Origin of the sequence: Streptomyces sp. NPDC088350, assembly GCF_044753545.1 — a bacterium.
Lineage (GTDB): Bacteria > Actinomycetota > Actinomycetes > Streptomycetales > Streptomycetaceae > Streptomyces.
On record NZ_JBIVNL010000013.1, the window covers coordinates 54501 to 163813 of the forward strand.

The 109313-nt window shown below is 70.2% G+C and carries 112 protein-coding genes, 1 tRNA gene and 5 pseudogenes (2 of these 118 cut by a window edge); 70 read left to right on the forward strand and 48 right to left on the reverse strand.

Annotation, left to right across the window (positions count from 1 at the left end; translation table 11 throughout):
• From ACIQBL_RS37790 to ACIQBL_RS37800, 3 genes are all read right to left on the reverse strand, one after another.
• Positions 1-399 carry the beginning of a S1C family serine protease gene (locus ACIQBL_RS37790; protein ID WP_401950557.1) on the reverse strand. It extends 933 nt beyond the left edge of the window, so only the first 399 of its 1332 coding nucleotides appear in the window; its start codon is at positions 397-399; its stop codon lies off the left edge, out of view.
• 169 nt (positions 400-568) lie between these two features.
• Positions 569-1594: a LacI family DNA-binding transcriptional regulator gene (locus ACIQBL_RS37795; protein ID WP_401950560.1), complete on the reverse strand. Its 1026-nt coding sequence runs from the start codon at positions 1592-1594 to the stop codon at positions 569-571.
• A 107-nt stretch (positions 1595-1701) separates the two neighbouring features.
• The gene (locus tag ACIQBL_RS37800; protein ID WP_401950562.1) at positions 1702-2502 is read right to left on the reverse strand and encodes a winged-helix domain-containing protein; all 801 of its coding nucleotides are present in this window, start codon (positions 2500-2502) and stop codon (positions 1702-1704) included.
• A gap of 193 nt (positions 2503-2695) precedes the next feature.
• Here ACIQBL_RS37800 and ACIQBL_RS37805 point away from each other — a divergent pair, with 193 nt between their 5' ends.
• The 9 genes from ACIQBL_RS37805 to ACIQBL_RS37845 all read left to right on the forward strand — a co-directional run bounded on the left by ACIQBL_RS37805 (position 2696) and on the right by ACIQBL_RS37845 (position 8234).
• Positions 2696-3610, forward strand: coding sequence for an alpha/beta hydrolase (locus tag ACIQBL_RS37805; RefSeq protein WP_401950565.1), 915 nt, complete (start codon positions 2696-2698; stop codon positions 3608-3610).
• A gap of 48 nt (positions 3611-3658) precedes the next feature.
• Positions 3659-3913, forward strand: a complete 255-nt coding sequence (locus tag ACIQBL_RS37810) for a MoaD/ThiS family protein (protein ID WP_401950567.1) — start codon at positions 3659-3661, stop codon at positions 3911-3913.
• Between the two features lie 8 nt (positions 3914-3921).
• Positions 3922-5031: a hypothetical protein gene (locus ACIQBL_RS37815; protein WP_401950570.1), complete on the forward strand. Its 1110-nt coding sequence runs from the start codon at positions 3922-3924 to the stop codon at positions 5029-5031.
• A 141-nt stretch (positions 5032-5172) separates the two neighbouring features.
• Positions 5173-5916: a DUF2993 domain-containing protein gene (locus tag ACIQBL_RS37820; RefSeq protein WP_401950573.1), complete on the forward strand. Its 744-nt coding sequence runs from the start codon at positions 5173-5175 to the stop codon at positions 5914-5916.
• Between the two features lie 202 nt (positions 5917-6118).
• Complete coding sequence (locus tag ACIQBL_RS37825) at positions 6119-6199, forward strand: putative leader peptide (protein WP_353963781.1); 81 nt, start codon at positions 6119-6121, stop codon at positions 6197-6199.
• 133 nt (positions 6200-6332) lie between these two features.
• Positions 6333-7172 carry a sulfurtransferase gene (locus ACIQBL_RS37830; protein ID WP_401950576.1) on the forward strand — a complete coding sequence of 280 codons (840 nt, stop codon included), beginning with the start codon at positions 6333-6335 and terminating at the stop codon, positions 7170-7172.
• Positions 7173-7212: 40 nt separating this feature from the next.
• A complete protein-coding gene (locus tag ACIQBL_RS37835) occupies positions 7213-7500 on the forward strand; it encodes a DUF1416 domain-containing protein (RefSeq protein ID WP_401950579.1) in 288 nt (95 codons plus the stop codon).
• 76 nt (positions 7501-7576) lie between these two features.
• A complete protein-coding gene (locus tag ACIQBL_RS37840) occupies positions 7577-7837 on the forward strand; it encodes a DUF3099 domain-containing protein (protein WP_401950582.1) in 261 nt (86 codons plus the stop codon).
• A 22-nt stretch (positions 7838-7859) separates the two neighbouring features.
• Positions 7860-8234, forward strand: coding sequence for a VOC family protein (locus ACIQBL_RS37845; RefSeq protein WP_401950584.1), 375 nt, complete (start codon positions 7860-7862; stop codon positions 8232-8234).
• Here the strand turns inward: ACIQBL_RS37845 and ACIQBL_RS37850 are convergent.
• Positions 8224-8364, reverse strand: coding sequence for a hypothetical protein (locus ACIQBL_RS37850; protein WP_401950587.1), 141 nt, complete (start codon positions 8362-8364; stop codon positions 8224-8226). The genes ACIQBL_RS37845 and ACIQBL_RS37850 overlap by 11 nt on opposite strands.
• Before the next feature lie 107 nt (positions 8365-8471).
• A complete protein-coding gene (locus ACIQBL_RS37855; RefSeq protein ID WP_401950590.1) occupies positions 8472-8837 on the reverse strand; it encodes a hypothetical protein in 366 nt (121 codons plus the stop codon).
• Positions 8838-9006: 169 nt separating this feature from the next.
• On the opposite strand from ACIQBL_RS37855, the gene ACIQBL_RS37860 reads away from it, so the two are divergent.
• Positions 9007-9849, forward strand: coding sequence for a helix-turn-helix transcriptional regulator (locus tag ACIQBL_RS37860; RefSeq protein ID WP_401950593.1), 843 nt, complete (start codon positions 9007-9009; stop codon positions 9847-9849).
• A complete protein-coding gene (locus tag ACIQBL_RS37865; protein WP_401950595.1) occupies positions 9831-10022 on the forward strand; it encodes a DUF397 domain-containing protein in 192 nt (63 codons plus the stop codon). The genes ACIQBL_RS37860 and ACIQBL_RS37865 overlap by 19 nt, the downstream gene beginning before the upstream one ends.
• A 24-nt stretch (positions 10023-10046) precedes the next feature.
• Here the strand turns inward: ACIQBL_RS37865 and ACIQBL_RS37870 are convergent, their stop codons facing one another.
• From ACIQBL_RS37870 to ACIQBL_RS37880, 3 genes are all read right to left on the reverse strand, one after another.
• Entirely contained in the window at positions 10047-10298 is a 252-nt protein-coding gene (locus tag ACIQBL_RS37870; protein ID WP_401950598.1) for a hypothetical protein, read from the reverse strand.
• Complete coding sequence (locus ACIQBL_RS37875; RefSeq protein WP_401950601.1) at positions 10295-10651, reverse strand: hypothetical protein; 357 nt, start codon at positions 10649-10651, stop codon at positions 10295-10297. Before ACIQBL_RS37875 ends, ACIQBL_RS37870 begins: the two co-directional genes overlap by 4 nt.
• 79 nt (positions 10652-10730) lie before the next feature.
• A complete protein-coding gene (locus ACIQBL_RS37880; RefSeq protein ID WP_401950603.1) occupies positions 10731-11093 on the reverse strand; it encodes a DsrE family protein in 363 nt (120 codons plus the stop codon).
• 129 nt (positions 11094-11222) lie between these two features.
• On the opposite strand from ACIQBL_RS37880, the gene ACIQBL_RS37885 reads away from it, so the two are divergent.
• From ACIQBL_RS37885 to ACIQBL_RS37920, 8 genes are all read left to right on the forward strand, one after another.
• Positions 11223-11978: a hypothetical protein gene (locus ACIQBL_RS37885; protein WP_401950606.1), complete on the forward strand. Its 756-nt coding sequence runs from the start codon at positions 11223-11225 to the stop codon at positions 11976-11978.
• Positions 11975-12886 carry a hypothetical protein gene (locus tag ACIQBL_RS37890; RefSeq protein ID WP_401950609.1) on the forward strand — a complete coding sequence of 304 codons (912 nt, stop codon included), beginning with the start codon at positions 11975-11977 and terminating at the stop codon, positions 12884-12886. Before ACIQBL_RS37885 ends, ACIQBL_RS37890 begins: the two co-directional genes overlap by 4 nt.
• The gene (locus ACIQBL_RS37895) at positions 12883-13788 is read left to right on the forward strand and encodes a hypothetical protein (RefSeq protein ID WP_401950612.1); all 906 of its coding nucleotides are present in this window, start codon (positions 12883-12885) and stop codon (positions 13786-13788) included. Before ACIQBL_RS37890 ends, ACIQBL_RS37895 begins: the two co-directional genes overlap by 4 nt.
• A gap of 224 nt (positions 13789-14012) precedes the next feature.
• Positions 14013-14612: an FABP family protein gene (locus ACIQBL_RS37900; RefSeq protein WP_401950614.1), complete on the forward strand. Its 600-nt coding sequence runs from the start codon at positions 14013-14015 to the stop codon at positions 14610-14612.
• Between the two features lie 369 nt (positions 14613-14981).
• On the forward strand, positions 14982-15353 hold the full coding sequence (locus tag ACIQBL_RS37905) for a hypothetical protein (protein ID WP_401950617.1): 372 nt from the start codon (positions 14982-14984) through the stop codon (positions 15351-15353).
• Positions 15263-15964, forward strand: a complete 702-nt coding sequence (locus tag ACIQBL_RS37910) for a restriction endonuclease subunit S (RefSeq protein WP_401950620.1) — start codon at positions 15263-15265, stop codon at positions 15962-15964. The genes ACIQBL_RS37905 and ACIQBL_RS37910 overlap by 91 nt, the downstream gene beginning before the upstream one ends.
• 29 nt (positions 15965-15993) lie before the next feature.
• A complete protein-coding gene (locus ACIQBL_RS37915) occupies positions 15994-16494 on the forward strand; it encodes a Fur family transcriptional regulator (RefSeq protein WP_401950622.1) in 501 nt (166 codons plus the stop codon).
• Between the two features lie 10 nt (positions 16495-16504).
• Positions 16505-17470 (forward strand): YgfZ/GcvT domain-containing protein, encoded by a 966-nt coding sequence (locus ACIQBL_RS37920; protein ID WP_401950624.1) that lies wholly within the window; start codon positions 16505-16507, stop codon positions 17468-17470.
• A gap of 43 nt (positions 17471-17513) precedes the next feature.
• On the opposite strand, the gene ACIQBL_RS37925 is transcribed toward ACIQBL_RS37920, so the two are convergent.
• Positions 17514-18614: a LuxR C-terminal-related transcriptional regulator gene (locus ACIQBL_RS37925; protein WP_401950627.1), complete on the reverse strand. Its 1101-nt coding sequence runs from the start codon at positions 18612-18614 to the stop codon at positions 17514-17516.
• Between the two features lie 156 nt (positions 18615-18770).
• Between ACIQBL_RS37925 and ACIQBL_RS37930 the strand changes: the two genes are divergently transcribed.
• Entirely contained in the window at positions 18771-19862 is a 1092-nt protein-coding gene (locus ACIQBL_RS37930; RefSeq protein ID WP_401950630.1) for a hypothetical protein, read from the forward strand.
• A 22-nt stretch (positions 19863-19884) separates the two neighbouring features.
• Here the strand turns inward: ACIQBL_RS37930 and dtd are convergent, their stop codons facing one another.
• The gene (gene dtd, locus ACIQBL_RS37935; RefSeq protein WP_401950633.1) at positions 19885-20310 is read right to left on the reverse strand and encodes a D-aminoacyl-tRNA deacylase; all 426 of its coding nucleotides are present in this window, start codon (positions 20308-20310) and stop codon (positions 19885-19887) included.
• A 160-nt stretch (positions 20311-20470) separates the two neighbouring features.
• Here dtd and ACIQBL_RS37940 point away from each other — a divergent pair, with 160 nt between their 5' ends.
• The 4 genes from ACIQBL_RS37940 (at position 20471) to ACIQBL_RS37955 (ending at position 24636) form a co-directional block, all read left to right on the forward strand.
• A complete protein-coding gene (locus tag ACIQBL_RS37940) occupies positions 20471-21073 on the forward strand; it encodes an aerial mycelium formation protein (RefSeq protein ID WP_401950636.1) in 603 nt (200 codons plus the stop codon).
• Between the two features lie 10 nt (positions 21074-21083).
• A complete protein-coding gene (locus ACIQBL_RS37945; protein ID WP_401950639.1) occupies positions 21084-22055 on the forward strand; it encodes an asparaginase in 972 nt (323 codons plus the stop codon).
• Positions 22056-22251: 196 nt separating this feature from the next.
• Positions 22252-23511, forward strand: coding sequence for a GNAT family N-acetyltransferase (locus tag ACIQBL_RS37950; protein ID WP_401950640.1), 1260 nt, complete (start codon positions 22252-22254; stop codon positions 23509-23511).
• A gap of 216 nt (positions 23512-23727) precedes the next feature.
• A complete protein-coding gene (locus ACIQBL_RS37955) occupies positions 23728-24636 on the forward strand; it encodes a winged helix-turn-helix domain-containing protein (protein WP_401950643.1) in 909 nt (302 codons plus the stop codon).
• 40 nt (positions 24637-24676) lie between these two features.
• Here the strand turns inward: ACIQBL_RS37955 and ACIQBL_RS37960 are convergent, their stop codons facing one another.
• Complete coding sequence (locus ACIQBL_RS37960; protein WP_401950646.1) at positions 24677-24865, reverse strand: hypothetical protein; 189 nt, start codon at positions 24863-24865, stop codon at positions 24677-24679.
• A gap of 175 nt (positions 24866-25040) precedes the next feature.
• On the opposite strand from ACIQBL_RS37960, the gene ACIQBL_RS37965 reads away from it, so the two are divergent.
• Positions 25041-25922: a GntR family transcriptional regulator gene (locus ACIQBL_RS37965; protein ID WP_401950649.1), complete on the forward strand. Its 882-nt coding sequence runs from the start codon at positions 25041-25043 to the stop codon at positions 25920-25922.
• Positions 25922-26659: an HAD family hydrolase gene (locus tag ACIQBL_RS37970; RefSeq protein ID WP_401950652.1), complete on the forward strand. Its 738-nt coding sequence runs from the start codon at positions 25922-25924 to the stop codon at positions 26657-26659. Before ACIQBL_RS37965 ends, ACIQBL_RS37970 begins: the two co-directional genes overlap by 1 nt.
• Positions 26660-26671: 12 nt before the next feature.
• Here the strand turns inward: ACIQBL_RS37970 and ACIQBL_RS37975 are convergent, their stop codons facing one another.
• A complete protein-coding gene (locus ACIQBL_RS37975; protein ID WP_401950654.1) occupies positions 26672-26854 on the reverse strand; it encodes a hypothetical protein in 183 nt (60 codons plus the stop codon).
• 209 nt (positions 26855-27063) lie between these two features.
• Between ACIQBL_RS37975 and ACIQBL_RS37980 the strand changes: the two genes are divergently transcribed.
• The 3 genes from ACIQBL_RS37980 to ACIQBL_RS37990 all read left to right on the forward strand — a co-directional run bounded on the left by ACIQBL_RS37980 (position 27064) and on the right by ACIQBL_RS37990 (position 31247).
• Positions 27064-27984, forward strand: a complete 921-nt coding sequence (locus ACIQBL_RS37980) for a GntR family transcriptional regulator (RefSeq protein ID WP_401950657.1) — start codon at positions 27064-27066, stop codon at positions 27982-27984.
• Between the two features lie 162 nt (positions 27985-28146).
• Positions 28147-30336 carry a phosphotransferase gene (locus ACIQBL_RS37985; RefSeq protein WP_401950660.1) on the forward strand — a complete coding sequence of 730 codons (2190 nt, stop codon included), beginning with the start codon at positions 28147-28149 and terminating at the stop codon, positions 30334-30336.
• A gap of 20 nt (positions 30337-30356) precedes the next feature.
• Positions 30357-31247 carry a hypothetical protein gene (locus tag ACIQBL_RS37990; RefSeq protein ID WP_401950663.1) on the forward strand — a complete coding sequence of 297 codons (891 nt, stop codon included), beginning with the start codon at positions 30357-30359 and terminating at the stop codon, positions 31245-31247.
• A 6-nt stretch (positions 31248-31253) separates the two neighbouring features.
• On the opposite strand, the gene ACIQBL_RS37995 is transcribed toward ACIQBL_RS37990, so the two are convergent.
• Together ACIQBL_RS37995 and ACIQBL_RS38000 are read right to left on the reverse strand one after the other, a co-directional pair.
• Complete coding sequence (locus tag ACIQBL_RS37995; RefSeq protein ID WP_401950666.1) at positions 31254-32216, reverse strand: zinc-binding dehydrogenase; 963 nt, start codon at positions 32214-32216, stop codon at positions 31254-31256.
• A 73-nt stretch (positions 32217-32289) separates the two neighbouring features.
• Entirely contained in the window at positions 32290-33144 is an 855-nt protein-coding gene (locus ACIQBL_RS38000; RefSeq protein WP_401950669.1) for a nitroreductase/quinone reductase family protein, read from the reverse strand.
• A 216-nt stretch (positions 33145-33360) separates the two neighbouring features.
• Between ACIQBL_RS38000 and ACIQBL_RS38005 the strand changes: the two genes are divergently transcribed.
• From ACIQBL_RS38005 to ACIQBL_RS38030, 6 genes and pseudogenes are all read left to right on the forward strand, one after another.
• Positions 33361-33984, forward strand: coding sequence for an RraA family protein (locus ACIQBL_RS38005; RefSeq protein ID WP_401950671.1), 624 nt, complete (start codon positions 33361-33363; stop codon positions 33982-33984).
• 7 nt (positions 33985-33991) lie between these two features.
• A pseudogene (locus tag ACIQBL_RS38010) lies at positions 33992-34222 on the forward strand (hypothetical protein); the annotation flags it as partial.
• A 10-nt stretch (positions 34223-34232) separates the two neighbouring features.
• A complete protein-coding gene (locus tag ACIQBL_RS38015) occupies positions 34233-34697 on the forward strand; it encodes a GNAT family N-acetyltransferase (protein WP_401950674.1) in 465 nt (154 codons plus the stop codon).
• 116 nt (positions 34698-34813) lie between these two features.
• Entirely contained in the window at positions 34814-35653 is an 840-nt protein-coding gene (locus ACIQBL_RS38020) for an SDR family oxidoreductase (protein ID WP_401950677.1), read from the forward strand.
• 125 nt (positions 35654-35778) lie between these two features.
• Positions 35779-36672 carry an RNA polymerase sigma factor SigJ gene (gene sigJ, locus ACIQBL_RS38025; RefSeq protein WP_401950679.1) on the forward strand — a complete coding sequence of 298 codons (894 nt, stop codon included), beginning with the start codon at positions 35779-35781 and terminating at the stop codon, positions 36670-36672.
• 77 nt (positions 36673-36749) lie between these two features.
• Positions 36750-37958 (forward strand): NAD(P)/FAD-dependent oxidoreductase, encoded by a 1209-nt coding sequence (locus tag ACIQBL_RS38030; protein WP_401950681.1) that lies wholly within the window; start codon positions 36750-36752, stop codon positions 37956-37958.
• On the opposite strand, the gene ACIQBL_RS38035 is transcribed toward ACIQBL_RS38030, so the two are convergent.
• Positions 37945-38370 carry a hypothetical protein gene (locus ACIQBL_RS38035; RefSeq protein ID WP_401950684.1) on the reverse strand — a complete coding sequence of 142 codons (426 nt, stop codon included), beginning with the start codon at positions 38368-38370 and terminating at the stop codon, positions 37945-37947. The genes ACIQBL_RS38030 and ACIQBL_RS38035 overlap by 14 nt on opposite strands.
• 92 nt (positions 38371-38462) lie before the next feature.
• On the opposite strand from ACIQBL_RS38035, the gene ACIQBL_RS38040 reads away from it, so the two are divergent.
• Positions 38463-39077: a TetR/AcrR family transcriptional regulator gene (locus ACIQBL_RS38040; protein WP_401951124.1), complete on the forward strand. Its 615-nt coding sequence runs from the start codon at positions 38463-38465 to the stop codon at positions 39075-39077.
• 52 nt (positions 39078-39129) lie between these two features.
• Here ACIQBL_RS38040 and ACIQBL_RS38045 read toward each other — a convergent pair whose 3' ends face one another.
• Positions 39130-39651 (reverse strand): ATP-binding protein, encoded by a 522-nt coding sequence (locus tag ACIQBL_RS38045; protein ID WP_401950687.1) that lies wholly within the window; start codon positions 39649-39651, stop codon positions 39130-39132.
• Between the two features lie 302 nt (positions 39652-39953).
• A pseudogene (locus tag ACIQBL_RS38050) lies at positions 39954-40832 on the reverse strand (LysR family transcriptional regulator); the annotation flags it as partial.
• Between the two features lie 754 nt (positions 40833-41586).
• On the opposite strand from ACIQBL_RS38050, the gene ACIQBL_RS38055 reads away from it, so the two are divergent.
• The 3 genes from ACIQBL_RS38055 to ACIQBL_RS38065 all read left to right on the forward strand — a co-directional run bounded on the left by ACIQBL_RS38055 (position 41587) and on the right by ACIQBL_RS38065 (position 43287).
• Positions 41587-42072: a helix-turn-helix domain-containing protein gene (locus tag ACIQBL_RS38055; protein WP_401950690.1), complete on the forward strand. Its 486-nt coding sequence runs from the start codon at positions 41587-41589 to the stop codon at positions 42070-42072.
• Positions 42073-42166: 94 nt separating this feature from the next.
• Positions 42167-42823: a hypothetical protein gene (locus ACIQBL_RS38060; protein WP_401950693.1), complete on the forward strand. Its 657-nt coding sequence runs from the start codon at positions 42167-42169 to the stop codon at positions 42821-42823.
• Positions 42824-42945: 122 nt separating this feature from the next.
• Entirely contained in the window at positions 42946-43287 is a 342-nt protein-coding gene (locus ACIQBL_RS38065; RefSeq protein WP_401950696.1) for a DUF2516 family protein, read from the forward strand.
• A gap of 115 nt (positions 43288-43402) precedes the next feature.
• On the opposite strand, the gene ACIQBL_RS38070 is transcribed toward ACIQBL_RS38065, so the two are convergent.
• The 4 genes from ACIQBL_RS38070 to ACIQBL_RS38085 all read right to left on the reverse strand — a co-directional run bounded on the left by ACIQBL_RS38070 (position 43403) and on the right by ACIQBL_RS38085 (position 47420).
• Positions 43403-44770, reverse strand: coding sequence for a PP2C family protein-serine/threonine phosphatase (locus ACIQBL_RS38070; RefSeq protein WP_401950698.1), 1368 nt, complete (start codon positions 44768-44770; stop codon positions 43403-43405).
• Positions 44771-45077: 307 nt separating this feature from the next.
• Positions 45078-46169 (reverse strand): NlpC/P60 family protein, encoded by a 1092-nt coding sequence (locus ACIQBL_RS38075; RefSeq protein WP_401950700.1) that lies wholly within the window; start codon positions 46167-46169, stop codon positions 45078-45080.
• Positions 46170-46401: 232 nt separating this feature from the next.
• Entirely contained in the window at positions 46402-47217 is an 816-nt protein-coding gene (locus ACIQBL_RS38080; protein ID WP_401950702.1) for a class I SAM-dependent methyltransferase, read from the reverse strand.
• Between the two features lie 77 nt (positions 47218-47294).
• The gene (locus ACIQBL_RS38085) at positions 47295-47420 is read right to left on the reverse strand and encodes a hypothetical protein (protein ID WP_401950705.1); all 126 of its coding nucleotides are present in this window, start codon (positions 47418-47420) and stop codon (positions 47295-47297) included.
• On the opposite strand from ACIQBL_RS38085, the gene ACIQBL_RS38090 reads away from it, so the two are divergent.
• The 4 genes from ACIQBL_RS38090 to ACIQBL_RS38105 all read left to right on the forward strand — a co-directional run bounded on the left by ACIQBL_RS38090 (position 47404) and on the right by ACIQBL_RS38105 (position 51716).
• Complete coding sequence (locus ACIQBL_RS38090; protein WP_401950708.1) at positions 47404-47928, forward strand: hypothetical protein; 525 nt, start codon at positions 47404-47406, stop codon at positions 47926-47928. The genes ACIQBL_RS38085 and ACIQBL_RS38090 overlap by 17 nt on opposite strands.
• Positions 47929-48112: 184 nt before the next feature.
• Positions 48113-49450, forward strand: coding sequence for a D-inositol-3-phosphate glycosyltransferase (gene mshA, locus ACIQBL_RS38095; protein ID WP_401950711.1), 1338 nt, complete (start codon positions 48113-48115; stop codon positions 49448-49450).
• Positions 49443-49946, forward strand: coding sequence for a YbjN domain-containing protein (locus ACIQBL_RS38100; RefSeq protein WP_401950714.1), 504 nt, complete (start codon positions 49443-49445; stop codon positions 49944-49946). Before mshA ends, ACIQBL_RS38100 begins: the two co-directional genes overlap by 8 nt.
• 114 nt (positions 49947-50060) lie before the next feature.
• Complete coding sequence (locus ACIQBL_RS38105; protein WP_401950717.1) at positions 50061-51716, forward strand: glycosyl hydrolase family 28-related protein; 1656 nt, start codon at positions 50061-50063, stop codon at positions 51714-51716.
• A gap of 1 nt (position 51717) precedes the next feature.
• Here the strand turns inward: ACIQBL_RS38105 and ACIQBL_RS38110 are convergent, their stop codons facing one another.
• Positions 51718-52362 (reverse strand): methyltransferase domain-containing protein, encoded by a 645-nt coding sequence (locus tag ACIQBL_RS38110; RefSeq protein WP_401950720.1) that lies wholly within the window; start codon positions 52360-52362, stop codon positions 51718-51720.
• 9 nt (positions 52363-52371) lie between these two features.
• Positions 52372-53175 (reverse strand): AraC family transcriptional regulator, encoded by an 804-nt coding sequence (locus ACIQBL_RS38115; protein ID WP_401950723.1) that lies wholly within the window; start codon positions 53173-53175, stop codon positions 52372-52374.
• A 49-nt stretch (positions 53176-53224) separates the two neighbouring features.
• Between ACIQBL_RS38115 and ACIQBL_RS38120 the strand changes: the two genes are divergently transcribed.
• Positions 53225-53662 (forward strand): DUF2000 family protein, encoded by a 438-nt coding sequence (locus ACIQBL_RS38120; protein ID WP_401950725.1) that lies wholly within the window; start codon positions 53225-53227, stop codon positions 53660-53662.
• 144 nt (positions 53663-53806) lie between these two features.
• Here the strand turns inward: ACIQBL_RS38120 and ACIQBL_RS38125 are convergent, their stop codons facing one another.
• Positions 53807-55072 carry an MDR family MFS transporter gene (locus ACIQBL_RS38125; protein ID WP_401950728.1) on the reverse strand — a complete coding sequence of 422 codons (1266 nt, stop codon included), beginning with the start codon at positions 55070-55072 and terminating at the stop codon, positions 53807-53809.
• Positions 55073-55238: 166 nt separating this feature from the next.
• Here ACIQBL_RS38125 and ACIQBL_RS38130 point away from each other — a divergent pair, with 166 nt between their 5' ends.
• Entirely contained in the window at positions 55239-56000 is a 762-nt protein-coding gene (locus ACIQBL_RS38130) for a phosphoglyceromutase (protein ID WP_401950731.1), read from the forward strand.
• A 102-nt stretch (positions 56001-56102) separates the two neighbouring features.
• Here the strand turns inward: ACIQBL_RS38130 and ACIQBL_RS38135 are convergent, their stop codons facing one another.
• Positions 56103-56951: an alpha/beta fold hydrolase gene (locus ACIQBL_RS38135; protein WP_401950734.1), complete on the reverse strand. Its 849-nt coding sequence runs from the start codon at positions 56949-56951 to the stop codon at positions 56103-56105.
• 233 nt (positions 56952-57184) lie between these two features.
• Here ACIQBL_RS38135 and ACIQBL_RS38140 point away from each other — a divergent pair, with 233 nt between their 5' ends.
• Genes ACIQBL_RS38140 through ACIQBL_RS38150 form a run of 3 tightly spaced genes read left to right on the forward strand, consistent with a single transcriptional unit; the run spans position 57185 to position 60170 of the window.
• Positions 57185-57838, forward strand: coding sequence for a hypothetical protein (locus tag ACIQBL_RS38140; RefSeq protein ID WP_401950736.1), 654 nt, complete (start codon positions 57185-57187; stop codon positions 57836-57838).
• A 32-nt stretch (positions 57839-57870) separates the two neighbouring features.
• A complete protein-coding gene (locus tag ACIQBL_RS38145; RefSeq protein ID WP_401950739.1) occupies positions 57871-59472 on the forward strand; it encodes a hypothetical protein in 1602 nt (533 codons plus the stop codon).
• Between the two features lie 2 nt (positions 59473-59474).
• Positions 59475-60170: a TIR domain-containing protein gene (locus ACIQBL_RS38150; RefSeq protein ID WP_401950742.1), complete on the forward strand. Its 696-nt coding sequence runs from the start codon at positions 59475-59477 to the stop codon at positions 60168-60170.
• A gap of 102 nt (positions 60171-60272) precedes the next feature.
• Here ACIQBL_RS38150 and ACIQBL_RS38155 read toward each other — a convergent pair whose 3' ends face one another.
• A complete protein-coding gene (locus ACIQBL_RS38155; protein WP_401950745.1) occupies positions 60273-61157 on the reverse strand; it encodes a macro domain-containing protein in 885 nt (294 codons plus the stop codon).
• 126 nt (positions 61158-61283) lie between these two features.
• Between ACIQBL_RS38155 and ACIQBL_RS38160 the strand changes: the two genes are divergently transcribed.
• A complete protein-coding gene (locus tag ACIQBL_RS38160) occupies positions 61284-62642 on the forward strand; it encodes a macro domain-containing protein (protein ID WP_401950748.1) in 1359 nt (452 codons plus the stop codon).
• A gap of 331 nt (positions 62643-62973) precedes the next feature.
• Here ACIQBL_RS38160 and ACIQBL_RS38165 read toward each other — a convergent pair whose 3' ends face one another.
• Positions 62974-64356 (reverse strand): S8 family serine peptidase, encoded by a 1383-nt coding sequence (locus ACIQBL_RS38165; protein WP_401950751.1) that lies wholly within the window; start codon positions 64354-64356, stop codon positions 62974-62976.
• Positions 64357-64583: 227 nt separating this feature from the next.
• Here ACIQBL_RS38165 and ACIQBL_RS38170 point away from each other — a divergent pair, with 227 nt between their 5' ends.
• Positions 64584-65003, forward strand: coding sequence for a hypothetical protein (locus ACIQBL_RS38170; protein WP_401950754.1), 420 nt, complete (start codon positions 64584-64586; stop codon positions 65001-65003).
• A 25-nt stretch (positions 65004-65028) separates the two neighbouring features.
• On the opposite strand, the gene ACIQBL_RS38175 is transcribed toward ACIQBL_RS38170, so the two are convergent.
• Both ACIQBL_RS38175 and phoU read right to left on the reverse strand, forming a co-directional pair.
• On the reverse strand, positions 65029-65277 hold the full coding sequence (locus tag ACIQBL_RS38175) for an SCO4226 family nickel-binding protein (protein ID WP_401950757.1): 249 nt from the start codon (positions 65275-65277) through the stop codon (positions 65029-65031).
• Positions 65278-66951: 1674 nt separating this feature from the next.
• Entirely contained in the window at positions 66952-67641 is a 690-nt protein-coding gene (phoU, locus tag ACIQBL_RS38180; RefSeq protein WP_401950759.1) for a phosphate signaling complex protein PhoU, read from the reverse strand.
• 254 nt (positions 67642-67895) lie between these two features.
• Here phoU and ACIQBL_RS38185 point away from each other — a divergent pair, with 254 nt between their 5' ends.
• Together ACIQBL_RS38185 and ACIQBL_RS38190 are read left to right on the forward strand one after the other, a co-directional pair.
• Positions 67896-69149 carry a sensor histidine kinase gene (locus ACIQBL_RS38185; RefSeq protein WP_401950762.1) on the forward strand — a complete coding sequence of 418 codons (1254 nt, stop codon included), beginning with the start codon at positions 67896-67898 and terminating at the stop codon, positions 69147-69149.
• Positions 69146-69826 carry a response regulator transcription factor gene (locus ACIQBL_RS38190; RefSeq protein WP_009340348.1) on the forward strand — a complete coding sequence of 227 codons (681 nt, stop codon included), beginning with the start codon at positions 69146-69148 and terminating at the stop codon, positions 69824-69826. Before ACIQBL_RS38185 ends, ACIQBL_RS38190 begins: the two co-directional genes overlap by 4 nt.
• A gap of 94 nt (positions 69827-69920) precedes the next feature.
• Here the strand turns inward: ACIQBL_RS38190 and ACIQBL_RS38195 are convergent, their stop codons facing one another.
• Positions 69921-70559, reverse strand: coding sequence for a DUF461 domain-containing protein (locus ACIQBL_RS38195; RefSeq protein ID WP_401950765.1), 639 nt, complete (start codon positions 70557-70559; stop codon positions 69921-69923).
• A gap of 589 nt (positions 70560-71148) precedes the next feature.
• Between ACIQBL_RS38195 and ACIQBL_RS38200 the strand changes: the two genes are divergently transcribed.
• The 6 genes from ACIQBL_RS38200 (at position 71149) to ACIQBL_RS38225 (ending at position 77551) form a co-directional block, all read left to right on the forward strand.
• Positions 71149-71631 (forward strand): CarD family transcriptional regulator, encoded by a 483-nt coding sequence (locus tag ACIQBL_RS38200; protein ID WP_003953493.1) that lies wholly within the window; start codon positions 71149-71151, stop codon positions 71629-71631.
• 306 nt (positions 71632-71937) lie between these two features.
• Positions 71938-72690 (forward strand): 2-C-methyl-D-erythritol 4-phosphate cytidylyltransferase, encoded by a 753-nt coding sequence (gene ispD, locus ACIQBL_RS38205; protein ID WP_401950768.1) that lies wholly within the window; start codon positions 71938-71940, stop codon positions 72688-72690.
• Positions 72680-73180 carry a 2-C-methyl-D-erythritol 2,4-cyclodiphosphate synthase gene (gene ispF, locus ACIQBL_RS38210; protein WP_401950771.1) on the forward strand — a complete coding sequence of 167 codons (501 nt, stop codon included), beginning with the start codon at positions 72680-72682 and terminating at the stop codon, positions 73178-73180. Before ispD ends, ispF begins: the two co-directional genes overlap by 11 nt.
• 143 nt (positions 73181-73323) lie before the next feature.
• Positions 73324-74721 carry a cysteine--tRNA ligase gene (gene cysS / locus ACIQBL_RS38215; RefSeq protein WP_401950774.1) on the forward strand — a complete coding sequence of 466 codons (1398 nt, stop codon included), beginning with the start codon at positions 73324-73326 and terminating at the stop codon, positions 74719-74721.
• Between the two features lie 120 nt (positions 74722-74841).
• Entirely contained in the window at positions 74842-75783 is a 942-nt protein-coding gene (gene rlmB, locus ACIQBL_RS38220) for a 23S rRNA (guanosine(2251)-2'-O)-methyltransferase RlmB (protein WP_043673273.1), read from the forward strand.
• 118 nt (positions 75784-75901) lie between these two features.
• A complete protein-coding gene (locus ACIQBL_RS38225) occupies positions 75902-77551 on the forward strand; it encodes a DoxX family membrane protein (RefSeq protein ID WP_401950777.1) in 1650 nt (549 codons plus the stop codon).
• A 167-nt stretch (positions 77552-77718) separates the two neighbouring features.
• Here ACIQBL_RS38225 and ACIQBL_RS38230 read toward each other — a convergent pair whose 3' ends face one another.
• From ACIQBL_RS38230 to ACIQBL_RS38240, 3 genes are all read right to left on the reverse strand, one after another.
• On the reverse strand, positions 77719-78450 hold the full coding sequence (locus tag ACIQBL_RS38230) for an NDP-sugar synthase (RefSeq protein ID WP_401950780.1): 732 nt from the start codon (positions 78448-78450) through the stop codon (positions 77719-77721).
• 96 nt (positions 78451-78546) lie between these two features.
• Positions 78547-79002 carry a hypothetical protein gene (locus ACIQBL_RS38235; protein ID WP_401950783.1) on the reverse strand — a complete coding sequence of 152 codons (456 nt, stop codon included), beginning with the start codon at positions 79000-79002 and terminating at the stop codon, positions 78547-78549.
• Between the two features lie 226 nt (positions 79003-79228).
• Positions 79229-80365 (reverse strand): ABC transporter ATP-binding protein, encoded by a 1137-nt coding sequence (locus tag ACIQBL_RS38240; protein ID WP_401950785.1) that lies wholly within the window; start codon positions 80363-80365, stop codon positions 79229-79231.
• A 225-nt stretch (positions 80366-80590) separates the two neighbouring features.
• On the opposite strand from ACIQBL_RS38240, the gene ACIQBL_RS38245 reads away from it, so the two are divergent.
• Positions 80591-80667: transfer RNA gene (locus tag ACIQBL_RS38245), tRNA-Thr, on the forward strand.
• Between the two features lie 875 nt (positions 80668-81542).
• Here ACIQBL_RS38245 and ACIQBL_RS38250 read toward each other — a convergent pair.
• The 4 genes from ACIQBL_RS38250 to ACIQBL_RS38265 form a co-directional block, all read right to left on the reverse strand.
• Positions 81543-82163: an NAD(P)-dependent oxidoreductase gene (locus tag ACIQBL_RS38250; protein WP_401950787.1), complete on the reverse strand. Its 621-nt coding sequence runs from the start codon at positions 82161-82163 to the stop codon at positions 81543-81545.
• A 73-nt stretch (positions 82164-82236) separates the two neighbouring features.
• The gene (locus ACIQBL_RS38255) at positions 82237-83076 is read right to left on the reverse strand and encodes an inositol monophosphatase family protein (protein ID WP_401950789.1); all 840 of its coding nucleotides are present in this window, start codon (positions 83074-83076) and stop codon (positions 82237-82239) included.
• A 251-nt stretch (positions 83077-83327) separates the two neighbouring features.
• Positions 83328-83855, reverse strand: a complete 528-nt coding sequence (locus ACIQBL_RS38260; RefSeq protein WP_401950791.1) for a hypothetical protein — start codon at positions 83853-83855, stop codon at positions 83328-83330.
• 193 nt (positions 83856-84048) lie between these two features.
• Positions 84049-84858 carry an inositol monophosphatase family protein gene (locus ACIQBL_RS38265; RefSeq protein ID WP_401950793.1) on the reverse strand — a complete coding sequence of 270 codons (810 nt, stop codon included), beginning with the start codon at positions 84856-84858 and terminating at the stop codon, positions 84049-84051.
• Positions 84859-84982: 124 nt separating this feature from the next.
• Between ACIQBL_RS38265 and ACIQBL_RS38270 the strand changes: the two genes are divergently transcribed.
• Positions 84983-85894 (forward strand): LysR family transcriptional regulator, encoded by a 912-nt coding sequence (locus ACIQBL_RS38270; protein ID WP_401950796.1) that lies wholly within the window; start codon positions 84983-84985, stop codon positions 85892-85894.
• A 133-nt stretch (positions 85895-86027) separates the two neighbouring features.
• Complete coding sequence (locus tag ACIQBL_RS38275) at positions 86028-86249, forward strand: hypothetical protein (RefSeq protein ID WP_401951150.1); 222 nt, start codon at positions 86028-86030, stop codon at positions 86247-86249.
• 255 nt (positions 86250-86504) lie between these two features.
• Here the strand turns inward: ACIQBL_RS38275 and ACIQBL_RS38280 are convergent.
• From ACIQBL_RS38280 to ACIQBL_RS38290, 3 genes and pseudogenes are all read right to left on the reverse strand, one after another.
• Positions 86505-86639: pseudogene (locus ACIQBL_RS38280) on the reverse strand (SAM-dependent methyltransferase); the annotation flags it as partial.
• Positions 86640-86783: 144 nt separating this feature from the next.
• Positions 86784-89069, reverse strand: a complete 2286-nt coding sequence (locus ACIQBL_RS38285) for a peptidoglycan recognition protein (RefSeq protein WP_401950798.1) — start codon at positions 89067-89069, stop codon at positions 86784-86786.
• 192 nt (positions 89070-89261) lie between these two features.
• Positions 89262-90005, reverse strand: a complete 744-nt coding sequence (locus ACIQBL_RS38290) for a hypothetical protein (RefSeq protein WP_401950801.1) — start codon at positions 90003-90005, stop codon at positions 89262-89264.
• A 614-nt stretch (positions 90006-90619) separates the two neighbouring features.
• Here ACIQBL_RS38290 and ACIQBL_RS38295 point away from each other — a divergent pair.
• From ACIQBL_RS38295 to ACIQBL_RS38305, 3 genes are all read left to right on the forward strand, one after another.
• The gene (locus ACIQBL_RS38295; protein WP_401950803.1) at positions 90620-93052 is read left to right on the forward strand and encodes a proprotein convertase P-domain-containing protein; all 2433 of its coding nucleotides are present in this window, start codon (positions 90620-90622) and stop codon (positions 93050-93052) included.
• Positions 93053-93158: 106 nt separating this feature from the next.
• The gene (locus ACIQBL_RS38300) at positions 93159-93773 is read left to right on the forward strand and encodes a hypothetical protein (protein WP_401950806.1); all 615 of its coding nucleotides are present in this window, start codon (positions 93159-93161) and stop codon (positions 93771-93773) included.
• The gene (locus tag ACIQBL_RS38305) at positions 93773-94033 is read left to right on the forward strand and encodes a helix-turn-helix domain-containing protein (RefSeq protein WP_401950808.1); all 261 of its coding nucleotides are present in this window, start codon (positions 93773-93775) and stop codon (positions 94031-94033) included. The genes ACIQBL_RS38300 and ACIQBL_RS38305 overlap by 1 nt, the downstream gene beginning before the upstream one ends.
• A 121-nt stretch (positions 94034-94154) precedes the next feature.
• Here the strand turns inward: ACIQBL_RS38305 and ACIQBL_RS38310 are convergent, their stop codons facing one another.
• Positions 94155-94694, reverse strand: a complete 540-nt coding sequence (locus ACIQBL_RS38310) for a GNAT family N-acetyltransferase (protein WP_401950810.1) — start codon at positions 94692-94694, stop codon at positions 94155-94157.
• Entirely contained in the window at positions 94691-95947 is a 1257-nt protein-coding gene (locus ACIQBL_RS38315) for an MFS transporter (protein WP_401950813.1), read from the reverse strand. The genes ACIQBL_RS38310 and ACIQBL_RS38315 overlap by 4 nt, the downstream gene beginning before the upstream one ends.
• Positions 95948-96104: 157 nt before the next feature.
• On the opposite strand from ACIQBL_RS38315, the gene ACIQBL_RS38320 reads away from it, so the two are divergent.
• A complete protein-coding gene (locus ACIQBL_RS38320) occupies positions 96105-97262 on the forward strand; it encodes a LysR family transcriptional regulator (protein WP_401950816.1) in 1158 nt (385 codons plus the stop codon).
• A gap of 120 nt (positions 97263-97382) precedes the next feature.
• Here ACIQBL_RS38320 and ACIQBL_RS38325 read toward each other — a convergent pair whose 3' ends face one another.
• Positions 97383-98288: an aminoglycoside phosphotransferase family protein gene (locus ACIQBL_RS38325; RefSeq protein WP_401951126.1), complete on the reverse strand. Its 906-nt coding sequence runs from the start codon at positions 98286-98288 to the stop codon at positions 97383-97385.
• Positions 98289-98310: 22 nt separating this feature from the next.
• Between ACIQBL_RS38325 and ACIQBL_RS38330 the strand changes: the two genes are divergently transcribed.
• The 3 genes from ACIQBL_RS38330 to ACIQBL_RS38340 all read left to right on the forward strand — a co-directional run bounded on the left by ACIQBL_RS38330 (position 98311) and on the right by ACIQBL_RS38340 (position 103706).
• Positions 98311-98964 carry a rhomboid-like protein gene (locus tag ACIQBL_RS38330; RefSeq protein WP_401950818.1) on the forward strand — a complete coding sequence of 218 codons (654 nt, stop codon included), beginning with the start codon at positions 98311-98313 and terminating at the stop codon, positions 98962-98964.
• 9 nt (positions 98965-98973) lie between these two features.
• A complete protein-coding gene (locus tag ACIQBL_RS38335; protein WP_401950821.1) occupies positions 98974-100380 on the forward strand; it encodes an NAD(P)/FAD-dependent oxidoreductase in 1407 nt (468 codons plus the stop codon).
• A 98-nt stretch (positions 100381-100478) separates the two neighbouring features.
• On the forward strand, positions 100479-103706 hold the full coding sequence (locus ACIQBL_RS38340; RefSeq protein ID WP_401950823.1) for a Tat pathway signal protein: 3228 nt from the start codon (positions 100479-100481) through the stop codon (positions 103704-103706).
• 64 nt (positions 103707-103770) lie between these two features.
• Here ACIQBL_RS38340 and ACIQBL_RS38345 read toward each other — a convergent pair.
• Together ACIQBL_RS38345 and ACIQBL_RS38350 are read right to left on the reverse strand one after the other, a co-directional pair.
• Positions 103771-104154, reverse strand: a pseudogene (locus ACIQBL_RS38345) (MFS transporter); the annotation flags it as partial.
• A gap of 64 nt (positions 104155-104218) precedes the next feature.
• The gene (locus ACIQBL_RS38350; protein ID WP_401950826.1) at positions 104219-105184 is read right to left on the reverse strand and encodes a zinc-binding dehydrogenase; all 966 of its coding nucleotides are present in this window, start codon (positions 105182-105184) and stop codon (positions 104219-104221) included.
• A 108-nt stretch (positions 105185-105292) separates the two neighbouring features.
• On the opposite strand from ACIQBL_RS38350, the gene ACIQBL_RS38355 reads away from it, so the two are divergent.
• Entirely contained in the window at positions 105293-106018 is a 726-nt protein-coding gene (locus tag ACIQBL_RS38355; RefSeq protein WP_401950828.1) for a pentapeptide repeat-containing protein, read from the forward strand.
• Between the two features lie 108 nt (positions 106019-106126).
• Here ACIQBL_RS38355 and ACIQBL_RS38360 read toward each other — a convergent pair whose 3' ends face one another.
• Entirely contained in the window at positions 106127-106627 is a 501-nt protein-coding gene (locus ACIQBL_RS38360) for a hypothetical protein (RefSeq protein WP_401950830.1), read from the reverse strand.
• Positions 106628-106664: 37 nt separating this feature from the next.
• On the opposite strand from ACIQBL_RS38360, the gene ACIQBL_RS38365 reads away from it, so the two are divergent.
• Positions 106665-108083 carry a M1 family metallopeptidase gene (locus ACIQBL_RS38365; RefSeq protein ID WP_401950833.1) on the forward strand — a complete coding sequence of 473 codons (1419 nt, stop codon included), beginning with the start codon at positions 106665-106667 and terminating at the stop codon, positions 108081-108083.
• A gap of 86 nt (positions 108084-108169) precedes the next feature.
• Here the strand turns inward: ACIQBL_RS38365 and ACIQBL_RS38370 are convergent.
• Positions 108170-108499: pseudogene (locus ACIQBL_RS38370) on the reverse strand (hypothetical protein); the annotation flags it as partial.
• On the reverse strand, positions 108496-109313 hold the 3' portion of the coding sequence (locus tag ACIQBL_RS38375) for a GNAT family N-acetyltransferase (RefSeq protein ID WP_401950836.1). The gene runs 142 nt beyond the window's last position; the window shows 818 of its 960 coding nt (coding positions 143-960); the start codon falls outside the window, past its right edge; its stop codon occupies positions 108496-108498. The pseudogene ACIQBL_RS38370 and the gene ACIQBL_RS38375, both read right to left, overlap by 4 nt.

Genomic DNA, 109313 nt, shown 5'->3' on the forward strand with positions numbered 1-109313 from the left:
ACCGCCACCACCGCCGTGGCCGCTGCCGCTGCCGAAGGCTCCGCCGTCACCGCCGTGGCCGCCGCCGTATGCTCCGCCGTCACCGCCGCCGTACGCTCCGCCGTCGGCGCCGAAGGCGGCCTGCGGGGACGGCGAGGGGGCGGGCGCCTGGCCCGGCCACACCGTCGTACCCGGCTCGACGGTGACCGGCTGCTGCACCGGCTGCGCCTGCTGTACCGGCTGGGCGGGCTGCACCGGCTGCACCGGCTGCGCCTGCTGCGGCTGCTGCGGCTGGTAGGCCGGCGGCGGCGGCCACTCCGGGTTCACGGGGGAAGAGGCGTGCTGCTGCTGGGGGTACGCCTGCGGCTGCTCGCCCTGGGGGGTCTCGTACTCGCCGCTGCGGCGGAAGCTCTCGGTCATGGAAAAGAGACTGTCGCGGGATCATGAGAGGTACCTGAGTGCCCGCTGAGAAGCCCGACAGAACCTCGTATGCCCGATATAAAGACGCCCGGCCCCCGGAAATCCGGGGATTCCGGCCCGTCCCCGTGACCTCGGGGACGGGAGTGGGCGGTGGTGGGCGGCGGTGGGGTCAGCCCTCGCAGCCGCAGGACTGCCGTATCACCAGCCGCGACGGGAACACCTTCAGGCGCTCGCGGCGCGAGCCCGCCACCCGCAGACCGTCGTCGAGGACGAGGTCGACGGCCGCGCGGGCCATCGCCGGGCGGTCCGATGCGATCGTTGTCAGCTTCGGGTCCGCGAGGGCCGCTTCCTTGATGTCGTCGAAGCCGATGACCCCCAGCTCGCGCGGCACGTCGATGCGCAGCTCGCGCGCGGCCCGCAGCAGGCCGATCGCCTGGTCGTCGGTGGAGCAGAAGATCGCGGGCGGACGCCGGGGCCCGGAGAGGATCCCGAGGGCGACCTGGTAGGCGTCGTAGCGGTTGTACGGCGCTTCGAAGAGCCGGCCCTCGGTCGGCAGGCCGGCCTCGGTCATCGCGCGCCGCCAGCCCTCGACGTGGTCGGAGACCGGGTCGCCGACGGCCGGTGTGTCCGCCGTACCGCCCATACAGGCGACGTACTCGTAGCCGTGCTCCAGGAGATGGCGGACGGCGAGCTGGGCGCCGCCGAGGTCGTCGGTGACGACGGCTACGTCGTCGATCGCCTCGGGGCGTTCGTGGAGGAGGACGACCCGGGCGTCCCAGGCCTCGATCTCGGCCGCCGCGTTGTCGTTCAGGGCGTGGCTGACGAGGATCAGGCCGGAGACGCGCATCCCGAGGAACGCGCGCAGGTAGTGGACCTCGCGCTCGCCCACGTAGTCGGAGTTCCCGACCAGCACCATTTTCCCGCGCTCGGACGCGGCCTGTTCCACCGCGTGCGCCATCTCCCCGAAGAAGGGCTGGCGCGCGTCCGGCACGATCAGGCCTATGAGGTCCGTACGCCGCGACGCCATGGCCTGGGCCACCCGGTCGGGTCGGTACCCCAGTTCCTTGATCGCGGCGAGGACACGCTCGCGCGTGGCCGGGGCAACCGGCCGGGGTCCGTTGTTGATGACATAGCTGACGACGGCAGTCGACGTCCCTGCCAGCCGCGCCACATCATCCCGAGTCACCTTGGCCACGCGCGGAGTCTACGCGGATGGACCCGCTCTGGGCAGGGCGTTTCGAAGCTTCTCTGAGCTTCCGCGCCGCTTCCCCGTGCGGAAGCGATGCCCTGCCCGGACGCGGGTTACGCCTCGGCCGGGATCTCGGCGGCGTCCAGGGCGGCCGAGTCGGCCGTCTCGTCCGCATCCTCCGGCTTTGCGCCGGCGATGGCAGCGCTTGCCTTCAGCTTGGCGTCCTCGCCGCCCCGGTCGCCCTTCTCCGGGGTAACGAATCGATAACCGACGTTCCGGACGGTCCCGATCAGCGACTCGTGCTCGACTCCGAGCTTCGCGCGCAGCCGTCGTACGTGGACGTCGACCGTCCGCGTACCGCCGAAGTAGTCGTAGCCCCAGACCTCCTGCAGCAGCTGCGCGCGCGTGAAGACGCGGCCCGGGTGCTGCGCGAGGTACTTGAGGAGCTCGAACTCCTTGAAGGTCAGGTCGAGGACCCGGCCCTTGAGCTTCGCGGAGTACGTCGCCTCGTCCACGGAGAGATCGCCGTTGCGGATCTCCATGGGGGAGTCGTCGTTGACGATCTGCTGGCGGCCCATGGACAGCCGCAGTCGCGCCTCGACCTCGGCCGGACCGGCGGAGTCGAGCAGCACGTCGTCGATGCCCCAGTCGGCGGTGACGGCGGCGAGGCCGCCCTCGGTGACGACGAGGATGAGCGGGCATCCGGGTCCGGTGGACCGGAGGAGCTGACACAGGCTGCGCACCTGGGGCAGGTCACGGCGGCCGTCGATCAGGATGACGTCGGCACCGGGGGTGTCGACGAGAGCGGGGCCTTCCGCCGGTGCCACGCGCACGTTGTGCAGCAGCAGCCCGAGGGCCGGAAGCACCTCCGTCGACGGCTGGAGGGCATTGGTCAGGAGCAGCAGAGAACTCATAAGTCTGGTTCCTCCTCGGTCCCTGCGAGGACGTGTGTCGTGCGGCACAGCGTTTGCGACTCCGGGGGCCTTGTATCACCGGCGGCCACCTGTGGTTTCCCGTGGTGTACCGCTTCGTATACAACGCTCCCGGAAGCACAAAAGGACCCGGGGGCTTCGCTGCCCGAGTCCTCTGTCGAGCAGAATAGCCCACATGAGCGCTGGTACGGCAGGTCATGTGGCACGATCCACCGTTCGTCCGAACTCTGAGACGATCAGACGTACACCTTTGCGGACGTTTCTGCACACCGACGACGGGGTGACGATCGATTCCGTATACGAACCGGGGGCGGCCGTATACGACGCCTCCCGGTCACCTTCCGGTGATCCGGTGTTCGTCGTGGCGCACGGTTTCACGGGCGACGTGGACAAGCCGCACGTACGCCGGGTGGCCGAGGCGTTCGCCCAGTACGGGGCCGTGGTCACCTTCTCCTTCCGGGGTCACGGCGCCTCCGGCGGACGGTCCACCGTCGGCGACCGCGAGGTGCTCGATCTGGCGGCGGGGGTGGCCTGGGCACGCGCACAGGGGCACGCGCGCGTGGTCACCGTCGGCTTCTCGATGGGCGGTTCGGTGGTGCTGCGGCACGCGGCGCTGTACGGACCGCGTCCTTCCGAAGGTTCACCGGGTGATTCCGATGGTCCGGGGCGCGAGGGGCGCACGGAAGCGCACATGCAAGCGCACACGGACGCGGTGGTTTCGGTGAGCGCGCCGGCCCGCTGGTACTACCGGGGCACTGCCCCGATGCGGAAGGTCCACTGGCTGGTGACCCGCCCCGAGGGCCGGCTCGTCGGCCGCTACGGCCTCAACACCCGTATCGAGCGCGGCGGTTGGGACCCGGTCCCGCTCTCCCCGGTCGAGGTGGTCCCGTGCATCGCGCCCACGCCCCTCCTCATAGTCCACGGCGACCGCGACGGCTACTTCCCCGTCGACCACCCCCGCATGCTGGCCGAAGCCGCCGGTGACCACGCCGAACTCTGGCTGGAGCCGGGCATGGGCCACGCCGAGCACGCCTCCGCCGACGACCTGCTGGCCCGCATCGGGCGCTGGGGCAGTGCACAGGAGAGCTAGCCTGACGTTTGCAAAAACCGACCAGAAACCGATCGATCGAGGAAGCGGATGCCAAAGGTGACGGTGCGCTACTGGGCCGCCGCGAAGGCCGCGGCCGGGATCGCCGAGGAGCCGTACGACGCGGCCACCCTCGCCGAGGCCCTCACCGCGGTGCGCGCGCGACACCCCGGGGAACTCGCCCGCGTACTGCTGCGATGCTCCTTCCTCGTCGACGGTGACCCCGTGGGCACGCGTGGACATGAGACGGTACGGCTGGCCGAGGGCGGCACGGTCGAGGTGCTCCCGCCGTTCGCAGGAGGATGAGCGAAGCGATGAGCGACCAACCGTACGAGGGCTACGGCGAGGGTTACACCCCCTACGCCCAGCAGCAGCCGCAGCAGGCACAGGAACCGCAACCGCAGGCGTGGCCCGGTCATCAGCAGCAGGCGTACGACGACCCGCAGGCCGCGCAGCAGTACACCCAGCAGTGGCAGGGCCAGACCTGGGACACCCAGGTCCAGCGGTCGAGACCCGCCGCGTCCGACCTGGCGTACTTCCCGCCGCAGAACTACCAGGCGCCGACGCCGGGTTACGACCCCTACGCGCAGGTTCCGTTGACCGCGCCCCCCGCCGCTCCCTCTGCGGAAGAGGGCTACGGCCCCCCCTCCCTCGCCGGCAACGCCCGTATCACCGACGCCCAGCGGGCCCGGCTGGAGGGCCGTTCGCCGATCATCGAACCCGGGATGCAGCCGGCCGGCCTCACCGCCGTACTGGCGCTGCTGCTCGCCGTCACCGCGCAGGTCGGGTCGTACGCCCTCGTCGTGCCGCTGGTCGTGCTGCAGGCGGTGACGGCCGCGGGCTGGTTCCGGCTGAACGGGATGTGGCCCGCCCGGCAGGGCATCGCGCTGGCCTTCGCGGGCGCGCTCGTCGCGGACGTGGCGCTGCTCGCGGCCGGCCGGGAGAACGGCCCCGCCGCGATCCTCGGCACCCTGGGCGTCTGGGTCCTGCTCTCCCTCGTCACGCAGCTGCGCTCGCACGCCGACCCGGACACCCGGATCACGAGCCTGATGGCGACGGTCGCCTCGGCGGCGCTGGCCATCGTGGCGACCGGCCATCTCGCGGCCGACCCGGACGCGGTCACCGTCGGCGCCGCCGCAGTCGCGGTCGCGATCCTGGCCCGCGCGCTCCCGCTGCCGACCGTGGCGTCGGTCGTCGTCTCGCTGCTCGCCGCCGCCGGCGCGGGCATCGCGGCCGGCGGGATGACCGGCATGGGCGCGAAGGGCGCGCTGCTCGGCGCGGGCGCGGCGGTCTGCGCCCTCATCGGCCACCGCGTGGCGAGCTACGACTACCCGTCCCGCTTCGTCCACTTCACGGCCGGTGTGGCCCTCCCGCTCGCGGCGGCGGCCCCGGTGGTGTACGTGCTGGGACGGGCGCTGGCGTAGGAGCGGGAGTCGCTCGTGGCCCTGTCACAGGTGATCGACAATTTCCCCCTGCACGCATCTCGCGGGACTACGCTCGCGTTCGGCGGCTACCCGTTAGTCGTATGACTGTTGTCGACGATCACCAGGTGGGGGAACGCCGTAATGCGTGGGCTACGAATACTTCTGGTCGTCGTGGTGGTGCTGGGCATCCTGTTCGTGGCCGTGGACCGGGTCGCGGTCTACTTCGCGGAGGACGAGGCGGCGTCCAAGGTGAAGACCACCGAGAACCTGGCCACCACCCCCGACGTCTCCATCAAGGGCTTCCCCTTCCTCACCCAGGTCGCCTCCGGTGAGCTGGACGACGTCGAGCTGAACGTCAAGACCTACGAGGTGCCCACGGGGAACACGGGCGGCGCCGGCGCCTCCACGGTCCGTATCGACGACCTCAAGGCCGACATGAAGGACGTGAAGTTCTCCGGCGACTACAGCTCCGCGACGGCGGCCACCGCGACCGGTTCCGCGAGCATCTCCTACGACCAGCTGCTCAAGGCCGCCAAGTCCCAGCCGACGAGTGTCTTCACCGGGGTCAAGGCGCAGATCGTCGGCCTCTCGGACGGCGGCAACGGCAAGATCAAGGCCGATATGAAGGTCACGGTCGCGGGTGTCGGGACGACGACGTATCCGGTGCTCAGCACGGTCACCGTCGACGGCGACACCGTCAAGGTGCACGCCGACAACCTGCCCAAGCTGGTCGTCGACCTCGCCGACTCCCGGATCCGCTCGATCACCGACTTCCAGCAGACGATCGACCAACTGCCGGGCGGCGTGAAGCTGGACAGCGTGCAGGCCGCGCGGAGCGGTGTGGAGATCAAGGTGAAGGGTTCGAACGTCCGGCTGGCCGGGTAGGACGACGGGCGGCGGATGGACCGTGCCTGTCCGAGGGGCGAGACGAGGGTGTCCGTGCGGCAGGGAAGTCAACGGCCGCGAGGGCTCGGATTCCCTGTCGTAGTGCCTTCGTCGGCGTTTCTGTCTCACATCACGGACGATCGCGTCTCAAAATACGACACACCGGTGACATGTCCCGCTGTCCGTCCCTACGATCGACCCTATGAGGCAACAGGCGGATCTCACGAAGCGGCGGGCAGTGGACCTGTGCCGCGTCGCCGCCATGCTCTGTCGCACTTTCTGAGCGGAAGCGCAGGCTTCCGTCTTTCCCCGTGCCCCTGATCGGGGCACCCGCGCGCTGCCCTCGGACTCGGAAGCGAGCGCGCACCCCCTCTCTCACGCACCGCACCGCCGTAACTGCCCCGGAGGAGAAAAGCATGAGCCGCAGCGACGTCCTGGTCGACGCCGACTGGGTCGAGGCAAACCTCGACAACCCGAGCGTGGCCGTCGTCGAGGTCGACGAGGACACGTCCGCGTACGAGAAGAACCACATCAAGAACGCGATCCGGATCGACTGGACCAAGGACCTCCAGGACCCGGTACGCCGTGACTTCGTCGACCAGGAGGGCTTCGAGAAGCTCCTGTCCGGCAAGGGCATCGCCAACGACACGCTGGTGATCCTCTACGGCGGCAACAACAACTGGTTCGCCTCGTACGCCTACTGGTACTTCAAGCTGTACGGCCACGACAACGTCAAGCTCCTCGACGGTGGCCGCAAGAAGTGGGAGCTGGACGCCCGCGAGCTGGTCGAGGAAGTCCCCTCGCGCCCGGCCACCGAGTACAAGGCCAAGCCGCAGAACAAGGCGATCCGCGCGTTCCGCGACGACGTCGTGGCGGCGATCGGCTCGCAGAACCTGGTCGACGTCCGGTCGCCCGACGAGTTCAGCGGCAAGCTGCTCGCGCCGGCGCACCTGCCGCAGGAGCAGTCGCAGCGCCCCGGCCACGTGCCCTCGGCCCGCAACATCCCGTGGTCGAAGAACGCCAACGACGACGGCACCTTCAAGTCGGACGACGAGCTCAAGGAGCTCTACGCCGACGAGCAGGTCGACCTGGCGAAGGACACCATCGCGTACTGCCGTATCGGCGAGCGCTCGGCCCTGACCTGGTTCGTGCTGCACGAGCTGCTCGGTGTCGAGAACGTCAAGAACTACGACGGTTCCTGGACCGAGTACGGCTCCCTGGTCGGCGTTCCGATCGAGCTCGGCGCCAACAAGTAAGCCCCGACCAAGCCCAAGCCCTAACCCGTAAGGACAGACCATGTGTGGAGCGAAGGCCGGCGGCCCCGACGCCTCGACGATCAAGCCCGGTGAGACCACCATCCAGGGCCAGGTGACCCGCAACGGCGAGCCGGTGACGGGCTACGTCCGTCTCCTGGACTCGACCGGCGAGTTCACCGCGGAGGTCCCGACCTCCGCGACGGGCCAGTTCCGCTTCTACGCGGCCGAAGGCACCTGGACCGTCCGCGCCCTCGTTCCGGGCGCCACCGCCGACCGCACGGTCGTCGCCGAGACGGGCGGGCTGGCGGAGGTCGCGATCGCGGTCTGATCGCCGTTTTACCGTCGAAGGGCCGCACCTCACCGGAGGTGCGGCCCTTTCGCATGCCCGGGCCTACCCTGGAAGCATGCTGGCCCGCCGCCGTCGTCTCTACTTCGTCATGATGGGCATCTGCATCGGACTCTTCGTCCTGGCCTGGGGAGTCGTGCGGATCTGGTCCGTGCCCGCGGCCGTCGGCATGTGCGTGGTGGCGATGGTGATCCCCCCGGTCGCCGCGATGGTCGCCAACCGCCGGGGCCCCGACGACCGCTGGTGGGACGACCCCTCCGGCGACCCCAAGTCCGACGAGTGGTGGGACGAGCTGGACGGCAAGAAGCGCAGGCCGTAGGGCAGGTGGGTAGAGGGCGGGCATGTCGCCTACGAGACTGTCCACCGTGGTGCTCGACGCGCGGGACGCGCACGAGCTGGCCGGCTTCTACCTCCGCCTCCTCGGGTACGTGATCCGGGCCGAGGAATCCGACTGGGTCCTCATCGGCCCGCCCGACGGCGGCACGGGCCTCTCCTTCCAGACCGAGCCGGAGTACGTCCCGCCCGTGTGGCCCACCCGGAACCCCGGTGAGCAGCAGATGATGCTCCACCTCGACATCGAGGTCGACGACCTGGAGACCGAGACGGCGAGGGCGGTGGCGGAGGGGGCCACACTCGCCGAGTACCAGCCCCAGGACCATGTACGGGTCTTCTTCGACCCGGCGGGACACCCGTTCTGCCTGTGGATCAGGTCGTAGCGATGATCGCCATCAGCAGTCCGCCGATGCAGAGTGCCGTGAGCGCCCCGGTCCAGAAGGAGTCCTCGCGCAGGGCCCGGGGTGCCCGGAACCACCGGCGACGGGAGCGCGTGGGGGTCGCTCGCGGCACGGGTGCGGGTGTGGGTACGAGGGCCGGTGTGGATGCGGGTGGCATGAGCGGTGGGGGTACGGCCTGGTTCATGGGCACCTGGATCAGCTGATGGGGGCGCGGGCGATTCATACGGGGTGGGCCTCGCTCCGGTGCTTGCGCAGCAGTACGTTCGCGTCGGTCTCGGCGCTGTAGTCGAGTGCCGTCCGCGCGGTGGCCCGGAGTTCGGAGAGTTCCGCGCAGGTCGCGCAGTCGGGGGCCGGCTGGGGCGTGACGGCGACGAGGAACGGGGCGTCGGTTCGCGCCCGGGCGTTGGCCGCGCGGACCCCGGCGCTGAGACGTTCCTGGTCCGTCGCCGGCCGCAACGACTCGGGGTCGGCCTGCCATTCGCGCCCACCGCCGACCGGCCGCAACAGGGCGTAGGGGCCCGCCGAGTCCTGGTACTCGCCGACCTTGCTGGTGGCGGGGTCGTAGAGCAGCGTTCCGGGTTCCATCGGCTCGTCCTCCTTTTTGTGCAACTTCCATACATAATGCGACAGTTGCACTACTCTGTGCATTCCTGGGTGCTACGAGGATGGCCCACGTCGGAGGCGAAAACAGCGCCAACGGGCTCAACTTCAACGCCGGGCGCTCCAAATTCCACAAATTCCACAGGAGGTCGCGATGCCGCAACGGCTGGTGGTCACGGAACGAAGCCATGAGCCCAGGAAGCGGTTTGCCGAGGAGTTGCGGCGGTTGAGGGTCGAACGGGGCCTGAGCCTGCGGGACTTGTCGAAGGCGGTGGGGTGGGACGCGTCGCAGTTCGGCAAGATGGAGCGGGGCAGCACGCTGGGTGGGCCCGAGGTCGTACAGGCGCTGGATCAGTACTACGGGACGGCGCCGCTGTTGCTGACGTTGTGGGAGCTGGCGTTGGGGGACCCGACGCAGTTCAAGGAGCAGTACCGGCGGTACATGACGTTGGAGGCCGAGGCGGTCAGCCTGTGGCAGTACTCCGTAAGCGCGCCGCCTGGTCTGCTCCAGACGGACGGGTATGTGCGTGAGGCGCTCGCGGCGGGTGGCGCCAAGGGTGAGGAACTGGAGCAGCAGGTCGAAGCGCGAGTGCGGCGGCGGAAGTTGCTGGAGGGCGAGGACGCACCGCCGTTCCGCGCCATCATCTCCGAAGCGGTACTGCGCATGGGACTGCGCGACAAGCAGGCGTGGCATCAGCAGTTGGAGTTCCTGGCTGAGGTGGCGGAGCGCCCGAACATCACACCTCAGATCCTGCCGTTCGGCTCCGGAGTGCACGGCCTGACGAACACCGACACCATGTTCCTGAGGCTGCTCGACGGTCGTACCGTGGCTTACACGGAGAACGATGTGCGTGGCGAACTGATCGAAGAAACCGACCGGGTTGAGCGGCTGCAACGTGCATATGATTCGGTACGTGACCTGGCGCTGTCCCCGGCCGAGTCGCGATCGTTCGTCCTGCGGATGTTGGAGGAAGTGCCGTGCGAGTCATCGACCTGAGCAGCGTGACGTGGCGTAAGAGCAGCTACAGCAACACGGACGGCGGCAACTGCATCGAGGTCGCCCCCAACCTCCCCACCCTCGTCCCCGTCCGCGACAGCAAGAACCCCACCCTGGGTGCCCTGCTCTTCTCGGCGTCGACGTGGTCCGTGTTCGTGGAGTCCGTGAAGTAGGCCGTTGGACGAGGGCCTGCACTGTCAGAGGTGGGTCAGCTGCATGATGTAGAGCCGCTCGTGCCGGGGGACGGCCAGGTAGTTGAAGAAGCCACCGGGCACGTGGGCGAAGCCCCCTTTGGGCCCCTCACCCTGGTAGACCGTCCCGTCGAGGTAGTACGCCGAGGCAACGCGCACCAACTCGTCGGCTTTCTTCTCCACCTCGGCGAGTAATGCGGGTGGGGCTCCGCCTGCGACGTGGGTCTCGTCCGGGTCGTAGTCCCATTGCCACGTCACGCGGAAACCGCCCGTTCGGCCTCTGCCTCGACCGTGGTCAGCTCGGTCATGCCGAACCGGAAGGCGGGGTCGTCCTTGCCGGCCGTACCGTGCACGGCCGCCAGTGCCCTGTGATAGCGGGCGGACAGGTCAGGGCGGCGCTCGATCTCAACCTGCGCGTGCCAGTACGTGAGCCAGTGCTGGAGGTGCCCGATCTTGCCGTCCGCGATGGCGGCAGTGAGTGCTTGTTCCTTGTGCCGCTCCATCTCACCGAGCCGATGGGGGGCGATGTGCGCGAGGGCGACGCGGACGGCATCGGGCGTGCGCTCGGGCTGGGGGATCAGCTCCTGCCCATGCTCAGGCTGGGTTGTCACAGGGCTCCTTAGGTTCGACATCCTGTCCACCACGGTAGCGGCGGGGTCCGACATCGGAGCGGTGTCGTGGGGCGCAGCGTCAGTAGACGAGGGCCTGCGTCTCGTCGGCCATCGCCTCCTGCACGAACACCTGCGCCCCGGCGATCCGTACCCCCTCGATGACATCCTTCTCGGTGATGTCCCGCCGGGCCGCGCACTGCGTGCACAACGTGACCCGGCCGGCGGCGAGGACCGAGTCGATGAGATCCGGCAGCGGCGCGGCATGGGGGAGTTCGAACTCGGCCGCGCGCCCCGGCAGCGCGAACCACGCGGACTCGCCGGTCAGCCACAGGGAGACGTCGACCCCGCTGGCAACGGCGACCGCGGCCACCGTAAACGCCTGTGAGCAGCGTTCGGGGGCGTCGGCCCCCGCGGTCACCTTGATCACGAGCTTCTTCGACATGACCGAATCGTAATCAACTCCCTTACAACTCCCTGCATTAGCCATGGGTCTCCTGTGCGCGCATATGGAATGCGCATGCCATGTTCCGTGGGGGACGTTTTGGAAGTACCGGAAGAAACCATCGAAGAAGTGCCGGAGCCGGCGCCGGAGTTGAGGCCGGAGCCGGAGCCGGAGCCGGAGCCGGAGCCCGCGCCCCGCCCGCGCCGCCGAGGCCGTACCACCCTCCTGATCGCCGTCGCCGCCGTGCTCGGCGTCGTAGCCGGTGCCTGTGCGGGTTTCCTCGTCCAGGCGAATCACGCACCCGACAAACTGCCCTCGCTCTCGCAGGCCACCCTTACCCAGGCCAAGGGCGCCGCCGTGCCGCTGTCCGCCGACCAGGACCGCCGGGTCAGGACCGACGGCGACCTGCGCAAGCTGCTGCTCAAACGGCCGGGCGGGGCGCGGGACGTCCTCTTCCCCGAGGGTGCTGACGGGTGGCTGGACCTGGCCGGCTACGCCGAGAGGTTCACGAAGCCGGACATCGAGTTCGGTTACCTGGTCGGCGAGGAGTTCCGCCGCGCGGCCGTGAGCGAGTGGCGGGAGGGCACCGCGCGCGACGTCGAGATCATCCTCACGCAGTACAGCCAGGAGGAGAACCTCGGGGCCTCCGTCGTCTCCTCCGACGCCGACTACTGGGCCAAGCGCGATGCCGGCACCGACAGCTGGGACATCCCCGGCACGGGCGACGGCGAGGTGTACGTCCACGGCTCGAAGGACGGTGGGTACAGCGCCGAGGCCCATGCCTGGCGCGGCGACATCGCCGTGGAGATCTGGATCTACGACAGCAAGCCGATCCCCAAGAAGAAGATCATGGATCTGGCCGAGCGGCAGATGGAGCGGCTATGACCGAGAACGAGATCGGGCAGCCAGGGCAGTCAGGGCAGTCAGGGCAGTCAGGACAGGTCGGGCAGGTCGGCCAGGTCGGCCAGGTCGGGCCGGTCGAGCCCGTGGAGTCGGCCGGGACCGTCCCCGCCTCGCCGGCCACGGCCCCGGATCCCAAGAAGCGCGTACGCCGTCGCCGTATCGCGGCGATCGCCGGTTCCGCGCTCCTCGCCGTCGCCGTGATCGGCGGGGTCGGATACACCGTGGTGACCGTGAACGGCGCCGACCGGGACGCGGGCGCCCCCGTGTGGAAGTTCCCCAGCACCGAGGTGAACGACAAGAAGGCCGCGGTGGCCAAGGGGTTGCGCGGTGTGCTGCTGCCGTATGCCACGAGCGGCTATGTCCGCGGCCCGGACATCGCGCAGTACGGCTCCGACGCGGAGCTGTCCGGCCGTGAGGCGACCGCTCTGCGCAAGGAGTCGATCAGCGGTCTGCCCCGGTCCCAGCGGCTCCGGCTGGAGAAGCAGATCGACCAGCAGCACATCAAGGGCATGGCCATGCGCAGCTACCTCAGCACCTCCGACGCGGCGGGCTCCACGCTCGCGGCGGACCATGCCTTCACGATCGACGTCGTCCTGTCCCAGATGGACGAGGGCGCCGTGCGGAACATCGCCAGGTACCAGAACGCGTTCCTGACCGCCCTCACCGAGTTCCGCAAGGGACCGAGCATCGAGGGCCACAAGAACGCGCGGTGTCTCCTGCCGCCCAAGAACTCCGGCGAGAAGCTCACCGCGATGTACTGCTTCGCCTACGAGAGCGATGTCCTGGTCTCGCTCACCGCGTCCGGGGCCAAGTCGATGGACCCGGGCGGGGTCGCGTTGTTCCTGCGCGACCAACTGGACCGCATCAAGACGACGGGGGAGGCGGTATGACCGAGCAGCAGGAGACCGCGATTCCTCCCCGGCCCGAGAAACCACCGCTCGTACCGCCCCAGGCGCAGCCGGAGCCGCAGCAGCCGGAGCCGCAGCAGCCGGAGCAGCAGCAGCCGGAGCCGCAGCAGCCGGTGCGCAAGGACCGCCGTGTCCTGCGCGCCGCCCTGCGCTGGACCGCGGCCGTCGTGGTGTTCGCGGCGGCCGGGGCGGGCACGGCGTACGGCGTCACGCAGATGAAGCGGTCCGACGTACCCGGTCTGGCGACCGCGTCGGACGGGCGCTGGGACTACCCGGAGATCGTCCGGCCTCCCCTGCCCTCCGGCAGCCCGGGCCCGTTCGCCCTGGACAACAAGGCGAACGCCCACTACGCGGACCTGCGCGCGCTGGTCCTGCCGGAGCCGAAGGGCATGAAGGCCGACGCGTCCCTGCGCGGTGCGGACGGCTGGCTGGCGACGAAGGACTTCCTGGCGCAGTACGCCTCGGCGGACGACCGCAAGGAGTTCGGGCAGAAGTTGACCGACGACGGCCTGCGGCACATCGCGGCCCGCGGCTGGACCGCTCCGGACGGCACGAGCACCCGGATCTACCTGCTTCAGTTCGACACCGCCGCGGTCGCGGACGAGCTGTTCTCGCCGGGCCTCATCTCCTACGACTCGGTGGTCTACCCACTGAGCGGCGCCCCGGCCGCCGCCTACGACGAAGGCTTCCCGCAGGAGGCCCGCTCCGAGAAGGTCACCTTGTCGGCGTACACCGAGTCGAAGCCCTACGGCGCCGAGCAGGTCCGGCAGGCCTACCTCTCCGCCGGCGACACCATCGCGCTGGTCGTGCAGTCCCGGAAGGGCACCGCGAAGGCCGTTCCCTTCCAGCAGACGGTGGCCCTCCAGAGCCAGCTGCTGGACTGACCTCGAGAGGGTGTACCTGACAGCGAGGGCCGGGCCCCAGCCGCGTAAGCTGGGGCCCGGCCTGTGTACACGCACCGCTCGTACCGCTCGAGGAGCACCCGTGGAGATCTTCTTCGAAACCCTGCTGGTCCTGGTCTGCGTCGGCGTCCTCGCCTTCGCCGGACTGGCCGTGAAGAAGCTGTACCAGGGCCAGCGCTGACCACCACCGAGGAACTGCTGACGCCATGATCGAGATCCCGTCCGACCTCCACAAGGACCTGGTCCCCCTCGTCTTCCTGCTCGGCGACTGGGCCGGCGCGGGTGTGTATGCCCCTGTCGAAGACAGTAATGAACACAGCCCGGGCTCCGAGAAGTGCAACTTCGGCCAGGAGGTCTCCTTCAGCCACGACGGCCGTGACTTCCTGGAGTACCGCTCCCACACCTGGGTCCTGGACAACGACGGGAACAAGGTCCGCCCCCTGGAGACCGAGTCCGGCTTCTGGCGCGTCGACGCCGACCGCAAGGTAGAGGTCACGATGACCCGCGACGACGGAGTCGTCGAGATCTGGTACGGCGAGCTGGCCAAGCAGAAGCCCCAGATCGACCTCGTCACGGACGCCGTGGCCCGCACGGCCGCCTCCGGCCCCTACACCGGCGGCAAGCGCCTCTACGGCTACGTCAAGAGCGACCTCATGTGGGTCGGCGAGAAGCAGACCCCCGAGGTCGAACTCCGCCCCTACATGTCCGCCCACCTGAAGAAGATCGTCACCCCGGACGACGTCGAACGCTGGGCGAAGGCCCTCCCGGACGACATGCCGGACGACGGGATCGCTTTCTTCAAGTAGGGCTTCGCGCGGTGTAGTTCCGCGTTCTCCGTTCCCGCCGGAGCGGGCCTTCTCCGCAGGAATGTGACACTTCCCGGGTCGAGTGTCACATTTCTGAGCCTCGTCCCCCTGGGGGCGAGCGCCGCCGTGCACCGCCCAACTTCGACGACCCCTGTTAACTCACTTCCAAACGCCGGCAAGGGTTAGCAGATCTTCACGCATGGCAATGCGCTTGCGTTCTCCGGGCGTCACGAAACGCACGGAACCCCGGCCGCAATAACGCTGCGGCCGGGGTTCCGGAGGCCGTGCTCTGGGCGGCATGCGAAGCAGAGGCGGACCCAGGGCGTACACAGGTGACCGTAACACGGCACATCTGTTGATGGGGGAACCGTGACCGACGACCCGCCCGAGTGGCTGCTGAAAGCCCTCTCGAAGCCGCGTATGGACGCGTACCTTGCGGCGGCGGGCGGCGACGTCATGGTGGCCATGCGTCTGTACTGGTGGAACGTGGCAGTGTCGGCGGCGTTCTACGGGCCGTTGCACTGCCTGGAGGTCGCCCTGCGCAAAGCCCTGCACGACGGCCTTGTCCGAGAGCACGGCAGACCGGACTGGTGGGTGAGTGCGCCCCTGAACCTCAACGGCCTCAGGCTCGTCGACCAGGCACGGGCGAAGTGCGAACGCGACGGCGCCGCTCCCGTCCCGGCCGACGACACACCAGCCCGCGAGGCGGCTCCGCGCCGCTGCCCGGCGACTGGCCGCTGATCCCGCTGAAGGACCTCTGCCAGTCCCTCCAGACAGGTCCTGCGGGACACGCGCAGGACAAGGGGCACACCCAGGCGGACGGCGGCGTGCCGATCGTTCTCCCCCGTGACCTGAACGGACATCGGATCGTCTCCGCCGCCGACCCCGCTGTCGTACCCGCCATGTCCTGGGAGCGGGCGAGGACGCGGCAGCTGTATCTGCTGACGGCGGGGGACATCCTCCTCACCCGTACCGGCACGGTCGGCCGCCTGGCCCTGGTGACCGGGGAACACGACGGCTGGCTGTTCCACCCCAACCTGGTCAGGATCCGGCTGCCGGACGACGGTGCCGCACGGTCGTCGTACCTGGCGGCCTACCTGAGTTCCCACAGTGCTCAGGACTGGGTCCGTACGCGGGCGGCCGGCGCGGTGATTCCCTCCGTGAGCCTCCGGACGCTGGGTGAGCTGCCCGTGCCGCTCCCGTCGGCCGCCGAGCAGCGGTCCATCGGTGAGACTCTCGCCGCGCTCGACGACAAGATCCGGGCGCACTCCGAGATCGCCCGGGCGACGGGTGAATACCGGGACGTGCTGGCCGAAGCCCTGCTGACCGGTGCGCTGACGACAGGACCGTAACCCTGGCCGGCCGTCCTACACTGGGCCCCGTGGTGAGCACCCAAGGCACTGACTGGAAGACCGATCTGCGGCAGCGCGGCTACCGGCTGACCCCGCAGCGGCAACTCGTGCTCGAAGCCGTGGACACCCTGGAGCACGCGACTCCCGACGACATCCTCATCGAGGTGAGGAAGACGGCCTCGGGGGTCAACATCTCCACGGTGTACCGGACCCTGGAGCTCCTGGAGGAGCTTCAGCTGGTCAGCCATGCCCACCTCGGGCACGGGGCGCCGACGTACCACCTCGCGGACCGGCACCACCACATCCACCTCGTCTGCCGTGACTGCACGAACGTCATCGAGGCCGATGTCGAGGTCGCCGCCGAGTTCCGGGCCAAGCTGCGCGACACCTTCGGCTTCGAGACCGACATGAAGCACTTCGCGATCTTCGGCCGCTGCAAGGACTGCGCGGGCAGGAAAGCGACCGGGGCGACCGGAGCGACCGGAGCGACCGGTAGGACTTCAGCTGAGTCTTCAACTACCGAGTCGTAGGCTTACCCGTATGAAGAGCCCCCTGTTGTCCCTGCCCGGCGCCGTCCCCGCCGAAGGAGTGGACGAAGGCGTCGCCGCCCACTACGGCGACCTGTTCCGCGAGCAGCGGACCCTCGCCGACGGCACCGGTTTCGTGGACCTCTCGCACCGCGGTGTGGTCGCCGTCACCGGTGACGACCGGCTGAGCTGGCTGCACCTCCTGCTCACCCAGCACGTCAGCGACCTGCCCACGGGCGTGGCCACCGAGGCGCTGATCCTCTCCGCGCACGGCCACATCGAGCACGCCCTGTACCTGGTCGACGACGGCACCACGGTGTGGATGCACACCGAACCCGACACCCAGGACGCGCTGATCGCCTACCTGGAGTCGATGAAGTTCTTCTACCGCGTCGAAGTCACCGACCGCACAAGCGAGTTCGCGGTCGTCTACGTCCCCGCCGGTTCCATCGCCGAGGTCCCGGACGGCGCCGTCGTACGCGAGACGCCCTACGGCCGTGACCTCTTCCTCCCGCGCGCGGACCTGGAGTCGTACGCCGAGAAGTCCGGCCCGCCCGCCGGGATCCTCGCCTACGAGGCGCTGCGCGTCGAACACCACCGCCCCCGCCTCGGCTTCGAGACCGACCACCGCACCATCCCGCACGAGCTGGGCTGGATCGGTACGGCCGTGCATCTGCAGAAGGGCTGCTACCGGGGCCAGGAGACCGTCGCCCGCGTCCAGAACCTGGGCAAGCCGCCGCGTCGCCTCGTCTTCCTCCACCTCGACGGCAGCGAGGTCCATCTCCCGGGCCACGGCACGGAGTTGAGGCTCGCGGAGGAGGGCGCGGAGGGCCGGAAAATCGGCTTCATCACGACGTCCGTACGGCATCACGAACTCGGCCCGATCGCCCTGGCGCTGGTGAAGCGGAACGTGCCCCTGGACGCGCCGCTGCTGGCGGACACGACGGCAGCGGCCCAGGAAGTCGTCGTGGAGCCGTAGGACTTTCCGCAGGACTCCTGGTGCTTCGGTCGGTCGAACTCCCCTACTTTTCCTGGTCGGTTGCCTTGCCGTCGAGGAGGCGGCCGTCCGTGGTCAGGGGCGGGTGGGGCAGGACGGGCAGGTAGTGGCGCAGGAACAGGGTGCCGGTGAGCTCGCGTCGGCTGCGTACGCCGATCTTGTCGAACACTTTCCGCAGGTGATCCTGGACGGTGTACTCGCTGATGTGCAGGGCGCCGGATATCTCGGCCCCGGAACTGCCCCGCAGGACCTGCTGGGTCACGTCGCGCTCGCGCTGGGTGAGGCCGTACGTGTCGAGGACGAGGGCGGCCAGTTCGCCGGGTTGGCTCGGGGTCAGGGCCGCGTAGGCGAGTTCTTCCCCCGGCGGGCCCTGGCGCCATGCGCTGACGGTGATCCATCGGCCCGCACGAGTCCGGACGCGGGCCGAGATCATGGAGCCGGCGGGAGCGTGGCGCACCTGCTGGAGTACCGCCGAGAGCGCGTACGGCGGGGACTTCTCCCCGGTGCGGTGCTTCTCGGCGAGCTGACCGAGCCAATGGGCCGCGGTGGGGCTGACGGAACTGATCCGTCCGCCCCGGTCGGTGACGACGAGCCCGGGGGCTGCCGGGGCGCCGGGACTGTCGATGCCGGTGAGGAGGAGGGCCCGGCGCAGTCCGGCGGCGGCGGGAGCACTGACGGCCGCCGCGCGTCGCACGTCGTCCGGTGTGAAGGGGCGGGACCGCGGACCGCGGCACAGGACGAGCAGTCCCCACGTATGACCGGCTGCCTTGAGGGTGACGCGTAACTCGTCGGTGAGACCGGCGGGAGCCAGGATGTCCCGGTAGTAGACGCTGTCGGTGTGGGGGCCGTGCGTCGACCGGCTCAGGAGGCTGGTCGTTCCCGGCCTGGCCGCCAGGGCGCGGATGTGATCGGTGCCCTCCTGGATACCGTGCTCGATCTCGAACAGCCGCGGCATGAGTTCGGCGGGGAAGCCGTGCTCGTGGAGCCCTCCGGTGTCGAGCAGTGTGGCCGGGTCGAGCATGACCGCGCACCACACGTCGGCGGGGACGCGCCGCAGGAGTTCGGTGCTGGCGGCGGTGAGGGCGTCCAGGGGTTCCGGAGGGCGGTTGTTTTCGTGGTCGGACATGCTGAAAGCGTAGGAAATATCCCAGACATCTGGGATGGGTTTAGGTGGAGTCGTCCCTTTACTGTGAGGCGGTGCCGCCCCCGGACGCGAGGTCGGAGGGCGGTTCTTCGCAGAGCAGGGGGAGACATGGGACAGGCAGGGGGCGCGGGCCGCGCGGTGACGCCCGAGGTCGCACGGACGATGGGGCACGGGCTGACCCGGCTGGAGAGTTATCTGCCGAGCACGCGCGGGGCGGCGGCCTTCGGCGAGATGCGGCGGATGCTCGACCAGGCACCGCAGGCGCAGCGGGAGGCTCAGACGAACGTGGACGAAGCAGGGGCCTTGGGCGCGACGGTCGGGGCCAGGTACGCCCAGCAGGTCAACGAGCGCGAACGGTCGTTCTGGGGACGCACCTTCGGGGTGTCGGCACAGAAGCGCGCCGAAGAGGCCCAGAAGGTGGAGAACTATGCCGCTGTCGCCGGACTGGCGGCAGCGGCTCTCGCCGAGGCCAAAGTGCGCTACGACGAAAGGAAACGGCGGGAGGCGGTCGGTCGGCTTGTGTGGCAAGTGGTCAACATGGGCGCCCTCACGGAAGGCGTGGTGAACGAGTACAACGACGCGTTGCGCTGGCGGGTGCTGGACGCACTGGAGCTGAACGCTCGGGCGCGGGACCGACTCGCCACGACCCCAGTGCCGCAGTCGCACCAGACACTGCAGGTACCCCGACTCGAAACCGCCGCACGGGATGCCGTTGCGACGTACGCGTTTCACGCCTACGCGAACGCGGTCGGCGAGGACGAGGCCACGCGCCGCATCGTCCCGCTGCTGGTGCGGCTGGGCCTGTCGAGGAGCGCAGGCGACCACTTCGCGCGTGTCGCACAGGACGAGTACCTGTCGGAGCGCGATCCGTTGTCGCGGCACTACCGGGTACTCCAGCTGGCCGTCGTCGGGATCGGCCGCCATCTGTTCCTTCCGCTCGACGTCATGGCGGAGGCCGCGGGACGCGTCGTGGCCTTCGATCCGTACGAGGCCGCCCGCGCCGAAAACCGGCAATTCGTAGGGCAGTTGATCCGTGCTTCCGGTGCCCTCGCGTCGATCGTGTCGGGCGGTACCGCCGGACCGGCGATGAGCATCGCGGTGTCGGCGGCACAGCAGCTGTTCGGTGCGGCGGCGGACCGGCCGGCCATTGAAGGCGCGTTCGTCTCGCTCGGTCAGGAAACGGGCTTGCCCCAGCCCTCGATCCAGTCCTGGCTCACCTGGAACAGTTAGGGCACGATCCGGCGGACAGGTCCTAGAGGTCCACTACGACGGTGAACGGGCCGTCGTTCGTCAGGGAGACGCGCATCCGGGCGCCGAAGCGGCCCGTCGCCACCGTCGCGCCCAGCGAGCGGAGTTGGGCCACCACCTCGTCGACCAACGGCTCCGCGACGTCGCCGGGGGCAGCCGCGTTCCAGGTGGGCCGGCGGCCCTTGCGGGCGTCGCCGTAGAGGGTGAACTGGCTGATGACGAGGAGCGGGGCGTCGATGTCGCTGCACGACTTCTCGTCGTGCAGCATGCGGATCGACCAGAGTTTGCGGGCCAGTTGGGCCGCCTTCTCCTTGGTGTCCTCGTGGGTGACGCCGACGAGGACGCACAGCCCCTCGCCGTCGATCGCCCCGACCGTCTCGTCGCCCACGACGACGCTCGCGCCGTCCACTCTCTGCACCACTGCTCGCATGGGTCCCATGATGCCGTGCGGACGAGAACGACTCCCGGCGGGCCTATTTTTGTTCCTTAACCCCCCATCTGGGGCCGTTCGGGGGCACTCGGTCACATAGCGGCCACTTGGGGTGGCACGATGCTGTCGACACGCCGGTCGAGGGGACGGGTAGAGGCACATGAGCACACCGAGTACCGGGCAGTCCCCCGGGCCTGTCTCGCTGATCCGCGCGGGAGGACCGGCCACGCGCCGCCCGCCCGCGCAGCGCGTCGACAGCCCGCTGCTGCCCGCCGAACCGACCGCACCCGACCTGACCGCGCTACGGCTCCCGGAGCTGCGCGCCCTGCGCCGCGACGCGCAGCGCGACGAGGCCGACCTGAGTTACGTACGACGGCTCCTCCAGGGCCGGATCGACATCCTGCGCGCGGAACTGGCCCGCCGTTCCCCGGCGGGCGCGGCCTCGGTGGTGGACCGTCTCCCGGAGATCCTGACCGACGCCCCCGCCCGGCACCGCTCCTCGGCCCGGCACGTCACGCTGGGCACCCCGCACAGCGAGGAGTACCGGCTGCTGGCCGCCGAGATGCTCGCCGAGGTCGAACTCTCGGACCTGGAGGCCCGCACCGACCTGGAGCTGAACACCGCGATGGGCCGGCTCGTGCGGTACGAACAGCAGGTGTCCCGGCGCCGTCAGCTCCTCCAACACACGGCCGACGGGTGCAGCGCCGAGATCGCCCGCAGGTACCGTGAGGGGGAGGCACAGGTGGACGACCTGCTGATGTGAGGGGCCCGATGTGACGACTGAGGACGCAGGGGTTCTCGATCTCGATACGCCCCCTCCGGTGCTCGCGGAGGTCGTCCGCTCCGGCTTCGTCGAGAGCCGGCACCGGGGGAGTCTGGTGGTGCTGGCGGCGGACGGTTCCGTGGAACTGGCGCTGGGTGACGTGACGGCCCCCGTCTTTCCACGCTCCTCCAACAAGCCGATGCAGGCGGCCGGCGTCCTGCGCGCAGGCCTCGACCTCACCGGCGAACGCCTCGCGATCGCCGCCGCGAGCCACTCCGGCGAACTCTTCCACCGAGATCTCGTACGGCAGCTTCTTGCCGAACACGGCCTGAACGCGGGGCAGTTGCAGTGCCCGCCGGACCTCCCGCTGGACCCGGTCGAGCAGGAGACGTACCTCGCGTCGGGCGCCGTACGCGACCGCGTCGCCATGAACTGCTCCGGCAAGCACACGGCCATGCTGGCGGCGTGCGCGCTGCGAGGCTGGCCGCTGGAGTCGTATCTCGACCCGGCGAACGAACTCCAGCAACTCATCCACAGGGTTGTGGAGGAAGCGGCGGGCGAACCGGTCACCGCCGTCGGCACGGACGGCTGCGGCGCCCCTCTGATGGCGATCACCCTGACCGGCCTCGCCCGAGCCTTCCGCTCCTTCGTCCTGGCCACCCCCGGCTCCCCGGAACGCCGGGTCGCCGACGCCATGCGCGCCCACCCCGAGTACGTCGCCGGCACCCGCCGCCCCGACACCTGGCTGATGCGCGCGGTACCGGGCCTGCTGTCGAAGATGGGCGCGGAGGCGGTACAGGCGGTGGCTCTGCCGGACGGGCGGGCCCTGGCGTTCAAGGTGGAGGACGGGGCGGGGCGGGTGCTGGGGCCGGTGGTGGGGCGGGCGCTGGATGTGATGGGAGTGGAGACGCCGGAGGGCATGGGGCGGGTCGCGGTGCTGGGCGGGGGACGGGATGTGGGGGAGATCAGGGCGGCGTTTTGAAGGGGGACGACTACCAGCCCGTCCGGCGACCTCTCAACACGGGCCGACTGTACTCAGCCCGTCCGGCGTTTGAGGACGAGGCCCTTTCGGGGCCGATGGGGGTCTGGGGGCGCAGCCCCCAGGGATGGGACGGGTAGGGGCGGCGGGGGCGAAAAAATCCCGGTGACATCCACCCCCACAGACCTACCGTGACCCCATGACCCGCCCCGAACCCGACCTCCCCGTCCGCCCCCTCACCACCCCCGAGATCCCCGACTGGATCCGCGCCCTCAACACCGGTTTCCTGCGCACGCCCACCGTCTCCGACGCGGAGATCACCGACCGCAGCACCTACATCGACCCGTCCAGAACCCTCGGCGCCTTCGACAAGGGCCGCTGCGTCGCAACCTTCAGATCCTTCCCACAGGAGCTGACGGCGGTCGGCGGCACCCCGGTCCCCGCGGACGCCATCACGAGCGTCACCGTCACGTCCACCCACCGCCGCCGAGGCCTCCTGACCCGCATGATGACCCAGGACCTGGCCGCGGCGAAGGACCGGGGCGACGTCGTGGCCACGCTCATCGCCGCGGAGTACCGGATCTACGGCCGCTACGGCTTCGGCCCCGCCACCTCCGCGACCCAGTGGGAGATCGACGTCCAGCGCACCGGCCTGGACCCCCGCTGGTCGGCCCCGGAGTCCGGCGGCCGTATCGACCTGGTGGACGGCGAGGACGTACGCAGACTCGGCCCCGACCTGCACGAGCGGCTCCGCCGCACGCAGCCCGGCGCGATCACCCGCGACGACCGCTGGTGGCAGGTCACCACCGGCGCCCTGAGCCTGGACCGCGCCCCCTGGACCGAGCCGTTCCACGCCGTCTACCGCGCGCCCGGCGGCGAGGTGGAGGGCCTGGCCGCGTACGTCTGCGACGACACGTGGACCGACGCCAAGCAGCCGCTCGACACGGCCACGGTGAAGAGCCTGATCGCGACCACCCCGGCCGCCGAACGCGCGCTGTGGCACCACCTCTGCTCGATCGACTGGGTGGCGAAGGTGAAGTCGGGCTGGCGTGCCCCGGACGACCTGCTGCCGCTGCTCCTGCCGGACCCGCGGGCGGCCACGATCACGACACAGGCGGACTGGCTGTGGGTGCGGATCCTGGACGTCGTACGGGCAATGGAGGCGCGGTCGTACGAGGGGGAGGGCACGGTGGTGTTCGAGGTGGCCGACGGGGCCGGACTGGCGGGCGGGCGCTACCGGTTGGTGGCTTCGGCGCAGGGGGCGTCGTGCACGCCGACCGCGGAGAGCGCGGAACTCACGCTGGATGTCGGAGAGTTGGGGGCGCTGTGGCTGGGCGACGAGTCGGCCGTGCGGCTCGCGGCGCTGGGCCGGGTGCGGGAAGAACGAGCGGGCGCCGCCCGAGTGGCCGACGCCCTGCTGCGTACGTCCAGGCGGCCTTGGTGCCCGGACATCTTCTGAACGACCCTTCCGCCGACGCCTGTTGATGGACTCATCCGTAGCTGTTCAGTTGTGGTTGTCGGATCCGACCGGGCTCTCCGCTCCCCTCCAGGAGAGAGACCCGGTCGGCCAAGTTGGCCAAGTTGGCGACCAACTCTCCTCTGGTTATCTCCTCTTGGGTACGTCTCATAACCACCTTTCCTTGAACTGCCGAAAGATGGCGGGAAGTTGTAGGGTTTGGTCGTGGACCAGGAACACGCCACCGTCAATGGGCGGACGAGGTCACCACGGCCACAGTGGTCACACCATGAGCTGGCCGACGAGTTGCGCACCCGGATCAGGTCCGGTGTGCTGCGGCCCGGCCAGCGCATGCCCACCCAGGCCAGGCTGGCGGACGAGTTCGGCGTCGAGCGCGGGGCCGTACGACAGGCGCTGCGCGTCCTGCAGTCCGAGCATCTGCTCACCAATGTGTCGAAGGGGAGCCCCGCGACGGTCGCCCCCGACCCCACCCCGGCCCTGACCGGCCCCGGAGCCCCGCCGCAGCCCACGATGGTGGGCCTCGCGCCGCGCATAGCGAAGGCGTTCGCGCAGCCGCACGTGGAGATCGAGGCGCTGTGTCTGACGGCCGTCTCGCTCACGCTGGCCATGGGCGAGCCGCTGCGCCAGATCCACGCCGGACGTCTGAAACCGGCCAAGGTCGACGTCCGGGTGCTGCTGCCGAGCAGTGACATCGAACTCGCCTTCCCCTCCCGCGTGGACGCCCCGGCCGACGGCCGGCTGCAACGCCGCTGGCTCGCCCATCGCAACGCCCAGGGCCAGGTCCTGAAGCACAGCCTGCTCGCCCTGCGCGCGACACACGGCATGGACGTGCACATCACGTTCCGCGCGCTCCCTTTCACGCCACCGGTGAAGCTGTACCTGCTCAACGGCTCGGAGGCGCTCTTCGCCTACTACACGCTGACCCAGCGCGAGGCGGAGATCGGCCACGAGCAGGTGGAGATGTACGACGCGGAGGGCACCCGGTCGATGCTGTTCGACTTCGATCAGGGCGCGGGGCTGCGGGACACGACGTTCGTGGAGCAGTCGCAGCTGTGGTTCAACGCACTGTGGGAGACGATCAGTTCGGAGCTGACGCTGACGAGCTGATCGCCTCCCGCGGCGGTTGACCCGGAGAGCCTCCTTCGGGTCACAGAGCCGGTCCGGTGACCAGGAGGGCCAGCACCACGGCCCCGATGGAGCTGATGGCCGGGCTCTTGGCCTTGATACCGATGCTGAGCAGGAGCAGGCCGACGATGCCGGTGGTGCCGTACTTCCACTGGACGATCTGCTCGAAGCCGACGACGAAGACGGCGGAGAGGAGGGCGATGGCAGGCACGGTGGTTCCCCCTTCGGGCTTCCGGGTGGACGTGGGGGTGAGGAAGCAAAACTTCCGCCAACTTGGAGAAGTTGGTTGCCAACTCTGCTTAAGTTGTTCCCTCTTGGCACCTACTCACACCTACTCACAATCAAGTTCCAAACAACTCCCCTAAGATGGGGCAGAGTTATACCGTTTGGTCGTGACCCAGGAGAACGTGGCAGTGAACGGCAGCAGAAGCTTCTCGCCCCAGGAGATCGCCGACGCCCTGCGCGACCGCATCCGCACCGGCGACCTCAAGGCGGGCGACCGCCTGCCCACCCAGGCCGACCTGGCGGAGGAGTTCGGGGTGGAACGGGGAGCGGTGCGGCAGGCGTTGCGGCTGCTTCAGGAGGCGGGGCTGCTGACGAACGTGAGCAAGGGGAGCCCGCCCCGGATCGCGGAGCCGGCCGCACCGACCCGGGACGAACCCCAGCCGACGATGGTGGGGTTGGCACCGCGCCTGACGGACGCCTTCTCGGCACCGAACGTCCGCATCGACGTCGTGTGCCACACCGCCGAGACACTGATGGTGGCCATCGGCGAACCCCTGCGCCTGATCCACGAGGGCCGCCTCCGCCCTCAGTCGATCGAGGTCCGCATCCTGGTCCCCTCCCGGGAGATCACCCTCGCGTTCCCGGTCCCGGTCGACGACAGCGGCGAGGACGACTCGGTCCACAAGCGCTGGCTGGGGCTGCGCAACGCCCAGGGCCAGGTGCTCCAGCACAACCTCCAGGCTCTGCGGGCCACCCACGGCATGGACGTCAGGGTCACCTTCCGCGCCCTCCCCTTCACTCCTCCCGTGAAGCTGTACCTGCTCAACGGCCAGGAGGCGCTGCTCGGTTACTACATGCTCGTGAGACGGGAGGAGGAGTACGGCAGCCAGACACTGGAGATGTACGACGCCCTCGGCTCCCAGTCCGTCCTGTTCTCCTTCCTGCGGCAGACCGGCGAGCGGGACGCCGCGTTCGTCGAGCAATCGCAGCTGTGGTTCGACGCCCTCTGGGAAACCATCACGACGGACCTGACACTCTCCTAGTGACTTCTGATACAGCGCAGACTGAACAGGTGACAGTAGAGACAGAGAACCTGCGAGAACTGATCACCAAGGCCCGCCACGTACTGTTCGACTTCGACGGTCCGATCTGTCGGCTCTTCGCGGGGCACACGGCGGCACGCGTGGCGCGCGAACTGGTCGAGTGGCTCGAAGGGCGGGGACTGCGCGGGCTGTTGACGGAGAGCGAACGGGATTCCCTGGACCCGCACATGGTCCTGCGCGCCGTGGACCGCCGGCACCCCGGCAGCGACCTGGTCGCGGAACTGGAGGAACGCCTCACCCAGGAGGAACTCCGCGCCACGTCCTCGGCGATGCCCACGGCCTACGCCGACCCGCTGATCCGCACCTGGTCCGCGGTGGGTTCACGACTGGCCATCGCCACGAACAACTCACCCCGGGTGGTGCGGACCTACCTGGCCGGCCGTGGGCTCGTATCCCTCTTCGCCCCGCACATCTACGGCCGCACCCAGGACCTCCACCTGCTCAAGCCCGACCCGCACTGCCTCAACCGCGCGCTGAACGGGCTGGGCGCGGCGCCGTCGGCCACCTTGATGATCGGCGACACCGCCACGGACTTCGAAGCCGCGGAGGCGGCTGGTGTGCTGTTCCTCGGCTACGCGCGCAATGAGCGCAAGGAGAAGGTGCTGCGGGACGCGGGGGCCGAGTACGTGGTCGGGTCCCTGGAGACGGTGTTGCGGGTGGTGCGGGATCAGGCCTGAGCCGGAGGGGAGTCAGGCCTGGGTCATCAGGAGCACGAGGATCACGGCTCCGGCGGACGCGCAGGTGGCGCTGCGGGCCTTGATGCCTGCACCGAGCAGGAAGAGGCAGAGGAAGCCCAGCGCCCCGTACCGCGATTGCATCAGTTGCTCGATTTCGAGTGCCGCGACGGCTTTCAGTAACTCGGCGACGACCACGGGACCCCACCCCTTGCTTCTCTCGGACGGTGTTCTTGCCTGACAACTGATCAACAACCGTTCCAATTGGACTGCTTGCCTTGGATTGGTCTTCCCTGGCTGCTTGATCCCCTAACGTCGGCGCGGGATATGTATGGCGGGCGGTCACATTGGACCGCGATATGACTGGAAGTGGTTTCCTCGCTCCGGTGAAGAGGTACGGTCGCGGTGTGACCTCAGGACGTGGCGAAGGCGGCGGCAGGGAGTTCAACGCCCTGTTGGAGGAGCTTCGTGTCCGCATCGCCGACGGCACATACACGTTGGGCCAGCTCCTGCCCCCGCAGCGCGAACTCGCCGACGACTTCGGGGTCTCCCGTGACACGGTCCAGCGTGTGCTGCGCGAGCTGAAGGACGAGGGGTGGATCGAGTCCCGTCAGGGAAGCGGTTCGCGGGTGGTGAAGAGCCCCATGCACTCGGGCAAGGTTCCGCAGGTGGCGCCGAGGCTGCGCGCGGCCCTGGGGCCGTTCATCACCCGGGCGTTCGCCCAGCCTGTCGTGCGACTGGACGTCTTCACTCTCACGTCGGAGAGCCTGGACGCTCACGTCCGTCTCCAGGCGGAGCACATCCGTACGGGCGAGATCGCCACCCCTGAGCGCATCGAGTTGCGGATGCTGCTGCCCGCCGAGTCGCTGGAACTTCCGTATCCGCGGGCCCTGAAACCGGGGGGAGAGTCCGAAGAGGCTTATGGGGCCGAGCAATTGGACCGGTTGCAGGAACAGGTGCAGGAGCGTCTGAGAGGCATCACCCGGAGGCATACGACATCGCTGCGCGCGGCCCTGCGGAACCTGGAAACAGAGGGACTGGTGTCCTCCGTGACGGTGGAGGTCAGGAGCATCCCCCTGGTGCCGGCCTTCAAGCTGTACCTCCGCCCGGGCGCCGAGGCACTGTTCGGTCCCTACGAAGTCGTGGAGCGCTCCATCCTCCTCGACGACGGGACGGAGATGAACGCCCTCGACGTCCTGGGCCTGGGGGCGACCCTGATCAGGCACGTCAACGACGAGGGTGATCCCAACTCCACCGGATCGGTGTTCATCGAGAGCATGCAGGCCTGGTTCGACGCCTGCTGGGAGCGCCTCGCCGTAGCGTTCTGAAATCCGCAGGTCATGTGAGCGAGCCATCAAGTGGGTTGCGGTTTGGCGAGGTTCGGCCACCCGCTTCAGGACTGGGCATTACAGTGTGCCCACTCTGCTCGCGCCGCATGGACATCGGTGGCGACGTACAGCTATTCAGGAGTGACCTTGGGTGGTCCACCAATGCCCGGATCTCCCGCTCAGGCGAGAGACACGGGCGACGCGTTCGATCGTCTCGTGGCCTACGCCAGGACCGAGGGCGAGTTCAGCCGTGGCCACCACAACGTCAACTATGTGGTGGAGCCGCCGGAGCCCCTGAACACGCGGCTCTCCGCCGTGGCGGGGCACCACTGGGTGACCGTACGTCAGCGAATCCGCACCGTGCTGCCCGTTGTCATCAGGACCTGGCAGGACGAGTCGGAGATCCTGGGCGCGGTCCACGGCGTGCTGCCGCACGTTCCCAAGTGCCTGGTCAAACGCTGGGACACGACCGTTCTCAGCTATGTACAGGGCGTGCCGCTGTCGACCATCTGTCGCAACGGCAAGCCGGTCGACTCGCATCTGATCTCCGCTCTCGCCGGCCTGCTGGCCGACATGACACAGGTGCCCAGAAAGGACCTGCCGCCGCTTCCGCAGTCCTGGCCCCGGACCAGCCGGGACAGCCGGGCCTTCCTCCGGGCCCTGGCACTCGCGACGGAGGAGCAGATCAGGAAGCCCAACTGGCGGAAGTTCGGAGGGTTGTTCGCCACCCTGGGCATTCCCGAGGACGCCATGGTGCGGTTCGCCGAGCGCGTGCCCGCGATGATCAGCCGTCCCTTCAGCCTGCTCCACACCGATCTGCACCGCGACAACGTGATCGTCTCCTTTCACGGCGACCCGCCGCTGATCTGCGTCGACTGGGAACTGGCCACATACGGCGACCCGGTGCACGACCTCGCCACCCATCTGGTGCGGATGGACTACCCGGACCACCAGTGGGCGGAGGTGACGGACTCGTGGCGCTCGGCCATGGCCGAGCGGCGCAGCAAGGCGGTGAACGGCTTTGAGCGGGATCTCAGGCACTACGTCGACTTCGAGCGGGGCCAGTCCGTCTATCCGGACGTGATGCGGGCGGTGACCTCGCTCGGCGTAACGTTCGACCAGCGAGACCTTGACGCCGCGACGATCGCGGTGCACCGGGCTCTGAAAGCCGCCGAAGGCCCGCTGCGCCTCAAGAGCGTGCCGGGTGAAGAGGCGATCGAACGCATTCTCATCCGGTGGAACGAGTCCAACGGCAAGCGCCGCAACCGGGAGTTGGGCACGCTGGCCATCCCCTGGAAGTCGGACCTCAGGGTCCCCGAACACGCGAGGTTCCCGGCATGGGCGGTCCGGGAGGCTCTCTTCAAGGAGGGAGCGGCGCCTGCGGACCATGTGTTCAAGGGAACGGCCCACCTTTGTACGGCGGTGCAGGTGCGGGGCATCCCGTTTCCGGTCATGGTGCGGCGGAAGATGAGTTCGGCGGCTCCCAGGGAACGGCGATTCCTGAACGAGCACGTCGTGCTGCGAGCGATCGAGGAATCCGACGCGCAGGTGCATGCTCCGCGTGTCCTGGCACTGGGCGTCAGCCATCGTCATCTGAGGGACCAGTTCACCATCCATTCGTACGAGGGGCCGAAGGACGAGATCCGGCACCCCGACCATCCCGCCGAGGGGCTGCTGCCGCACGAGGCGGACGATCTCGTCGACCAGCTCTGCGAATTGACGAAAGTCGACTGCGAGAAGCTGGGCGCGGACACCCTCGGCCAGGATTTCTACCAGGGGCTGCGCCTCGAACTGCTTCGCATGGTGTCCGAGATCCCTGCCGAGACAATGGCTCTGGCCAGGGAGTTCGGCCTGCCCGGAATCGTCCGGCTGGGAGAGATCCTCGACCGGCACATCCTGATCCCGCGCCGTTCCGTCCTTCTGCACGGTGACCTCAACCCCTGGAACCTGGTGCGCCGCGAGGACGGCAAGGGACTGACCCTCATCGACTGGGAGATGGCCATGGTGGGCGATCCCCTCTATGACCTGGTCCGCCACATGCATCTGACCCCGACTCTCCCGGACATCCGCGAGCGCCTGTTCGCCCGGTGGGCCAAGAGGATGCCCGAGGAGTGCACCAAGGGCTGGCGCGAGGACTGGATCGTGTACCGCTGGATCGAGTCCGTGCGCTCCGCCTACGTCGACCTCGACCGCCTGGTCACCGGAGACAGCCTCGAAGCTCCCAACGTCCGGCGTGCGGTGGACACTTACGCCATGACCCTGAAGACGGCGACCGCGTCACTCGGGCTCAACGTGAGATCGACGGCCAACCCGTATCTTGCTTTGGCACTGCCCCGGACCGACCATGGATAGACACGGGGGAGGGGGCTGCGATGTCCGGCAGCCGAAGTGGTGTGCCCGAAAGCACCCTGGCTGAACGGGTCAGGCGTTTCCAGACCCGGTACCAGCCGGTGGTTACCCGGCTTCTGCTCCTCTCCGTCTTCGTCATCGGGCTGATCGCGCAGTTCGTGAAGCCGGTGGGCGACGCCCTCCAGGGCAAGGTGTTCCTCGGCAGCGCGCTTCTCAGCGTGGTGGCCTACGTGTTGTACGACAAGGTCAACGACCTCGACGCATCGCTGCGAGTGCCGACCCGCGCCCAGGTGAAGTCACGGGAGCTGGGCACCTTCGTGACCGAGGCTTTCCGTGCCCGGGCGGTGGAGATCAGCTTCCTCGGCTACACCGGCGAGACGCTCTACAACGAGCTCTATCACCGTCTGGAGAGCCTCCAGGACGATCCCGGTCCGACGCGGCACGTGGTGGTGCGATTCCTCGTCCCGGACTTCCGCGCCCCCATGACCGTGCCCTCCCGTGTGGGTCCGGAGGGCACGCCGGTCGATGACGAGGAGTTCCGCAGCCGGCTGGAGACCAAGTGCAGGGAGTTCGACCAAAGGCTGTCGGGCATCGCACGGGGGCTGACATCGATGGGCCGGGTGTCGGTGGCGTGCGAGTACCGCTTCTACCCCGGCATACCGCGCGACAAGATCTGCATCTTCAACCGGGAGCTGGTCCTGCACGGTCTCTACGACGTGTCCGCCCGCACCATGGGAATCAGTCCGGATCCGGACTACTACGACCCCCAGGGGTACCGCACCGACCTCAACATCTGGTCGCGGGAGGACACCGACGACGTCAGGGCCGCTGTCGCGACCTGGAACAAACACTTCGACGCCCTGTGGCAGCTGGCGGCAAAGCCACCCTGGCACCGCAGCGCGCCGACGGCCTGAACGCCCTCAGCTCTTGAGCACCACCTTCCCGACCACCCCCCGCCCCTCAATCGCCGCATGCGCGTCGGCGGCCCGCTCCAGCCCGAACACCTCCCCGATCACCACCCGCAGCCGCCCCGCCCCCGCCTCCCGAAGGGCGTACGCGGGCAACCGGAGCAACTCCGCCGCAGGAAACTGCACATCGCCGATCCCGAACAGCTTGATGCCCCGGCGCGAAGCCTCCTCCGGGTCGAGAGTGGCGAACGTGCCGGACGGAGCACCGTGTGCCGAGAACCGCCCACCGTCCGCCGCCAAGGGCAGCGCGGCAGCGCCGAGTTGCCCGCCCACCCCGTCCAGGACGACATCGGCCGCGCCGCCCAGCGCCGCACGCGCCCGCTCCGGCCAGCCGGCGGCCGACACGTCCACCGCCGCGTCGGCCCCCAACTCCTCCACCAGCGCCAGCTTTTCCGCACCCCGGGCCAGCCCGACGACCAACGCGCCCCGTGAGTGCGCCAGTTGGACCAGGATCGTGCCCATGCCGCCCGACGCGCCCAGGATGAGGACGCGGTCGCCGGGGGAGACGGCGGTCAGTTCGACCAGGCCGGACGCGGTGAGGCCGTCGTGGACCAGGGCGGCTGCCGGGAGGAGATCCAGGCCGTCCGGTACGACCGTCAGGGCCGAGACCGCCGCCACCGCGCGCGACGCGTAGCCGCCCCGGACATACGACGTCACCCTGCGCCCCAGCCACTCCTCCGGGACGCCCGGCCCGAGCGAGGCGACCACCCCGGAGACACCGCCGCCCGGGACGTACGGCGGTGTCGTCGGGAAGAACTCCTGGCCCCAGCCGGTCCTGACCTGGGTCTCCACGAAGATCGTGTCGATGTACGCGACGTCGATCAGTACCTCGCCCGGGCCCGGCGCCGGATCCGGCAGGGTCACCGGGACCAGGACCTCCGGGCCGCCGAACTCCTGCACCTGCGCTGCACGCATGGCCGACCTCCACCGCATCGGGACAACAACATCGGGATGTGCGTGCAGTCTTCGACCTCAAGCAGAGTTGAGGTCAAGGAGCGGCGTCGGAGGGAGCGTCGAAGAGAGGGATCAACTCCTCTTCCTCGTACGTCAGATGGGCCTCCAGGGCCGTCGTCAGGCGGTCGACCTCGGTGCGGACGGCCGCCGGATTCGTGTCCTTCGCGGTGAGTGCCCCGCGCAGTTCCTCCATCAGCGCCGCGATCCGTTCGTGCTCCTCGCGCAGGCGGGCCAGGGCCGGGGCGGACCCGGGGTGCCGCTCGGCGATGAGCGGGAACAGCGCCGTGTCCTCGCCGGTGTGGTGGTTGTGCAGGCCCTGGCAGAACGTCAGGCAGTTGGCGCGGAGTTGGGCGCCGAGGGTCGTAGTGCCGGTGCGCAACTCGCCCCGGATCAGGGACAGTTCGCGGCGGAACGCGTCGTGCACCACCTTGACGGCCTCGCCGAAGGAGGCCGCGTCGATGTTCCCGGGGCCGCCCTGGGCCAGGCTGTGGAGGGCCACGACCGGGATGACCCTGTCGGTCTTCTCCTGGTACGCCGCCCAGCCGGCGTCCGCCTCCACCGCTCGGGCGAAGACCTCGTCGCGTTCCTCGCCGGTGAGGACCACGGCGCGCGCCTCGTACGTGAACACGCCGCTCTCGACGGTGACTTGGGGGTGGGCGACGAGGTTGCGGAACCAGTCCGGGTGCCGGGCCGAGCCGCCCGCCGAGGCGATGACGAGGACTCTGTCGCCGCCGTCGGGGAGGTAGCCGACGGGGGTGGTGTGCGGAGTGCCGGTGCGGGCGCCGGTGGTGGTGAGGAGGAGGAGGCGCGCGCCCTCGAAGTAGCCGCTCACGCGGCCCCGGTTGGCGCGGAACTCGTCGATGATCCGCTGGTTGAAGTCGTTGGGCATGGGGTGGTGGTGGCTCCCTGTTCTCTGTCGCTACTGATCCGTGGACGGCGCCGGCGATCGTGTTGACGATCGCGCTGGTGTGGCGACTTGACTTGGACGCAGTGACAGACGGCGGACCCCTGGCCCGCCGCGGCCTCACTCGGAGGCCGGGTACCCGACTCGCTCACGGCTCAAGGCCGACCCGGCAGTCATGGGAGGGACGGTAGCGTCCGTCGTATGACTGACGCCACCGATTTCCAGGCAGTCCCTACCACCACCCTCGCCGATCTGCTCGGCCGCGAGCAGGTCATGGACCTCGGCATCCGGGCGCTGTGGGGTCCGATGCCGCGTCTCGCCGGCCCGGCCTTCACCGTCCGGTGCCCGCCCGGCGACAACCTCATGCTGCACGCGGCGATCTACCGCGCCGGGCCCGGTTCCGTTGTCGTCGTGGAGTCCGGGGACGTGGAGTACGCGCTGGCCGGCGGGAACGTCTGCGCCGTCGCGCGGCGGCGCGGGATCGCCGGGTTCGTGCTCGACGGGGTGATCCGGGACGTGGGGGAGGTGCGGGAGGCGGGGTTCCCCGTGTTCGCGCGGGGTGTCGTGCCGATCCCGGGCGTCAAGAAGGCCGTAGCGCCGTTGAACGAGCGGGTGCGGTGCGGGGGCGTGGCCGTCGACGCCGGGGATGTCGTGGTGGCCGACGAGGACGGGGTCGTGGTGGTGCCGGGCGGGCGGCGGGCGGAGGTGCTGGCGGCGGCGCGGGCGCGGTTGGCCCAGGAGGCCGCCGAGAGTCTCGATGAGTGGGAGGCGGCGCATCGGGCCCGGGTGGACGGGATTCTGGGTGCGGGCGGGTTCGAGGGGTGACGCGTGGCCGCTCGTCGCCTGGGCCGCCGGGCGGCCCTTCGTGCGGGTGGACGACGAGATCGGGGACGCCGATCGCCACTGGGTGGCCGCCCATCGTCCCGAGCGGGCGCTGTTGCTGCGCGTCGACCATCGGCACGGCATCACGAGCGCGGATCTCGACGCGGTGGGGGCGTGGTGGGACGTCAACCGGCAGGGGCACCAGGGAGCCGCGGAACGGGCGGCGATTCCCGGGCGGTAGCGTGTTGATCATGGCGGACTGGGAGATGCGGCCCGCGTCGGCGGCGGACGTCGAGGCTGTGGCCGAGTTGCGTGCGGTGGTGCTGCGGGCTGATCTGGAGCGGCTCGGGCGGTACGACGCGGGTCGGGTGCGGCAGCGGTTGCGGGACGGGTTCGAGCCGGCGTGCACGTGGGTGATCGAGGTGGGCGGTGAGTTCGCCGGGTGCGTGGCGCTACGGCCCGACGAGGACGGCCGCTGCCACTGGCTGGAGCATTTCTATCTGGCCGCGCGTCTTCAGGGCGGCGGGATCGGTTCGGGTGTGCTGCGGGAGCTGCTGGAGCGGTGTGACCGGGACGGCGTCGCGGTCGTACGGCTGAATGTGTTGCGGGGCAGTCCGGCACGGCGGTTGTACGAGCGGTACGGGTTCGTCGTCGAGACCGAGGATCCGGTGGACGTGTTCATGGTGCGTGCGGCGCCCGTCCGAGCCTCGCCCTGACATCTGTTGGGGCTGTGTCGTCGTACAGCCATGGCAGCCATGGCAGGTGTGAGCACACGGTTCGGTACGGCGGTCTCGGCCTCGTCCGGCTCGTCCGTGCGGCCGGGTGACAACCGGTGAAGGAGAGGGTCGGTATGCGGGTGGCGGTGGCGGGCGGTACCGGGATGGTCGGCCGGTATGTGGTCGAGGAACTGGTCGCGGCCGGGCGGGAACCGGTCGTGCTGAGCCGGTCGAGGGGGGTGGACCTCCTCGCGGGCGGTGCCGGGCTCGACGCCGCGCTGGACGGTGTGGACGTGGTCGTCGACGTGAGCAACGTGACGACCACGAGCGAGCGGAAGGCGGTCGCGTTCTTCGACGTCGCCGGCCGCAACCTGCTGGACGCGGGCGCGCGGGCCGGCGTACGGCATCACGTGGCGCTGTCGATCGTCGGCATCGACCGGGTAGGCCTCGGCTACTACCGGGGCAAACTCCGGCAGGAGGACGTGGTGAAGAACGGCCCGCTGCCGTGGACGGTGCTGCGCGCGACGCAGTTCCACGAGTTCGCGCAGCAGGTCGTCGCCCGGGTGCCGAGACCCCTCGCGGTGGTGCCGCGGATGCGGACCCAGCCGATCGCGGCGCGTGAGGTCGCCCAGCGGCTCGTGCGACTCACGACGGGTCCGGCCCAGGGGACGGCCCCCGATCTCGCCGGACCGCGCGTCGAGCAACTCGTCGACATGGTACGGCGGTTGCTGCGGGCCCGGCACGAGCGGCGGCTGGTGCTGCCGGTGCGGATGCCGGGGGCGGTCGGGGCGGCGATGGCGGGGGACGGGCATCTGCCGGTCGCCGGCGCGGCCGGGCCGCGGGGCAGCCAGACGTTCGACGAATGGCTCGCGCGGAATGTGCAGAACGGGGTGAGGGGCGGGAGTGGAGGCGGGAGCGGGGACGGGAGCGGGGACGGGGGAGGGCAGGGAGGATGATCGCCGGCGTGCCCACACCACCGTTCCCACCGCCACCGCCACCGCCACCGCCACCGCCACCGCCACCGCCACCGCCGCCCACACCACCGCCCGGACCGGGTCAGGATCCCACCCTCGGTTCCCTCATGGCCGAGCGCCGCCGACTGCTCAACCTCGGTTACCGGATGCTCGGTTCGGTGCAGGACGCCGAGGATGTCGTACAGGAGACGTACGCCCGTTGGTATGCGCTGTCCGAGGAGGCGCAGCGGGCGATCGAGACGCCGATGGCGTGGCTGACCCGGGTCGCCTCGCGGATCTGCCTCGACCAGCTGGGCTCGGCGCGGGCCCGGCGGGAGCGGTACACCGGGGAATGGCTGCCGGAGCCGGTGCGGCACGGTGCCGGGTGGGCCAGTACGGGGAGCGCGGGCGCGGACGATCCCGCCGATCGGATCACCCTCGACGAGTCGGTCAGCATGGGGATGCTGGTGCTGCTCGACGCGATGACTCCCGCGGAGCGTGTCGCGTTCGTCCTGCACGACGTGTTCGGCATGCCGTTCTCGGAGATCGCCGAGACCGTGGGCCGTACGCCGGCCGCCTGCCGCCAACTCGCCTCCTCCGCACGCCGGCGACTGGCCGACCGGGCACCCGGCAGCGCTACGGCGGAGGAGCACGGGCGCGTCGTCTCCGCGTTCCGCGAGGCCTGCGAGACCGGTGACCTCGACGCGCTCGTCGCCCTGCTCGACCCCGATGTCGAATCGCGCAGCGACGGCGGCGGCAAGGTACGGGCGGCCCTGCGACCGGTCGTCGGCCGCGACAAGGTGGCCCGCCTCTTCCTCGGCCTCATGCGGCGGGAACCCGGGGTGGAACTCGTCGAGGACGACGTCAACGGCCGTCCCGGGGTGGCGGCGCGGATGGGCGGGACGACGTTCGCCGTGCTGGCGACGGAGGTGCGGGGTGGGTTGATCACGGAGCTGTGGCTGGTGGTCAATCCGGACAAGTTGGGGGCGTGGAACGGGGAGGGCGGGGGTGGGGTTTCCTGACCGTCCCCCGTACTCGCATGCTGGAAGCGGGAGTTGGCCGGTGACTTGGGACAGGTGAGCTGGGACAGGGGGCGTTCGTGAGGATCGGGTCCGGGAAGCGGCCTGGGTGTGTTGCTGTCGTCGGTGTGGGTGTCCTCGGGGCGAGCGTGGGCTGGAATCTGGCCCGGCGCGGTGCCGAGGTGGTCCTCATCGACGCCGGTCGGCCGGGTGAAGGCGTCACCAACTGGTCCTTCTCGTGGGCCAATGCCAGCAACAAGACCGTGCGCAGGTCCTACTTCGACCTGAACGTCGCGGGCATGGCGGCGCACCGCGAACTCGCCGGGATCATCGGGCCGGACCCCTGGTGGCATCCCAGCGGCCACCTGCGCTGGACGGACGATCCCGCGGCGGAGGCGAAGCTCCTGGAGACAGCCGAACAACTGGCCTCCTGGGACTACCGGGTCGAGGTGTACACGGGGGCCGAGGTGCGCCGCCGCCTCGAACCCGCTCTTACGATGCCCGACGAGGCGCCCGTCGTGTTCTACCCCCACGAAGCCTGGGTGCACGGACGTCATCTCGTCGGCCGCCTGGTCGGCCTGGCCGTCGCGTCCGGCGCCCAACTCCGGTCCGGCACCGCGGTGTTCGGCATCGACACCGGTGCCGACGGCAGCGTTCGTTCGGTCGCCCTGTCCGACGGGAGCCGCCTCGACGTCGACATCGTCGTGAACGCGGCCGGCCCCAGCGCCTCCCACATCGCCGGGCTCGTCGCACGTGACCTGCCGATGCGCCGCGAACCCGGCGTCGTCACCCGCATCGACTGTGCTCAACTCCCCGTTCACCGGGCCATGCACGCGCCGCACATCGAGATGCGGCCTGACGGAGACGCGGCGATGGTTCTTCACAGCCGGGAGATCGACGCGCTCATCGACGCGGACGCCCCCATCGACGCGGGCGCGTTCATCGGCGCGGGCCCGTCCATCGGCGCAGACGCCCTCATCGGTACAGGCGAGGAGTTGGCGCGACTCGCGCGGCTGCTCCACGAGTCGGCGGGGCGCGTCGTCCCCGAGTTGGGCGACTCCCGCATCGCAGAGACCCGGGTGGCCAATCGGCCGATCCCGGCCGACGGTTTCCCCTCGGTGGGGGCGGTGCCGTCCGTGCCGGGCTACTACGAGGCGGTCTCCCACAGCGGCATCACGCTCGGGCCGGTGATCGGCCGGCTGCTCGCTTCGGAGATCCTCGGCGGGGAGAGGGATGAGATGCTTGCGGACTTTCGGCCGGAGCGGTTCCAGTCAACTAGCGGTTTCTGACCGGGATTTCATGTTCCGAGGCCGTCTGTGTGGAGGTGGCGGCGGCCAGCAGCGCGGCGAACACGACCGGGGCCGCCGTCTGGTACCCGATCCACACCTCACCCCCGGCGGTGCCGCCCCGCCACGCCATCAGGACGCCGGCGAGAGCCGTCAGTACCCAGCCGCTGTCGTAGGCGACCATGAGCCGCGTGTAGGTGCGCAGCGGTCGGCTGCGCACATATCCGATCTCGATCCCTCCCCCGATCAGCAGGGTCACGCCGGAGACGACCATCAACCAGGCGGGTACGCCGAGCAGTTGGCCGAGCGGGGCGGAGCCGACGGCGTAGACAGCGGCGAGCAGCACCTTGAAGGCGCCGTCGGCGATGATCCCCACCGTCCGGGGTGTCACTGGCGGTGCCGCGATCCGGGCCATGCGCGGTCCTCCCTGAAGCTCGTCCGACGCCGCTCGACTGGTTCCGTCGACTGGTTCCGTAATCAGATTACGGTAATAATCGAACTATGAGAATGACGAGGGCGGAGACCAGGGAACGCAACCGCCGTGCCCTGCTGGATGCCGCGTTCCGGGTCGTCTCCCGGGACGGGTACCGGGCCAGGCTCGACGAGATCGCCGAACGCGCGGGCCTGACCACCGGTGCCGTCTACTCGCTGTTCGGGAGCAAGAACGGCCTGGTGGTCGCCCTGGTCGCCGACTATCTGCGGCCGTACTACGAGGAGATCGAGCGGGAGGTTCCGGCCGGACTGGATCTGCTGGGGGCGGTCGACGCCTTCGCCCGGCACTACCGGCGCAGTTGTGACGCCCCCGACGCGCTGCCGCGCCTGTCGCTCCAGATCACCTTGCTGGACATGGCCCTGCACGACCCGGACCTGGGGTCCCAACTCGCCCTGTCCGTACGGGCGCAGGAGGACCACCTGATCGCGCTGTTCACCGGCAGGTCGCACAACGGGAGCACCGTGACCGCGCAGCAGGCGCGGCGTCTGACCACCGCGCTCAGGGCACTGTTCGTCGGCCTCAGCCAGGGTGTCGTCCTCGGCCTAGCCCCCGATGCCGACGAGCAGTACTTCGCCGACACCGCCCGCGCTCTGGTGTCCGACGCCTCCCTTGTCGAACGGGCCGGGTGACGCGGTGGTTCGTGGTCGACCGTCGGTGGCGTTGCCAACGTGCGGGCGGGCCTCAGCTCTTGACCGCTTCCGCGATCCGCAGGGCGGTCTGGCCAGGGGTGAGGTGCGTGGTGTCGATGACTTCCGCCTCGCTGTGCAGCCATGTGCGGGCCGCTTCGGCGTAGGGCTCGAGGTAGTGGAGACGGAAGGGGGAAGGGCCGAGAACGGTGTCCCCCTCGATGCGTCCGCGGAGGGTGTCCTGGTCGGCGTGCAGGACGAAGTGCCGTACGGGAATGGCGTGTTGGGACAGGCCCGTGCTGATCTCGCGCCAGTACCGCTCGACCAGGACGGTCATGGGCATCACCAGGGTGCCGCCGGTGTACTCGAGCACGCGGCGGGCGGTCTCGACGACGAGCGGGCGCCACGGCGGCCAGTCCTGGAAGTTGCCGGTCGACGGCAGCGGTGGCGTGATGTCCATGAGCGTCACGCCGACCTTCTCGGCGTCGAACACCCGTGAATCCGGGATGAGTTGCTGCACGAGTGCGCTGGTCGTCGTCTTGCCCGCGCCGTGCGTGCCGTTGAGCCATACGATCATGGCACCCGACGCTAGCGGTGCGTGGGCCGCGGGGCAGGGCGAACGGAGGACGGGGTGGAGGGAGTACGGGGTGGACGGAGGGCGGGGTGGGCGTCGTGGACCTCAGCTGATCATGTGTCGTAGCGCGTGTCAGCGGTCATGACGGGGAGCGTGGAGGGGCGGTCCGACGCAAGGGGCGTGTCGCTCAACTCCGTTGAAGGTGCGCCGTGTTCCATCGAACGTGTGCCGTGTGCCATCCCACGTGTTCCGTGTTCCGGCGAACGTGTTCCGTGTCGGCGGCCGTCCCCGTACAACTGCTCCGTGCAACTGCGGGCGACCGTATCGGCGAAGGCCCGGGCGAGCGGGGTGAGGGCGTCCCAGCGGCGGACGGCCCAGCCGACCGGGAGCGGGGGCAGGCCGGGGAGGGGGACGAAACGGAGGGGGCCGTCAGGGGGTGCCTGCCGGCCGGGCAGGACGGGTACGACGGCGTGGCCGAGACCGAGTTCCGCCAGCAGGAGGGCGGTGTCCCAGTCGGCGACGCTCGTGTCGGAACTGCTCCGGACGCCGAGTTCGGCGAACGCGGCGTCGAGGCGGGCGCCCGAGGTGGAGTTCGGGGGGAGTCGGATGAGGCTGATCCCGGTGAGTTCGGCGGTGCCGACACGGGGCCGGGCCGCGAGCGGATCGTCGGCGCGTACGGCCAGTACCCAGGGCAGCGCGACGACGGGCCGTTGCTCGATACCGCGCACCGGGCCGGCGATCGTGACCCAGGCGAGGTCGAGGTTGCCGGCGGTGAGGGCGTCGAAGCAGCCGCGGCTGGAGGTCTCCGTCCGAAACTCCAGGCTGACCTTCGGGTGGCGCCGGCGGAAGTCGACGATGGCCTCGGACATGAAGTGCCGCACGGTCGTGCCGCCCGTGGTGACGCGCACGGAGCCGCTGTCGCCGTTGACCAGGTCCCCGAGCCGCCGTAGAGCCAGATCCAGGCCGGCGATGCTGTCCGCGGCGGCGTCGCGCAGGGCGCGCCCCGCGTCGGTGGGCACGACCCCTCGCGGCTGACGTTCCAGAAGGCTCACACCGGCCTCCCGCTCCAACCGCTTCACATGCTGGCTCACCGCCGACTGCGTGCGGCCCAGCTCACGGGCGACGGCACTGAGGCTCCCCGCCCTGCACACGGCCACGAAGACGCGCAGGTCCTCCAAAGTCATGACTCCCAAGCTACAGCTTGGAGCTAGCGAGAAATCCATAGGATTGACTGGGGTCACGGGGCTCGGGAAGACTCGGTGCAGGGCCCAGGCGGCAACCCGTCCGCGCCTTCGCGGGGTCCGGACCACAGGCGAAGGCGCGGACGGGTGCCGACCTCAAACGACGGAAGGACCCAGCCTCGCGCCAGCTCCCCGTCCCGCTCGTGCTTCAGCCCCAGCCTCCGCTCCCGCCGTCGGCCGCGCGGTCGCTCTCCTGCGCGAACTCGGTGCCGCGGAGACCGCCCACCCGGGGGCACACTCCTCGGCACTGACGGCTTCGCCGTCGCCTTGATGCGACGGGACCCGGACAGCCGCACCGAACTCACCGAGGTGATCGGCGCCGAGGCCGAGGCATCGTGTACCTCTACGCCGTGTGCGACCGGGAGGCCACTTATCCGAGGCTCGCGGATGCCGACGCGCCCTTCCACGACCACTGGAGCGTGGTGACCCCCACAGCACAGGGACTCTCCGCCGGTCCTCCTGGAAACGGGGGAGTTGGAGCGGATGCGGAAGGACGTCCATGACTCCTACTGCCATGCGGTCTACGACTTGGTGGACTGGCTTACGGGTCGTTGACCGACGGTTTCGGGCCGTGGACCACGGAGACCGGAGACCGGAGACAGCCTCCGCCGTCCGCACACCGTCACAGCGAGTGGCGTGCCGCACTTTTGCAAGCAGGTGCTTGCAAAAGTTAGCGCCGGTGGTGCAAGGTGGAGGCATGGCAACGCTCAACGTCGGCAATCTCGGTGAATATCTGCGTGACCAGCGGCGCAACGCGCAGCTGTCGCTGCGGCAGCTCGCCGACGCCGCCGGGGTGTCGAATCCGTATCTCAGCCAGATCGAGCGCGGGCTGCGCAAGCCGAGCGCGGAGGTGTTGCAGCAGGTAGCCAAGGCGCTGCGGATCTCCGCCGAGACGCTGTACGTGCGGGCCGGCATCCTCGACGCCGAGCGGGACCGGGACGAGGTCGAGACGCGTGCCGTCATCCTCGCCGATCCCACGCTCACCGAGCGGCAGAAGCAGGTGCTGCTTCAGATCTACGAGTCCTTCCGCAAGGAGAACGGGTTCGAGACCGCCGACGGGCGCGAGGAGAGCGACAGCCACAGCGACACCCTCACGACGACCGACGACGGCGGCGACGCCGAACCGCGGGAGCACCCGGCCGGTCAGGGCGACCGTACCGAGCAGCACAAGACGGCCGGATGACCGCGGATGACCACGACCTGCATGACCACGTCCGGATGACCGCGGGCGTGCACACCAAAACCCTCAGCTGATAGCAACCGGGAGGACCATCACCATGGCCATCACCGATGACCTGCGCAAGACCCTGAGCGACCCCACCCCCCTCTACTTCGCCGCCGGCACCGCCGACCTCGCGCTCCAACAGGCCAAGAAGGTTCCCGGCCTGGTCGAGCAGCTGCGTGCCGAGGCTCCGGCCCGGATCGACGCGGTGCGCGGTACCGACCCGAAGGCCGTGCAGGAGAAGGCCGCCGCCCGTGCCAAGGAGGCCGGTGCCAAGGCCAAGGAGGCGCAGGAGACCTTCCAGACCAAGGTCAACGAGTTCATCACCAGCCTCGACGGCGACCTCAAGAAGCTCAGCAGCACCCTCGACGCCGACCTGAAGAAGTTCGGCGAGTCCGCCCAGGACTTCGCGCTGCGCGGTGTCGGTGTCGCCGCCGAGTACGCCGTCAAGGCCCGTGAGACGTACGAGAAGGTCGCCGAGCACGGCGAGCAGGCCGTGCGGACCTGGCGCGGCGAGGCCGCCGACGAGATCGAGGAGCTGGCCGTCGCCGTCGAGCCCGACCCGGCGCCCGCGTCCGAGCCCGTCGTCGTGAAGGCCGACGAGCCCGCCCCCGCCCCCGCCGCCGCGTCGGCCCCGGCGAAGAAGCCCGTCGCCAAGAAGGCTCCGGCCCGCAAGGCCACCGCCAAGAAGACCACGCCGCCCGCCAAGTAGGACGCGGGTAGGGACAAGTAGGACGCGGGTACGGATACGGGCCGGGCACCTTCGGGATGCCCGGCCCGTTCTGCGGGTACGGTGGCGGCGTAGGCGTCGGAGAGAGCGGGCGGTGGGCAGACATGCTGATGTTGGGCTTCGCGGGGTTCCTGGGTCTCTTGAAGATCCTCCTCATGGCCCTGGCCGCGTTCGGGCTGTTCGACGCCGCGTTCCGGCGTGAGGACGCCTTCCGCGCCGCGAACAAGCAGAACAAGGTCTTCTGGCTGATCATCCTGGGCATCACCCTCGTGGTCAGCTACCTGTTCTCGGTGCTGGCGATGCTGCCCGTCGCGGGCGCGGTCGCGAGCATCGTCTACATCGTGGACGTCCGGCCCGCGCTGAAGCAGGTCTCGGGCGGCGGGGGCCGCCGAAGCGGCGGCTCCAGCAGCGACGGCCCCTACGGCCCGTACAACGGCGGGCGCTGAAGCCGTACGGCCCAGAAGCCGGCGCCACGGCGCTACGGCGCCCGGTCCAGCAGCCCGCGCTACGGCACCCCGGTCCAGCAGCCCGCGCTACGGCACCCCGGTCCAGCAGCCCGCGCTACGGCGCCCGGTCCAGCAGCAGTACCGCCACGTCGTCCGTCAGCTCGCCGCCGTTGAGGTCGCGGACCTCGTTGACCGCCGCGCGGAGCAGTTCCTCGCCCCGCAGGCCCTCCGCGAGCTGGCGGCGGATCATGGCCACCATGCCGTCCTGGCCGAGCCGTTCGCGGCGTCCCGCGCCGGTCCGGCCCTCGATCAGGCCGTCGGTGTAGAGCATCAGGCTCCACTCGGCGCCCAGTTCCACCTGCATCCGTGGCCAGCGGGCGCCGGGGAGCAGGCCGAGGGCGGGGCCGTTGTTGTCGTAGGGGAGGAGTTCGGCCGGGCGGCCGGGGCAGGCGAGCAGCGGGGACGGGTGGCCGGCCAGGCACAGGCCCGCGCGGCGGCCGTCGGGGGCGATGTCGACCGTGCAGAGCGTCGCGAAGATCTCGTCGTCGGCGCGCTCGTGCTCCAGGACCTGTTGCAGCGTGCCGAGCAGCTCGTCGCCGCACAGGCCCGCCAGGGTCAGCGCGCGCCAGGCGATGCGCAGCTCCACGCCGAGCGCGGCCTCGTCGGGGCCGTGGCCGCAGACGTCGCCGATCATGGCGTGCACGGTGCCGTCGGGGGTGCGCACGGTGTCGTAGAAGTCGCCGCCGAGCAGCGCGCGGGAGCGGCCGGGGCGGTAGCGGGCGGCGAAGCGCAGCGGGGAGCCTTCGAGGAGGGGCGTGGGCAGCAGGCCGCGTTCCAGGCGGGCGTTCTCCTGGGCGCGCAGCTTGGACTCGGTGAGCTTGCGCTCCGCCCTGTCGGAACGTTTCCTCTCCACGGCGTAGCGGATCGCGCGGCTGAGCAGCCGGCCGTCCAGCTCGTCGCGGAAGAGATAGTCCTGGGCGCCGACCCGGACCGCCTCGGCGCCGCGCTCGGTGTCGCCGGACGCGGTGAGGGCGAGGACGGCGTGCTGGGGCGCGATCCTCAGGACGTGCTTCAGTACGGCCAGCTCGTCGTCGGCGCCGTCCGCGGAACGGCCGGGGGCGGGCAGCGCGAGGTCGAGCAGGATGCAGTGGACGTCGTCCGTGAGCAGCCGCTCGGCCTCGGTGAGGTTGCGGGCGGTGCGGACCCGGATCGGCTTGCCGGTCGGGTCGAGCAGCTCGGGCACGATCGGCGAGCCGCCGGGGTCGTCCTCGATCATCAGCAGGGTGAGGTGACCGGCCGCCGGTGTGCCGTGGGCAGCGCGGGGCGCGGCCTCGGCTGTGAGCGGCGTGGCCTCGGCCGGCTCGGCGTCGGCCTTGTTGCCCTTCTCGGTGACCGTGTCGCCGGTGACCGTGTCCTGCGTGCGCGGGGCCTGTGTGACTCCGGAGGGGCTGTCGACTGCGGCCTGCGCCTGATCACTCTCCACGGCTGGGATCGCTCTCTGCCGCGGTATGGATGCGGGCATCGTCCTGATTCCTTCCCTCCCCCCGAGGGCGGCGGGGCGAGGGACCTCAACCCACCGACGGGGACCATAGCGGTAGTGGGCGCAGTAAAGGAATGGTGTGAGGCAGGTCGCTTGGCAGGCGGCCACTGTCATATGCCGTGATCCGTACCGCAGTTGGGCAGGGTGCCCGCCACCCGGGGATGACGAAGGTCACGCCCGGAGGGCGTTTCGCGCGGACGGGGCGTGTGCCAGGTCACGCGGCCGGGGTCGCCGACTCGATGCGGGCATATCACGCATCCGGGCGTACAACGCCCAGTATCGGCATCGAACCCGCCCCCGCGATCGTCACCGTCCGCCCCGGTCGCGGGGCGTGGATGATCGCGCCGTCGCCGATGTACATCGCGACATGGCTGGCGTCGTCGAAGTAGATGATCAGGTCGCCGGGGCGCATGTCCTTCACGTCGACGTGCTTCAGCTGCTTCCACTGCTCCTGCGAGGTACGCGGGATCGGGTCCCCGGCGCTCGCCCAGGCCTGTGAGGTCAGCCCCGAGCAGTCGTACGACGACGGGCCCTCGGCGCCCCACTCGTACGGTTTGCCGAGCTGGGCCGTCGCGTAGGCCACCGCCGCCTTGCCCTCGGCCGAGGCCTTGGTGCCGATGTCTTTGAGGACACCAGAGTCGAGCCAGGCGGTCTGCGCCTTCAGTGCGGCCTGCTGCTCCAGCTTGGCCAGGCGCTCCTTCTCCTGCTTCTCCAGCTGGGACTCCAGCTTCTCGGCCGCCGCGATCTGGGTCGTGACCTTCGTCTTGGCGGCGGCCTTGGCCTGGCGGTTCTTCTCCAACTGCTGCCACTGCGCGGAGGCGTCGGCGGTGTACTGCCGCAAGTCCTGCTGGGTGCGGGTCAGTTCCGCGATCAGGCCCTTGGTGGCGCGCTCGCCCTGGAGCACCCGCCCGGCACCGTCGAGGAACTCCTGCGGGTTGTCGCTCAGCATCAACTGCGCCTCGTCCGGGAGCCCGCCCGTGCGGTACTGGGCGCGGGCCGCGGCGCCCGCGCGGTCCTTCAACTCGTCCAGCTTCTCCTGGCCGTCGACGATCTTCTTGGCCAACTCGACGATCTCGGCGGACTGCTTCTTGGCCTGTTCCTCGGCCGCGTTGTAGGCGTCCGTGGCGACGGCGGCGTCGTGGTAGAGCGCGTCGAGTTTCTCGCGTACGGCCTCAAGGTCCTTGTTGGTCACGGGAGTCGGGGACGCGGTCGCGGTCGCGGAGGGGCTCGCGGTCGGCGTGGGCGTCGGGCTCGCGAACGCGGTGCCGGGCGCCGCGAGGACGGTGACCGCGCAGACGACCGTGATGGCCGTCGTGATCAGGGCTCGCCTGCCCGCTCCCATACCCCTGCCCCCACATCCACATCTGATTGACCGTCAGTAACTTACGGACGCCTGGGGGATCGTGCCATGCCCGGACACAAAACGACAGAGGTAGTACTTCCCGTACTTCTTCCCTTTCCTTCCAGGTCATGACCGGTCGTGACCTGGCACGACCTGCCGTGGCGAACTCCCCGCCCGTTGTGACGAACGACCGGCGGAGATCGTTCCCGGCAGGTCGCGGGCGCGCCGGGGTTCACCCGAGCGGGGCCAACGCCCCCCACGCCACGGTCACTTCGCCCTGCCGCCAGCGCACCGGGCCGTCCGTCACCGGCCAGTCGGCCGCGAGGTCCCGCACCGCCCGCATCCAGCGCTGACGGGCGCCGTAGGAGGCGTAGGGCGCGGCGGCGGCCCACGCGCGGTCGAAGTCGCGGAGGAAGGAGTGCACGGGTTCGCCGGGCACATTGCGGTGGATGAGGGCCTTCGGGAGGCGCTCGGCGAGGTCGGACGGCCGCTCCAGGGAACCGAGCCGGGTCGCGAAGGTGACCGTGCGCGGCCCCTCCGGCCCGAGCGCGACCCACACGTGCCGCCGCCCGATCTCGTCGCAGGTCCCCTCGACGAGCAGCCCGCCGCGCGAATGCTCCGACGCCGGCGCGAGCCGCCCGCACAACCGCGCCCAGACCTCGGCGACCTGCGCCTCGTCGTACTGCCGTAGCACGTTCGCCGCGCGGATCAGCGACGGCCGCCGCGCGACGGGTACCTCGAACCCGCCGTGCCGGAAGACCAGCCCCTCGCGCTCGTACGGTTTCGCCGCCGCGACCCGGGCCGGTTCGATCTCGACACCGACCACGCGCGCGTGCGGGGCGACGGTACGCAGGCGCTGGAGCAGTTCCACGGCCGTCCAGGGCGCGGCGCCGTACCCGAGGTCGACGGCGACGGGATCGACGGCCCGGCGCAGCTCCGCGCCGTGCGTCGCCGCGATCCAGCGGTCCATGCGGCGCAGGCGGTTGGGGTTGGTCGTCCCGCGCGTCACCGTTCCCACGGGGCGGGGGGTCGTCGCGCGGGCTGTCATACGTACGAGGGTAGGCGGCACGGGACGGGCGCCGCCGCACCGGGCAGCGGCCGAAACCGTCGCTTCCCGTCCCGTTGTCAGTGCCGACTGGCAGGATCGGAGAGCGAGTCGGGGATCGGGTCGGGGATCAGGTCCGGGATCTGGTCGGAGATCGGGTCCGAGAGGGCGAAGGCGGAGGCGGGATCGATGAAGGTGCTGGTCAACGAAGAGGTCCATGTCGACTACGGCCAGATGTTCGTGGAGAGCGGCGGGGACGAATGCGACGTCTACGACGCCTTCGCCGGGCAGGACGGCGTCGGACTCTGCGGGGGCGGGAACGGCGGGATGCTGCTTCTGCTGACCGGTCTGCACATCGGGGGCGTCGACTTCACCGCCGAGCTGCACGACGGCCGGCCCGAGGTGGACGAGGCGTGGGAGGAGATCGTCGAGGCACCGTTCCGGCCGCTGTCGGAGGAGACGAAGCTGCGGCAGTGGAACGGGAAGAGTTCGTGGGAGCTGGGACTGGAGGAGCGCGACTACCGCGTGCGGTACTCCGGCAGCGGTATGGACGCCGGCCGGAGCAAGAACGTGCGGGAGGACGACGAGCCCAAGACCGGCGAGCGGTATCTGCTCCAGATATGGCCTGCCGAGCCCGCGCCGGCCCGGCTGCTCAAGCAGACCAGTGGCGCCGCCGCGTACTGGCACGCCTTCGCCGCGGCGCCCGTGGGCTGACCGCCGGACAGGTGGCCCGGGGGCGTCAACGCGCCCATCCCTCGAACGGTTGATCGACACCCAGTAATGGATGGGTAAAAATCGCCGCCCCCGGAATGGGAGCCCCGCCCGCTGACGTTGCACCCCCTTGGAGGGATCCGCACGCCCTCCCTGAGGCATGCCCGCAGCGAGGAGGAGCCGCCACGTGAGCCAGTACGTCAGCAGGCTCGGACGGCGTTCCCCGGCCGCGTCCGCCCGGCTGCGGCTGCACCGCAAACCCCGCCGTGTCGCCATGCTCTCCGTGCACACCTCACCGCTGCACCAGCCCGGCACGGGCGACGCCGGCGGCATGAACGTGTACATCGTGGAGCTCGCGCAGCGCCTCGCCGCGATCAACATCGAGGTGGAGATCTTCACGCGCGCGACCACGGCCGCCCTGCCCCCGACGGTGGAACTGGCGCCCGGTGTCCTCGTCCGGCACGTCGACGCGGGACCGTACGAAGGCCTCGCCAAGGAGGAACTCCCCGCCCAGCTCTGCGCGTTCACGCACGGCGTGATGCAGGCGTGGGCCGGCCACCGCCCCGGCTACTACGACCTCGTCCACTCGCACTACTGGCTCTCCGGCCACGTCGGCTGGCTCGCCGCCCAGCGCTGGGGCGTCCCCCTCGTGCACGCCATGCACACCATGGCCAAGGTCAAGAACGCCAGCCTGGCCGACGGCGACACCCCCGAACCCGCCGCCCGCGTCATCGGCGAGACCCAGATCGTCGTCGCCGCCGACCGCCTCATCGCCAACACGGCGGAGGAGGCCGACGAACTCGTACGGCACTACGCGGCCGACCCCGCCAAGGTCGCCGTGGTCCACCCCGGTGTGAACCTCGAACGCTTCCGCCCGGCGGACGGCCGAGCGGCGGCCCGCGCCCGCCTCGGCCTGCCGCAGGACGCCCTGATCCCGCTCTTCGCGGGCCGCATCCAGCCCCTCAAGGCGCCGGACGTGCTGCTGCGCGCGGTCGCCGTGCTCCTCGACGAGCGGCCCGAGCTGCGCTCGAACATCGTCGTGCCCGTCGTCGGCGGCCCCAGCGGCAGCGGCCTCGCCAAGCCGGAGGGCCTGCAGAAACTGGCCGCGCGGCTGGGCATCGCGGATGTCGTACGGTTTAGGCCACCGGTCGGGCAGGAGCAGCTCGCGGACTGGTTCCGGGCCGCGTCCGTGCTGGTCATGCCCTCGTACAGCGAGTCCTTCGGGCTGGTCGCCATAGAGGCGCAGGCGGCCGGTACGCCGGTGCTCGCGGCCTCGGTCGGCGGCCTCCCGGTCGCCGTGCGCGACGGGGAGACCGGCTTCCTGGTGCAGGGGCACGATCCCGCCGACTACGCGCGCGTGCTGCGCGATCTCGCCGACCACCCGCACCTCGCGCCCCGCATGGGCGAGGCCGCCGCCCGGCACGCCCAGTCGTTCGGCTGGGACACGGCCGCCGCCGCCACGGCGGACGTCTACACGGCCGCCGCGCAGGCCCACCGCCGTCACGTACGCTCGCACCATGGGTGAGGTGGAGCAGGGAGCGGCGCAGGTCATCGAGGGTTTCCTCAAGGGCGCCGAACTCGACTGGGAGAGCCCGGAGTCGGGCACGTTCGTGGTGAAACTCCCCGGCACCCGGAAGCTGTCGACGACCCTCTCCCTCATCGTCGGCCGCCACTCCCTCTCGCTCAACGCCTTCGTCATCCGCCACCCCGACGAGAACGAGACGGCCGTCCACCGCTGGCTCCTGGAGCGCAACCTCAAGCTGTACGGCGTGAGTTACGCCGTCGATCAGCTCGGTGACGTGTACGTCACCGGCCGGCTGCCGCTGTCCGCCGTCACCGAGGCCGAGATCGACCGCCTCCTCGGCCAGGTCCTGGAGGCCGCCGACGGCAGCTTCAACACGCTCCTGGAGTTGGGCTTCGCCTCCGCGATCCGCAAGGAGTACGCGTGGCGGGTGTCGCGCGGGGAGTCGACGCGGAATCTGGACGCGTTCACGAACCTGACCCAGCGGCCGACCGACTGACCTCTGTCCTGCCTCTTTCCTGTCTCCGTCCTACCTCTTCCGCACCTTCGCGGCCTCGTGGCATGCTCACGGCTGACGCAGATCTGAACGTCGTTCACATCCATGAAGAGCCGCATGGAAGGGCGTACGGACATGAGCAGCCCCCGCTTCACCAGACGAGCCCTGCTCGGCAGCACGCTGTCCCTGGCGATTCCCCTCCCGGAACAGGGTCCGCGCAGGCCTGGCGGCGAAGTCCCCTCCCTCTGGCGGGAGTTCACCGAAACCCCCTTCACCCACCAGCAGATCCCGTACATCGGGCGGGCGGGCGCGCACCGCCACCCCTGCCACTCCCGGGTGCTCGACGTCCGTCACTACGGCGCCGTGGCGGACGGTACGACCGACTGCGCCCCCGCGATCAACCGTGCCATCGCTGCTGCCGGTCGGGCCGGCGGTGGCACGGTTCTCATCCCGCCCGGCACCTTCCGCATCGACGACGTGATCCGCGTCGGCCACTCCGGGGTCGTCCTGCGGGGCGCCGGAAGCGACCGTACGAAGCTCTACGCGACCAGGAACCTCACCGAACTGATCGGCGTCTATGGCTCCCGCTACGGCGGCGACAAGTCGTCCTGGTCCTGGGCGGGCGGCCTCATTTGGCTTGCTCCGACGGCCCGTTGGGACTCACTGGTCGCCGCGATCAGGGCGAAGACCTGGCCCTTCGAGGGCTGGACCGGCAACAGGCGTGACGAATGGCGGCAGTTGACGACCGTCGAACCGGCCCGCCTGGGCTCCTGGACGGTGACGGTCGCGGACGCCTCCCGACTGCGGCCCGGCACCCTGGTCCTCCTCCGCCTCGCCGACGACACCGGCCACACCCTCCTCCAGCACATGGCGGGCGGCGGCCCCGGCCCCGAGGCGTACTACTGGGACGACAAGACGAAGCTGCTGTCGTACGTCCCCTACGAATGGCCCGTCCGCATCGCCCACGTCCACGGCCGCAGGGTGACTCTCGAACGCCCCCTGCCCCTCGACCTCCGCCCCGAGTGGGACCCCCAATTCACCACCCACGTGGAGGAGTTGACGGGCTCCGGTGTGGAGGGCCTCACCCTGGAGGCCGTCGAGACCCCGCAACAGCCGCACCTCCTCGACAAGGGCTACAACGGCGTCGTCCTCCAATGCGCCTACGACTGCTGGCTCGACGACGTGACGGTCCGTCATGTCGACAACGGATTCGGCCTGGTGGCGGCCTCCGCGTGCACCCTGCGCGGTACGACGGTGTCGGGCCGCGGCTCCCACCACCCCTACTTCTGCCGCGAGGGCTCGCACGACAACCTCGTCGAGGACTTCACGATCGAGGAGCGCACGGTCCCGGCGCCGGCGAACACCCAGCTCCACGGCATCAACGTCGAGGGCCTGTCGTCGTACAACGTCTGGTCGCGCGGGGACATGCGCATGGGCACCTTCGACAGCCATCGTGGGCTGCCCTTCGCCAATGTCCGCACCGACATCACGGTGGACAACAACGGCCGCCACGGCGGCGACGCGAGCGCCGGACCGCTGTTCGGCGCCCGCTTCACCCACTGGAACGTCCGCGTCACCAACGGCCGCGCGGGCCTGATGAAGCTCGACCAACTGGCGCCCTACAGCGCCACGGTGGGCGTCAACACGGTCACCGAGTTCGACCAGACCGACGTCCCCGACTTCACCGGCGCCCTGCACTCCCGGCTGGAGCTCTACGGCACGACGGATGTCGTACGGCCGCGGAACCTGTACGAGGCGCAGCGGGAGCTGTGACTCAGGAGCGCCACAGGGTGTCGTAGCCGATGAAGTCGAACATGCGCTGTCCGGGCGGGAGCCGGCGGGGCTCGCCGGTGAAGCGGTGGGCGCCGACGGACGCGGTGAGCGAGGGGTCGGAGACCCACAGCCGCTCGAAGCCGCGCTGCTCCAGCCAGGCACAGATCTGCGGGACGAGGTCCGGGTCCTTGCGGTTGCGCGTCCACACCAACGTGCCGCCCGTTCGGCAGAGTTGGGTGCAGTGGTCGAGGACGCGCTCGACGTCGGCGTCGGTGATGTTGCCGAGGACACCGCACGCGAGGACGAGGTCGGCGGGGGCGAGGTCGGCGTACTGATCCGTCGACGAGGCGTCCCCGGCGACGACTTCGACACCGGGGAGACCGGCGGCGCGGGCCGCCTGTGTCGCGTGGGCGACGTTCCGCTCGTCCAACTCGACCAGCCGGGCGCGCACTTCGGCCCCGCGCGGATGGCCGGCCAGTACGCCGATCAGGTCACGGCCCTGTCCGGCGCAGATGCTGATCGCGGTGAGCGGGCCGGGCGGGGCGGTGTCGAGGGCGTACCGGACGCGTTCCTGGACCATGGCCAGGCGCCGGCTCAGGTAGGTGTCGGGGGAGTCGTAGGCGTCGTGCCACTCGTGCCAGTCCATGCGCGGAATCTAGCCGCGCCGCCGATCACTGTCGCGTGAATATCGCCCCGGCGTGACCCCCACCAACTTCCGGAAATGCCGGGTGAGATGGGACTGGTCGTAGAAGCCGGTGACCGTCGCCACCTCGCCCGGCGGGCGGCCGTCCAGGAGGAGACGCCGGGCGCGGTCGACGCGGCGGGACATCAGGTACTGGTGCGGTGCGATGCCGTACGCCCCGCTGAACGCCCGTACCAGATGGGCGGGATGGGCGTGCACGAGCCCCGCGGCCTCGTCGAGGGCGATGCCCTCCGTGACACGCTCGTCGAGGAGTTCGCGGAGGGCGCGGGCGAGGGTGGGGTTCTCGGCGGGGGCGGGGGAGGACGGTCGTAGGCGGGTGCGCAGCCGTTCGGTGATGAGGGCCAGCCGGCTCTCGGCCTCCAGCTCGTCGCCGGGGTGGTCGAGCGCGGTGTGCAACTGGCCGACGCGCAGCCGGAGTTCGGGGTCGCGGAGGTCGGGCCGGTCGACGGCCGATCCGATGAGGTCGTCCGGGAGGTGCGTGCCGTCGAGATAGAGGACGCGCTTGCGGAAGCCGTGCGGGGTGGCGGGGGAGCCGTTGTGCGGGACGTGCGGCGGGAGCAGCGACACCGTGTCGTGCGGGGTGCCGTGCTCGTGCCGGTCGAGGTCGTACCGTACGGCACCGTCGTCCACGATCAGCAGCGTCCACGCGTCGTGCACGTGCATCGGGTACGCGTACTCGGTGAAGTGGGCGTGGAAGACCTCGACGACACCGGGGACGCGGGGGCGCCACGCGGAGACTTCCTGGTGCGGGGCCATGCAAAGAACGTACAAGACGGGGGTGCTGGGCGGTCGGCAGTCTCGGGGCATGAGTACCGACACGATCGCTGAACCGATCCGCTTCGACACGAAGATCGCTGTGCTGCTGCGGGACGACCTGGAGCCCTGGCAGCGGCTGAACGTCACGTCCTTCCTGGTCAGCGGCCTGGGGACGCAGGCTCCGGAGGTGATCGGGGAGCCGTACGAGGATGCCGACGGGGTGGCGTATCTGCCGATGTTCCGGCAGCCGGTGATGGTCTTCGAGGCCACGAAGGAGGTCCTGGTGGCGGCCCACGGGCGGGCGCTGTCCCGCGCCCTGCCACGTGCGGTCTTCACGTCGGACCTGTTCGGCACCGGCAACGACCGGGACAACCGGGCGGCGGTGCGGGCCGTCGCCACGGCTGAGCTGGATGTGGTGGGGCTGGTCGTCCACGGGCCGCGGAACGGGGTGGACAAGGTGGTGAAGGGGGCGCGGATGCATCCGTGAGGGGTGACGGCGGGTGCGCGGGGTGATTCGGTGAGTACTGCCCATGCGGGGTGCGGGCGATGCCGACCGGGCGGACCCCTCTTCGCGAGAATGTGACACATCGGCACCGAGGTGTCACATTTTCGCAACCCGCCCCCACCCCCCTCAGGCCGCACTGACCTCCGGCCTCGCCGGGGCCGGTGACTCCGCGCCGGCCGCCTCGCCCACCGGAACCCGCCGCATCAGCGCCCCGTATCCCACCGCCGCCCCCGTCCCCACGACCGCGCAGATCCCCCACAGCCACTCCGCCCCGAACCGGTCGATGACGAAACCGGACATCAGCGGTGCGACGAGCGCGGCGACCGCCCAGGACAGGGTGTACATGCCCTGGTAGCGCCCGCGTCCCTGGACCGGGGAGAGGCGTACGACGAGGCCCGTCTGGGTCGGGGCGTTGATCATCTCGCCCAGGGTCCACACGCACACCGTGAGGGCGAAGATCCCGACCGAGCCGGCGAACGCGGTGAGCCCGAAGCCGTAGCCCGCGAGGAGCGAGGAGACGACCAACAGCCGCTTGGCGTCGCGGTGTTCGATGAGGCGGGTGACCGGGATCTGGAGGGCGACGATGAGGAGGCCGTTGACGGCGATCGCGGTGCCGTAGTCGGCGGGCGTGAAGCCGGCCTCGCCCATCGCGACCGGCAGACCGACCGAGCCCTGCTGGAAGACGACGGCGACGAGGAAGGACAGCCCGACGACGCTCATGAACCGCCCGTCGCGCAGTACGGTCCCGAGCCCGACCGCGTCGGAGACCGCTCCCTTGCCGTCGCCGGTCACGACGGTGGGCCGGGACTCGGGCAGCTTCAGGAAGACGACGACCGCGCAGGCCGCCGTCATCCCCGCCTCCAGGAGGAACCCGGCACGGTAGCTGACCTCGGCGATGAACCCGGCGGCCAGGGACGAGACGGCGAAACCGAGGTTGATGGCCCAGTAGTTGAGCGAGAACGCGCGGACGCGGTCCTCGGGCCGCACGATGTCGGCCATCATCGCCTGCACGGCCGGCCGGGACGCGTTGCTCGCCGCTCCCACGAGGAACGCGACGCCGGCGATGGCGACGGGGTCGTGCACGAAACCGAGCAGCGCCACGGCCGCGGCGGTCGACGACTGGGCGATGAGGAGGGTGGGGCGGCGCCCGAGCCGGTCGGTCATCACCCCCGAGCCGATGGACGAGACGACCCCGCCGAGGCCGTGGAGGGAGGCGACGAGACCGGCGTAGGTGGCGGAGTAGCCGCGGTCGAGCGTCAGATACAGGGCCATGAAGGTCGAGACGAACGCGCCGAGCCGGTTCACGAGGGTGCTGGTCCACAGCCACCAGAACTCGCGGGGCAGACCGGAGACGGTTTCCCGGGCGGCACGTCTCAGGGCGGCGAGTGACATGGATCGATCCCCCACGGTCGGACAGTCGGGTAAGTGGCTCATGCGCCGCGCACAACTTACGAAGGAGACGCTCCGGAGGGCCACTCGATTAACAGAAGCCGTCAACTGTCGGACCGAGGGGCGGGCACCCGACCGTGGCCCGAATGCGTGGATTACGCTCTGAGGCATGGCCGACGCACCGTACAAGCTGATCCTCCTCCGCCACGGCGAGAGCGAGTGGAACGCGAAGAACCTGTTCACCGGCTGGGTGGACGTCAACCTGAACGAGAAGGGCGAGAAGGAGGCGGTCCGCGGTGGCGAACTCCTGAAGGACGCCGACCTCCTCCCCGACGTCGTTCACACGTCCCTCCAGAAGCGCGCGATCCGCACGGCCCAGCTCTCGCTGGAGGCCGCGGACCGCCACTGGATCCCGGTCCACCGCAGCTGGCGCCTGAACGAGCGCCACTACGGCGCCCTCCAGGGCAAGGACAAGGCGCAGACCCTCGCGGAGTTCGGCGAGGAGCAGTTCATGCTGTGGCGCCGTTCCTACGACACCCCGCCGCCCCCGCTCTCCGACGACTCGGAGTTCTCCCAGTCCGCGGACCCGCGCTACGCCTCCATCCCCCCGGAGCTGCGCCCCCGCACGGAGTGCCTGAAGGACGTCGTCGTCCGCATGCTCCCGTACTGGTACGACGGCATCGTCCCCGACCTCCTCGCGGGCCGCACGGTCCTGGTCGCCGCCCACGGCAACTCGCTCCGCGCCCTGGTCAAGCACCTCGACGGCATCTCCGACGCCGACATCGCGGGCCTGAACATCCCGACGGGCATCCCCCTCGCCTACGAACTCGACGCGTCCTTCAAGCCGCTCAAGCCGGGCGGGACGTATCTCGACCCGGATGCGGCGGCGGCTGCGATCGAGGCGGTCAAGAACCAGGGCAAGAAGAAGTAGCTCGACGCGATCAAGCCCCTCACCTGCGGTTCAGCTGCGGGTGGGGGGCTTTTCCGTGACTGTGGGCCGCCTCTGGGCAGTTCCAAGGCAGTTCGCTCGCGGTCAGGTCAGTTTCGTGACGATGTCCGCCACCCGCCCGGGCATGGACAGGAACGGTGAGTGGGAGGCATCGAGCGCCACGACGGAGGTCGCGTTGTCCGGGAAGGCGGTGTCGGCCTCCGCGATGAACCTCTGCTGAAGGGCCGGCCGAACCGCCATGTCCCGTGCGCAGGTCACGTAGGTGCGGGGAACGGAGCCCCAGCCCTCGCGGGTCAGGCTGGTGGCGCCCAGGGCGATGCCGACCGGGGCGTCGGGGGTCAGCAGCCCGATGGCAGCGTCAGCGACGGCTTGGTCGACGTCTCCGAAGAGTGCGTCCCGCAACTGCTGACGGTAGGCGGTGTCGTCTGACGCGAGGTCGAACCGCAGGGCTCCGATCGCGGCGGGATCGGCCTGAAGGGAGGGGCCGACGAGCTCACCGGCGTTCTCAGAGCTCTGGATGTAGGTGACAGCCGGAATGTCCGAGGCCGGCATGAACGCGGTCAAGTACACCGCGTGAGCGATCAGCTCGGGGTGTTGCTGTGCGGCCCGCGTCAGGACTGTGCCACCCATGCTGTGGGCCACCACAGTGACCGGTGCCCCGTGCCCGAGCTGCTTGATCTGTGAAACAAGCAGGTCACCTGCCTGGTCAAGGTCGACCTCGGCAACCGGCGAGACCTCCGTGGCCAGGGCCGCCGAGTCGAACGGGCGCGTGCTGAGGCACGCCGGCCGCCGGGCGCGCAGCCCATGGCCGACCAGGTCCACCGCGAGAGCCGGGTGGCCGGCCGCCGCCACGTGGGCGATGACTTCGCTCCAGCACCAGGAGCCGTGCCAGTAGCCATGGACGAACAGCAAGGGGGTGGGTCCGACGGTCATCAACACTCCAGCGGGAAGGCGACCTCAAGGAGGGGAGGTACGGCCCGTGCTGTCGCGTCGTCCCCGTCCCCCGCCCCCACCCCGGAAGCGCATCGGAAGCGGATCGGTTCTGGTGGCGGAAGCGGTGGTGCTGGTGGCATGCAAGGGGTCAATCAGCCTTTTGTGCGGGTTTTCCCGCCGACCTCCCCATGCTGCCCGAACCGCCCATCCCGCCCACGCCGTCGGAGCGTCCCATGAACGACCTCGGACCACCACCCGTCGCCCCCGCCGTACCGAACCCCCCGACGCCCTATCGCGCCGGCGGGCTGATACCGCCCGCCGGAGCCGCCCGTACCTGGGGGCTGACCGTCATCGGGGTACCCCTGCTGGCCGTCCTGCTCCTGGGGCTGGTCGACGGGTCCTACTCGACCGGCGGTGGAGCGCAGGCTCAGCCGTGGACCCCGCCCACGGCGTCGTACTCGTACACCCAGTCCGCCGCGCCGAACCCGTACGACGCCTCCGCATCGGCCACCGAGCCCGGCACGACGACGGAGACCGGGGACGCCGGGGGCGGGAGCGTGCCGGGCGGCCCGACGGACGCGACGACCACCGCGGCGGCGCAGCCGGAAGCGGTCGTCACCGCCTACTTCGCCGCGGTCAACAACCGTGACTACTCGACCGCTTGGGCCCTCGGCGGCAAGAACCTGGGCGACCCCGACTACGACGCGTTCGTCCTGGGATACGCCAACACCCGGCAGGACACGATCAGTCACGTGTCCGTCCAGGGGAGTGTCGTCACGCTGATCCTCAACGCCCGCCAGACGGACGGCAGTTCGCGCGCGTTCAACGCCACCTACACCGTCACGGACGGTGTGATCACCCACGGCACGGCAACCCCCATCGGCTGACCATCCCCGCACGAGTGGAGCGCTGAACCATCGTGAGCACACAGGCACCGCACCGCTACCCTCCCGGCACCCCGCCCGGAGCGCCGCAGGTCACCCGCGTGTACGCGCGGACCAAGGCCACTCGCCTGCTGTCCGCGGGCACGTACCTCGATCCCGTCTACCGCAGCGCCGTCATCCGGGAGTTGCTCAAGAACCGCTTCAGAGTGGTCGCGCCGTCGTACGGCTACGACGCCGTCTCGGTCCTCGCCCACGCGCTCGCGGCACGCCGACTGCGCCGTGTCCAGTGGGGAGTCGTGGCCGGCTCGGCGGTCGCGCTCCTGCTGCTGATGAGAGGCCCGCTGAGCGTCTTCATCGCGGCCCAGCTGATGTTCTGGGTGCTGTGGGGCGCCGCCTATCTGCGCCGGATCGTCACCCTGCACATCCTGATGACCCGCCTGAAGGAGACCGGCCCCGCCGGCGGCTTCGACGGCTCCTACCCCGTCGGCGGCAAGCTCACCGACGCCCTGATCGGCAAGATCGACCGCGAACAGGCCGGCCAGACCGGCCTCGTCTTCTACGGCGGCTTCCGGCCCTTCGTCGGCGCCGGCGAGCCCCTGCGCGACTGGGCGAACGCCCAACTCCTGCTCGGCGCACCGAAGAACCGCCTCGCCGCCCGCAAGGACTTCGAGGCGTCCGGGGGCGACCTCGACGAGGTGGAGCGCAGGCCCGTCCTGCCGTTCACCGTCCACGACATCACCACGTACGTCGCCCGGAGGATGAGCGCGGATCTGCGCGACGAGGCCCGCCGGGACGAACGGATCGAGGGGCTGACCGTCGAGCAGCGCCGCTACACGACGGCGATCCGCACCAACGACCGTACGGCGGGCACCGGTTGGTCCCAGCTGCCGGGCATGGACGATCTCCCGCCCATCCACTGGCGGGAGGACTACGACTCGGCCCGCGAGTATCTGTGCGTGCGCGTCGGCGCCTGGAACGAGGAGCTGGTGACCTCGATCTTCGTCGGCTTCGACCTCAAGGGCGACACCCTGCACACCGAGTTCTACACCTACGTACTCGGGCCGCTGGTAAGGGAGTTCCACCTCGTCGACCGGCTGCCCGACGCGTTCGACGCACGGCTGGCGGTGCGGGTCGCCTGGGACATGGTCAAGGCCGTACCGCGCTGGTGCGTGGCCCTGTCGCTGTGGCCGCTGCGGCTGTTCCCCGAACGCTTCCTGCCCAGGCGGATACGACGGTTCGTGCGGCCCCGGCGGGGCGGGTGGAGCACCGTCACGTTCACCGGGGGGAGCGCGGCGGCCGACACCAGCGAGTTCCAACTCGGGCGCTACGCGAAGGAGTCGGTGGACTGCGGCGCGCTCACGAGCGTCCGGGAGATGGCCACCAGCGACACCTACCACCACTTCTTCCAGAAGACCGACGCCCTGAAGTACACGCAGATCGTCGAGCGCCGGCTGCTGCACACCATCCGCCAGTTCCTGGGCGAGCACCACGTGGATCTCGCCGACCACGACCGCGCGCAGACCAACATCCTCGTCGGGGACAACTCCCAGGCGATCCTCGGCGGGCACAACGAGAACTTCGGGTACAACTACCGGCCGCCGGGCCCGGATTCACCCGGCAGCGGGGGAGGGCAGTAGGCATGAGCGAGAGCCACACGTTCGGAGACAACAGCCAGGTCATCCTCGGCGGGGAGAACAAGGGCTTCGGCTACAACTACCACGCGGCGCCGACGACCCCCGACGCAGAACAGCGGTCGTCCGAGCAGGCCTCCGGGCAGGTGCCGCCCGCCGGCCACGACCGCGCCCGCAGTGTCTTCGTCGTGCACGGCCGGGACGAGGAGGTACGCCGGGCGATGTTCGGGCTGCTGCGCCGGCTCGACCTGCGCCCCCTGGAATGGGAGGAGTTGGTGCGGGCCACCGGCAAGACCGCGCCCTTCCTCGGCGAAGTGGTCATGAACGCACCGGCGCAGGCCCAGGCGGCCCTGGTCCTGCTCACCCCGGACGACGTCGCCAAGCTCCACCCGCATCTGCTCGGCAACCGCGAGCGGGACGACGAGACCCAACTCACCGGCCAGCCGCGGCAGAACGTGCTGATCGAGCTGGGCATGGTGCTGATGGCCTACCCCGAGCGGACCGTCATCGTCGAGGTCGGCCGGCTGCGGCACGTCGCCGACACCGCGGGCATCAACGTCATCCGGTTCGACGGCACGGAGGACTCCCTCGCGAAGATCGCCGCGCGGCTGAAACTGGCCGGCTGCCAACTCGACGACACCCGGCCGGAATGGCGCGAGACCCGGCACTTCCAGAACCTCTCCGCGTACCGTCGGCTCGCCTGAATCACAGGGGAACCTGAAGCACAGCGGAACCTGGAGCACAGCGGAAAAGGGGGACGGACGCTCCGGCGCCCGTCCCCCTTTTCCCTGCCGTCCGGGCGCTTTTCATACGCGCTCCAGTCCCGACGCGAGAACCCTCAGGAACGCCCCCACCTCGCGCATGTCGATCCGCTCCAGATCATCCGGCCGCACCACCACCCGCAACTCCCGGCAGACCGCGCCCTCCCGCGACCGCGCGACGAACGACATCAGGATCAGCCGCAGCAGACTGTCCTGGTCGAGATGGTCCAGCCGGGACAGCCCCGATCCCACCAACGGCATGGCCACCCGCTCCAGTTGGGCGTGCCGGTGCAGCGCGTCCCACAGCCGGCCGAGGCCGAGCCAGAGGTCCTCCGTACTGGAGGCGGCCACACAGTCGTTGCCGATACGGCTGTACGCGACCGCGAACACCAGCCTCGGCCGGGCGCCCAGGACCGCCACCGTGCCGACCGGATACCGGTCCAGTTTGCCCAGCGGCTTGCGGTCCCGGTCCTCCCGCCCGGCCGGCGCGACCCCGGCGAGCGCCGCGACCAGTTCCGCGTCCAGGCGCCGTACGTCACCGTCGTACCGTCGGAGCAGCAACTGCCCTTGCACACTGGATGCGTTGATGACCTCGCCGTCGGCCGACGCGGTGTCGAAGGTGTCGCAGAAACCGACGACGAGATGCGCCGGCTGGTCGAACACGTCGCCCGCCTCGACCACCACCGTCAGATCGGGCCGCCGGAACACCTGCTTCACCCGCAGCACCGGCCGCGCCCGGCCCAGCCCCCACAGCAGGCACGCCACCACCGACACCACCGTGACCGTGCCGGGATCGGGAAAGCTCCGCGGGAAGAATTGCCCGACGAACTGAAGGACCGCCGATATTCCGCCGAAAGCCGCCATCGTGTTGCGCGCGAAAATCCTTCGGGCGCGCCCGGTGCCGTAGAGCCGCAGAAATCGAGAACTCACGGTTTCTCCAGGACATCATGATAATCTTCTGGTCACCAAGCGGTGACGCAGGGTGATGTAGAGCGACACAGTGACGCGGCGGGGGCGACGCGGGTGGCCGAGGTACGAGGGCGCATTCAGGTCAAAGTGCTGGGACCGGTCCAGCTCGACGTCGACGGAATCCCGGTCAGGCTGACACCGCTGACCACCCGGCTGCTGGTCCGCCTGGTGGCCGCCGAGGGCGAGGCCGTTCCCGTACGTCAACTGCGCCGCGACGTATGGGGGTTGGCGGACGGGCCCCGCCATCTGGACCAGCGCAACCGCAACGAGGTGCAGAAGCGCGTCCTGGAACTGCGGCGCGCCCTCGACCCCGGCCAGGACGGCACCGCCGCCCGCGTTCTGCGCACCGAGCAGCAGGTCGCCGTGCACGGCCCGGAGACCGCCTACCGTCTGGTGCTGCGGCCCGAGGAACTGGACAGCGCACGGTTCACCGCCGTCGTCGGGACCGCCCTCCTCGCCCCGCCCGCCACCGCCGCCCATGAGCTGGCCGAGGCGCTGGCCCTGGTCCGGGGCAGACCGCTGGCCGAGGTGAACGGCGAGAACTTCGCGGACCCCCTCATCCGCCGGCTCACCGCCCTGCTGGACTCCGCCCGCCGTGAACTGGTCCGTGTGCAGGCCGACTTGGGCCGTCCCGACCTCGCGCTGCCGGTCGCGGAGCTGATCGTCCGCGACCATCCCGACGACCTCGACGCCGCGCGCACCCTGGACGCCCTGCGCGCCGCGCTCCGCGCCCGCCACGGAGCCGAACTGCTGCGCCACCGGGTCCCGTTGCCCGGCCAGCGGGCGGATGTCGTCCTCGTCCGCGGCGACTTGTTCGAGCAGCGGGACTGCAATCTGGTGGTCGGCTTCACCGACACCTTCGACACGGAGACCGACCAGGACATCGTCATCAGCCGCGACAGCGTCCAGAGCCAACTGGTCGACCGTCTCTTCGGCGGCCGACGCCGCCTGCTGGACGAGAAGTTGAAGGCCGGGCTGCGTACCGTGCGGGCCGTCGGCACGGAGAGCGCGCGGGCCAAACCGCGCGGCAGGCGGGTGCGTTATCCGGTGGGGACGACCGTCGCCGTGCCGGTCGACGGCCGCCGGATCTTCGCGGTCGCCTACTCGCGGCTCGGCAACGACCTGGTGGCCAGGTCCGGTGACGAGGACCTGCGGTCGGGCCTGGACCACCTCTGGGCCTCGGTGGCTGTGCACGGCCTGTTCAGACCGGTCGCCGTCCCGCTCATCGGCTCCGGGCTCGCCCGGGTGACCGACCTCGACCGCAGCCAGCTCGTGGCCCTGATCGTCGACTCGTTCATGGACGCGTGCCGCCGCTACCCCGCGCTCACCCCCGAACTGCGCATAGTGGTCCGCCCGGAGGACCTGGCCAGTACCGATCTGTCGCCGGTCGAGCGGCGCTTCCATGAACTCGTGCCCGATCTGGACGACCGCGACCGGGTGGAGTGACCGGGTCCAAGGTGAGGCCGGGCGGCCCTGGGCGGCAGTCCCCCGCTCCGACAGGTTCCTCCGCATCTACCGGCTCCCCCATGCGGCATCGCCCACCGGTCACTGGCCCGCCACCGCCACCCGGCCTCACCGGACCCCAGTGCACCGCTCCCGGCGCTTCCGCGGGTAGCCGCCATCCGCTTCCGATCCGATTCCGACGCCGGACGAGCGACGCACAAATGACGGACGAGCGACACACGAACGACAGCGGGACGGCCCGGGTGCGACACCCGGGCCGTCTCGTTTCCTGGCCAACTCGCCTCAGGCGAAAGGCCTGTTACGACAGTTCACGTCAGCCGTGCCGCCGGCTCGCCTTCGCCAGCGCCGGAACGAACCGCAGCGCGTCCACCGTGCCCACGCCCGTCGCCATGTCGTAGCCGTTGACGGCGGTGTAGCCGGTGACACCCTCGTACGTGTTGTTCGTGCCGTCGTTGACGTCGACGATGCCGTTGCTCTTGGCGCCGTGCTTCGCCAGCGCGTACAGCGCGTCGTTGATGTTGCCGACGCGGTGGCCCGCGGCCTGGTCGGCGAGGGCGACGATGCCCGAGAAGAGGGGGCTGGCCTCGCTCGTGCCGCCGTAGACGTCCCAGCCGATCGCGGTCGGGTCGTAGCTGCCGTAGACCCAGGCGCCGCCGTTGACCGCGGCCGCCATCGACACGTCCGGGGTGCCGCGCTGGGCGCCGACGACGCTCTTCACGCCGTTCTGGAAGGACGGGCGGGCGAAGACGTGGGACTGCCCGCCGCCGCCCGCGCCGTAGTCGTTGTACACGCTGTCCGGCGTGACGCGGTTGCCCTTGACGTTCAGGTGGAGCTGCGTGCCGCCGATCGACGTGACCAACGGGTCGGAGGAAGGCCAGGAGTTGACCGGCTTGTCGTAGTAACCCTTGCCGTCCGCCGTGCTGTCGGTGGCACCGCCGTCGCCGGAGGAGGCGAGGACGGTCACGTGCTTGCGGTTGGCGTCCTGGAAGGCGTAGCGCAGCTTCTTGATGCTGGAGAAGTCGCCCTTGTCGAAGCCGGGGAAGGTGTTCTCCGTGGCGCCGAAGCTCTGCGTGATGACGTCGCCGACGCCGTGGTCGATCAGGTACTTCTCGGCGTTCATCATCTCCGGCAGACCGGTGACGCCCTCGGTCTCGGCGACGGCCGTCTCCACCAGCACGATCTTCGCGTCGGGCGCGACCGCGTGCGCCATCTCGACGTCCAGGGTGGACTCGCCGGCCCAGCCGGTCATGTCCGCGTTCTTGGGGTCGAAAGCGGGCACGTGGCCCCACTTGACGACCTTGACCTTGGTGCTGTGCAGCCCGAACTGCTTGCTGTAGACGTCGAGATCGTGCTGGATCGTCGGCGAGCCGAACGAGTCGACGATGACGATCGTGCGCCCCTTGCCCGTAATGCCCTTCCGGTACAGGGAGTTGAGGTTGTACGCGGTGCGGTACTGGAGCGGGTTGTAGCAGGCGATGTGCCACTTGGCCTCGCACTGCGCGCTGGTGAGCGGGCTGGGCACGTCGCGGGCCAGGGTGTGTCCGGCGATGGCCGGGACCGCCTTCGTCAGCGGTACGGCGGCGGGTGCGGCGCTGGTGACGCCGGCCAGCGGAGCGGTCGCCAGTGCGGCGACGGCGAGGGTGGCGGTGGCGGCCGTGGAAGCCGCGAGGCCACGTCTGTTGCGGGCTATGTGCATGAGTCCCCCCTGAGTGGTTCCGAGTTGCACGCGATGGTCTGCGTTGCATCTCACCCAGTGAGACATGCACAGGACAAGACAGTTGAACTGTCGATGCCGAACCCTTTGCCCAAACAGCACCGAATGCTCGAACGGTCCTGCCGATCAGCGGTATTGACTCAGGCGGCGGACCCGGCCGGACGGGCCGGTGAACGGGCGGCCGCACCCGCCCTGTACGGTCCGGCCCCATGGCTCAGAGACCGACGGCGAGTTGGCGCGAGAGGGTGGCCGGGGAAGCGGAGCGGATCGCCGCCGGCACCCTGGATCCGGACCGTGCCTGGGCGACCGGACTGTTCCCCGAGGAACTGTCGGCGGAGACCGACGCCGTACTCGCCGTGTTCGAGGCCGAGTTGGCGGACGTGACGGCAGTGACGGTCGTGGGCACGCCGGACGACGCCCGGATCCTCGGCGCGGTGGAGCGCGTCGTGCTCGCCCTGAACGCCGTGAACCTGGCCCGCGACCAGCGTGCCTACGAGACCGGTGAGCGCGAGGAGTTGTGCGACTACATCGACGAGTCGCTCACCGAACACGGGCTCGACGTAGCCGAGTTGACCGCGCGGAACGGCCTCGGCCGGTACGAACTCACCGACCGCTGGCGGATCTGGTGAGCCGAGGCCGCCCTCTCCGCGCCCGTCAGATCGAGTACGGCACCGGGTGCACCTCGTCCGCCTTGTGCCCCGCGCGTTCGTGGACACGCTGAACCGCTTCGGGCGACGGGGCCTCCGACAGGCAGTAGACGGTCCCGGACTCGGGGTCGGCCCACGCCCGCTCGAAGTGGACCCCCTCGTCCTTCTCCACGGCGAGATCCGCCTTGTGGGCCGCCATCAACTGGTCGGCCGTGATGCCCTTCATTCCGTGGTGTACGTCCATGTACTGAGCCATGACCGCGCACCTCCTTCCGCGCGCTAGCCCGCTCTGCCTTGCCCTTCTCCTTCCATGCTGCGCCCGTACGGCGCTCCCGGCTACCGTGCGGAACGATCACGGGGAGCCGGGGAGAAGGACGAGGGCCGAGCACGGCTGAGCCCGGCCGGGTACGGCGGAGGAACCCCGATGCGGCGAGCCCGCCCCGGACCCCTCCGCCGTAGTCAACGACTCCGTACGTCGGTCAGCCGCACTGGCATGGATTACCGGACTGGCACCCACACCCGCATCCCGAGCCGCAGCCGCACGCGCCGAAGAGCGGAAGGCTCTTGATCTCGACGGGCTCCTGCGTCTCGCGCTCCTGCGTGGGGTCGGGCGTCGTGCCGGGGGATTCGGCCATGGGTCCTCCTAGAGGCTCGTGCCTGTGCCCATTGCATGCCCGTTTCACCGGGCGCATCAACGGCGCATGGAGGCTTCCCCGCACGCCCTGACGGGGGGACTCACGCCCCTGGGGCGGAGGGCTCAGGGGCCTGGGGCGGGGACAGGTCTCTGCGGTGGCGGGTTCAGGTCTCCGGGTCGGAGGGCTCGGGTCCCTGGGGTGGCGGGCTCCGGTCCCTGAGGTGGCGAGTTCAGGCCTCTGGGGTGGCGGGCTCCGGTCCCTAGGTCGGCGGGCTCGGGTCCCTGGGGTGGCGGGTTCAGGTCCCTAGGTCGGCGGGCTCGGGTCCCTGGGGTGGCGGGTTCAGGTCTCTGGGGTGGCGGGTTCAGGTCCCTAGGTCGGCGGGCTCCGGTCCCTGAGGTGGCGAGTTCAGGCCTCCGGGGTGGCGGGCCCAGGCCCCTGGACCGGCGGGCCCAGCCGCTGGACCGGCGGACCTACGCACCGGAGCCGGGAACCCATGCACCGAGGGCGGCGAGCTCACGCACCGCGGCCAGGAAACTCACGTACCGGGGCGGCGAACTCACGCCCCTGGGTGGGCGGACTCATGTACCGGAGCCGAGCAGCTCACCCCCCTGCCCGGGGACCCACACCTCTGCCCGGGGACCCACACCTCCGGCCGGGGACCCACACCTCCGGCCGGAGAGCCGCGCCCCGAGGTCGAAAACCGCGCCGCCAGGCCAGTGGCCCTTTGCGCCCAGACGGAGTCCCGCACGTCTCCGGGCCGGAGGCCTACCTGCCTGGCCTTCACGCCCCGGTCAGCACGCTCGCGCCCCGCCGGTCCAGCCCGCACCTCCCGGCCGGGGCCTGTACGCCCTGGCCGTTCATGCTCCGGACGGACAGCCACGCCTCCACACGGCAGGCTCAGGCTCCAGGCCGGCGGCCCCTCGCGCCCCGGCACGTGGGCTCCGCGTCTTCGGGCTTGAGCCCTGTGCGCCTGGCCGCCGGACTCCGGGAGAGCCATACCCCCGCCCCGCAGGCTCACGCCCCGGGCCGAAGGCCTACGCCCCCCAAGCCGTCACGCCCCGCCCACCAATCTCAGACCCGTGGCCGAGGCCCACGCCCCCAAACGGTCACGCCCCGCCCACCAACCTCAGACCCGTGGCCGAGGCCCACGCCCCCAAACGGTCACGCCCCGCCCAGCAACCTCACACCCCCGGCCGGAGGCCCACGCGTCCAAACCGCGAACCCCGCCCCCGGCCGGAGGCCCACCTACCCGAGCGAACCGCAGAACCCCCACACCCCGCGCCGCCGCCGGAGGCCTACGCCCCCTCAACCCCCGTAGCCGGCTGAATGTCCGGCTGGAGTTCGTCCGCGTGCTCGCCCGTCACCAGGAACACCACGCGCTTCGCGACCGATACGGCGTGGTCGGCGAAGCGCTCGTAGTAGCGGCCGAGGAGGGTGACGTCGACCGCCGTCTCGATGCCGTGCTTCCACTTGTCGTCCAGGAGGTGCTGGAAGAGGGTGCGGTGGAGCAGGTCCATGTCGTCGTCGTCCGCCTCCAGCTGGAGGGCGAGGTCGACGTCCTTCGTGATGATGACCTCCGCCGCCTTGGCCATCAGGCGCTGCGCGAGCTGGCCCATCTCCAGGATCGTCGCGTGCAGGTCGTGCGGCACGGCGCGGTCCGGGAAGCGCAGCCGGGCGAGCTTCGCCACGTGCTGGGCGAGGTCGCCGGAGCGCTCCAGGTCGGCCGACATGCGCAGGGACGTGACGACGATGCGCAGGTCCGTAGCGACCGGCTGCTGCCGGGCCAGCAGGGCTATGGCCCGTGCTTCCAGGTCGTGCTGGAGGTCGTCGACCTTCTTGTCGGCCTCGATGACGCTCTCGGCCAGCTTCAGGTCGGAGTCCAGGATGGCCGTGGTGGCGCGTCCGATCGCCGAACCGACCAGCCGGGCCATCTCCACCAGACCGTCACCGATCGAGTCAAGTTCCTCGTGGTACGCGTCCCGCATCAGGGTTCCCTCTCCTACGTTTGCTTCGGGGGTTCAAGGGCTCAGGGGCTCACAAGCTCAGGGGCATGGGCCCGTCGGTATGACTGAAAAACCGGCCCTTCCACCCCACGCTCCCACGTTCCCGCTCCTACGCGACGGTTTCCGCCACCCCAAATGAATCAATACTGGCTCCAAGGTGAACTCTGGGCGACGAGTGTTCGAGGTCGCACTCCGATGGCTGTGGCCAGGAGGTATCCCATGCCTAACCTGGGAGCATGGACGTGAACGCGGCGGTCGCCGCAGCGGCAGCGATCGCCGGGGTACTCACCGGTGTCATCGCCATGCTGGCGTTCCGCTGGAGCGAACGCGACCAGAAGCGACCGACCAGGACATCCCTGCATACGGACCCGGTGCTTCCGCCGGGTGTGGACACCGTGCTCTCGGTGCTCCGCTCCTCTGCCGTCGTCCTCGACGAGGCGGACGCCGTGGTCAAGGCCAGCTCGGCGGCGTACGCCCTCGGACTGGTCCGCGGCGGAAAACTCTCCGTCGACCCGATGCTCAAGATGGCCCGGGACACCCGGCGCGACGGCGAGATACGCCAGGTCGAGCTGGATCTGCCCCGGCGGGGCACCGGACGCGGCGAGGCTCTCGCCGTGTCCGCACGGGTGGCCCCCCTCGGCTCCCGGCTCGTCCTGCTCCTCGTGGAGGACCTCACCGAGGCCCGCCGCATCGAGGCCGTACGACGTGACTTCGTGGCGAATGTCAGCCACGAACTGAAGACTCCCGTCGGCGCGCTCTCCCTCCTGTCGGAGGCGGTCATGGACGCCTCCGACGATCCTGAGGCGGTGGAGCGTTTCGCCGGCCGGATGCAGATCGAGGCCACCAGGCTGACCAATCTCGTGCAGGAGCTCATCGACCTGTCACGGGTCCAGAACGACGACCCCCTCGAAGACGCCGAACCCGTCCGCGTCGACGAACTCGTCGCCGAGGCCATCGACCGCTGCCGGCACCAGGCCGGCACCAAGCAGATCACCATGGCCGCCGGCGGCACCGCCGACCTGCACGTCTGGGGCAACCGCGGCCAGCTGGCCGCCGCCCTCGGCAACCTGGTCGAGAACGCCGTCAACTACTCGCCCGCCCGCACCCGCGTCGGCATAGCCGCCCGCCGGGTGAACGCGCCCGGCGGCGACCACATCGAGGTCGCCGTGACCGACCAGGGCATCGGGATATCCGAGAAGGACAAGGAGCGCGTGTTCGAGCGCTTCTACCGTGTCGACCCGGCCCGCTCACGGGCCACCGGCGGTACGGGTCTCGGGCTGGCGATCGTCAAGCACGTGGCCGCCTCGCACGGCGGGGAGGTCACGGTGTGGAGTTCCGAGGGACAGGGCTCCACGTTCACCCTGAGGCTGCCGGAGGCGGGTGCGGCCCGCGACCGTGCCCACCAGCACCCCGACCTCGACGACGAGGTCGAGGGGTCCCCTGACACATCCCCGTACGAACCGCTTCCCGCCCCGGAGGTCCTTCCGTGACCCGAGTGCTCGTCGTCGAGGACGAGGAGTCCTTCTCCGACGCCCTGTCGTACATGCTCCGCAAGGAGGGCTTCGAGGTCGCCATCGCGACCACCGGGCCCGACGGACTCGACGAGTTCGAGCGCAACGGCGCCGACCTCGTCCTGCTCGACCTGATGCTGCCGGGCCTGCCCGGCACGGAGGTCTGCCGCCAGCTGCGCGGCCGTTCCAACGTCCCCGTCATCATGGTGACGGCCAAGGACAGTGAGATCGACAAGGTCGTAGGCCTGGAAATAGGAGCCGATGACTACGTCACCAAGCCCTTCTCGTCCCGCGAGCTCGTCGCCCGTATCCGGGCCGTCCTGCGCCGCCGCGGCGAGCCCGAGGAGGTCACCCCGGCCGCCCTCGAGGCAGGTCCGGTCCGCATGGACGTGGATCGCCACGTGGTCACGGTCTCCGGCTCCAAGGTCGACCTGCCCCTCAAGGAGTTCGACCTGCTGGAGATGCTCCTGCGCAACGCGGGCCGCGTACTGACCCGCATGCAGCTCATCGACAGAGTCTGGGGCGCCGACTACGTGGGCGACACCAAGACCCTGGACGTCCACGTCAAGCGCCTCCGCGCGAAGATCGAACCTGACCCGGGTGCGCCCAGGTACCTGGTGACGGTGCGCGGCCTCGGCTACAAGTTCGAGCCGTAGACCGACCAGCAGGCTTGACGGTCGCTACGACACGAAGGGCGGGACCTCTCCATGAGGTCCCGCCCTTCGTCGTACGACGTGCTGCTACGGCTGCTCAGCCGGCGGAGGCCGACTGTGTGGCCGTGGCGCTCGCGGAGGCGGAGTCGGTCGGTGTGGCCGACGTGCTCTTGCCCGGCTTGGGCGAGGTGGAGGTGGTCGCCGAAGCGCCCGCGGCCGGGGTCGGGATCGCGGTCGGGCCCCACTTGGTGAAGTAGCTGTCGGCCGGGACGACGAAGGCGCTCAGGCTCACGCCGCCGGTCGTGCTGAGGGTGAAGGTGATCTTCTGGGCGTTGCCGTCCGTGACGCCGGTGGCGTCGGTCAGCGCGGCGGAGGCGTTGCCCTTGCCGCCCAGGACGAGCGAGCCGCCGGCCGGGACGACCAGCGGGCCCTTGCCCTTGGCGGGGGTGAGCGTGGCGGTCCCGGCGCCGTCGACGCTCACGGAGTCCAGGGTCTGGTTGGTGGTGCCGGTGTTGAACACGGTCGCGGAGATCACCGCCGGGCCCGTGGACGCGGTGTCGGGCTGGGTGATGACGAGCGCGTTCTGCACCTTGATGACGCCGACGGAGACGGCCGCGTTGTCCGGCTTGACCTCCAGCGTCTGTGCGTCGTTGCCGGCGCCGCACGCGGCGAGCGAGGCGATCGAGAACGCGATGGCGGCGGCGGCGAGGGCGCCGCGTCGAAGGCTGCTGCTCACGGCGGCGGCTACTCCTTGAACGTGGGCGGAGCAGGGCGACTTCCCAATAAAGGCGCCCTAAGTGTCTGTCAGCGGCCTTAGGTTACCGAGCCGTTCCCGCACCACCGCACCCGACCCTCCCCCAACCGGGTACCCGTGTGCCACAAGTGACTCGCGGGTCACTTGCGTCCGGCACTCGTCCGGCATTCACATAAGCAGCTCAGCCGTCCGTCGGCGGATTTTCCGTGAAGAATGCAGGACGCCTCGAAGAATTGATCACCGGCCGTTCCGTGCCACCTCGGTGATCAATTCCGGATTCGCCTCGCACCGGGCTCCGCCCACCGAACGGAGTAGCGGAAGTCGAGCACTTGGAACCAGACATTTGGGGACGTTCGTCCACTTGGAGGCGCCTCCGGATGTGTGTAACGTACGCGTTTCACCTCGCCCGGAGAGCCGCTCCGACCTGCGAATACCCTCTTCCGCTCGGCCTCCGCAGCACGTTCCTGTTACTGTTGTCAAGCCCCGAGATATGCCCTGACCTGCGAAAACGCCATTCAGAACCCGCAGTTTCCGTGTTACCCTGGATAGCCACGGAAGGGGTACCTGTCACATGACGTTCAAGGTTGGCGACACCGTGGTCTATCCCCATCACGGGGCCGCGCTGATCGAGGCTATCGAAACTCGCCAGATCAAAGGCGTGGACAAGACCTACTTGGTGCTGAAGGTCGCCCAGGGTGACCTGACGGTGCGTGTGCCAGCGGACAATGCGGAGTTCGTCGGCGTACGTGATGTGGTCGGTCAGGACGGGCTGGACCGGGTCTTCGAGGTGCTGCGCGCTCCGTATGCCGAGGAGCCCACGAACTGGTCGCGTCGTTACAAGGCAAATCTGGAGAAGCTCGCCTCCGGCGATGTCATCAAGGTCGCGGAAGTCGTCCGTGACCTGTGGCGTCGTGAGCGCGAGCGCGGACTCTCCGCAGGTGAGAAGCGCATGCTCGCCAAGGCTCGCCAGATCCTGGTGAGTGAGCTCGCGCTCGCGGAGAACACGAACGAGGACAAGGCCGAGGCCCTGCTCGACGAGGTTCTCGCGTCCTGACGCAGGCGACTGGTACGCCCTGCTCAGCACACTGAAATGCCGTGGTGCCCGATGACAGCTCCCTTGTCGCCGGGCGCTTCGGCATGTCCGGGGGTTTTCCGACTCCGTCGAAGGCCTCGCCCTGACCGACTCCGGTCCCGGCCCCGTCGAACGTCGGAGAAACGTCCCCCGGTTCCCCGATAATGGTGTGCCGGGCCCGGGCAGCAGGCTCGACCGGTGTCACGGAAGGGTCCGGTCAAGGCGTCGCGCCCGGCACTCCTCAGGCCATACCCACGTAGGTCGAGCACACAAACCTGACAGGAACCGATGTCTGACGATTCGCGCCCTTCGCAAGCGCAGTCTTCCGCCGCGGCCGTCATTCCGGCCGCCGGCCGTGGCGTACGCCTCGGTCCGGGCGCCCCCAAAGCGCTACGCGCGCTGAACGGCACCCCCATGCTCATCCACGCGGTCCGCGCACTCGCCGCGTCGCGTGCCGTCTCCCTGGTCGTCGTCGTGGCCCCGCCCGACGGCACCGCCGAGGTCAAGACGCTCCTCGACGCCCACGCGCTGCCCGAGCGCACCGACTTCCTGGTCGTCCCCGGCGGCGACTCCCGCCAGGAGTCCGTGAAGCTCGGCCTGGACGCGCTGCCGCCCGGCTACGACATCGTCCTGGTCCACGACGCGGCCCGCCCGCTCGTCCCGGTCGACACGGTCGACACGGTCATCGAGGCCGTACGGGACGGAGCCCTCGCCGTCGTACCGGCGCTGCCCCTCGCCGACACCGTCAAGGAAGTCGAGCCGGCCGCGCGTCCCGGCGACCCGGAGCCGGTGGTCGCCACCCCCGAGCGGGCCCGCCTCCGCGCCGTGCAGACCCCGCAGGGCTTCGACCGCGCCACGCTGATCCGCGCCCACGAGACGGTCACGGACAACGTCACCGACGACGCGAGCATGGTCGAGCAGCTCGGCCTCACGGTCGTGGCCGTCCCCGGCCACGAGGAGGCCTTCAAGGTGACCCGCCCCCTGGACCTGGTCCTCGCGGAGGCGGTTCTCGCCCGCAGGAGGCTGAACGATGGCTTCTGAGTCCCTTCCGTTCGCCCTGCCCCAGGTCGGCATCGGCACGGACATCCACGCCTTCGAGGAGGGCCGCGAACTGTGGTGCGCCGGTCTGAAGTGGGAGAACGAGGGCCCGGGCCTGGCCGGCCACTCCGACGCGGACGTCGTCGCCCACGCCGCCTGCAACGCCCTGTTCTCGGCAGCGGGCCTCGGCGACCTGGGCCAGCACTTCGGCACGGGCCGCCCGGAGTGGTCGGGTGCGTCGGGCGTCACCTTGCTGACAGAGGCCGCGAGAATCGTCCGTGAGGCGGGCTTCACCATCGGCAACGTCGCCGTACAGGTCGTAGGCCCGAGACCGAAGATCGGCAAGCGGAGGGACGAGGCGCAGAAGCTGTTGTCGGAGGCGGCGGGAGCTCCGGTGTCGGTTTCCGGCGCGACGACGGACGGTTTGGGCTTCCCCGGTAGGGGAGAGGGCTTGATGGCGGTGGCAACAGCGCTGGTGGTGAAACGCGCTTAACTGGCCCGACCTTTGCTTTTAGGGGCGCGGGGCTGTATCAATTTGCGGCTCCGCCGCGTGGGCGCGACCAGCCCCCACCGGCCCGCAGACAACAATCGACCCAACCGTCTGAGGCACAGCGAAACGCCCACTACCCTTGTACCGTGACCATTCGTCTGTACGACACCAGCGCCCGGCAGATTCGCGACTTCACCCCGCTCACCGCGGGCTGTGTCTCGATCTACCTGTGTGGTGCCACCGTGCAGGCCGCCCCGCACATCGGCCACATCCGCTCGGGCCTGAACTTCGACATCCTGCGCCGCTGGTTCGAATACCGCGGCTACGACGTCACGTTCATTCGCAACGTCACGGACATCGACGACAAGATCATCGCCAAGTCCCGTGACCAGGGCCGCCCTTGGTGGGCGATCGGGTACGAGAACGAGCGCGCGTTCAACGACGGGTACCAGGCACTCGGCTGCCTCCCGCCGACGTACGAACCGCGCGCGACCGGGCACGTCCCCGAGATGATCGAGATGATGCGCGGGCTCATCGAGCGCGGTCACGCGTACGAGGCCGACGGCAGCGTCTACTTCGACGTGCGCTCGTACCCGGACTACCTTCAGCTGTCCAACCAGGACATCGACGACCTGCGTCAGCCCTCCGAGGAGGGCATCACCGGCAAACGCGACCCGCGCGACTTCGCGATGTGGAAGGCGACCAAGCCGGGCGAGCCCGACTGGGAGACGCCGTGGGGCCGCGGCCGGCCCGGCTGGCACCTGGAGTGCTCGGCGATGGCGCACAAGTACCTGGGCCCCGTCTTCGACATCCATGGCGGCGGCCTCGACCTGATCTTCCCGCACCACGAGAACGAGATCGCCCAGGCGAAGGCCTACGGCGACGACTTCGCGCAGTACTGGCTGCACAACGCCTGGGTCACCATGAGCGGCGAGAAGATGTCGAAGTCGCTCGGCAACAGCGTGCTGGTGAGCGAGATGGTCAAGGTGTGGCGGCCGATCGTGCTGCGCTACTACCTCGGCACCCCGCACTACCGCTCGATGATCGAGTACAGCGAGGAGGCCCTGCGCGAGGCCGAGTCGGCGTTCGCGCGGATCGAGGGCTTCGTGCAGCGGGTCGTGGAGAAGGCCGGAGCGGTCGAGCCCGCGGCCGAGGTGCCGCCCGCGTTCGCCGAGGCGATGGACGACGACCTGGGCGTGCCGCAGGCCCTCGCCGTCGTGCACACCACGGTCCGGCAGGGCAACAGCGCGCTGGCCGCCGACGACAAGGAGGCCGCCGTGGCCCGCCTCGCCGAGGTGCGCGCGATGCTCGGCGTCCTCGGCCTCGACCCGCTGGACCCGCAGTGGGCGGGAGAGACGGACCGGGGCGAGGACCTGCACGGCGTCGTCGACACCCTGGTCCGCATGGTCCTCGACCAGCGCGAGGCCGCCCGGAGCCGTAAGGACTGGGGCACCGCGGACGCCATCCGCGACCAGCTCAACCAGTCCGGCCTGGTCATCGAGGACGGCCCGCAGGGCCCGCGCTGGACCCTCGGCCCACGCTGAACCCAACCCCGGTCAACGAAGATCGACTGTGCCGCCCGGCCCTCCGGGCGGCACACTGCATAGACGCACGTGTTCATTCGTACTCGTGCACACTCATCGCATCGCACAGACAGGTAGGTAATGGCAGCCAACAACCGCCGCATGTCCGGCAAGAAGGGCGCGCAGGTCGGCAGTGGCGGCCAGCGGCGCCGGGGTCTCGAAGGCAAGGGCCCGACCCCGCCCGCCGAGGCGCGCAAGGGCCACAAGAAGAACCGCGTCGCCAACGCCAAGGCCAAGCAGGTCCAGCGCCGCCCGGTCGCGCGCGGGCGCGGCGGCAAGGGCACGTCCGAGATGGTCGTGGGGCGCAACCCGGTCGTGGAGGCGCTGCGCGAGGGCGTTCCGGCGGTCACGCTGTACGTCCAGCAGTTCATCGACAACGACGAGCGGGTCCGCGAGGCGCTCCAGCTCGTCGCCGAGCGCGGCGGCGTCCACCTCATGGAGGCCCCGCGCCCCGAGCTGGACCGCATGACCAACGGCCTCAACCACCAGGGCCTGGTCCTCCAGGTCCCGCCCTACGAGTACGCGCACGCCGAGGACCTCGCCAACGCCGCCTACGACAAGGGCGAGGACCCGCTGATCGTCGCCCTCGACGGGGTGACCGACCCGCGCAACCTCGGCGCGATCGTCCGCTCCGTCTCCGCGTTCGGCGGCCACGGCGTCCTCGTCCCCGAGCGCCGCGCGGCCGGCATGACCGCCGGTGCCTGGAAGACGTCGGCGGGTACGGCGGCCCGTACGCCCGTCGCCCGCGCCACGAACCTGACGCGCGCCCTGGAGGCGTACAAGAAGGCGGGCCTCGCGATCGTCGGCCTCGCCGCCGACGGTGAGCACGAGGTCGGTGAACTCGCCGCCCTGGAAGGCCCGGTGGTCATCGTCGTCGGCAGCGAGGGCAAGGGCCTGTCCCGACTCGTGGGCGAGACCTGCGACTTCCGGGTGCGGATCCCGATGCCGGGCGGCGCGGAGTCGCTCAACGCGGGTGTCGCGGCCGGGGTCGTGCTCTACGAGGCGGCACGCAAGCGCTCCTGAACGGATGTTCGGCACCGTCACCCACTCGGGGCAATCTGGGGGGCGAGGGCGAGCTTGACGCTGTCCGGACACTTCCGGCAAGTCAAAGCAGTGTCCTAAACACACGTCACTCGGTTAGATGAGTGTGGACACCAGAACACCCCGCACACCCACGGGGGACCGCTCGTCCGGATTCCAGTCCGGGTTGGACGACGCTCCCGCGCTGAGCATGGTGAAGGTGCCGAGCGATCCGGCCCAGGTCATCGTCAATCATGCGAGCTTCCGCGTGCAGCTGGGCGCCTCGACGCGCACCCAAAACCCGCGCCTCGCACGGCACTTGAGTGCCGCCGAGGACACCGCCCGGATGCCCGCGGCCGGCGCGGGTGCCGCGCGCCGCAGGCCCGTCGTCTGGAGCGGCAGGTCCGCCCCGGACGACACCGGCGCCATCCGGCTCCTCCAGGCCGTGCGGGGCAGCGGCGTCCGCCACGGCGACCAGCCGGCCGGCGACGCCGGGGCCACGCAGGTCATCCCGCGTATCGAGGACGCCGGTTACGCCCGCGCCTACGACGGCGACCTGACCGCGCAGACCCTGGAAACCCCCCTGGTCGGCGCCCAGCGCGGCCACGACCACGACACCGGCGAGAACCGACTCCTGCCGCAGATGCGGACCGTGGGCAGCGCCTACGACGAACCCGCCTACGGAGGACGGGAGTTCGAGGACTTCGGCGCGGACGAGACGGACGCGGAGCGGGACCGGCGCGCCAAGCGCTACGGCAACGACCCGGTACGGCACGCCTATTACCCCGGCCGCCGTATGAACCTCGGCGTCGTCCTCCTCCCGCTCCGCATCTTCCTCGGCTTCATCTCCATCTACGCCGGCATGGGCAAGCTGTGCGACCCCGTCTACTTCGACGGCGGCAAACGCGGCTCCATGGTCAAGTGGCTCAACACCCTGCACCCCTGGGAAGTCGCCGAGCCGCTACGGCAGTTCGCCCTCCACCACCCCGTCGGCTCCGGGCTCGTCATCGCCTTCGCCCAGGTCGTCGTGGGCGTCCTGACGATCCTCGGCCTGTGGCAGCGGGTCGCGGCGGTCGGCGGCGTCCTGCTCTCGGCAGCGCTCATCGTGACCGTCAGCTGGAAGACCGTTCCGGCCTACGACGCCCCCGACATCATCTACCTCGCCGCCTGGTCCCCGCTGATCATCGCCGGCGCCCCCGTCTACTCCGTCGACGGCCGCCTCGCGGGCAGCGCCTGGCGCCGCCTCGGACCCCGCGCCGACATCTGGGAGCTGCGCCGCTACGTCCTGCGCCGCGGCGCCCTCATCACGGCGGTCTCGATCGGCCTCACCCTGCTCATCGGCTCGCTGCTCGGCGGCGCGGTCCGCGACGCCGGCCGCGTGGTCGTCCCCGGCCCCGGCGAGGCCCCGCGCAACGAACTCCCCGGCACCCCGCTCCCCGGCGAACCGACCAAGGGCCGCAGCAGCAGCCCCAGGGCGTCCAAGTCGCCGTCGCAGCACGCCACTTCGGCGAGCCCCTCGGGCGCGGCGACGACCCCGGGCGCGACCCACTCGTCCGGTACGGCCACCAGCGGCGCCCCCAGCCAGACACAGGGCACCGCGGGCCGTACGCAGCCCCAGCACTCCTCCCCGGCCGGCCAGGCCCCCAGCACCACCTCAGGACCCACGTCGGGCGGCGCCACCACCGGCGGCACCGGCTCCAGCGGCGGCGCCGGCACCGGGGGCTCCTCGTCCTCCGGCCAGCCGGGCCTGGTGGGCGGCCTGTTGGGGTAGCTGGGCCGGTGGGCGGCTTGTTGACACAGCAGCCCACCGGCTGACAACCAGGAATGCGAGAGGGCCCGCACTTTCCAGTGCAGGCCCTCTTGTGTTCTTAGGGGCGCGGGGCCGTATCAATATGCGGCTCCGCCGCGCGGGCGCGACCAGCCCCCACCGGCCCGCACTCAACGACCAAGCGCAGCAAGCTCCTTGGCGGCTTCTCTCAGATCCTTCGCGGTATCGATGGCCCGCCAGTAAGCCCCCTGCGGAATCGGGAACCCGGCCAGCCGCAACTCCCGCGCAAGGTGAGGAAACGTCGTCCGCTCGTGATCCCCCCGCTCCGGCAACAACCCGGCGAACTCGGGCGAGAAGACGTACACCCCCGCATTGATCGCGTACTGCGTCGGCGGCGACTCGATGAAGTCCGTGACGCGCCCGAAGTCGTCCGTCTGCACGGCACCCCAGGGGATCCGCGGCCGAGCCAGCGCGATCGTGGCGACGGCGTCGCGCTCGGTGTGGAAGTCCGCCATGTCGCGGAGCGAGAAGCGGGTCCAGATGTCGCCGTTGGTGGCGAACCAGGGGCTGTCCGGGCGGGGCAGGTGCGCGGCGGCGTACTTGAGGCCGCCGCCGCGGCCCAGGGGCTCCGTTTCGACGACTGTGGTCACGTCGACCGGAAGATCGGCTGTTTTCAGCCAGTCCTGCAGCACCTCGGCGAGGTGCCCGCAGCTGACGACGACGTCGGTCACGCCCTCCTCGGCGAGCCAGACGAGCTGATGGCCGATGATCGGCGTCCCCGTGCCGGGGATCTCGACCATCGGCTTGGGCCGGTCGTCGGTGTAGGGGCGCAGCCGGGATCCCTGGCCACCGGCCAGAATCACGGCTTGGGTGGGGCGCGACGCGGCGTTCGGATCGGTCATGACCCGAACTGTACGTGGCGGCCCCACCGCATCTTTCGGCTGCAACCGTTCCTTAATCAGCCGTTACCGACCTCCTACTCCGGGCACCGGTTCCGGTCAGCTGTGCGCGGCCATGACCCCGGAGGCGAACGCGGTGTCGCACACGGGGCGGGCGTAGGACTGGGCGCGCGTCGCGCCGTAGATACGGACCGCGGCGCGGCCCAGTGCGCGGGCGATGGAGGTGCAGTGGCCGGCGAGCGACGGGCGGCCGTTCACCGCCTCCTGGAGGTGGGTCAGGACGACGCCGGGGTTCTTGTCCTGGAGCTCCGTCATGAGCTGGTCGCGCAGGATGTCCTGCGGGGCGCGTGCGGCCGCCCGGGAGGAGGCTCCGGCCGCCGTGACGTCCGTCGCGGTGAGCATCGAGCTGGAGGGGCTCCCCGACCAGTTGACCCGGGTGACCGCGAGGGTGCCGGAGAGCACCATGACGACGGGCAGGACGAGGGCGAGGGTGCGGCCGACCCGGCGGGCGGGGCCCCGGCCGCGTCGCGGCTGTTGGTTATTGGAGTGCTTCACGCGTGTGAGGGTAGCGTCCGGTAATGATTTGGCGACATTTAGTCACCGATTCGGGGGATGGATTGGTGCCTCGTATTGGGTAGGGCGTTGACGAACGCTGCTCGAAATGACGGGTCTGCCGGGGTATTTGTCGACAGCGGTCGGACGACCCTCCTCAACTGCCCCCAACGGGAAGGGCCCCGCGGTGATCCGCGGGGCCCTTCCCCTGAAACATACGAACGTTTGATCAGTCGGTGAGGCGCTCGCCCGTGGAGGTCGAGAACACGTGGAGCTCACCCGGACGCGGCACCACGTGCAGCGTGGAACCCTTCTCCGGCACCGAACGGCCGCTGACGCGGACGACCAGGTCCTTCAGGTCGTCGCCGACCTTGGCGCTGCCGTAGACGAAACCGTCGGCGCCCAGCTCCTCGACGACGTTCACGGTGACCGCGAGACCGGCCGGGGCGTCCTCGGTGTCCTTGGTGAGGGACTTCGCGGCCTCGCCGTTGTGCTCCTCGATGTCGAAGTGCTCGGGGCGGACGCCGACGGTCACCGTGCGGTCACCCTTGTCGGAGGCGGCCTTGAGCGCGTCACGGTTGACCGGGACGACCGAGTTGCCGAACTTCACGCCGCCGTCGGTGATCGGGACCTCGATCAGGTTCATGGCGGGGGAGCCGATGAAGCCGGCGACGAAGAGGTTCTTGGGGCGGTCGTACATGTTGCGCGGCGAGTCGACCTGCTGGAGCAGACCGTCCTTGAGCACGGCGACCCGGTCGCCCATCGTCATGGCCTCGACCTGGTCGTGGGTGACGTAGACGGTGGTGATGCCGAGACGGCGCTGCAGCGAGGCGATCTGCGTACGGGTCGAGACACGGAGCTTGGCGTCGAGGTTCGACAGCGGCTCGTCCATGAGGAAGACCTGGGGCTCACGCACGATGGCGCGCCCCATGGCGACACGCTGGCGCTGACCGCCGGAGAGCGCCTTCGGCTTGCGGCCGAGGTAGTCCGTGAGGTCGAGGATCTTCGCCGCGTCCTCCACCTTCTGGCGGATCTCGGCCTTGTTGACGCCGGCGATCTTGAGCGCGAAGCCCATGTTGTCGGCGACCGTCATGTGCGGGTACAGCGCGTAGTTCTGGAACACCATGGCGATGTCCCGGTCCTTCGGCGGCAGGTGCGTGACGTCGCGGTCACCGATGCGGATGGCGCCCGCGTTGACGTCCTCGAGCCCCGCGAGCATGCGGAGCGAGGTGGACTTGCCACAGCCGGACGGACCGACGAGGACGAGGAACTCGCCGTCCCCGACCTCGATCTCCAGACCGTCTACGGCGGGCTTCTCGGTGCCCGGGTAAATCCGGGTCGCCTTGTCGAACGAAACAGTGGCCATGGTGAAGGCCCCCTTCTACCGGCAGGAACGTGCCGGACGATCCGAGTAGGAAGGTGGTTGGTGTAGTCCACATGAGTGAACTGGGTACGGACGGTACCTGGCGTTTGCCCGGTCTGTCAGTACCCGGGGCCATGTGAACTTCGCGGAAATTTTCGACAGGGGGTGGCGGGGACCTGGGTACACTGCACCAGGCACGTGATCGCGCACGTCTCGCAACTCGTGCAGGCCTCCTTAGCTCAGTTGGCCAGAGCAACGCACTTGTAATGCGTAGGTCGTCGGTTCGAATCCGACAGGGGGCTCCATGGAAATCCCCGGGTCAGGTCTCTGGCCTGGGGTTTCTTGTTTTTGTTGACCTTGGGATCCGGCTGATCGGGCAGCTGTGGGCTACGCGTCGCCATGCGTAGGTCTGGGATCGACTGCCAGTCGGTGTTTCCGTTCGCAGAGCTGTGACCTGGCTCTTTTGCTCTGTGCCGCCGGTCGGCTTCGGTCTGTCGGGTTCGGGCAGTCTCACGATCAACGCGCTCCGCCTGGGGCGCGATCCACGACCCGCCCAAGAGGAGCTAACAGAAAGCGCTCGGGGCCCATGTCTCGTTCCGTGCGGCCTGGACGGGCCAGGGGGCAGGTGAAGGGCCCGCCGTGGCTGGTGGCGGACGATGTGTGGGTGCGGATCGAACCGCTGCTCCCGGTCAGGTCCCGGCGGCACGCGGCAGCGGCGTAGAGGCCGGCGGGGTCTGCGCAGGCGCCGCGGCTCCAGCCGGCCGTGGTCGACCGCGTGGTACATCGCCCCGCGCCCTCGCCGGTGCTCGGCCGTGAGCGTCAACTCCACCAGCGACGTCACCGGGTCGTTCGACCACAGCACAGCACAGCACAGCACAGCACCGCGTCGGTCGGCTCGAAGAACGCATCCGACCGGCTGTAGAGGCAGTCGTAGAACTGGACGCGACAGTGGGACAGGACACGCGACAGTGGGACAGGACACCCGACAGTGCGACAGGACACCCGACGCGGTGTCAGGGACTGCTCAGCGGTGTGACTCTTCACCAGCGGCCTTTCCCGCACGCGACGTTGCTCGACGGCACCTCGAAGCGTGAAGAACGGCCGCCCCGCTGGCCCGGGAACGAACCAAGATCAGGGGGGCGGGTGAACGGCCGAGGTCAGACACCGAGCTGAGGCGGGCTCAGCGGTCGAGGGGCACGTAGGTGCCGCCGGGCAGGTCCGGTGTTTCGGCGGCGTCGAGCAACGCGGCGGCGACCGTGGCGCGGCTGACGCGGGCGGGGAAGAGCCGATGAGGTGCCTGGTTCAGGTCCACGGTGCGGCGGTGCTCGCTGAGCGGTCCGGCAGACAGCGGCCCGCAGTGAAAGACCGTGCCCCCGGCGTCGAGGACGGTCGTGTCGGCGGTGACCTTGTCGGTGAGTTCGGCACCCATGGCCCGCAGCAGGGTGCGCGTCAGGGCGCCGGCCGCGGCGGCGGAGGCGCCGGTGCCGAACGCCCCCATCCAGATGATGCGCTCGGGGACGGCGGCCACGGCGCTACGAGCACCCGCGGTCAGCACACCGACCTGGTCACGGCTGGGGATACCCAGTGCGGAGATGATGGCGGTGGCGCCTTTGAGCGCACGGCCGACGGCGTCGGCGTCCCGTACGTCGGCGCGCACCCGGATCAGCTGGTCGTCATGACCGGTGGCCGGGAGGCGGTCGGGATCACGGGCGACGGCCGTGACGGTGTGGCCACGATCAAGGGCCTGCTGGATCAGCTGCTGCCCGGTGGCTCCCGAAGCGCCCAGAACAGTGAGATGCATGTCGAACTCCTTGCAGGCAGGCGGTACTTGGGGGGTTTGGTGATTTCTGCGGGGTGACGGACGCCGCCGCGGCTCAGGCGGTGCTGGACAGCACGTTCAGAGCGGCGGCGTGCACTCCTGGCGCGGCGACCAGCAGATCGGCGCCCGGCCGCCAGGTCCGGCCGTACAGATCGGTGGCTATGGCGCCGGCTTCGGTGGCGAGCAGTACACCCGCGCCCACCCCTGACATCTCGGGCTGGAACTGCCAGTAGGCGTCGTACTGTCCGGCGGCCACGCCCAGCAGCGGGAAGGTGGTGGGGACGGTGCTGCGTACCAGCAACGCGTTGCCCAGCATGGCGGCGAACGCCTGCGCCATGTGCCGGCGTTGTGCCTGGTCTTCCCCGCCGTCCTGGCTGGTGGTCGTCATCGCCACTTTGAGGTCGGTCTTGGCGGACGCCCGCAGCCGAGTTCCGTTGCGGAAGGCACCGCCGCCGCGCACGGCGGTATGGGTGACGTTGCCGAGGGGCTGATGCACCACGCCGAGCACAGGCTCGTTGTCGCGGACCAAGGTGATGGTGGTGCCCCATTCGGTCAGCCCGTGCAGGTGGTTGATCGCGCCTTCGACGAGGTCGCTCACCCACCACTCGCCGGCGGGCAGACCGCCCTGGTGCTGTTCCTCCTCGTCCTCGCCCAGCCAGGTGGCCTGCGGCCGGATCGCGGCCAGGGCAGGCTGAACGCCCTCGGCGGCTTCTTCTTCCATGGGTCCGAAGCGGCTCATGATGTCCTCACGGGTGACCGGTCGGGCACCTGGTGAGTAGCGGGCAAGTACGCGGGCGCCGATCCGTTCGGCGACCTCGACGACGGCGGGGAGCAGGGCCGAGTCGTCGGTGACCGTGCTCGGCACGGCAGGAGCGGACTTGGCAGGAGCAGACATGGCAGGAGCAGACATGGCGGGGACCTCCGAGAGGTGAGGGACATGAGCAGAAGCCGCTGCTTCAGCGGTGGTTGTTCGTGTACGGGGGATGCGAGGCGCCACCGAGGTCGGCCTGCGAGGCGGCCGAGGGCGCGGTTCAAAGGGTTACGGCGAGCAACACCGTCCCGCCCGAGCCGGACCGCGCGCTCCCGTACCGCCGGTGCATGCGCATACGTCCTGCGGCGACCCGAGACAGCTGGTAGGGGGCCGCGTCACGTGCGAACTCGGCCCCAGGGTTTGAAGACCGAGAGGACCATGGCAAAGCTCAACAGCGCCATGGCGGTGGCGGCGAGGAACGAGACGAACCAGATGTCCTGCAACGGCTGCTCGCCCGTGGCGAGTTCGGTGAAGGGACCCAGGAACGCCGGCATCAGCGCGCAGGCGATGACGTTGAGGACCAGCTTCGCGGCGACCCACCAGTAGCGTACGAGGCCCCATTTGGTGGCCAACCCCAGTAGCACACCGGTGAGCAGGCAGACCGTCCCCGCTATGAGTGCTGAGAGCAGCAGAGGGACGACGAAAAAGTCCGCGAGTGCGCGATATACGGCGGTGCGGTCCTCGCCCGCGCGGGCCCAACCGATCGCCACCAGGACGATGGAGATGACATCGATGCCGATCCAGGCTCCCGCCGAGGCGACGTGCGTGACCAGGATGCTCTTGCGCAGCCGGGCCGGGATGCTCCACAGGACCCGGCGGGCCCGTTGCGGTGGGGTGGTTGGCGCTGCGGAAAGTGTGGTCATGGCTGTCCCAGTCTGTGGATCGTCTCGGCTACGGCTCAGCAGTCGGAGCCTGTGACGGGGCCCGTCCTGAACGGATGGGTGACCTGCGGTGTGCGGCGGACCTGTCTGTGTGGAGCCGGCCACAACACCCGGCTCGGCCCGCGCGATGGCGAGTTGGGGTGGCAGGGTCAGGGCGGTACGGCAGGGGCGCCGATCAGATCGAGGACAGGACGTCCAGCGCGGTGGTGTGGATCTGCGGGGCGGCGGCCAGGAAATCGCGGCTGGCCGCGTTCCAGGGCTTGCCGTCCAAGTCGGTGACGGTGCCTCCGGCCTCGGCGACCAGCAGGGCGCCCGCGACGAGACCGGAGCGGACGTCCGAGAACTGCCAGAAGGCGTCCATACGTCCGGCGGCGACGTGGATGAGCTGCAGCGTGGCCGGCACGGACACCCGTACCACCAGACCGGCGGTGAGCATGGCGGTGACCGATTGCCCGATGCGGCGGAAGGTGTCGGTGCTCTCGCCGGGACGGGCCTGTCCGGTGCCGATCAACGCGGCCCCCAGGTCACTCTTCGCCGACACCGTCAGCCTACGGCCGTTGAGGTGGGCGCCACCGCCGGCGGTGGCGGTATAGGTGTCCCCGGTCAGCGGGAGGTGGACGACCGTGAGGACCGGCTGGTTGTCGCGCACCAGGGTGGCGGTCACGGCCCAGTCCGGCATGCCGTGAACGTGGTTGATGTTGCCCTCGGCCGGGTCGGCGACCCACCACTCGCCCGGCGGGAGCGCCCCGCCGGCCAGCTCGTCCTCCGCCCACCGCGATCCCGCCCTCGCCCGCAGCAGCGGCTCTCGCAGTACGGCGAGGACCGCGTCGTCGTTCGCGTGGATCTCGCCGACGACCTCCTCCAGGCTCACACCCCGGGCGTGGGTCGTGTAGCGCTCCCGCAGGGTGACTCCGGCGTCCTCCACCGCGGCGGTCACCGCGGACAGGAGCGTGGCGTCGGGGTCAGAAGGCATGGCTGTGCGCATGGGGCATTCCCTTGGGTCGGTGGAAGCGGGGTGTTTCCGGACGCTGTCCCTGCCCCGCACCTCGAAGGTAGAAGCCGCCACTGTTAACAGCAAGTGCATCGTTTTCACTTATACAGTTACTGGCATGCAACTGGATCTGAACCTGCTCGCCGCCCTGGACGCACTCCTTGAGGAAGGAAGCGTCCAGGGTGCCGCCGCCCGCCTTCATGTCACCTCCCCGGCGATGAGCCGCTCTCTGGGCCGTATCCGCAAGGCCACCGGCGACCAGATCCTGGTCCGCACCGGACGCCACATGACTCCCACCACCCGCGCCCTGGCCATGCGCACCGAGGTCCACGCCTTGGTGCAGCAGGCCCACCACCTGCTGTCCGCTCAGACGGAACTCGACCTGGCGAGGCTGGAGCGAGTGTTCACCGTCCGCTGGCACGACGCCCTCACCACCACCTGTGCGACCGCCCTGATCGCCGCGGTGCACCGCCAGGCCCCCGGGGTGCGACTCCGACTGACCGCCGAGCCCGGTGACGACACCCCCGAGCTACGCCGCGGCGAGGTGGACCTCGCCTCCAGCGCCGGCCCGCCGTCCCTGCCCGACATCGGCCACCGCCTCATCGGCCGCGACCGGCTCGTCCTGGCTGTCCGCCCAGGCCACTCCCTCACCCAACAGCCCGTCACGCCCGAGAGATACGCGGCGGCCGATCACCTCACCGTCTCCCGGCGCGGACTCCTCCACAACCGGGTCGACGACGCCCTGAGCGCCCTCGGCCACGAACGCCGTGTCATCGCCTCCGCCCCCACCACCGCCACCGCACTCCAACTCGCCCGCGACACAGACCTCGTGGTCACGCTCCCCGACGCGGCCACCCGCGCCGCCCGCGACCAACTCGGCCTGACCACCCTGCCAGTGCCACTCGACCTGCCCGAAGTCCCCCTGCACCTGCTCTGGCACCAACGCCACGACAACGACCCCGCCCACACCTGGCTACGCGAAACAGCCACCCAAATCCTGCGCACCCTGTTCATCCCACCCGGCCAGTAGCCGCCCTCGGCCGCACCCTGTACGCCACCCTCGCCCGCCGCACCGGCGTCACCACCCGCACCGTCACGCTGATCACCTCCGGCGGGACCACCACCACGGCGTTCGTGACGAACTCCGGCCCGTTCCCCTGCTCGTGGGGATCGCGCTCACACCCGGCATGGTGCGCGGCAGCCTCCCCGTCCTCCAGGCCGCCGCCGTCACCGACCGTCGGGGAACTACGCACTACGGGCGGCTCTCCGGGCTGCTGGGCGCGCCTGCCGCCATCGCGTCCGCCCTGGCGCCGTTCGCGGGAGCCGGGCCGACAGGACCGCCCGGCGGGTATCCCGGCCTTACCGTCGCAGCCCCTTCTGCGTGAGCGATGTGTGAGCGATGCGTGAGCGGACGGTGCGGCAGGAGCCGTCCCGACGTGGACCGGGCCCCCGTGGCGAACCTGTCCTGACCTGGTGGTCCCGGACGGCGAGTCGGCGTCCGCAACCAACCACCAAGATCCTGCCCGGACTTGGCATGGCCTTCCTGCGCCCCGCTGTCCGGCTTCGTACGGAACGGCTGGGACATCGGCCTGCGCAACGGGCAACAACGCGGCCCACGCCAGGAGCGGTCCGATCAGGGAGATGGTGACGTAGTCGCGGCGGGGTCGGTCGTCGGTGGCGGGGCGCAGGCCGTCGCGCTGGGGGTGGGGGACCGAGAAGGTGAGAGTACGCCTGGGGGTGAGGTGCTGGGCGATGGCCGGGAGCAGCAGCTCGGGGACCGGAAACGGATGGTCCGCCACAGGGCCGGCCTCCGACCTGCGGAAGAGATGAGTGCTCCCGCCTCGCACATGTGACGAGCGAGGCGGGAGCACACTGTTCTGTTGGCCAGGGGCAGGGTTCTGTTCCGGGCGCGCTGGGGTCTACTTGAGGTAGACGATCCCGTCCGTGGTGACGGCAGGACGCCCGGCGGTGCCCTTCACCACGATCTTGAGCGTGTGCTTCGCGCTGCCGGCCCAGGTCTTGGTCCAGATGGCGCTCCGGTAAGCCGTCGTGGCCGATGCGAGGTCCACGGTGGTCACCTTCTTGCCGTCGACGTAGACGTCCGCCTGTCCGGAGGCGGCTGCCCGGGAGACCACCCAGGCGACCGACCGCCCAGTGAAGGTCCAGGTCAGTGAGGCGTTCTTGGCGCTGCTGGTGCGGGACTTGCCGCCGAGGTAGTTGGACGAGGACTTCACCGTCCAGGTCCCGGTCTTCGCGGCCGAGGTCTCCTGAAGGATCACCGGCGTCCCCGACACGGAGGCGGCGGCCGAGTTGCCCACCACGTCGTACGCCCGGAGCGACCAGGTCGTGGCGGCACCGGACTTGGCGGTGTGGGCGGCACTCGTCACCGTCGGCCCGTACGTCTTGGCGAGGGGCGCGGTGAGCTTCGCCTCCTTCAGGGAGACGTTGTCGGTCGCCTTCCAGCCGAGGGTCAGCGGGACGGCCGTCGTGTTCACCGTGCCGGTCCGCAGGGCCAGGTTCGGCTTGGTGGTGAAGGTCGGTGCGGTGGTCTCGGCGACGACGGTCCGCGCCGCGCTGGTGACGGTCCGGCCGGACTGGTGAACGGCCTTGACCTGCACCTGGTGAGTGCCAGGGGCGAGGGGCAGCTTGGCGGAGGTCGCCGTGGCCGCAGCGGTGGCGGCTGTCTTGCCGTCGACCAGGATCCCGTACGACGAGATGAGTGCCGTCGGGGTCGTGGTGGACCAGGTCACCGTGAGGGGGCCGTTGGTGTAGGCGGTCGTACCGACCGCACTTGTGCCGGTGGCCTTGGTGAGGGTGAGGTCGGTGACAGGGCCGGCGGCCAGCGTGCGGACCGTGCCGAGGGCGGTGTAGAACGCGTCACCCGGGCACAGGGTGTTGTAGCCGTCGCGGTGGCCGTGGATCGCGGGGAACGTCATCTGCTCGCCCGGGCCCCAGCTCTTGCCGGCGAGGTTCTGGCCGCTGACGGCGGTGGTGAGGGTGACCTTCGAGTCCGGTTCGACGCCGTACTGACCGAGCTTCCAGGCGGAGAGGCGGGCGACCGAGGTCATCGCCTCCGCCGAGGGTGCGGCGTCCATGTAGGTGCCGAGGACGGAGATGCCGGTGGTCTGCGAGTTGAAGCCGTACGCGTGCGCGCCGACGACCGGGAGACCGACACCGCCCTTGCGGCCCTCGTAGATCGTCCCGCACTTGTCGACGAGGAAGTTGTAGCCGATGTCCTTCCAGCCGAGCGTTGTCACGTCGTACGTGTAGATCGCGTTGATGATCGAGGGTGCCTGGGCGCAGGTGTAGTCGTTGGTCGAGGCCGTGTGGTGGACGACCACCGCCTTGATCTTCCCCGCGATGTACGTCGGTTCCTCCGGGCTCAGTGCCTCGTCAGCGCCCCACCCCGAGCGCGCGGTGACAGCGGGCTGGGCAACCGTGGAAGGCGGTGGGGTGGGAGTGGTCGCCGAGGGTGAGGGTGAAGTGGTCGCCGACTCGCTGGGCGTGGTGCTCCCGGAGTCCGTGGGTGCCGCGGACGGCGACTCCGACGCGGACGCGGACTCGGAGTTCGTGGGGGAGGGCTCGGTGGCTGCCGGATCGGGCGTCGAGGGCTCGGTGGAGCTGACCTCGGTCGGGTCGGACGTGGGGGACTCGGAAGCGGTGGGCTCCTCGGTTCCGTCCGCGGCGAAGGCGGCGGGCTCGACGTCGCCCCCGGTGCTCCTGCTCCTGCCACCAGACGTGACCATGTCGAGGCGAAGCCCCTGGGGCAGCCTGGAGGCCGGCTTCCCGTTGACCCGTGCCTCGACGCCGTCGGAAAGACCGACCCATGCGGGCTCGGTACCACCCCGGGAGGCGCCCCGCTCTCCCACACCGTTGTCACTGTCGAGAGTCAGCCAGCCGGACCATTTCCCGGACCCGGCGGCCCTGGTCCGCACCTCGACCTTGCCCACCAGGCTGGAGGAAGGTTTCCGCCAGGTGACCCCGAGCATGCTGAACGGCTCGACGTCCCGCCGGCCGAGCGACGCGGACCCGCCGTCACCGCTCATCTCCAGCGCGGCCGACCGGACTTGATCGCGGACCGGTCCCGCATCGCGGCCACGGTCCTCACCGCTGCCGGATCCCCCGCTCACCCCCTGCACTGCCAACGTCCCGCACACGGCCGCAGCGACGACCGCACCCGTCCCCCACCAACGACGCGTTCTCATACCGGCTTTGATACCTTCCTCGCAATTGTGGACTCAGGCATGTCGCCCGGTGGCTGAATCTCGCACACCCTTCAGGCGACCGGGCACAGCTCTCGCCAGGATGGAACTTCCTCAACAGCAAAAGGGGAACCAGCGATTCCGGCCGCACCGCGCGTTCCCGCTCGGTGCGGCCGGAATCGCCGGCGCTTCCGCCTACTTCAGGTAGCCGCCCTTGAAACCGCTCTGGTCAGCCCAGATGCGCTCGCGCGCGTCCCAGCTGAAGCCGTTCCACTTGCCCTGCCAGATCGTCTCGGCGGTGGCGTTGTTCGCCGGGTCGGCGGAGATCCACTCCTTGACCGGGCCGTTGGAGAACTCGGCGAACGGCACGAAGTTCCGGTGCGAGGCCCAGCCGTTGTAGACCTTGACGACGCGGGAAGAGGTCGTGCGGTAGTTGACGCCGATCTTCACCGTCGTGACCTTCACACCGAAAATGGTGTCGGAGACGCTGTACCAGGCGCTCCGGTCGTAGTACCGGGCGGACGGGTCGGAGAGCTCCTCGTCGGTGGTCGGGGCCGTCTCGGTCTCCTCCACGTCGAGCGTCGCCTCGAGAACGACCTTGCCGCCCTCGGTCTCCTTCCTCAGCTCGGTCTCGTAGGCCTCTTCATCGATGGTCTCGATGTCGGAGACGTCCGAGATGAAGTCCCCGATCTCCGCCCCGCGCTGAGGGTCGTTCAGGAGGGTGACGAACTCTTCCTTGTCGTTGTCGGACAGCTCCGAGTACTGGTCCAGCGTCTCCTGGGCGTCCGTTTCACCCAGCTCGATCTGCTCCACGAGGTATGCCTCGTAGGCCTCGGGAGTGGTGCCGCCGTCCTCCGCGGACGCCGTCGCCGGCATTGCCGCCATGGTGATGGCCGCCGCCGTGACGGCAGCCAGTCCGACGAGTCTCTTGCGGGTCATCTTCACGTTATTACGCATATCTACTGCCTCCATTACGTGGATGGGAAACACGAAGCGAATAAAGCAGCAGGGAATGCATGTGGCATGCAAGTGGAGACATTGCTTCAGGCGAACGCCTCCTTCCCCCTACACGCGGTTTCCGCCTTTCCCCTTCGGCGTTTCCGCGCAGACATGATCTTGCCGTAGGGGTTGACCAGGGGGAACCCCTGGTGACTTTATCTGAGCTTTATTTGAGCTTGACTTATGCTTACCCTACATTTGGTCCATACTTTACTGGTTTGCATGTCCGCATTTGGGAGTATTTAAGGCCTTTCTTCGCGTGGATCCGGGTCGGCAATATGAGGGCCTTGCGGAACGGATCTCCGCCGCCCTAGTCTTCGATGCGATCAAGCGGACCCGTCTTCCTCTCGCCGCTGCGGTCGGCACAGCCGACTGCTTCCCCTACGGCCTTCTGACGGATCACGCGTGTGCGTCACGCCCCGTGCGTGAGAACCGCACGTGGACAACGTTTCGTTTCGTCACGTTTCTCTTCATCGCCCGGCCTTTGCCGTGCCGGGATTCTCCACTCGCCTTCCTCGCATGCTGAGTCATGCCTGCCTGAATATGAGAGCGACATGCACAGACGGATATGGACGACGGCCATCACCGCGGTGATGGCCGTGAGCCTCGGCGCGATTCCCGCCCACGCGGCCGGCGCGTCGTCGCTGGACACCACCGCGACGACCAGCACCGAAGACGACGCACTGGCCGGGACCGCGGACGACCCGATCGACGCACCGTTGTACGACGCCACCGCCGGCGGCGGCACCGTCCGTGTCATCGTCGTCACCGAGAACCGCGACGACCTGTCCAGCGCGGCGAGCGTCGGTGAGACGCTGCAGACCTTCGAGACCCTGCCGATGGTCACCCTTCGGGTCGACAAGGACGGGCTGGACGAACTGGCCGCCCAGGACGGTGTCGTGAGCGTCACCGAGGACGAGCTGTCCGCGCCGAGCCTGGACGAGAGCGTCCCGGTCATCGGCGCCGACGACGCCCACAAGGCCGGCAGGACCGGCAAGGGCAGCGCCATCGCCGTCATCGACACCGGCGTCGCCACCAACCACCCGTTCCTCAAGGGCCGGATCGTCGCCGAGGCGTGCTTCTCCCCGATCGACACCAACTACGGCGCCACCAGTCTCTGTGGCAACGCCACCGCCACCCAGGAAGGCACCGGCGCCGCCAACTCCGCGAGTGGACCCTGCGCCACCCTCGAAGGCTGCGACCACGGCACCCACGTCGCCGGCATCGCGGCCGGTGACGGCACCGGCCTCTCCGGCGCACCCGTCGCGGGTGTCGCCCCGGGCGCCGGCATCGTCGCCATGCAGGTCTTCTCCAAGTTCGACTCCGCGAAGTACTGCGGTTCGGCCGCCGCCACGCCCTGTGTGCGCAGCTTCACCAGCGCCCAGGTCGCGGCCCTGGAGAAGGTGTGGCAGCTCCAGCAGGCCGGCACCCCGATCGTGGCCGCCAACCTGAGCCTCGGTTCGGCGAGTTACACCTCCGCCTGCACCAAGGACGCCCGCAAGACGGTGATCGACAAGCTCTACGAGGCCGGCATCGCCACCGTCGTGGCCGCCGGCAACAACGCGCTGGCCACCGCCGTCAACGCCCCTGCCTGCGTGCCCAACGCCGTCTCCGTCGGCGCCACCACGGACGACGACGAGATCGCCTCCTTCTCCAACCACGGCCCGCTGCTCGACCTGTTCGCTCCCGGCAACGGCATCATCTCCTCGGTCCCCAACGGCGGTTACGACTCCAAGAGCGGCACGTCGATGGCGACCCCGCATGTCGCCGGCGCACTCGCCGTCCTCCGCCAGGCGTACCCCAACGAGGGCATCGCCAGCCTGATATCGCTGCTCGCCACCACCGGTACGACCATCACCGACGAGGCAGGCGTCAGCATCCCGCGCATCAACGTCGGCAAGGCCGCCGCGGCGGTCGAAGAGAAGCCCGAGGGGGACAAGAAGCCCCGCGCCTTCCAGGCCGACAACGACAAGGACATCGCCATCCCCGACGCCCCGACCGGCTCGACGGGCACACCCGTCACCTCGCCGATCACCGTCGCGGAGTATCCGGGCAAGGCGCCCAAGAACCTCAAGGCGTACGTCAACATCACCCACACCTACCGGGGCGACGTCAAGCTGGAGCTCGTCTCGCCCACCGGCTCGACGTACCTGCTCAAGAGCGCGAGCTCCTCCGACGGCGTGGACGACATCGTCGGGGAGTTCACAGTCGACGCCTCCGACTCGCCTGCCAACGGCGAGTGGAATCTGCGGATGACCGACACCGACGACGGCGACACCGGCACTCTGACCACCTGGTCGCTGATCTTCCCGACCCCGTTCGAGTCGACCACCAGCCAGACCATCCCGGACAGCGGCACCCTCAGCTCCACCATCGCCGTCTCCGACATCGACGGCAACGCCGCCGGCCCGCTCCAGGTGTACACGAATCTCACCCACACCAAGATCGGTGACCTGCGGCTCGTCCTCGGCAGCCCGGACGGCAAGTCCTACACGCTCAAGGCCTACGGCTCCGAGGCGGGCGGCACACTCCAGACCACCTACGGCGTGGACGCCATCGACGCGGTCGCCAACGGCACCTGGACGCTGAAGGTCACCGACTCCGCATCCGGTTCCACCGGTACCCTCGCGGGCTGGTCGCTCGGGTTCCCCTCGTACGAGAACCAGACCGTGAAGGCCATCCCGGACAAGAACTACACGGAGATCTGGACCAAGACGGCCGGTCTGTCCGGCGTCGGCTCCGCCAAGCTCCAGGTGTACGTGCACGTCGAGCACGAGTATCTGGGCGACCTCAAGATCGACCTGATCGCACCCGACGGCTCCCTGCACGCCCTCAAGGCCAACGCGGAGGAGCCGGGCGGCACCCTCAAGAAGGTCTACACGGTCGACGCGACCGACCTGCCGGTCAACGGCTGGTGGAAGCTGCGCGTCGACGACGTGGGCGTCGGCGACACCGGCACGGTCAACAACTTCGTCGTGAGGTTCTGACTCCCCGACGCACGGTCGGGGCTTGCGTCACCCATGCGTCTCGCTTATCGTTTCTCGATAACATCGAAAGTCGATAACATCGAAAAACGATAAGCGAGGCGCTGGCATGTCCGAGGACCGGAAGCTGCTCGAACCCATGGCCACGGTCGTGTCCATCGCCCTGCGCACCCTGTTGGCCCTCCTCACGGCAGGGCTGGTCTTCAGCGTCATACACGGCAGCTGGGGGAGCGTCAGCGCCTGCGTCACCGACGACTCGGCCAGCAGCTCGACCGCCCCCAGCGGCTTCCTCCCCGAGAACGGTGCGCAGGTCGGCTCCGTCCCCCGCTACTGCGCCGAGAACCCCGACGCACACCTGCGCCTCCTGGACGAACTCGGAACGCTGCCGTCGACGCTGCTGCTGATCAGTGGCCTCTTCCTGCTGCACCGGCTCCTGCAGGGAGCGGCGCGCGACGGCGTCCACACCGTGCGGACCGCATCCCGGTTCCGCCGACTGGGCTGGTGGCTGCTGCTCGGGAGCCTGGCCGTCGAGATCGTCGAGGACAACGCCAGGGCAGCCCTGCTCGCCGAACTCGCCAAGACCGCGGACTTCACGGCCGTCGCCTGGCTGGACATGTGGTCGACCCCTTACCTGGCCGTACTGACCGGCCTCGGCCTGCTCACCTTCGCCCGGATCACCCGCGCGGGCGCGTCCATGCGCGAGGACCTCCAAGGGGTCGTCTGATGGCCGCCGACGACGACCACGAGGGCCACGACATCGAGGTGCACCTCGACAGACTCCTCGCCGAGCACGGCATGACCCTCACCGAACTCGCCCACCGCGTCGGCGTGACCAACGTCAACCTGTCCGTCCTCAAGAACGGACGCGCCAAGGCGATCCGGTTCACCACCCTCACCCGGATCTGTGAAGTCCTCCAGTGTCAGCCGGGGGACCTGCTCAGCCACCGCCCCGGACCACTCTCCACGAACCCTCGGAATCCCTGACCCACCCCACCTCTCAAGAAGGAGACCCGGATGTTCGGCATCATGGACACCACCACGAAGATCGCGCTCGTGATCACCACGTTCGCCCTGATCGGCCTGGTGATTGTGGTGGGGCGGTGGCTCACGCGCCGCTGAGACCGCAGGGAAGCAGGTCTCGCCCGCCCCCCTCAGCGCCCCCGCTCACCACCCCCGCCCCCAACTCCCGCAGCGCCCCGTCCGTCAGCCGGTACACCGTCCACTCGTCCTGGGGCCGGGCGCCCAGCGCTTCGTAGAAGTCGATGGACGGGCGGTTCCAGTTGAGGACGGACCACTCCAGGCGTTCGTAGCCGCGTGCGACGCAGATGCGGGCCAGTTCGGTGAGGAGGGCCTTGCCGTGGCCGGTGCCTCGGGCGGTGGGGCGGACATAGAGGTCTTCCAGGTAGATGCCGTGGACTCCGCGCCAGGTCGAGAAGTTGAGGAACCACAGGGCGAAGCCGACCGGTTCGCCGGTGGTGTCGTCGGTCGCGATGTGGGCGTGGGCGCCGGGGTGCGGGCCGAAGAGGGCCTCGTGGAGTTGTTCGGGGGTCGCCCTCGCCTCCTGGGGTTCCTTTTCGTAGGCGGCGAGTTCGCGGATCAGGGCGTGGATGACGGGGATGTCGGTGGGGTTCGCGGTGCGGATCATGCCGAGAGGGTAGTGGAGCTCGGGTTGTTGCCGGTCTCGTCCCGGTGCCCGTCCTCGCGGCGCGGGAGGAGGAGGGGGCTGGTCAGGAGGAGGACCCCGGCGAGGGCGATGGCCGTGCGCGGGCCCGTGGCCGCCGCCAGCACACCCCACGTGGCCGTCAGCGCCGCGATCGCCGCGCTGGTGCTGATCGACCAGGCGGTGAGGGTGCGGGCGATCCGGTCGGGGGCGGTGTGGGTGAGCCGGGCGGTGGACAGCAGCGGGTTGAAGACGCCGATGCAGGTCACCAGGCCGAGTTGGACGGCGGTGACGAGGAGCATCCCGGGGACTCCGGGGCGGACGAACGCCAGGCCGACCGGCCAGCACGCGCGCAGCACTCCGGAGACCAGCATCACTCTGCGCTGTCCGAACCGGGCCGCGAGCGGGCGCGCGAGGCGTGAGCCGACGAAGCCGCCGACGCCGGAGGAGGCCGCGAGCGCGAGGGCGTACTGCCAGGGTGCGAATCCGAGGCGGCCCAGCATGAGGACGGCGAGCAACGGCTCGGCGGCCATGATCAGGCCGTTGACCACCATCGCGTTGAGGAGCAGCGGGCGCAGGGCGGGGTGGGCGAGTATGTGGCGCCAGCCCGCGAGCAGGTCGGCTGCCCGGAGCCGCGGTACGTCCCGTCGCGTCGGAGCCGGATCCGTACCGCCGATCGCGCGGATGCCCAGCGCCGAGAGCAGGTAGCTGACCGCGTCGGCCACCACGGTCGTCACCGGGCCGAACAGCCCGATCGCGGCGCCGCCGAGCGGAGGTCCGAGCATGGTCGATGTCCAAGTCGTCGACTCGAAGCGGGAGTTGGCGACCAGCAGGTCCTCCGGCGGGACGAGTGCCTTCAGGTACGCGCCGCTCGCCGCGTTGAAGGCGATGTTCGCCGCGGCGACGGTGACGGAGACGACGAGGAGCTGGGCGAAGGTGAGCAGCCCGAGCGCGTAGGCGACGGGGACGGTCAGCAGCGCCGCGAACCGGGTCAGGTCCATCGCGATCATCACCGGCCGTTTGCGGCGGAACTCCACCCACGGCCCCAGCGGTACGGCGACCAGGGCCCCCACCGCCCGCCCCGAGGCGGCCAGCACCGCCACCTGGGTCGGCCCCGAGTGCAGGACGAGGATCGCCAGGAAGGGGAACGCGCCGAACCCGAGCCCGGTGCCGTACGAACTGACCGCGAACGCCGCCCACAGCCACCCGAACCGTCTCCCGAGCGCCCGCCTGCCCACCCGCACTCCCTCGCTCGAACCGCCAGGCCCCGACCCCAGGGATCCAACCGAGGTGCACCTTCGCCGGTCAAACAACCGACGCGCCGCCCAGTCACAACCAGCAGTTGTATTTGCTGGTGAACGGCCGTTGTCAGTGGCCGCCAGTATCGTCGGCGGCATGGATCTCGACGCTGTGCGCACCTTCGTGGCCATCGCTGACGCGGGCCGGTTCCAGGATGCCGCCACGGAGTTGTCGATCACCCAGCAGGCCGTCTCCAAGCGCATCGCCGCGCTGGAGCGGGCCGTAGGAGTACGGCTGTTCGCGCGGACCCCGCGCGGGGCGGAACCGACCGTCGACGGGCGGGCGTTCCTGCCCCACGCCCGTGAACTGCTGCGGGCCGAGGCGCGGGCGTTCGCCTCCGTCCGGCCCGGCCATCGCGCGCTGCGCGTCGACGTGATCGGGCGCGGGCTCGCCCCGGCCGCCCTGCTGCGCGACTTCCATCGCGCCCGCCCCGAGATCGAGCTGGACGTCGTGACGCTCTTCGACGCCGACGCGGCCGTGGACGCCATCCGCTCCGGCACGATCGACGCGTCGTTCCGCGCCGTCACCATGACCGGCCGACGGCTCCCCGACAGCGTGGTCCCCGCGCGGTCCGGCACCCTTGCCGAGACCGGCCGTCGGCTTCCCGAGGACACGGCTTCCGGGCGGTTCGGCTCCCTCGCCGAGGCCGACCGTCGGCTTCCCGACAGCACGGCTCCCGTGCGGTCCGGTTCCCTTGCCGAGGCTGGCCGTCGGCTTCCCGAGGACACGGCTTCCGGGCGGTTCGGCTCCCTGTCCGAGGCCGGCCGTCGGCTTCCCGGTGACATCGAGGTCACCCGTGCCTTCGACGAACCCGTCCAGCTCCTCACCGGACCGGCGCACGCGCTCGCCGGCGCCCGTACGCTCACCCCGGCCGATCTCGTCGGGCACCGGATCTGGATGCCCGGCCTCGTCCCGGGCACCGAGTGGGCCGCCTACTACGACGCGCTCGCCGCCGCGTTCGGGCTCACCATCGAGAGCACCGGTCCCGACTTCGGGGTGGAGCCGCTGCTGGACACGATCGCCGGTTCGCGTTCCCTGGCGACCTTCGTCGGCGAGCGGACCCGGCTGGTCTGGCCCGCCGGCCACGACCTGCGCCGCATCCCCGTACGGAATCCGACCCCCGTCTACCCGCACTCCCTGGTCCGGCACCGCGACAACCACCACCCCGCGCTCACGGCCCTCCGCGACCATCTCGGCACCACCGCGAGACCCGACCACACCGACGCGGGGACCTGGACACCGGCGTGGGCGTAGGCGGCGGCCAGGGTCGATCGCGCAGGGGCTGCGCGATCCACAGGTGGTGCGGCGCCACCGCAAGGCCCGACGACTCCGACGCCGGGACCCGGCGCCCGGCATGGGCATGACCAGCGCGCCCTAGCCGCGCAGCCGTCGCGCGATCTCCAGGTGGTGCGGCGCCGGCGGGTCCCCGGCCTCGATCGCCCACAGCGCGTTCTGCAGTACCCGCCCGAGCGTCCAGGCCCGCGTCCTTGCCCGGTCGAGGCCGATCACGTCCGTCATCGCGTCGAAGCGCCAACGGATTTCGTCGGGGTCGAAACGGTTGTGCAGGGCCGGGAGGAGTTCGAACCCGGGGTCGCCCGCCAACGGCTTGGGGTCGATGGCGAGCCAGGGCCCACGCTCCCCGTTGTCACCGGCGCCGAGGACGTTGTCGTAGTGCAGATCCCAGTGCAGCAGCCGGTCGCCGGGCTCCGCCGCGACCTCGCGCACCGCCGCCGCGCAGTCCTCGATCAGGTGTCGGTCGGCCGGGTCGGGGAGGCGGGGGAGGGCCGACGGGACCCGTTCCAGCATGGCCGCGGCCACCGGGCCGAGCCGTCGGCGCAGCTCCGGCGGCGCGGATACCGCCGTCAGACGCGCGAGGAGGCGGGCGATGACGACGGTGGCGGCGCGGGTGTCCGGTTCGTGGGTGAGGGCGCGGGACGCGTCGAGGCGTTCCAGCAGCAGGGTGCCGGTCCCGTCGTCGTACTCCAGGAGTTCTACGGCGCCGTCGCCGGCCCAGGTGCGCAGCGCGACCGGCTCGCCCGCGGTCTCCTCGTCGAGGTACTGGAGTTTCAGCGCGGCCCGGCCGCCGTCGGCGCGCAGGACGGGGAGCACCAGGGCGCACATGCCGTACAGGGAGGGCCCGTCGAGCCGTAGCGACCAGCGCTCCAGGAAGCCGGCCGCCCGCTGCGGGAGCCCGGCGACGAAGGCGCGGCCGGCCTCGCCGTTGAACGTCTCCTGGGAGGCGACCAGCACGGCCGGAATGTCGATCACGCCGCCGACCATACTTGCGTGCGTGAATCGGCTCATGCGAATTACCCGGGGCCTCCACAGGGTGTGGACGTACGTCCGCAGCGCGCCCGGCACCTACGTTTGGCTGGGGATCCTGTTCGTCACGACGGTCGCCCTGCACCACATGTCACCGGACTTCGAGCAGGACTTCCTGCGTCAGCGGTCCACCAACATCCACGAGTTGTCGAACAACCCGGTGCGGGTGCTGTTCGCGAGCGCGATGTGGATCGACGGGGGGCGCTGGCTGCCGTACGCCGTGCTGTACACGGTGTTCCACGCGCAGGCGGAACGGTGGCTCGGTACGGCGCGCTGGCTGATGGTGTGCGTGGCCGCGCACGTACTGGCGACGCTGATCAGCGAGGGGGCGCTGCTGTGGGCGGTCAAGAACGGCGTGGCGCCCGAGTCCGCGGTCAACACCCTTGACATCGGGGTGAGTTACGCGCTGGCGGGGGTGGTGGGGGTGCTGGTGTACCGGATCGCGGCGCCGTGGCGGTACCCGTATCTCGTGATCGTGCTGGCGGTCTACGGCGTGCCGCTGGCCACCCACCGCACCTTCACCGATCTCGGGCATTTCACCTCCGTGCTGATCGGTCTGGCGTGTTATCCGCTGGTCAGGGGCTGCGGAAAAGCATGGAATCCGAAGGAGACAGTGGCCGCCCTCAGGGGTTAGCGTCCGGACATGAACAGCTCGGCAAGCGGTGCCGTGAACGGCGGCATCTCCTTCTGGTACGCGGACGACGGCCTCCCGGCGCGACGGGAGCCCCTCGCCGGTGACACCTCCGCCGACGTCGTGATCGTCGGCGGCGGCTACACGGGACTGTGGACCGCGTACTACCTGAAGAAGGCGGCGCCCGACCTCCGGGTCGCCGTCCTGGAGCAGAAGTTCTGCGGCTACGGCGCCTCGGGGCGGAACGGCGGCTGGCTCTACAACGGCATCGCGGGCCGCGACCGGTACGCGAGACTCCACGGCCGGGACGCCGCGGTACGCCTCCAGAAGGCCATGAACGACACCGTCGCCGAGGTCGTCAAGGTTGCGGGGGAGGAGCGGATCGAGGCCGACATCCATCGTGGTGGGGTGCTCGAAGTCGCTTGTACGCCCGCGCAGTTGGCGAGGCTGAAGGCCTTTCACGAGCATGAGCTGTCGTACGGCGAGAAGGACCGGGAGCTGTACGGCGCCCGCGAGACCGCCGAGCGGATCCGGGTCGCGGACGCGGTCGGTTCGACGTGGACGCCGCACGGTGCGCGCCTGCATCCGGTGAAGCTGGTGAAGGGGCTCGCGGCGGCGGCCGAGGCGCTCGGGGTCGTCATCCACGAGTCGACGCCGGTGACCGAGATCCGGCCCCGGCACGCCGTCACGCCGTACGGCACCGTCCGCGCGCCCTACGTCCTGCGCTGCACCGAGGGGTTCACCGCGAGCCTCAAGGGGCAGCGGCGGACCTGGCTGCCCATGAACTCCTCGATGATCGCGACCGAGCCGCTGACCGACGAGCAGTGGGAGTCGGTGGGGTGGGGCGGTCTGGAGGCCCTCGGCGACATGGCGCACGCGTACATGTACGCGCAGCGCACCGCCGACGGGCGGATCGCGCTGGGCGGGCGCGGGGTGCCGTACCGCTTCGGGTCGCGGACCGACAACGACGGGCGCACACAGGCGGCGACGATCGAGGCGCTGCGCGAGATCCTCGTCCGCTTCTTCCCCTCGCTCGCCGGGCTGCGGATCGAGTACGCCTGGTCGGGGGTGCTGGGGGTGCCGCGCGACTGGTGCGCGACGGTGACCCTGGACCGTGCGACGGGGCTGGGGTGGGCGGGTGGTTACGTCGGCTCGGGCGTCGCCACCACGAACCTCGCGGCGCGGACGCTGCGGGATCTGGTCCAGCTGGACTCGGGCAAGGCCGGCGCCACCGACCTCACCACCCTGCCGTGGGTGGACCACAAGGTGCGCAAGTGGGAGCCGGAGCCGCTGCGTTGGCTGGGCGTGCAGGGGATGTACGCGACGTATCGCGCGGCGGACCGGCGTGAACTGACCGGGCACGGGGCGGAGTCGTCGCGGCTGGCGCGGCTCGCCGACCGGGTGGCGGGGCGCCACTGAGGCATCGGCGGACGCCGGCCACCCCTGGATACTCACGAGTGCTGTGTCACACCTGTGTGCGAACATCGCCTCAACAGTCCATGTTTCAGGGGGAATTCATGTCCGACGTCGCTTCCTCTCCGAGAGCGCGGCACAGACGGCCGACCGCGCTCACCGTCCTGGTCGCCCTGCTCGCCGCACTGCTCTCACTGACCGCCGCGGGCACCGCCCGCGCGGACGACCCGGCCTGCGCGCCCCTGGCGCTCGCGCCCTTCGGCAACCCGGGGGACGCCGTCGGCAAGGCGACCCTCGCGGTCGGCGCGAGCGCCTGCTACACCGTCACCGCCGACGCGGCGGGCCTGTACCTGCTGTCGGTGAACAACGCCGGGAACTCGGCGTACACGCAGCTCCTCGCCGAGGACGGCACCCAGGTCGACTGCCAGGGCGACGCCTACACCACGTACGGCATGTGCACCGTGCCCGCCGCCGGCACCTACACCGTGAAGGTCGTCAACAACGGCTTCGACGACGCCGACACGGCCGTCACGCTGGTCCCGCTCGGCTCGACGCGCGGCTGCGCGGACACCGTGGGCACCAACTGGGACCAGCCGGACGCCGTCCGCACCTCCGTGAGCCCGGTCGAGATCGACTGCACGCCGTTCACGGCCACCGCGGGCGACCGCATCCGCCTCACCTACGGCTCCAAGGTCTACGGCACCTCGCTCGCCTGGATCACCGACGCGACCGGCGCCCGGATCTGCCCGCACTTCCCGGAGGACGGCGAGGACAGCTGCGTCCTGCCCGCCGACGGCACGGGCCCCTACCGGGTCGTGTCCCGGGTGTCGTACGGGGAGAACGGCTTCCCCGCCGACTTCGCGGTGAAGACCCGTCGGCTGAACGACCCCCAGGGCTGCACCACTGCTCCCGTCCGGACCTACGGCCCGCTGGGCGACCAGGACCTGACGACCAACCCCTGCTACACGTTCACGGTCGGCGCGGCCGGCCCGTACACCGTGCACTACGTGAGCGAGACCGGGGACAGCGGCTCCGCGCGCGTGTACGACGCGTCCGGGAAGACCGTCTGCCAGTCCTCCACCGACCCGTGCAAGGTGCCGGGCGCGGGCACGTACACCGCGGTCCTCGACGGCACCTACCCCTTCGACGACACCAAGGACGGCCTGATCGTCCTCGACCGCGCCTCCTCCACCGGGTGCGCGCCGGTCCACCTGGGCCTGTACAAGGGCGAGTTCAGCACGGCCGGGCAGTACGACTGCCTCACGCTGGACGCCCCGCAGGGCGCCTCGGTCGCCGCGCTCACCCCGCTCATCGCGTCCGGCGTGGACGCCGACGTCGAGGTCCTCGACCGGAACGGCACCGCGCAGTGCGGCGCGTCCGCCCTGTCCGCGGGCACCTGCGCCCTGACCGGTACGGCGCCCTACCGCGCGCTGGTGCACGCCTCCGACGGCGCGACCGGCCCGTACGGGGTGGCCTTCTACCGCACGGACGCGGCGAACGACTGCCCGGTGCTGCCCGCCGGCAGCTTCTCCGCCACCGGCGCGAAGGCCACGCTCACCACCGGCGACGGTGTCTTCGCGCACTGCCTGAGCATCCCGGCGAACGCGCACACGAACGCCGAGATCCTCCAGCTGATCGCCACCTCCGGCGCGGTCCCCGCGACGTTCACCGTGCTGGACTCCGACGGCAAGCAGGTCTGCGACCGCCTCCCCACCACCAACGGCTGGACGGTCTGCTCCCTGACCCCCGGCAAGGCGCACACCGTCCTGTTCACCGGCCGCGACCTGACCGCCGGCTACACCCTGACCCAGCGCGACGTCACCGCGACCGCCGCCTCGGCGGGCTGCACGCCGACACCGGCACAGAAGGTCGGCGGCCCGTCCGTACAGGGCACCTACGACGCCCCCGGCACCCTGCGCTGCCACCAGGTCACCACCGACGCGGCCACGGACGTCGTCCACGTGGACGTACGGGACGCGCTGGGCACGGCGAACATCGCCGTCGTACGCGGTGACGGCACCTTCGAGTGCTCCTTCCGCAACCGCTCCTGCGCGGTCACCGGATCCACCACCCACCAGGTCCTCGTGCAGACCCCGGCCACCCTGCAGGCCGCTCCCGAGTACCACCTGGACGCCCTGCGCATCGCGACCGCCGCCGGTCCCGCGCCGGAGTGCACCAGGATCCCGTCGGTGGCCTACGGCTTCGGCCCGCTCACCGGCACGCTCGACGAGTCGCACAGCGCGGTGTGCGCGGTGCTGCCGACCGCCGGGTTCGACCGCTTCGACGCGGCGATCACGGACACCAGGGGCGCGGCGGAGACGGCGGTGCCCGCGCTCTACAACAGCGCCTGGACCAACGGCTGTTCGTTGTACATCCCGACCGGCTGGCAGTGCGCGGCCGGCGGTTCGTCCTCGACGGCGAGCCCGTCCCTGCTGGTGCTCGGCCTGCCGGAGAAGGCGTCCAGCACCTCCTACCGCGCGAGCTTCACGTGCCGGTCGTCGCTGTGCGGCCCGGACCGGGAGAGCGTCACCTCCGTCGGCCCGCTCACCGCGCCTGCGGGCGGCAAGGTCACGCTCACGGCGACCGGCACCGCCCTCGGCCCGAACACCGAGATCCGGCTGACCCGGACCGGGACGACCCTCACCGCCAAGACGGAGCAGGTCTCCGCGGACAACCGGACGGTGACGGCGACCCTCGACCTGACCGGCGCGGCCGTCGGCACCTGGAACGTCAGCGTGTTCACCAACTGCTGCGAGTACGGCAGCGGCACCTTCAGCGTCACCCGGCCCACCCTGACCAACACCACCGCCCCGAAGATCACCGGCACGGCCAAGGTCGGCGCCAAGGTCACTGCGGGCAACGGGAGTTGGTCGGCGACCCCGTCCTCGTACAGCTACCAGTGGAAGGCCGACGGCCAGGCGATCTCCGGGGCGACCGCGTCGACGTACACCATCGCGGCGGCACAGCTCGGCAAGAAGCTCACCGTGACCGTCACCGCCGCGAAGAGCGGCTGGACGGGCGGGACGGGGACCTCGCCGGCGGTGACGGTCGCCAAGGGGGACGCGCCCAAGTCGACGAAGGCGCCGGTGATCAGCGGCACGGCGAAGGTCGGGAAGACACTCAAGACGTCCACCGGTACCTGGAGTCCGGCGGCCACGTCGTACGGCTACCAGTGGTACGCCAACGGCAGGGCGATCAGCGGTGCCACCAAGTCCTCGCTGGTGCTGAAGCCGGCGCAGAAGGGCAAGAAGATCACCGTCAAGGTCGTCGCGCACCGCACGGGACACGGCGACGGATCCGCGGTCAGCAAGGCGACCAAGTCGGTCACCTGACCGGGCACTTGAGCCCGTCGACCCCGCGACGCCCCGGCCGCCTCGGCACCGGGGCGTCGCTCATGATGTTGACGTAGAGGCACCAGCGCCAGTTCAGGTACTCGGTGAGCAGGCCGCCCGCGATGAGGCCGATCGCCGAACCGCTGCCCGCGAGCGCGCCGTAGATCCCGAATGCCTTTCCGCGTTCCTTCGGGTCGGTGAAGGTCGTCGTGAGGAGGGAGAGCGCGGAGGGGGCGAGTACGGCGGCGAAGACGCCCTGGAGGGCTCGGGCGCCGAAGAGCATGCCGGAGGTGGTGGCCGCGCCGCCGAGCGCGGAGGCGGCGGCGAAGCCGATCAGGCCGATGACGAACGTCCGCTTGCGGCCCACCAGGTCGGCGATCCGCCCGCCCAGCAGGAGCAGGCCGCCGAAGGCGAGGGTGTAGGCGGTGATGACCCTCCCCCACTGCCTTAAGGGCGTGGGGGGACCCCCAGCCGGTTGCCGTCGGACGCCTCCTCGGGTGCGCTGTGGCCGGTCATGGCTCCAGCACCACCTTTCCGGTCGTCTCCCGCTGCTCCAACGCCCGGTGCGCGTCCGCCGCCGCGGCCAGCGGGAAGCGCTGTACGGCCGGTACGAGCCGCCCCTCCGCCGCCTCGGCGAGCGCGCGCGACTCCAGCGTCCGGACGGGGCTCGGCCCGCCGGCCTTCCGCATCATCACGGGCCCGAGCACCTGTTCGGACAGCCCTTCCACGGCATACGGCTCGCCGCTCGACCACCCGAAGACGATGTGCTGACCGCCGGACCCGAGCAGCTCTGTGGCCTCCCGTGCTATTGCTCCGCCCACCCCGTCGAACACGACGGTCGCGTGCCGCCCGCCGAGCCGGGCCCGCACCTTCCCCGGCCACTCCGGGTCCTTGTAGTCGACGGCCAGATCGGCGCCGTTCGCCCGTACCAGGGCGACCTTCTCCGCGCCGCCCGCGAGACCGATCACGGTGGCACCGGCGCGCTTGGCGTACTGCACGAGCAGGGTGCCGAGACCTCCGGCGGCGGCCGGAACGACGACCACGGAGTCGGCCCCCAACTCGCTGAACTGCACGATCCCCATCGCCGTACGGCCCGTCCCGATCATCGCGACGGCCTGGGCGAAGTCCAGGTTCGCCGGGATCTCGTGCACCCGGTCGACATCGACCACGGCCGACTCCGCGTACCCGCCCGGCGCGAACCCGAGATGCGCGACCACCCGCTTCCCGAGCCACGGTCCGGCGACCCCGTCACCGAGCGACTCGACGACGCCGGCGACCTCGCGGCCGGGGATGGTGGGGAGGGCGGGGAGTTCGGGCAGCGGGCCCTGTTCTCCCTTGCGCAGAACGGTGTCCAGGAGATGGACTCCGGCCGCGGCGACGGCGATGCGGACCTGGCCGGGGGCGGGGGAGGGGGCGGCGACGGTTTCGTGGGTGAGGTTCTCGGCGGGGCCGAAGGTGTGGAGTCGTATGGCCTGCATGGGGTCACTCTTGGACCTCAAGCGTGGTTGAGGTCAAGGGGTGTTGGGTTTGCGCGGGTCGGGGGATCGTCAGGGGGGATTGTCAGTGGTGGGGTGCAGGATGGGGGCATGGCGAGGAGAGCGGCGGGCGGGACGGGTGGAGCGGGTGGCGCGGGCAAAACGGGTGGGGCGGGCAGGGCGGGGGGAGTGAAGGGGGCGCGGCGCCCCGAGGTGCGGTTGCCGGGGCTGGAGGCTTACGGCGGTGGGGAGTTGGAGCCGGACGGGGACTACGACGGGCTGGAGTTCCGGGACGAGGACTTCGCGGGGCAGGACGGCGGGGGCGCCCGCTTCATGGACTGCGCGCTCACGGGCTGCGCGCTGGACGAGACGCGACTGCATCATGCCCGCGTCCTCGACTCCGTCCTCACCGGCATACGGGGTGTCGGCACCGACCTCGCGGAGTCGACCCTGCGCGATGTCGAGGTGATCGACGCCCGGATGGGCGGGGTGCAGCTGCACGGCGCCGTTCTGGAGCGGGTGGTGATCCGGGGCGGGAAGATCGACTACCTGAACCTGCGCAAGGCGAAGCTCCGCGACGTCGTCTTCGAGAGCTGTGTCCTCGTCGAACCCGACTTCCTCGACGCCCGCCTGGAGCGCGTCGAGTTCGTGGACTGCGCGCTGAAGGGGGCGGATTTCACGGGGGTGACGTTCACGGACGTGGATCTGCGGGGGGCGGCGGAGCTGGAGATCGCACGGGGGGTGGAGCGGTTGTCCGGGGCGGTGATCAGCATGGGGCAGCTGTTGGATCTGGCGCCGGTGTTGGCGGGGCAGTTGGGGATTCGGGTGGAGGGGTGAGGGGGGCTCGGCTGTTCGGTGCAGGCCGGCATCCCCCAGGGACGGCGCCACGGGTTCGGGGCATCCGGGAAGCTCGGAGTAGCCGGGAAACTCAGGGCAGCCGGAGGCTCACCGCACCCTGGGAAACCTCGCCTGCAACGTCCAGATCGCCGGGTTCTCGCCAAGGGCATCATGCATGTCGACCAGGTCGGCGATCAGATCGTGCAGGAAATCCCGCGCCTCCCGCCGGAGTTCCGTATGCGAGAACGTCAGCGGCTCCTCGTCCCGCCGCATCCAGTCCGCCTCGACGTCCACCCACCCGAAACGCCGCTCGAACAGCATCCGGTCCGTGGACTCGGTGAAGTCCAGTTCCGCCCGCTGCGGCCGGGACGCCCGTGACCCCGCCGGATCCTGGTCGATCCGCTCCACGATGTCGCACAGCGCCCACGCGAAGTCGAGCACCGGCACCCATCCCCAGGCCGTGGACACCTCCCGGTCCGCCTTGGTGTCGGCGAGATAGACGTCACCGCAGAACAGGTCGTGCCGCAGCGCGTGGACGTCCGCGCGCCGGTAGTCGGTCTGCGGGGGATCGGGGAAACGGTTGGAGAGGGCGTAGCCGATGTCGAGCACGTAGATGATGGTGTCACGCCCTCATAGGATCGTTGACGTGTCCCGATCCACACCGTTCGCCCCGGTCGCCACCCCCTTCGCGCTCGCGCTGGCCCTCACGCTGACGGCGTGCGGCGGCGGAAGCGTGCACGGCACCGCCGGCGGCGCGGGTGTGGCCGACCCGTACTTCCCGAAGGCGGGCAACGGCGGCTACGACGTCACCCACTACGCCCTGACCCTCGCGTACACCCCCGGCACCCACCGCCTCACCGGCACGGCCGAGATCACGGCCCGGGCCACCCACAACCTCTCCGCCTTCGACCTGGACCTCAAGGGCATGGAGGTCGCGTCACTGACGGTCGGCGGCCGGAACGCCCGCTGGACCCGCAGCGGCCAGGAACTGACGGTCCGCCCGCCCTCAGCCCTCCCCAAGGGCAGGACGTTCGAGACGACGGTCCGCTACTCCGGCACCCCCGAGACGATCACCGACCCGGACGGCTCGGAGGAGGGCTGGCTGCGCACGGCGGACGGCGCGCTGGCGCTGGGCGAGCCGGTCGGCTCGATGGCCTGGTTCCCCGGCAACGACCACCCCTCCGACAAGGCGACGTACGACATCACGATCACGGTCCCGAGGGGCCTGCAGGCGGTCTCCAACGGCGAGTTGAGGACCGAGACGACCAGCGGGAACCGTACGACGTACAGCTGGCGCACCACCCAGCCGATGGCGACCTACGTGGCCACGCTCGCGATCGGCCACTACGACATCACCCGCACCACCACGAAGAACGGCCTCCCGGTGTACGTGGCGGTCGACCCGGAGGAGGCGGCAGCGAGCCGGAAGGTGCTGGCGAGGATCCCGGAGATCATGGAGTGGGAGGAGTACAACTTCGGCCCGTACCCCTTCTCCTCCACCGGCGCGATCGTCGACCGGCGGGGGGACGCGGGGTACGCGTTGGAGACCCAGAACCGTCCCGTCTTCCCCGGCGCCCCGGACACCGCCACCCTCGTCCACGAACTCGCCCACCAGTGGTACGGCGACTCGGTCACCCCGAGGACCTGGCGCGACATGTGGCTCAACGAGGGCTTCGCGACGTACGCGGAATGGCTCTGGGACGAGGACCACGGCGGCGACACGGCCCAGGAGACCTTCGACGCGCTCTACGACGGCACCTACTACGACGACCCGTCCGACAGCGAGGCGGTCTGGGCCTTTCCTCCGGCCCGCCCCACCTCCGCCGCGCACATCTCCGACAGCCCCGTCTACGAACGCGGCGCGATGGTCCTGCACAAGATCCGGCAGACGGTCGGCGACGCCCGGTTCTACGACATCGTCCAGGGCTGGGCGGCTGCCCGTCGCCACGGCAACGCGGACACGGCGGAGTTCACGGCGTACGTGGAGCGGATGGCGCCGGGCAAGGACTTCGGCGGGATCTGGCGGGACTGGCTGTACGGGGACGGAAAGCCCGCGCACGCCTGAACCGGCCTTCGCCGAGGCCGCCTCAGCATCCGGGTCAGTTCGTCGCGCCCGGCGTCGGTGAGCGCGATGTGCAGGCTGCGGCGGTCGCCGGGGACCGAGCCGCGGGTGACGAGGCCGTGGGCGACGAGCCGGTCGACGCGGTTGGTGAGGGCGGCCGAGCCGATCATGACGCCGGAGGCCGGTGCATTCGCCGTCAGCGGCCGGTCGCTGCGGCGCAGGGTCGCGAGGACGCCGAACTCCCAGGTCTCCATGTCGTACTGGGCGAAGTACTCCGTCAGCCGGGCCCGGGCGTTGACCAGCCGCGAAAGCCGCAGGACGCGGCCGATGGCGCCCATGGCGTCGAGGGTTGTAGCGGAGGCGAAGCGTCGCCGTTGACCGGGCCGCCCTCCCCGAATGAGGAGAGCGGCCCGTGTCATGCCTGCGGACTCTGTCCCTCCAACTCGTCCAGCATCCGGGCTAGTTCAGCCGGCCACACGGTCTCCGTCGTCCCGCGCAGCTCCTCCCGGGTCCACCACCGCCAGGTGAGGATGCCGTCCTCGGCGTGGGCGGCGGCGAGGTCGGGACCGGTGGGTTCGCGATGGGGGCCGTGCGTGACGTAGATGTGTTCGCGCTGGTGGACGGCGACGTCGAAGCGGGTGAAGTCGTGTTCCCAGGTGCACAACAGGGGGCCGGGCTCCAGGTCGGTCCAGCCGGTTTCCTCCCGCAGTTCGCGCAGGGCGCCCTCGCGTGGGGTCTCGTCCGTTTCGAGGCCGCCGCCGGGCAGGGACCAGTGGATGCCGGTCTCGACGCTTTCGTAGCAGAAGAGGAAGACGGAGCCCGCGGGGTCGAGCACGGCGACCCGGGCGGCGTGCCGGGCGATGCGGAGCTGCTTGCGCAATACGGCGCAGGGGCGGCCGAGTTGGCGGTCCCGGCGGTGGTCGATGACGTCGTAGCCGAGGGCGGTCCAGAAGGCGAGGCCGTCGGGATTGCTGTCGAGGACGGCGAGGCGTACGGCGGTTTGGCCGGCCGCGCGGAAGCGGTCCTCGACGAGGGATGCCAACTGCCGTCCGAAACCCTGCCGTTGTTCGCTCGCGTCCACCATCAGCAGGCCGATCCAGGGGTCTTCGTCCTCAGAGTCCGGATGCGTCCCGAGGGTGATCGCGATCCCGACGAGCCGCCCCGCACTACGGGCGAGCAGGACTTCCGTGTCCGGATCGGCCAACTCGTCGGCCAGCGCGGTCGCCACCTGCT

Excerpts from the sequence above, each read along its gene's own strand:
- ACIQBL_RS37900 (WP_401950614.1), top strand. The coding sequence starts at position 14,013 with ATGATCGAGATCCCGTCCGACCTCCACAAGGACCTGGTCCCCCTCGTC.
- ACIQBL_RS38350 (WP_401950826.1), bottom strand. The coding sequence starts at position 105,184 with ATGCAGGCCATACGACTCCACACCTTCGGCCCCGCCGAGAACCTCACC.
- ACIQBL_RS37835 (WP_401950579.1), top strand. The coding sequence starts at position 7,213 with ATGTGTGGAGCGAAGGCCGGCGGCCCCGACGCCTCGACGATCAAGCCC.
- ACIQBL_RS38140 (WP_401950736.1), top strand. The coding sequence starts at position 57,185 with ATGAACGACCTCGGACCACCACCCGTCGCCCCCGCCGTACCGAACCCC.
- ACIQBL_RS38000 (WP_401950669.1), bottom strand. The coding sequence starts at position 33,144 with ATGCCCAACGACTTCAACCAGCGGATCATCGACGAGTTCCGCGCCAAC.
- ACIQBL_RS38045 (WP_401950687.1), bottom strand. The coding sequence starts at position 39,651 with ATGATCGTATGGCTCAACGGCACGCACGGCGCGGGCAAGACGACGACC.
- ACIQBL_RS38230 (WP_401950780.1), bottom strand. The coding sequence starts at position 78,450 with ATGACCGATCCGAACGCCGCGTCGCGCCCCACCCAAGCCGTGATTCTG.
- phoU (WP_401950759.1), bottom strand. The coding sequence starts at position 67,641 with ATGCGGGACGCGTACCACGAGGAACTTGACTCGATCGGTGACGGTCTG.
- ACIQBL_RS37845 (WP_401950584.1), top strand. The coding sequence starts at position 7,860 with ATGTCGCCTACGAGACTGTCCACCGTGGTGCTCGACGCGCGGGACGCG.
- rlmB (WP_043673273.1), top strand. The coding sequence starts at position 74,842 with ATGGCAGCCAACAACCGCCGCATGTCCGGCAAGAAGGGCGCGCAGGTC.
- ACIQBL_RS37940 (WP_401950636.1), top strand. The coding sequence starts at position 20,471 with ATGAGCACACCGAGTACCGGGCAGTCCCCCGGGCCTGTCTCGCTGATC.
- ACIQBL_RS38330 (WP_401950818.1), top strand. The coding sequence starts at position 98,311 with ATGCGAATTACCCGGGGCCTCCACAGGGTGTGGACGTACGTCCGCAGC.
- ACIQBL_RS38035 (WP_401950684.1), bottom strand. The coding sequence starts at position 38,370 with ATGGCCCGGATCGCGGCACCGCCAGTGACACCCCGGACGGTGGGGATC.
- ACIQBL_RS38285 (WP_401950798.1), bottom strand. The coding sequence starts at position 89,069 with ATGAGAACGCGTCGTTGGTGGGGGACGGGTGCGGTCGTCGCTGCGGCC.
- ACIQBL_RS38175 (WP_401950757.1), bottom strand. The coding sequence starts at position 65,277 with ATGGCTCAGTACATGGACGTACACCACGGAATGAAGGGCATCACGGCC.
- ACIQBL_RS38130 (WP_401950731.1), top strand. The coding sequence starts at position 55,239 with ATGGCCGACGCACCGTACAAGCTGATCCTCCTCCGCCACGGCGAGAGC.
- ACIQBL_RS38110 (WP_401950720.1), bottom strand. The coding sequence starts at position 52,362 with ATGGACTGGCACGAGTGGCACGACGCCTACGACTCCCCCGACACCTAC.
- ACIQBL_RS37825 (WP_353963781.1), top strand. The coding sequence starts at position 6,119 with ATGAGGCAACAGGCGGATCTCACGAAGCGGCGGGCAGTGGACCTGTGC.
- ACIQBL_RS38290 (WP_401950801.1), bottom strand. The coding sequence starts at position 90,005 with ATGACCCGCAAGAGACTCGTCGGACTGGCTGCCGTCACGGCGGCGGCC.
- ACIQBL_RS37925 (WP_401950627.1), bottom strand. The coding sequence starts at position 18,614 with ATGTCCGACCACGAAAACAACCGCCCTCCGGAACCCCTGGACGCCCTC.
- ACIQBL_RS38265 (WP_401950793.1), bottom strand. The coding sequence starts at position 84,858 with ATGCGCACAGCCATGCCTTCTGACCCCGACGCCACGCTCCTGTCCGCG.
- ACIQBL_RS37890 (WP_401950609.1), top strand. The coding sequence starts at position 11,975 with ATGACCGAGAACGAGATCGGGCAGCCAGGGCAGTCAGGGCAGTCAGGG.
- ACIQBL_RS38340 (WP_401950823.1), top strand. The coding sequence starts at position 100,479 with ATGTCCGACGTCGCTTCCTCTCCGAGAGCGCGGCACAGACGGCCGACC.
- ACIQBL_RS37950 (WP_401950640.1), top strand. The coding sequence starts at position 22,252 with ATGACCCGCCCCGAACCCGACCTCCCCGTCCGCCCCCTCACCACCCCC.
- ACIQBL_RS38250 (WP_401950787.1), bottom strand. The coding sequence starts at position 82,163 with ATGCATCTCACTGTTCTGGGCGCTTCGGGAGCCACCGGGCAGCAGCTG.
- ACIQBL_RS38260 (WP_401950791.1), bottom strand. The coding sequence starts at position 83,855 with ATGACCACACTTTCCGCAGCGCCAACCACCCCACCGCAACGGGCCCGC.
- ACIQBL_RS37920 (WP_401950624.1), top strand. The coding sequence starts at position 16,505 with ATGAAGAGCCCCCTGTTGTCCCTGCCCGGCGCCGTCCCCGCCGAAGGA.
- ACIQBL_RS37800 (WP_401950562.1), bottom strand. The coding sequence starts at position 2,502 with ATGAGTTCTCTGCTGCTCCTGACCAATGCCCTCCAGCCGTCGACGGAG.
- ACIQBL_RS38125 (WP_401950728.1), bottom strand. The coding sequence starts at position 55,072 with ATGTCACTCGCCGCCCTGAGACGTGCCGCCCGGGAAACCGTCTCCGGT.
- ACIQBL_RS37995 (WP_401950666.1), bottom strand. The coding sequence starts at position 32,216 with ATGCGTGCAGCGCAGGTGCAGGAGTTCGGCGGCCCGGAGGTCCTGGTC.
- ACIQBL_RS38240 (WP_401950785.1), bottom strand. The coding sequence starts at position 80,365 with ATGGCCACTGTTTCGTTCGACAAGGCGACCCGGATTTACCCGGGCACC.
- ACIQBL_RS38320 (WP_401950816.1), top strand. The coding sequence starts at position 96,105 with ATGGATCTCGACGCTGTGCGCACCTTCGTGGCCATCGCTGACGCGGGC.
- ACIQBL_RS38305 (WP_401950808.1), top strand. The coding sequence starts at position 93,773 with ATGGCCGCCGACGACGACCACGAGGGCCACGACATCGAGGTGCACCTC.
- ACIQBL_RS38135 (WP_401950734.1), bottom strand. The coding sequence starts at position 56,951 with ATGACCGTCGGACCCACCCCCTTGCTGTTCGTCCATGGCTACTGGCAC.
- ACIQBL_RS37810 (WP_401950567.1), top strand. The coding sequence starts at position 3,659 with ATGCCAAAGGTGACGGTGCGCTACTGGGCCGCCGCGAAGGCCGCGGCC.
- ACIQBL_RS37880 (WP_401950603.1), bottom strand. The coding sequence starts at position 11,093 with ATGTCGAAGAAGCTCGTGATCAAGGTGACCGCGGGGGCCGACGCCCCC.
- ACIQBL_RS38055 (WP_401950690.1), top strand. The coding sequence starts at position 41,587 with ATGGCAACGCTCAACGTCGGCAATCTCGGTGAATATCTGCGTGACCAG.
- ACIQBL_RS38355 (WP_401950828.1), top strand. The coding sequence starts at position 105,293 with ATGGCGAGGAGAGCGGCGGGCGGGACGGGTGGAGCGGGTGGCGCGGGC.
- ACIQBL_RS38150 (WP_401950742.1), top strand. The coding sequence starts at position 59,475 with ATGAGCGAGAGCCACACGTTCGGAGACAACAGCCAGGTCATCCTCGGC.
- ACIQBL_RS37805 (WP_401950565.1), top strand. The coding sequence starts at position 2,696 with ATGAGCGCTGGTACGGCAGGTCATGTGGCACGATCCACCGTTCGTCCG.
- ACIQBL_RS37860 (WP_401950593.1), top strand. The coding sequence starts at position 9,007 with ATGCCGCAACGGCTGGTGGTCACGGAACGAAGCCATGAGCCCAGGAAG.
- ACIQBL_RS38295 (WP_401950803.1), top strand. The coding sequence starts at position 90,620 with ATGCACAGACGGATATGGACGACGGCCATCACCGCGGTGATGGCCGTG.
- ACIQBL_RS38170 (WP_401950754.1), top strand. The coding sequence starts at position 64,584 with ATGGCTCAGAGACCGACGGCGAGTTGGCGCGAGAGGGTGGCCGGGGAA.
- ACIQBL_RS38270 (WP_401950796.1), top strand. The coding sequence starts at position 84,983 with ATGCAACTGGATCTGAACCTGCTCGCCGCCCTGGACGCACTCCTTGAG.
- ACIQBL_RS37985 (WP_401950660.1), top strand. The coding sequence starts at position 28,147 with ATGCCCGGATCTCCCGCTCAGGCGAGAGACACGGGCGACGCGTTCGAT.
- ACIQBL_RS38075 (WP_401950700.1), bottom strand. The coding sequence starts at position 46,169 with ATGGGAGCGGGCAGGCGAGCCCTGATCACGACGGCCATCACGGTCGTC.
- ACIQBL_RS37855 (WP_401950590.1), bottom strand. The coding sequence starts at position 8,837 with ATGGAACCCGGAACGCTGCTCTACGACCCCGCCACCAGCAAGGTCGGC.
- sigJ (WP_401950679.1), top strand. The coding sequence starts at position 35,779 with ATGGCCGAGCGCCGCCGACTGCTCAACCTCGGTTACCGGATGCTCGGT.
- ACIQBL_RS38120 (WP_401950725.1), top strand. The coding sequence starts at position 53,225 with ATGAGTACCGACACGATCGCTGAACCGATCCGCTTCGACACGAAGATC.
- ACIQBL_RS38115 (WP_401950723.1), bottom strand. The coding sequence starts at position 53,175 with ATGGCCCCGCACCAGGAAGTCTCCGCGTGGCGCCCCCGCGTCCCCGGT.
- ACIQBL_RS37990 (WP_401950663.1), top strand. The coding sequence starts at position 30,357 with ATGTCCGGCAGCCGAAGTGGTGTGCCCGAAAGCACCCTGGCTGAACGG.
- ACIQBL_RS38335 (WP_401950821.1), top strand. The coding sequence starts at position 98,974 with ATGAACAGCTCGGCAAGCGGTGCCGTGAACGGCGGCATCTCCTTCTGG.
- ACIQBL_RS38165 (WP_401950751.1), bottom strand. The coding sequence starts at position 64,356 with ATGCACATAGCCCGCAACAGACGTGGCCTCGCGGCTTCCACGGCCGCC.
- ACIQBL_RS38100 (WP_401950714.1), top strand. The coding sequence starts at position 49,443 with ATGGGTGAGGTGGAGCAGGGAGCGGCGCAGGTCATCGAGGGTTTCCTC.
- ACIQBL_RS38015 (WP_401950674.1), top strand. The coding sequence starts at position 34,233 with ATGGCGGACTGGGAGATGCGGCCCGCGTCGGCGGCGGACGTCGAGGCT.
- ACIQBL_RS37830 (WP_401950576.1), top strand. The coding sequence starts at position 6,333 with ATGAGCCGCAGCGACGTCCTGGTCGACGCCGACTGGGTCGAGGCAAAC.
- ACIQBL_RS38065 (WP_401950696.1), top strand. The coding sequence starts at position 42,946 with ATGCTGATGTTGGGCTTCGCGGGGTTCCTGGGTCTCTTGAAGATCCTC.
- ispD (WP_401950768.1), top strand. The coding sequence starts at position 71,938 with ATGTCTGACGATTCGCGCCCTTCGCAAGCGCAGTCTTCCGCCGCGGCC.
- dtd (WP_401950633.1), bottom strand. The coding sequence starts at position 20,310 with ATGCGAGCAGTGGTGCAGAGAGTGGACGGCGCGAGCGTCGTCGTGGGC.
- ACIQBL_RS38080 (WP_401950702.1), bottom strand. The coding sequence starts at position 47,217 with ATGACAGCCCGCGCGACGACCCCCCGCCCCGTGGGAACGGTGACGCGC.
- ACIQBL_RS38255 (WP_401950789.1), bottom strand. The coding sequence starts at position 83,076 with ATGTCTGCTCCTGCCAAGTCCGCTCCTGCCGTGCCGAGCACGGTCACC.
- ACIQBL_RS38225 (WP_401950777.1), top strand. The coding sequence starts at position 75,902 with ATGAGTGTGGACACCAGAACACCCCGCACACCCACGGGGGACCGCTCG.
- ACIQBL_RS38040 (WP_401951124.1), top strand. The coding sequence starts at position 38,463 with ATGACGAGGGCGGAGACCAGGGAACGCAACCGCCGTGCCCTGCTGGAT.
- ACIQBL_RS38105 (WP_401950717.1), top strand. The coding sequence starts at position 50,061 with ATGGAAGGGCGTACGGACATGAGCAGCCCCCGCTTCACCAGACGAGCC.
- ACIQBL_RS37815 (WP_401950570.1), top strand. The coding sequence starts at position 3,922 with ATGAGCGACCAACCGTACGAGGGCTACGGCGAGGGTTACACCCCCTAC.
- ACIQBL_RS37820 (WP_401950573.1), top strand. The coding sequence starts at position 5,173 with ATGCGTGGGCTACGAATACTTCTGGTCGTCGTGGTGGTGCTGGGCATC.
- ispF (WP_401950771.1), top strand. The coding sequence starts at position 72,680 with ATGGCTTCTGAGTCCCTTCCGTTCGCCCTGCCCCAGGTCGGCATCGGC.
- ACIQBL_RS38060 (WP_401950693.1), top strand. The coding sequence starts at position 42,167 with ATGGCCATCACCGATGACCTGCGCAAGACCCTGAGCGACCCCACCCCC.
- ACIQBL_RS38325 (WP_401951126.1), bottom strand. The coding sequence starts at position 98,288 with ATGGTCGGCGGCGTGATCGACATTCCGGCCGTGCTGGTCGCCTCCCAG.
- ACIQBL_RS38310 (WP_401950810.1), bottom strand. The coding sequence starts at position 94,694 with ATGATCCGCACCGCGAACCCCACCGACATCCCCGTCATCCACGCCCTG.
- ACIQBL_RS38300 (WP_401950806.1), top strand. The coding sequence starts at position 93,159 with ATGTCCGAGGACCGGAAGCTGCTCGAACCCATGGCCACGGTCGTGTCC.
- ACIQBL_RS38185 (WP_401950762.1), top strand. The coding sequence starts at position 67,896 with ATGGACGTGAACGCGGCGGTCGCCGCAGCGGCAGCGATCGCCGGGGTA.
- ACIQBL_RS38090 (WP_401950708.1), top strand. The coding sequence starts at position 47,404 with ATGAAGGTGCTGGTCAACGAAGAGGTCCATGTCGACTACGGCCAGATG.
- ACIQBL_RS38005 (WP_401950671.1), top strand. The coding sequence starts at position 33,361 with ATGACTGACGCCACCGATTTCCAGGCAGTCCCTACCACCACCCTCGCC.
- ACIQBL_RS38200 (WP_003953493.1), top strand. The coding sequence starts at position 71,149 with ATGACGTTCAAGGTTGGCGACACCGTGGTCTATCCCCATCACGGGGCC.
- ACIQBL_RS37840 (WP_401950582.1), top strand. The coding sequence starts at position 7,577 with ATGCTGGCCCGCCGCCGTCGTCTCTACTTCGTCATGATGGGCATCTGC.
- ACIQBL_RS37895 (WP_401950612.1), top strand. The coding sequence starts at position 12,883 with ATGACCGAGCAGCAGGAGACCGCGATTCCTCCCCGGCCCGAGAAACCA.